The organism is Arcticibacter tournemirensis (assembly GCF_006716645.1).
GTDB classification, from domain to species: domain Bacteria; phylum Bacteroidota; class Bacteroidia; order Sphingobacteriales; family Sphingobacteriaceae; genus Arcticibacter; species Arcticibacter tournemirensis.
In genome coordinates, this window is record NZ_VFPL01000001.1 from 4,668,947 (window position 1) to 4,784,289 (window position 115,343).

At 42.7% G+C, this 115,343-nt stretch carries 96 protein-coding genes and 2 tRNA genes (2 of these 98 running past the window's edge); 40 read left to right on the forward strand and 58 right to left on the reverse strand.

What is annotated here, in order from left to right; all coding sequences use genetic code 11:
• The 21 genes from ftsZ to BDE36_RS19525 all read right to left on the reverse strand — a co-directional run.
• Positions 1 to 204 carry the 5' portion of a cell division protein FtsZ gene (gene ftsZ / locus BDE36_RS19425; protein ID WP_141816186.1) on the reverse strand. It extends 1,428 nt beyond the left edge of the window, so the window shows 204 of its 1,632 coding nt (coding positions 1-204); it begins with the start codon at positions 202 to 204; its stop codon lies beyond the left edge, outside the window.
• A 128-nt stretch (positions 205 to 332) separates the two neighbouring features.
• A complete protein-coding gene (gene ftsA / locus BDE36_RS19430; RefSeq protein ID WP_128768449.1) occupies positions 333 to 1,682 on the reverse strand; it encodes a cell division protein FtsA in 1,350 nt (449 codons plus the stop codon).
• 33 nt (positions 1,683 to 1,715) lie between these two features.
• Positions 1,716 to 2,555 (reverse strand): cell division protein FtsQ/DivIB, encoded by an 840-nt coding sequence (locus BDE36_RS19435; RefSeq protein WP_141816187.1) that lies wholly within the window; start codon positions 2,553 to 2,555, stop codon positions 1,716 to 1,718.
• Complete coding sequence (murC, locus tag BDE36_RS19440; RefSeq protein ID WP_141816188.1) at positions 2,548 to 3,900, reverse strand: UDP-N-acetylmuramate--L-alanine ligase; 1,353 nt, start codon at positions 3,898 to 3,900, stop codon at positions 2,548 to 2,550. The genes BDE36_RS19435 and murC overlap by 8 nt, the downstream gene beginning before the upstream one ends.
• A gap of 5 nt (positions 3,901 to 3,905) precedes the next feature.
• Positions 3,906 to 5,009: an undecaprenyldiphospho-muramoylpentapeptide beta-N-acetylglucosaminyltransferase gene (gene murG / locus BDE36_RS19445; protein ID WP_141816189.1), complete on the reverse strand. Its 1,104-nt coding sequence runs from the start codon at positions 5,007 to 5,009 to the stop codon at positions 3,906 to 3,908.
• A gap of 163 nt (positions 5,010 to 5,172) precedes the next feature.
• The gene (locus tag BDE36_RS19450) at positions 5,173 to 6,348 is read right to left on the reverse strand and encodes an FtsW/RodA/SpoVE family cell cycle protein (RefSeq protein WP_202616835.1); all 1,176 of its coding nucleotides are present in this window, start codon (positions 6,346 to 6,348) and stop codon (positions 5,173 to 5,175) included.
• 172 nt (positions 6,349 to 6,520) lie between these two features.
• Positions 6,521 to 7,912 (reverse strand): UDP-N-acetylmuramoyl-L-alanine--D-glutamate ligase, encoded by a 1,392-nt coding sequence (gene murD / locus BDE36_RS19455; protein ID WP_141816190.1) that lies wholly within the window; start codon positions 7,910 to 7,912, stop codon positions 6,521 to 6,523.
• Positions 7,913 to 7,930: 18 nt separating this feature from the next.
• A complete protein-coding gene (gene mraY / locus BDE36_RS19460; protein ID WP_128768454.1) occupies positions 7,931 to 9,172 on the reverse strand; it encodes a phospho-N-acetylmuramoyl-pentapeptide-transferase in 1,242 nt (413 codons plus the stop codon).
• On the reverse strand, positions 9,172 to 10,635 hold the full coding sequence (locus tag BDE36_RS19465; protein ID WP_202618168.1) for a UDP-N-acetylmuramoyl-L-alanyl-D-glutamate--2,6-diaminopimelate ligase: 1,464 nt from the start codon (positions 10,633 to 10,635) through the stop codon (positions 9,172 to 9,174). The genes mraY and BDE36_RS19465 overlap by 1 nt, the downstream gene beginning before the upstream one ends.
• On the reverse strand, positions 10,632 to 12,728 hold the full coding sequence (locus BDE36_RS19470; protein ID WP_141816191.1) for a penicillin-binding protein: 2,097 nt from the start codon (positions 12,726 to 12,728) through the stop codon (positions 10,632 to 10,634). Before BDE36_RS19470 ends, BDE36_RS19465 begins: the two co-directional genes overlap by 4 nt.
• 31 nt (positions 12,729 to 12,759) lie before the next feature.
• Complete coding sequence (locus BDE36_RS19475; RefSeq protein ID WP_141816192.1) at positions 12,760 to 13,164, reverse strand: FtsL-like putative cell division protein; 405 nt, start codon at positions 13,162 to 13,164, stop codon at positions 12,760 to 12,762.
• A 107-nt stretch (positions 13,165 to 13,271) separates the two neighbouring features.
• Positions 13,272 to 14,174, reverse strand: coding sequence for a 16S rRNA (cytosine(1402)-N(4))-methyltransferase RsmH (gene rsmH, locus BDE36_RS19480; protein WP_141816193.1), 903 nt, complete (start codon positions 14,172 to 14,174; stop codon positions 13,272 to 13,274).
• Positions 14,167 to 14,631, reverse strand: coding sequence for a division/cell wall cluster transcriptional repressor MraZ (mraZ, locus tag BDE36_RS19485; RefSeq protein ID WP_128768458.1), 465 nt, complete (start codon positions 14,629 to 14,631; stop codon positions 14,167 to 14,169). The genes rsmH and mraZ overlap by 8 nt, the downstream gene beginning before the upstream one ends.
• 454 nt (positions 14,632 to 15,085) lie before the next feature.
• Complete coding sequence (locus BDE36_RS24030; RefSeq protein ID WP_141816194.1) at positions 15,086 to 17,074, reverse strand: glycosyl hydrolase family 95 catalytic domain-containing protein; 1,989 nt, start codon at positions 17,072 to 17,074, stop codon at positions 15,086 to 15,088.
• Entirely contained in the window at positions 17,004 to 18,671 is a 1,668-nt protein-coding gene (locus BDE36_RS24035; protein WP_141816195.1) for a SusC/RagA family TonB-linked outer membrane protein, read from the reverse strand. The genes BDE36_RS24030 and BDE36_RS24035 overlap by 71 nt, the downstream gene beginning before the upstream one ends.
• A gap of 390 nt (positions 18,672 to 19,061) precedes the next feature.
• Positions 19,062 to 22,403 carry a DUF5107 domain-containing protein gene (locus tag BDE36_RS19500; RefSeq protein WP_141816196.1) on the reverse strand — a complete coding sequence of 1,114 codons (3,342 nt, stop codon included), beginning with the start codon at positions 22,401 to 22,403 and terminating at the stop codon, positions 19,062 to 19,064.
• Positions 22,404 to 22,411: 8 nt separating this feature from the next.
• Positions 22,412 to 23,758 (reverse strand): sugar porter family MFS transporter, encoded by a 1,347-nt coding sequence (locus BDE36_RS19505; RefSeq protein ID WP_141816197.1) that lies wholly within the window; start codon positions 23,756 to 23,758, stop codon positions 22,412 to 22,414.
• A gap of 97 nt (positions 23,759 to 23,855) precedes the next feature.
• A complete protein-coding gene (locus BDE36_RS19510) occupies positions 23,856 to 25,811 on the reverse strand; it encodes a glycoside hydrolase family 97 protein (RefSeq protein ID WP_161987724.1) in 1,956 nt (651 codons plus the stop codon).
• Positions 25,812 to 25,838: 27 nt separating this feature from the next.
• The gene (locus BDE36_RS19515; protein WP_141816199.1) at positions 25,839 to 26,888 is read right to left on the reverse strand and encodes an aldose epimerase family protein; all 1,050 of its coding nucleotides are present in this window, start codon (positions 26,886 to 26,888) and stop codon (positions 25,839 to 25,841) included.
• Between the two features lie 34 nt (positions 26,889 to 26,922).
• On the reverse strand, positions 26,923 to 28,467 hold the full coding sequence (locus BDE36_RS19520; RefSeq protein ID WP_128768468.1) for a RagB/SusD family nutrient uptake outer membrane protein: 1,545 nt from the start codon (positions 28,465 to 28,467) through the stop codon (positions 26,923 to 26,925).
• Positions 28,468 to 28,477: 10 nt separating this feature from the next.
• Positions 28,478 to 31,531 carry a SusC/RagA family TonB-linked outer membrane protein gene (locus BDE36_RS19525; RefSeq protein ID WP_202616837.1) on the reverse strand — a complete coding sequence of 1,018 codons (3,054 nt, stop codon included), beginning with the start codon at positions 31,529 to 31,531 and terminating at the stop codon, positions 28,478 to 28,480.
• A 175-nt stretch (positions 31,532 to 31,706) separates the two neighbouring features.
• On the opposite strand from BDE36_RS19525, the gene BDE36_RS19530 reads away from it, so the two are divergent.
• A complete protein-coding gene (locus tag BDE36_RS19530) occupies positions 31,707 to 32,603 on the forward strand; it encodes an AraC family transcriptional regulator (RefSeq protein ID WP_128768469.1) in 897 nt (298 codons plus the stop codon).
• Positions 32,604 to 32,672: 69 nt separating this feature from the next.
• Here the strand turns inward: BDE36_RS19530 and BDE36_RS19535 are convergent, their stop codons facing one another.
• The 3 genes from BDE36_RS19535 to gap are packed head-to-tail and all read right to left on the reverse strand — an operon-like array spanning position 32,673 to position 35,322.
• Positions 32,673 to 33,863 (reverse strand): phosphoglycerate kinase, encoded by a 1,191-nt coding sequence (locus tag BDE36_RS19535; protein ID WP_141816200.1) that lies wholly within the window; start codon positions 33,861 to 33,863, stop codon positions 32,673 to 32,675.
• 26 nt (positions 33,864 to 33,889) lie between these two features.
• A complete protein-coding gene (locus BDE36_RS19540; protein WP_128768471.1) occupies positions 33,890 to 34,324 on the reverse strand; it encodes a GNAT family N-acetyltransferase in 435 nt (144 codons plus the stop codon).
• Positions 34,321 to 35,322, reverse strand: coding sequence for a type I glyceraldehyde-3-phosphate dehydrogenase (gene gap, locus BDE36_RS19545; protein WP_128768472.1), 1,002 nt, complete (start codon positions 35,320 to 35,322; stop codon positions 34,321 to 34,323). Before gap ends, BDE36_RS19540 begins: the two co-directional genes overlap by 4 nt.
• Before the next feature lie 192 nt (positions 35,323 to 35,514).
• Here gap and BDE36_RS19550 point away from each other — a divergent pair, with 192 nt between their 5' ends.
• Both BDE36_RS19550 and BDE36_RS19555 read left to right on the forward strand, forming a co-directional pair.
• Positions 35,515 to 36,387, forward strand: coding sequence for a cyanophycinase (locus BDE36_RS19550; protein ID WP_141816201.1), 873 nt, complete (start codon positions 35,515 to 35,517; stop codon positions 36,385 to 36,387).
• Positions 36,388 to 36,505: 118 nt separating this feature from the next.
• On the forward strand, positions 36,506 to 36,727 hold the full coding sequence (locus tag BDE36_RS19555) for a hypothetical protein (RefSeq protein WP_141816202.1): 222 nt from the start codon (positions 36,506 to 36,508) through the stop codon (positions 36,725 to 36,727).
• Between the two features lie 11 nt (positions 36,728 to 36,738).
• Here the strand turns inward: BDE36_RS19555 and BDE36_RS19560 are convergent, their stop codons facing one another.
• Both BDE36_RS19560 and yiaK read right to left on the reverse strand, forming a co-directional pair.
• Complete coding sequence (locus BDE36_RS19560) at positions 36,739 to 37,239, reverse strand: DinB family protein (protein ID WP_141816203.1); 501 nt, start codon at positions 37,237 to 37,239, stop codon at positions 36,739 to 36,741.
• 106 nt (positions 37,240 to 37,345) lie between these two features.
• Positions 37,346 to 38,329: a 3-dehydro-L-gulonate 2-dehydrogenase gene (gene yiaK / locus BDE36_RS19565; RefSeq protein ID WP_141816204.1), complete on the reverse strand. Its 984-nt coding sequence runs from the start codon at positions 38,327 to 38,329 to the stop codon at positions 37,346 to 37,348.
• A gap of 152 nt (positions 38,330 to 38,481) precedes the next feature.
• Between yiaK and BDE36_RS19570 the strand changes: the two genes are divergently transcribed.
• Positions 38,482 to 39,474 carry a YhdH/YhfP family quinone oxidoreductase gene (locus BDE36_RS19570; protein ID WP_141816205.1) on the forward strand — a complete coding sequence of 331 codons (993 nt, stop codon included), beginning with the start codon at positions 38,482 to 38,484 and terminating at the stop codon, positions 39,472 to 39,474.
• Between the two features lie 152 nt (positions 39,475 to 39,626).
• On the opposite strand, the gene BDE36_RS19575 is transcribed toward BDE36_RS19570, so the two are convergent.
• Positions 39,627 to 40,223 carry a hypothetical protein gene (locus BDE36_RS19575; protein ID WP_141816206.1) on the reverse strand — a complete coding sequence of 199 codons (597 nt, stop codon included), beginning with the start codon at positions 40,221 to 40,223 and terminating at the stop codon, positions 39,627 to 39,629.
• A gap of 20 nt (positions 40,224 to 40,243) precedes the next feature.
• Complete coding sequence (locus tag BDE36_RS19580) at positions 40,244 to 40,771, reverse strand: DUF4251 domain-containing protein (RefSeq protein ID WP_141816207.1); 528 nt, start codon at positions 40,769 to 40,771, stop codon at positions 40,244 to 40,246.
• 321 nt (positions 40,772 to 41,092) lie between these two features.
• On the opposite strand from BDE36_RS19580, the gene BDE36_RS19585 reads away from it, so the two are divergent.
• Positions 41,093 to 42,643, forward strand: coding sequence for a SulP family inorganic anion transporter (locus BDE36_RS19585; RefSeq protein WP_202618171.1), 1,551 nt, complete (start codon positions 41,093 to 41,095; stop codon positions 42,641 to 42,643).
• Between the two features lie 29 nt (positions 42,644 to 42,672).
• Here BDE36_RS19585 and BDE36_RS19590 read toward each other — a convergent pair whose 3' ends face one another.
• The 3 genes from BDE36_RS19590 to BDE36_RS19600 all read right to left on the reverse strand — a co-directional run bounded on the left by BDE36_RS19590 (position 42,673) and on the right by BDE36_RS19600 (position 46,141).
• Positions 42,673 to 44,475, reverse strand: coding sequence for a cellulase family glycosylhydrolase (locus tag BDE36_RS19590; RefSeq protein ID WP_141816208.1), 1,803 nt, complete (start codon positions 44,473 to 44,475; stop codon positions 42,673 to 42,675).
• A 202-nt stretch (positions 44,476 to 44,677) separates the two neighbouring features.
• A complete protein-coding gene (locus BDE36_RS19595; RefSeq protein WP_141816209.1) occupies positions 44,678 to 45,415 on the reverse strand; it encodes an MBL fold metallo-hydrolase in 738 nt (245 codons plus the stop codon).
• Between the two features lie 30 nt (positions 45,416 to 45,445).
• Positions 45,446 to 46,141: a uracil-DNA glycosylase family protein gene (locus BDE36_RS19600; RefSeq protein ID WP_141816210.1), complete on the reverse strand. Its 696-nt coding sequence runs from the start codon at positions 46,139 to 46,141 to the stop codon at positions 45,446 to 45,448.
• 288 nt (positions 46,142 to 46,429) lie between these two features.
• On the opposite strand from BDE36_RS19600, the gene BDE36_RS19605 reads away from it, so the two are divergent.
• The 10 genes from BDE36_RS19605 (at position 46,430) to BDE36_RS19645 (ending at position 56,663) form a co-directional block, all read left to right on the forward strand.
• Positions 46,430 to 47,602, forward strand: coding sequence for a PepSY-associated TM helix domain-containing protein (locus BDE36_RS19605; RefSeq protein WP_128768491.1), 1,173 nt, complete (start codon positions 46,430 to 46,432; stop codon positions 47,600 to 47,602).
• Between the two features lie 122 nt (positions 47,603 to 47,724).
• Complete coding sequence (locus tag BDE36_RS23815) at positions 47,725 to 47,892, forward strand: hypothetical protein (protein ID WP_161987726.1); 168 nt, start codon at positions 47,725 to 47,727, stop codon at positions 47,890 to 47,892.
• Positions 47,893 to 48,195: 303 nt separating this feature from the next.
• Positions 48,196 to 49,365: a glycosyltransferase family 4 protein gene (locus tag BDE36_RS19610; protein WP_141816211.1), complete on the forward strand. Its 1,170-nt coding sequence runs from the start codon at positions 48,196 to 48,198 to the stop codon at positions 49,363 to 49,365.
• An 8-nt stretch (positions 49,366 to 49,373) separates the two neighbouring features.
• Positions 49,374 to 50,405 (forward strand): lysylphosphatidylglycerol synthase domain-containing protein, encoded by a 1,032-nt coding sequence (locus tag BDE36_RS19615; RefSeq protein WP_161987728.1) that lies wholly within the window; start codon positions 49,374 to 49,376, stop codon positions 50,403 to 50,405.
• Positions 50,380 to 51,558, forward strand: coding sequence for a glycosyltransferase family 4 protein (locus tag BDE36_RS19620; RefSeq protein WP_141816213.1), 1,179 nt, complete (start codon positions 50,380 to 50,382; stop codon positions 51,556 to 51,558). The genes BDE36_RS19615 and BDE36_RS19620 overlap by 26 nt, the downstream gene beginning before the upstream one ends.
• A gap of 163 nt (positions 51,559 to 51,721) precedes the next feature.
• Positions 51,722 to 52,804 (forward strand): phosphate ABC transporter substrate-binding protein PstS, encoded by a 1,083-nt coding sequence (pstS, locus tag BDE36_RS19625; protein WP_141816214.1) that lies wholly within the window; start codon positions 51,722 to 51,724, stop codon positions 52,802 to 52,804.
• A gap of 40 nt (positions 52,805 to 52,844) precedes the next feature.
• Positions 52,845 to 53,831 (forward strand): phosphate ABC transporter permease subunit PstC, encoded by a 987-nt coding sequence (pstC, locus tag BDE36_RS19630; RefSeq protein WP_141816215.1) that lies wholly within the window; start codon positions 52,845 to 52,847, stop codon positions 53,829 to 53,831.
• A complete protein-coding gene (gene pstA / locus BDE36_RS19635) occupies positions 53,828 to 54,676 on the forward strand; it encodes a phosphate ABC transporter permease PstA (protein ID WP_141816216.1) in 849 nt (282 codons plus the stop codon). Before pstC ends, pstA begins: the two co-directional genes overlap by 4 nt.
• Positions 54,658 to 55,416, forward strand: coding sequence for a phosphate ABC transporter ATP-binding protein PstB (pstB, locus tag BDE36_RS19640; protein ID WP_141816217.1), 759 nt, complete (start codon positions 54,658 to 54,660; stop codon positions 55,414 to 55,416). The genes pstA and pstB overlap by 19 nt, the downstream gene beginning before the upstream one ends.
• Before the next feature lie 389 nt (positions 55,417 to 55,805).
• On the forward strand, positions 55,806 to 56,663 hold the full coding sequence (locus BDE36_RS19645) for an N-acetylglucosamine kinase (protein WP_141816218.1): 858 nt from the start codon (positions 55,806 to 55,808) through the stop codon (positions 56,661 to 56,663).
• 82 nt (positions 56,664 to 56,745) lie between these two features.
• On the opposite strand, the gene BDE36_RS19650 is transcribed toward BDE36_RS19645, so the two are convergent.
• On the reverse strand, positions 56,746 to 58,158 hold the full coding sequence (locus BDE36_RS19650) for an alkaline phosphatase (protein ID WP_141816219.1): 1,413 nt from the start codon (positions 58,156 to 58,158) through the stop codon (positions 56,746 to 56,748).
• 234 nt (positions 58,159 to 58,392) lie between these two features.
• On the opposite strand from BDE36_RS19650, the gene BDE36_RS19655 reads away from it, so the two are divergent.
• On the forward strand, positions 58,393 to 59,241 hold the full coding sequence (locus tag BDE36_RS19655) for an endonuclease/exonuclease/phosphatase family protein (protein WP_141816220.1): 849 nt from the start codon (positions 58,393 to 58,395) through the stop codon (positions 59,239 to 59,241).
• Positions 59,242 to 59,306: 65 nt separating this feature from the next.
• Here BDE36_RS19655 and BDE36_RS19660 read toward each other — a convergent pair whose 3' ends face one another.
• From BDE36_RS19660 to BDE36_RS19690, 7 genes are all read right to left on the reverse strand, one after another.
• Entirely contained in the window at positions 59,307 to 61,799 is a 2,493-nt protein-coding gene (locus BDE36_RS19660; RefSeq protein WP_141816221.1) for an outer membrane beta-barrel protein, read from the reverse strand.
• A 321-nt stretch (positions 61,800 to 62,120) separates the two neighbouring features.
• Complete coding sequence (locus tag BDE36_RS19665) at positions 62,121 to 63,215, reverse strand: formylglycine-generating enzyme family protein (protein WP_141816222.1); 1,095 nt, start codon at positions 63,213 to 63,215, stop codon at positions 62,121 to 62,123.
• 95 nt (positions 63,216 to 63,310) lie between these two features.
• On the reverse strand, positions 63,311 to 64,720 hold the full coding sequence (locus tag BDE36_RS19670) for a sulfatase (protein ID WP_141816223.1): 1,410 nt from the start codon (positions 64,718 to 64,720) through the stop codon (positions 63,311 to 63,313).
• 5 nt (positions 64,721 to 64,725) lie between these two features.
• A complete protein-coding gene (locus tag BDE36_RS19675) occupies positions 64,726 to 66,141 on the reverse strand; it encodes a sulfatase family protein (protein ID WP_128768505.1) in 1,416 nt (471 codons plus the stop codon).
• Positions 66,142 to 66,538: 397 nt separating this feature from the next.
• Positions 66,539 to 66,814 carry a hypothetical protein gene (locus BDE36_RS19680; protein WP_128768506.1) on the reverse strand — a complete coding sequence of 92 codons (276 nt, stop codon included), beginning with the start codon at positions 66,812 to 66,814 and terminating at the stop codon, positions 66,539 to 66,541.
• Between the two features lie 124 nt (positions 66,815 to 66,938).
• Entirely contained in the window at positions 66,939 to 67,700 is a 762-nt protein-coding gene (locus tag BDE36_RS19685) for an SDR family NAD(P)-dependent oxidoreductase (RefSeq protein ID WP_141816224.1), read from the reverse strand.
• Positions 67,697 to 68,785, reverse strand: a complete 1,089-nt coding sequence (locus BDE36_RS19690; RefSeq protein ID WP_141816225.1) for a mandelate racemase/muconate lactonizing enzyme family protein — start codon at positions 68,783 to 68,785, stop codon at positions 67,697 to 67,699. The genes BDE36_RS19685 and BDE36_RS19690 overlap by 4 nt, the downstream gene beginning before the upstream one ends.
• Before the next feature lie 82 nt (positions 68,786 to 68,867).
• On the opposite strand from BDE36_RS19690, the gene BDE36_RS19695 reads away from it, so the two are divergent.
• Positions 68,868 to 70,019, forward strand: a complete 1,152-nt coding sequence (locus tag BDE36_RS19695) for a DNA-binding transcriptional regulator (RefSeq protein WP_141816226.1) — start codon at positions 68,868 to 68,870, stop codon at positions 70,017 to 70,019.
• Positions 70,020 to 70,041: 22 nt separating this feature from the next.
• Here the strand turns inward: BDE36_RS19695 and BDE36_RS19700 are convergent.
• From BDE36_RS19700 to BDE36_RS19710, 3 genes are all read right to left on the reverse strand, one after another.
• A tRNA-Val gene (locus BDE36_RS19700) sits at positions 70,042 to 70,116 on the reverse strand.
• Positions 70,117 to 70,150: 34 nt separating this feature from the next.
• A tRNA-Phe gene (locus BDE36_RS19705) sits at positions 70,151 to 70,223 on the reverse strand.
• A 166-nt stretch (positions 70,224 to 70,389) separates the two neighbouring features.
• Positions 70,390 to 70,824: a hypothetical protein gene (locus BDE36_RS19710; protein ID WP_141816227.1), complete on the reverse strand. Its 435-nt coding sequence runs from the start codon at positions 70,822 to 70,824 to the stop codon at positions 70,390 to 70,392.
• A 103-nt stretch (positions 70,825 to 70,927) separates the two neighbouring features.
• On the opposite strand from BDE36_RS19710, the gene BDE36_RS19715 reads away from it, so the two are divergent.
• A complete protein-coding gene (locus tag BDE36_RS19715) occupies positions 70,928 to 71,410 on the forward strand; it encodes an ABC transporter ATPase (protein WP_141816228.1) in 483 nt (160 codons plus the stop codon).
• 96 nt (positions 71,411 to 71,506) lie between these two features.
• Here the strand turns inward: BDE36_RS19715 and mtgA are convergent, their stop codons facing one another.
• The 4 genes from mtgA to rpsF all read right to left on the reverse strand — a co-directional run bounded on the left by mtgA (position 71,507) and on the right by rpsF (position 73,398).
• The gene (gene mtgA / locus BDE36_RS19720) at positions 71,507 to 72,235 is read right to left on the reverse strand and encodes a monofunctional biosynthetic peptidoglycan transglycosylase (RefSeq protein ID WP_141816229.1); all 729 of its coding nucleotides are present in this window, start codon (positions 72,233 to 72,235) and stop codon (positions 71,507 to 71,509) included.
• 65 nt (positions 72,236 to 72,300) lie between these two features.
• Entirely contained in the window at positions 72,301 to 72,744 is a 444-nt protein-coding gene (rplI, locus tag BDE36_RS19725) for a 50S ribosomal protein L9 (protein WP_141816230.1), read from the reverse strand.
• A 16-nt stretch (positions 72,745 to 72,760) separates the two neighbouring features.
• Entirely contained in the window at positions 72,761 to 73,024 is a 264-nt protein-coding gene (rpsR, locus tag BDE36_RS19730; protein WP_109417304.1) for a 30S ribosomal protein S18, read from the reverse strand.
• Entirely contained in the window at positions 73,024 to 73,398 is a 375-nt protein-coding gene (gene rpsF, locus BDE36_RS19735) for a 30S ribosomal protein S6 (protein ID WP_128768514.1), read from the reverse strand. Before rpsF ends, rpsR begins: the two co-directional genes overlap by 1 nt.
• A gap of 369 nt (positions 73,399 to 73,767) precedes the next feature.
• Between rpsF and BDE36_RS19740 the strand changes: the two genes are divergently transcribed.
• Complete coding sequence (locus tag BDE36_RS19740; RefSeq protein ID WP_141816231.1) at positions 73,768 to 75,609, forward strand: DNA polymerase III subunit gamma/tau; 1,842 nt, start codon at positions 73,768 to 73,770, stop codon at positions 75,607 to 75,609.
• Positions 75,610 to 75,703: 94 nt separating this feature from the next.
• Here the strand turns inward: BDE36_RS19740 and BDE36_RS19745 are convergent, their stop codons facing one another.
• The gene (locus BDE36_RS19745) at positions 75,704 to 76,156 is read right to left on the reverse strand and encodes a hypothetical protein (protein WP_141816232.1); all 453 of its coding nucleotides are present in this window, start codon (positions 76,154 to 76,156) and stop codon (positions 75,704 to 75,706) included.
• A gap of 246 nt (positions 76,157 to 76,402) precedes the next feature.
• On the opposite strand from BDE36_RS19745, the gene BDE36_RS19750 reads away from it, so the two are divergent.
• Entirely contained in the window at positions 76,403 to 77,635 is a 1,233-nt protein-coding gene (locus BDE36_RS19750) for an NADP-dependent isocitrate dehydrogenase (RefSeq protein ID WP_141816233.1), read from the forward strand.
• Between the two features lie 106 nt (positions 77,636 to 77,741).
• On the opposite strand, the gene BDE36_RS19755 is transcribed toward BDE36_RS19750, so the two are convergent.
• Together BDE36_RS19755 and BDE36_RS19760 are read right to left on the reverse strand one after the other, a co-directional pair.
• The gene (locus tag BDE36_RS19755) at positions 77,742 to 78,326 is read right to left on the reverse strand and encodes a Uma2 family endonuclease (protein ID WP_141816234.1); all 585 of its coding nucleotides are present in this window, start codon (positions 78,324 to 78,326) and stop codon (positions 77,742 to 77,744) included.
• Positions 78,327 to 78,345: 19 nt separating this feature from the next.
• Positions 78,346 to 79,029 carry a lipid-binding SYLF domain-containing protein gene (locus tag BDE36_RS19760; RefSeq protein WP_141816235.1) on the reverse strand — a complete coding sequence of 228 codons (684 nt, stop codon included), beginning with the start codon at positions 79,027 to 79,029 and terminating at the stop codon, positions 78,346 to 78,348.
• Between the two features lie 206 nt (positions 79,030 to 79,235).
• Between BDE36_RS19760 and BDE36_RS19765 the strand changes: the two genes are divergently transcribed.
• From BDE36_RS19765 to BDE36_RS19790, 6 genes are all read left to right on the forward strand, one after another.
• Positions 79,236 to 79,658, forward strand: a complete 423-nt coding sequence (locus BDE36_RS19765) for an META domain-containing protein (protein WP_141816236.1) — start codon at positions 79,236 to 79,238, stop codon at positions 79,656 to 79,658.
• 20 nt (positions 79,659 to 79,678) lie between these two features.
• The gene (locus BDE36_RS19770) at positions 79,679 to 80,260 is read left to right on the forward strand and encodes a Crp/Fnr family transcriptional regulator (RefSeq protein ID WP_141816237.1); all 582 of its coding nucleotides are present in this window, start codon (positions 79,679 to 79,681) and stop codon (positions 80,258 to 80,260) included.
• Positions 80,261 to 80,375: 115 nt separating this feature from the next.
• The gene (locus BDE36_RS19775; protein ID WP_141816238.1) at positions 80,376 to 80,963 is read left to right on the forward strand and encodes a YceI family protein; all 588 of its coding nucleotides are present in this window, start codon (positions 80,376 to 80,378) and stop codon (positions 80,961 to 80,963) included.
• A gap of 78 nt (positions 80,964 to 81,041) precedes the next feature.
• A complete protein-coding gene (gene ygiD, locus BDE36_RS19780; protein WP_141816239.1) occupies positions 81,042 to 81,872 on the forward strand; it encodes a 4,5-DOPA-extradiol-dioxygenase in 831 nt (276 codons plus the stop codon).
• 78 nt (positions 81,873 to 81,950) lie between these two features.
• Entirely contained in the window at positions 81,951 to 82,565 is a 615-nt protein-coding gene (locus BDE36_RS19785) for a DMP19 family protein (RefSeq protein WP_141816240.1), read from the forward strand.
• Between the two features lie 73 nt (positions 82,566 to 82,638).
• A complete protein-coding gene (locus tag BDE36_RS19790) occupies positions 82,639 to 83,601 on the forward strand; it encodes an EamA family transporter (RefSeq protein WP_141816241.1) in 963 nt (320 codons plus the stop codon).
• A gap of 35 nt (positions 83,602 to 83,636) precedes the next feature.
• Here the strand turns inward: BDE36_RS19790 and BDE36_RS19795 are convergent, their stop codons facing one another.
• The gene (locus tag BDE36_RS19795; RefSeq protein WP_128768526.1) at positions 83,637 to 83,813 is read right to left on the reverse strand and encodes a type II toxin-antitoxin system antitoxin; all 177 of its coding nucleotides are present in this window, start codon (positions 83,811 to 83,813) and stop codon (positions 83,637 to 83,639) included.
• 2 nt (positions 83,814 to 83,815) lie between these two features.
• Positions 83,816 to 84,670, reverse strand: coding sequence for an SPFH domain-containing protein (locus BDE36_RS19800; RefSeq protein ID WP_128768527.1), 855 nt, complete (start codon positions 84,668 to 84,670; stop codon positions 83,816 to 83,818).
• 183 nt (positions 84,671 to 84,853) lie between these two features.
• On the opposite strand from BDE36_RS19800, the gene BDE36_RS23820 reads away from it, so the two are divergent.
• Positions 84,854 to 85,030, forward strand: a complete 177-nt coding sequence (locus BDE36_RS23820; RefSeq protein ID WP_161973377.1) for a hypothetical protein — start codon at positions 84,854 to 84,856, stop codon at positions 85,028 to 85,030.
• A 140-nt stretch (positions 85,031 to 85,170) separates the two neighbouring features.
• Here BDE36_RS23820 and BDE36_RS19805 read toward each other — a convergent pair whose 3' ends face one another.
• Positions 85,171 to 86,949 carry an aminopeptidase P family protein gene (locus BDE36_RS19805; protein ID WP_141816242.1) on the reverse strand — a complete coding sequence of 593 codons (1,779 nt, stop codon included), beginning with the start codon at positions 86,947 to 86,949 and terminating at the stop codon, positions 85,171 to 85,173.
• 168 nt (positions 86,950 to 87,117) lie between these two features.
• Between BDE36_RS19805 and BDE36_RS19810 the strand changes: the two genes are divergently transcribed.
• Entirely contained in the window at positions 87,118 to 88,017 is a 900-nt protein-coding gene (locus BDE36_RS19810) for a magnesium transporter CorA family protein (RefSeq protein WP_141816243.1), read from the forward strand.
• A 78-nt stretch (positions 88,018 to 88,095) separates the two neighbouring features.
• Positions 88,096 to 89,436, forward strand: a complete 1,341-nt coding sequence (locus BDE36_RS19815) for an NAD(P)/FAD-dependent oxidoreductase (protein ID WP_141816244.1) — start codon at positions 88,096 to 88,098, stop codon at positions 89,434 to 89,436.
• Here the strand turns inward: BDE36_RS19815 and BDE36_RS19820 are convergent.
• From BDE36_RS19820 to BDE36_RS19830, 3 genes are read right to left on the reverse strand one after another with little or no spacing between them, the layout of a single operon-like run.
• On the reverse strand, positions 89,426 to 89,653 hold the full coding sequence (locus tag BDE36_RS19820) for a hypothetical protein (protein ID WP_128768531.1): 228 nt from the start codon (positions 89,651 to 89,653) through the stop codon (positions 89,426 to 89,428). The genes BDE36_RS19815 and BDE36_RS19820 overlap by 11 nt on opposite strands.
• A gap of 60 nt (positions 89,654 to 89,713) precedes the next feature.
• Positions 89,714 to 90,427 (reverse strand): LytR/AlgR family response regulator transcription factor, encoded by a 714-nt coding sequence (locus tag BDE36_RS19825; protein ID WP_128768532.1) that lies wholly within the window; start codon positions 90,425 to 90,427, stop codon positions 89,714 to 89,716.
• Positions 90,417 to 91,523: a sensor histidine kinase gene (locus BDE36_RS19830; RefSeq protein WP_141816245.1), complete on the reverse strand. Its 1,107-nt coding sequence runs from the start codon at positions 91,521 to 91,523 to the stop codon at positions 90,417 to 90,419. Before BDE36_RS19830 ends, BDE36_RS19825 begins: the two co-directional genes overlap by 11 nt.
• Positions 91,524 to 91,753: 230 nt before the next feature.
• On the opposite strand from BDE36_RS19830, the gene BDE36_RS19835 reads away from it, so the two are divergent.
• The 4 genes from BDE36_RS19835 (at position 91,754) to BDE36_RS19845 (ending at position 95,654) form a co-directional block, all read left to right on the forward strand.
• Positions 91,754 to 92,065, forward strand: a complete 312-nt coding sequence (locus BDE36_RS19835) for a hypothetical protein (protein WP_128768534.1) — start codon at positions 91,754 to 91,756, stop codon at positions 92,063 to 92,065.
• Between the two features lie 259 nt (positions 92,066 to 92,324).
• Positions 92,325 to 92,477, forward strand: coding sequence for a hypothetical protein (locus BDE36_RS23825; RefSeq protein WP_161973378.1), 153 nt, complete (start codon positions 92,325 to 92,327; stop codon positions 92,475 to 92,477).
• Between the two features lie 180 nt (positions 92,478 to 92,657).
• Positions 92,658 to 93,635: a type I phosphomannose isomerase catalytic subunit gene (locus tag BDE36_RS19840; RefSeq protein ID WP_141816246.1), complete on the forward strand. Its 978-nt coding sequence runs from the start codon at positions 92,658 to 92,660 to the stop codon at positions 93,633 to 93,635.
• 141 nt (positions 93,636 to 93,776) lie between these two features.
• On the forward strand, positions 93,777 to 95,654 hold the full coding sequence (locus BDE36_RS19845) for a 7TM diverse intracellular signaling domain-containing protein (protein WP_235904530.1): 1,878 nt from the start codon (positions 93,777 to 93,779) through the stop codon (positions 95,652 to 95,654).
• 303 nt (positions 95,655 to 95,957) lie between these two features.
• Here the strand turns inward: BDE36_RS19845 and BDE36_RS19850 are convergent, their stop codons facing one another.
• Entirely contained in the window at positions 95,958 to 96,857 is a 900-nt protein-coding gene (locus BDE36_RS19850; protein WP_141813453.1) for an IS3 family transposase, read from the reverse strand.
• The gene (locus BDE36_RS19855; RefSeq protein WP_141813452.1) at positions 96,854 to 97,405 is read right to left on the reverse strand and encodes a hypothetical protein; all 552 of its coding nucleotides are present in this window, start codon (positions 97,403 to 97,405) and stop codon (positions 96,854 to 96,856) included. The genes BDE36_RS19850 and BDE36_RS19855 overlap by 4 nt, the downstream gene beginning before the upstream one ends.
• 438 nt (positions 97,406 to 97,843) lie before the next feature.
• Here BDE36_RS19855 and BDE36_RS19860 point away from each other — a divergent pair, with 438 nt between their 5' ends.
• The 7 genes from BDE36_RS19860 to tamL all read left to right on the forward strand — a co-directional run bounded on the left by BDE36_RS19860 (position 97,844) and on the right by tamL (position 115,047).
• Positions 97,844 to 100,750: a SusC/RagA family TonB-linked outer membrane protein gene (locus BDE36_RS19860; protein ID WP_141816247.1), complete on the forward strand. Its 2,907-nt coding sequence runs from the start codon at positions 97,844 to 97,846 to the stop codon at positions 100,748 to 100,750.
• Between the two features lie 16 nt (positions 100,751 to 100,766).
• Positions 100,767 to 102,170 carry a RagB/SusD family nutrient uptake outer membrane protein gene (locus BDE36_RS19865; protein ID WP_141816248.1) on the forward strand — a complete coding sequence of 468 codons (1,404 nt, stop codon included), beginning with the start codon at positions 100,767 to 100,769 and terminating at the stop codon, positions 102,168 to 102,170.
• Positions 102,171 to 102,242: 72 nt separating this feature from the next.
• Positions 102,243 to 103,688, forward strand: coding sequence for a glycoside hydrolase family 30 protein (locus BDE36_RS19870; protein WP_141816249.1), 1,446 nt, complete (start codon positions 102,243 to 102,245; stop codon positions 103,686 to 103,688).
• A gap of 14 nt (positions 103,689 to 103,702) precedes the next feature.
• Positions 103,703 to 105,163, forward strand: a complete 1,461-nt coding sequence (locus tag BDE36_RS19875) for a glycoside hydrolase family 30 protein (RefSeq protein ID WP_128768540.1) — start codon at positions 103,703 to 103,705, stop codon at positions 105,161 to 105,163.
• A gap of 17 nt (positions 105,164 to 105,180) precedes the next feature.
• Entirely contained in the window at positions 105,181 to 107,421 is a 2,241-nt protein-coding gene (bglX, locus tag BDE36_RS19880) for a beta-glucosidase BglX (protein WP_141816250.1), read from the forward strand.
• A 296-nt stretch (positions 107,422 to 107,717) separates the two neighbouring features.
• Positions 107,718 to 112,760: a translocation/assembly module TamB domain-containing protein gene (locus tag BDE36_RS19885; RefSeq protein WP_141816251.1), complete on the forward strand. Its 5,043-nt coding sequence runs from the start codon at positions 107,718 to 107,720 to the stop codon at positions 112,758 to 112,760.
• Complete coding sequence (gene tamL / locus BDE36_RS19890; RefSeq protein WP_141816252.1) at positions 112,753 to 115,047, forward strand: translocation and assembly module lipoprotein TamL; 2,295 nt, start codon at positions 112,753 to 112,755, stop codon at positions 115,045 to 115,047. Before BDE36_RS19885 ends, tamL begins: the two co-directional genes overlap by 8 nt.
• Positions 115,048 to 115,150: 103 nt before the next feature.
• Here tamL and BDE36_RS19895 read toward each other — a convergent pair whose 3' ends face one another.
• A protein-coding gene (locus tag BDE36_RS19895; protein WP_141816253.1) for a hypothetical protein crosses the window boundary here: on the reverse strand, positions 115,151 to 115,343 show its 3' portion. 152 nt of this gene lie beyond the right edge of the window; only the last 193 of its 345 coding nucleotides appear in the window; its start codon lies off the right edge, out of view; its stop codon occupies positions 115,151 to 115,153.

The following is a 115,343-nucleotide window of genomic DNA, read 5'->3' on the forward strand; positions in this document are numbered from 1 at the left end:
CATTCCTTCCGTAAGACTAGCACCCAACTGAACTTTGTTCGGAATAGGGCTTAACTCCAGTGCCTGGGCGTCTGTATTGCAGATAATAAAGTCTACACCAGTAATTCCCTGCCTGTACATATGATTTACGGCATTCCCACCGCCGCCGCCAACACCAATTACTTTGATAATTGATGATTTCTCTTTTAACATTTCAAACTGCATATCGCTATTAATCAATCAAGTAGATTTGAAGTTATGATACCCTGTTACTTGTTGTAATATTAACTATTTTTACACATAAGTTTTCCACACATGTTGAGAATGTGGAAAACTCTTCAATTGTGGAAAAATCACTTAATATAGTCCTCGTCTTTAATATCGTCCTTTATAAACCGCGCTCCTGTTTGCAGTAATTTATCAAATAAACCGAATGACTTCTTTGCTTTTTCAGGCGCAGGTTTCTCTACGTATACACCCGGCTGCTTCAGCATTTCTTCCATTTCTTCTGCCTTACAAATTCCCTTGATCAGCAAACCAATACCTGTGGCGTATAAAGGACTTTTCAGGTCGTCGTAAATATTCTTCGGCAACACCTCGTTCTTTGCAAGATGCTCATTCGGATAACCTACCCGGCAATCGAGCCCGGTTACATATTCTACCAGCTGAGGAAGATGCTTAAGCTGAGCTCCCCCGCCCGTGATAACAATACCGGCAATCAAACGCTTTTCGTATCCCGAAGCTTTTATTTCATAGTAAACATGTTCAATGATCTCTTCCATCCGCGCCTGAATCACATAGGCAAGGTTCTTTACGGATATCTCCTTAGGCTCGCGGCCTCGTAAACCGGGAACACAGATGATTTCGTTCTCCTTGTTTTCATCAGCCAGTGCAGAACCAAACCGTGTTTTCAAAAGCTCCGCCTGATTCCTCATTACGGAACAACCTTCCCTGATATCTTCAGTAACGCTGTTTCCGCCGAATGGTATTACCGCGGTATGGCGGATAATCCCCTCATGGAAGATAGCAATGTCTGTAGTTCCACCACCTATATCCACAAGCACAACGCCAGCTTCTTTCTCTTCCTCACTTAAAACCGATTCTGAAGAAGCCAGAGGTTCAAGTATTAGCTCCTGCGTTTCCAGTCCGGCATTTCTCACACACTTCAGGATATTTTTCACCGCACTCACATGACCAGAGATGATGTGAAAATTCGCTTCCAGACGAACCCCTGCCATACCGATCGGATCTTTGATCCCCGGCTCGTTGTCGACGGTAAATTCCTGTGGCAACACATGAATGATCTCTTCTCCCGGCGGCATAACCAGCTTATACATATCTTCAATCAGCTTGTCAATATCTTTCCGCTGTATTTCATTCTGAAGATCTTTCCGCGTAAAGATCCCCCGATGCTGGAGGCTTTTTATATGCTGCCCGGCAATCCCGACATTCACGATCTTAATATCAACGTTCGACTGCGAACTGGCGTCCTCTACTGCCTGAAGGATTCCCTGAACCGTCTTTTGTATATTAGATACCACCCCGCGTGTTACTCCTGCAGATTCAGTTTTTCCAATACCCAATATTTCTATTTTCCTGTGCCCGCTTCTCCGGCCAACTATCACACAAATTTTTGTAGTTCCTATATCTAAACCTACGACGATAGGAGAACTCTTTGATAATGTAGAAGTACCTTTTTCCATAACTTAAGGTGTTGTTTTTTTGTTTAATTTATCCTAATATTTTGTTGTATCACGGGAAGAACTATCTGTAGTCACCGGCGCCAGATTCGTGCTGTCCCTTATATTTTTCTCGCAAACTATCTGATTGGTATATTTAATATTTATTGTTTTATACGCATCCCAGCCAACCGCCGGTATGGCCTTTTTATAAAAAATCAATAAATTATTGAGTCTTACCTCCAGAGAATCGGCATTTCCCAACACGATCCGGTGATCCCCCACGCGTGGTATTAATACAATTTCCTTTTGCTCATTAACATACATCTGCTCAATTTGCTCCTTCCATAAGGTGTCTCTCTCCATATATGAAGCGGTCTTATAAAGATCTTTTGCAACTGTCGTTTTCAACGAGTCAACAGAACCGTTAAAACTCTCCATTATAAATCCATTCGCCACCAGAACATGCGGCGTATAGCTTGAAGAGTACGGTATTTTAAATCCATCTTTATCGACATAAAAATCCTGATTTGTAAAATTAATGATCCGTAACACAGGCTCTCTCTGTTCAATTTCAAGGTGCACAACTCCATCCATATCAATATACACTTTTGCCTGCCTGATATAAGGATTTCTCTTCAATACGGTTTCGACTAACTGCACATTAATATTATTTAATGGTTTCCCAATAAGCTTGCCCGAACTCTCAAATACCATTCGGTTAATCTCTTCTCTGTCAATAAAGCTGGTTGTTCCGGGGATGATCACCTTTAAGTCGCTGCACTTCAGCTCACTTTTTCTTATACTGATGAAGCTCATGAGGGTTACAAGTCCCCCCAGGCTTATCAGCCAGATAAACGCAAACAACACCCGTTTCCACTTTATTCTTTTAAGCATTCGACAGAATTTTCTTAAGTGGTTCAACCATAGTGTCAATATCTCCCGCACCTGCGGTCAGAAGCAACTCTGGCCTTTTACTCTCAACAAGCACCAAAGCCTCTTCTTTAGAACATTGTTTTTTAAAACTTGAGCTTACCCTGTCGAAAATAATCGCAGAGCTCACTCCGGGAATAGGCAACTCTCTTGCCGGATAAATATCCAGCAGGATCAGTTCATCTGCTATACTTAATACTTCAGCAAAGCCCTCAGCGAAATCTCTTGTCCGCGAATACAGGTGAGGCTGAAAAATGACAGTCAGCTTTTTATCCGGATACAACTGTCTGGCAGCTGATAAACACGCCCGTAACTCTTCCGGATGATGAGCATAATCGTCTATGTATATCGACGTTCCCCTTACTATATATTCAAACCGTCTTTTTACACCTTTAAATGCAGCTATCGCTGCTTTAATTTTTTGAGGAGAAATAGATAACAATAATGCAGCCTGTATTGCTCCTACCGCGTTCTCAACGTTATGCAGCCCAGGCAGAGGCATCTGAATGTCCTTAATTTCGAGTTCATCATTTATAAAGTCAAACACAAAACAACCATTCTCAATTCTGACATTAACCGCCCGCGCTACCGCATCGCCTGAAGCGGAATAACTAATGCCGCCATCCAAAGCCAGCCCATTTTTGCAGATAAGCTTACCATTCTCCTTTATCTGTCCCGCAAACATTCTGAATGATTCATTCACTTTGTCTGCACTTCCGTAAATATCGAGGTGGTCGGCGTCCATAGAAGTAACTACCGCAACATCGGGATGCAACGTAAGAAAGGACCGGTCGTATTCGTCTGCCTCAACAACCACAACATTATTTGTACCAAACAAAACATTGGTATCATAATTGGAAGATATACCCCCTAAAAACGCGGTACATCCAAAATTGCTATGAGTTAAGACATGAGCAATAAGTGTAGATGTAGTTGTTTTACCATGCGTTCCGGCAACGGCAACTGTATACATTCCACGACTTATAATTCCAAGCACTTCAGAACGTTTCTTAAGAATAGCACCCTTACTCCTGAAATAGTTCAGAATAGCAGAGCTGCCTGGAATTGCCGGGGTATATATAATAAGAGCGGATGGGTCGTCAGTGCGGAAAGCGGGAGAGATCTCGTCAACACTATCCACATACGTTACTTCTATGCTTTCCTCCCGGAGACTATCGGTTAACGGAGTTTGCGTGCGATCATATCCCTCAACGGAGCAGCCCCTTTTATGGAAATAACGTGCGAGAGCACTCATTCCGATGCCCCCGATTCCAATAAGATAAACCCGTTTAATATTGTTCAACTCCATAACCTTTATAACTCCGTTGCTATTCTCAGCACTTCCCGTGCTATAACTTCATCGGCATCGGGCAATGCAAGCTCTCCGATACGCTCACTTAACTCCGCACACCGTTGTTCATTTTTCAAAACGTTCAGCGCCACATCTGCCAGTTCTTTTTCAGCGTTCTGGTCGGTCACCAGGACTGCAGCGCCATGTTTAACGAGCGATGCAGCGTTTTTTGTCTGATGATCCTCGGCCACGTTCGGCGAGGGCACCAGGATAACCGGCTTTTTAACTACACAAAGTTCTGCTATTGTACCTGCTCCTGCCCTGGCAACAATAATATCGGCAGCGGCATAAGCAAGATCCATCCGGTTGAGGAATTCAGTGACATGAAAATTCGGATGCGGACCTTCTCCGATCTCATCCATTACCATCTTGTAGTAAAATCGCCCGGTCTGCCAGATCACCTGGATATCCTCAGCCATAAATTTATACATGCCTGCGAGCATACTCCTGTTTAATGTGCCGGCTCCTAAACTACCACCAGTAACAAGTATCGTTTTCTTCGTTGATGACAAGCCAAAGAACGCAAGCGCCTCTTCACGTTTACCCGAAATATCTACAGCCTCTTTACGAATCGGGTTGCCTGTAAGTAATATCTTCTCCGAAGGAAAGAACTTATCCATTCCGTCGAAGGCAACACATATTCTGGCCGCTTTGTCACCTAATCTTTTATTGGTTATACCGGCGTAGGAATTCTGTTCCTGTATCAGATAGGGTACCTTCATCCGTCCTGCAGCGTATAACAACGGACCAGAGGCATATCCTCCAACACCTACTGCAGCATCAGGCTTAAACTTCCTGACCACAGAACGCGCTTTCAACAAACTGCCAAATAGTTTAAATGGCAGCAATAAGTTTTTGAGGACCGATTTACGCTGAAAACCCTGAATATCCAGCCCCACAATCGGGTATCCAGCAGAGGGAACCTTTTCCATTTCCATCCTGCCTTTGGCACCTACAAAAAGGATCTCTGTTGCGGGATCCAAACGTTTTAATGCATTAGCAATAGAAATAGCCGGGAAGATATGTCCTCCGGTACCTCCACCGCTTATGATTATCCTTTTTGCCATATTTTTCAAACTTTCGGCCTTATGCACCTGCTACCGGCCTTATTTTATTTTAAAAGTAAACTACTCACACACTTTACCTCTTGCATCTTCAACTTTAAACTCTCAACCTTCAACTTTAACCTCTCAACCCGCGACTTCGAACCTTCGCCCCGCAACCCACAATCTAGCCCATTGCGGGAATCTCTCCGATAATCACTTTATCTCCTTTTAAGTCTTTTTCTTTTTTCTTCTCCTCAATATCCCTGCTTACGCTGAGGATAATTCCAAAGGCCACGCTGGTAAACAATATCGAAGTTCCGCCCATGCTTACCAGTGGAAGCGGGACACCCGTAACCGGCCCTAAACCCACGGCTACTGCCATGTTCGCAAAAGCCTGGATCGTAAGACTAAAGCTTAGTCCCGCCGCGAGCAATGCCCCAAACGCCTTGGGACTCGCCGTTACGATCAAAATACATCGATATAAAAACACCAGATAAATAAGTACCAGCACAAATCCCCCAATCAACCCATATTCTTCAATAATCAAAGCATAAACAAAGTCTGAATATGGATGAGGCAAGTAGTTCCGCTGCGTGCTGTTTCCCGGGCCTTTTCCGAAAACTCCGCCCGTTGCAATTGCGATCTTGGCCTGATTGGACTGAAATGCTTTATCAGGATCGGCTTTTTCAGGATGTAAATATGTCTCTATACGCGAAGCATACGTTTTACGCCTCGGCCCTAGAAATATAACCCCTGTTAAAAGAACAGCACCAGCCAAACAAACAATCAGAATTTGTTTAATGCTTATTCTTCCGATAATGAGAAGCAAGATGCTTACACCGAACAGCATCAGCGCAGTCGAAAGATTTGCCAGTGCTATAAGGATAAAAACAACCGAAACAGAACCCATGATAGGGAGAAAAGATCTTTTTACATCTTTAATTTGCTCTTGCTTTTTCGTAAGGGTACGTGCAAGAAAAGTAATCAGCGCCAGCTTGGCAAGATCCGAAGTTTGAAACGTCTGGTTGATGACCGGGATCGTTACCCAGCGGTTAGCATCGTTTACCGTGGCTCCAAAGATCAGCGTATATAATAATAACGGAATGGTCAGGAGCATCAGCACCTTCGAAATTCCGGCGTAGTATCTGTAATCCAGTTTATGCGAGAAATACATTAATGCTAAACCACCAACGATCATTACCAAATGCTTGATAAGATACTGCTCAGCCGACTTATCATTTTTATACGCAATGGTACCTGTCGAGCTATATACTGCAAGTAATGACCATACCGAAAGTAAGATAACAATCAGCCAGATCCAGCGATCGCCTTTGGTTTTACTGAGTATTTGATTTATCATTTGCTGAGTTATGAGATTTGATTTATGAGATTTGAGATACCAGAAAACGAATTTCCGATCCCGGCTTACTCACGATACTTTTTTATTTATTTCCTATGTCCTTATTATTAGCAATCATATATTTTTTACTTCCGCTTTTTTGGCTTTCAACCCGCAACACACAACCTGCAACTCATAAGTCCCTTACTGCTGCTTTAAACTGGTCTCCCCGGTCTTCATAATTTTTGAAAAGATCAAAACTTGCGCACGCAGGTGAAAGAAGAACAGTATCGCCCTTCGCCGCCAGATGATATGAAATTTCCACAGCCTCTTTCATTGAGAATGTATTAACTATAACATCTACCTGGTCCTCGAAAGCATCATGTATCCGTTTGGTGTCTTTACCTAAACAAACAATGGCTTTTACTTTATTCTTTACCAGATCCTTCAACATCGAATAGTCATTCCCTTTATCAACTCCCCCAAGTATTAACACAACATCAGTGGTCATGCTTTCAAGGGCATACCATGTAGAGTTAATGTTCGTAGCTTTCGAATCATTAATGAAATCAATACCCGAAATCTTTCCTGCATGCTCGAGCCGGTGTTCAATATTCTTGAAGTTACCCATGCTCTCACGTATAGATTCATTCCGTAACTCGAGAACTTTGGCTACAATCCCTGAAGCCATTGAATTGTAAATGTTGTGTTTTCCCTGTAGCGCTAATTCTGTAATAGACATATTAAATAGTTGATCTGTTCCCAGGTTAATAATAATTTCATTGTTTGATAAATATGCGCCCCTATCCAGCTCTTTCTGAATCGAAAAAGGATAGGCTTTCGCATGAACATGCTGACGCTGTAGTCCGCTTATTGTTTCCGGATCATCTTCACAATAAATAAAGACGTCCTCCTCTGTTTGATTCTGGAGTATGCGGAATTTAGAATCTGCATAATTCTCCATTTTATAGTCATAGCGGTCAAGATGGTCGGGAGTGATGTTTAGCAACACTGCGATATCCGCTCTAAAGCGGTACATGTCATCCAGCATAAAACTGCTTATCTCCAATACGTACCAGTCAAAACTTTCCTCTGCAACCTGCCTGGCAAAGCTTTTACCTATGTTCCCTGCGAGACCCACATTCAGTCCTGCATTTCTAAGAATATGATAGGTCAGCATTGTGGTGGTAGACTTCCCATTCGACCCTGTAATACAAATGGTTTTCGCCTTGTTGTAACGACCCGCGAACTCTATTTCCGATATTACAGGAACTCCTTTTTCTTTCAGCTTCTTTACCAGTGGGGCCTTCTCCGGAATCCCCGGGCTTTTTATCACTTCGGTAGCCTGCAGGATCTTTTCCTCGGAATGGTGTCTTTCCTCATAAGCTATTCCACGACTCTCAAGCTCAGACTTATATAGATCAGCAATTGCTCCAGAATCCGACACGAATACATCATACCCATGCTTTTGAGCAAGTATTGCAGCGCCGGTACCGCTTTCTGCAGCCCCGAGGATTACAATAAGGGCTCCCGTGCCTTTTATAGGCTGGCCTGAAGTATCCGATATATTTTTAACAGAATCCATCTTTCTTCCTGAACTTAATTACCGTAGTTTAAGGGTGACGATCGTTAGTATTGCCAGAATAACTCCGATGATCCAGAAGCGGGTAGCTATCTTCGATTCGTGATACCCTTTCTTCTGATAATGATGATGAAGCGGCGACATTAAAAATATTCGTCGTCCCTCTCCGAACTTCTTCTTTGTATACTTAAAATAAGAAACCTGTATAATCACTGAGAGATTCTCTATCAGGAATATCCCGCAAAGAATAGGTATAAGCAGCTCTTTCCTGATCATTATAGCGAAGGCAGCAATAATTCCTCCTATAGCAAGGCTTCCCGTGTCGCCCATAAAAACCTGGGCAGGGTAAGAATTATACCATAAAAACCCTACACATGCACCCACAAAAGCCCCGGCGAAAACCACCAGCTCCCCCGAATTAGGGATGTACATAATATTGAGGTAGTCCGCTGTAATGGTATTACCGGAAACGTACGCCAAAATGGCCAGCGTTATCCCGATGATTGCGGAAGTTCCTGTAGCCAGGCCGTCAATTCCGTCGGTAATATTCGCACCATTTGAAACCGCTGTAATGATTACGATAACAAAGAACAAAAAGATCACCAGTGCATATTTTTCATAGCCCTCACCCAAAAAACTGAGGAACTTCGCATAATCAAGTTCGTTATTCTTTACGAAAGGAATATTCGTCCTGGTCGACTTCAGATTCTGCGTAAAGTAGTAGCTGTTGCCCTTTTGGTGTACTTCAAGCGGACTGGTATTGGTAGTTGGAAGTGTGATTTGCTGACGAACAACAATATTAGGATGAAAGTACATCGTCCAGCCAATAATCAGCGCCAGCCCTACCTGACCCATTATTTTAAACCTGCCAGCCAGCCCTTCCTTGTCCTTTTTAAATACCTTAATATAATCGTCAACAAAGCCAATAACTCCCATCCAGATGGTTGTTATAACCATCAGCACAACATACACATTACCCAGTTTAGCAAACAAAAGAGTAGGTATCAGGATTCCAAGTAAAATAATAATACCTCCCATAGTAGGGGTTCCCTGTTTCTGCATCTGGCCTTCTAAGCCCAGATTCCGTACCGTTTCTCCTACCTGCTTAGCCCGCAGGATCTTTATCAGTCTGCTTCCGTAAATTGTTGTAAACAGAAGAGAGAAAATAATAGACATTCCTGTCCGGAAAGATATATACTGAAACACCCCGGCTCCCGGGAAATCATATGCTTTATCTAACCACGTAAATAAATAATACAGCATCAGCTAACATGATATAATTGTTCAATTAATATTTTTTTATCATCAAAAGGATGTTTCACCCCTTGTATCTCCTGATATTTTTCGTGTCCTTTCCCCGCCAGAAGGATAATATCGCCTGGTTTAGCCAAATGACATGCCGTTTTAATAGCTTCCAGCCTGTTGGTAATAGTCAGGGCTTTTCTTTTGTTATCGGGCGTAATACCGGCTTCCATATCCCGGATGATATCTTCCGGATCTTCGGAACGCGGATTGTCGGAAGTAATAATCACTTTATCACTCCAGTCACAGGCCACCTGCGCCATTACCGGCCGCTTTGCCTTATCACGATCGCCGCCACAGCCAATTATGGTGATGACCTGCTCCGTTCCCTTTCGGATATCTCTTATTGTACTCAGCACATTCTGTACGGCATCAGGTGTATGAGCGTAATCAACAATACCGATAACACCGTTGGAAGAAGTAACATAGTCAAATCGTCCTTCAGCGCCATTTAACCGGCTTAGAATCGTCAAAACCCGGCCCCTGTCCTGCTCCAGTAGCATGGCCGTAGCAAAAACAGCCAGCAAGTTATAGGCATTAAAACTTCCAACCAGCTTAAACCACACTTCTTGTCCGCCTATATCGAGCAGCAAGCCACTCAGCTCATTTTCAACAACCTTGGCCTTAAAATCAGCCATGCTCTTCAGCGCGTAGCTTTTCTTGTAGGCAGTTGTATTTTGAATCATAACAGAGCCATTTTTATCATCAGAATTGACAAGTGCGAAGGCATTCCTGTCGAGCTTATCAAAAAACGCTTTCTTTGCCTCTAAATAAGCTCTGAATGTTTTATGAAAATCCAGATGGTCATGTGTTAAGTTCGTAAATACGCCTCCGCTAAATTTCAAACCCTCAATTCTGTGTTGTGCCACAGCATGAGAACTTACCTCCATAAAACAGTAATCACATCCGGCTTCTACCATTTCAGCAAGCAAAGCGTTCAGCGTCACCGGATCAGGAGTGGTATGAGTAGACGGAACCACCGACGTATGAATGTAATTTTCTACCGTCGAGATCAATCCGGCTTTATATCCCAGTTCCTCAAACAACTTATACAACAAAGTCCCTACTGTCGTCTTACCGTTTGTTCCGGTGATACCTACCAATTTCAGCTTCCCGGATGGATGGTTATAAAACGCGGACGCAAGGATGCCGAGAGCAACCGCCGAGTCCTTAACCAGTATATATGTGACATTTTCTTTTAATGTCTCAGGAAATTCTTCGCAAACAACAACCGAAGCTCCCTTACTCACAGCACCTGCTATAAAATGATGTCCGTCCGTAGCCGTTCCGCGGACCGCCACAAACAAGGTACCTTTTTCAGCTTTTCTCGAATCAAAACAAACCTGGTCTATAACAATATCAGCAGTACCCTTTATCTCAAGTACTTCCACTTCCTGTAATAACTCCTTCAATTCGTTTATCATTTCAATTCAATACTAATTGGATGCCCCTTAACCAGCCTGCTTCCTGGTTCAAGTGACTGTTTAACTACTTTGCCGCTTCCTTTAACCACTGGTTTTAACCCTGCATTTCCAAGCAGGAAAACGGCGTCCTTTAAGCCCATTCCGGTAACATCAGGAACGGCATTGGGATATAATTTCACCTCTTTAACGGCAACCCCGTTGTTTGTGTCAATCGTATTGATCAACTCGCTATTGGAGGCAAAAAACGTCTTTATCCCGAGCGATTTATAAACCTTTTGCGTGGCCTTATTATAGCCTGCTTTGGATGACGGCATTTTTGTATTCCCTACAAACCTTTGCTGTACAGGGATATACATCTCCAAATCGTTAGCATATATCTTATCTGCAATTTCCCGGAACGGCGGACCGGCAACCTGCGCGGCATAATATCCTTTTTTGGGACCGTTAACGACCACTATCAGGGAGTACTTAGGATTGTCGGCGGGAAAATACCCGCAGAATGACGCCTGATACTGCCTCTTTACGCGATAGCCTTTATTTGCGTCGGCAACCTGCGCCGTACCTGTCTTACCTGCAACTTTATATAAAGGATTATAAATAATACCCTTGCCTGTACCTTCAGTTATCACACCTTCCAGCATCGCCTGAATTTTGTTCAGGGTAGCGTCTGAGCAGATCTTATCGTTGATAACCCGTGCCTGAAACTTTTCAATGCTTGTCCCTAACCTCTTCACTTCTTTCACAAAAATTGGAGCTACATATTTCCCATCATTCGCGATAGCATTATAAAATGTCAGCATCTTCAGTGGAGTAAGCTGCATTTCGTATCCATATGCCATCTGTGGCAGCGTCATCTTCTTATTCCAGCTTTTATACTCGGGATTCTTAATTACCGGGCTGGCTTCACCCGGTATCTGAAGACCGAGTTTTTCGTTGAGATGCCAGTCGTACAAATGATCCGTAAACTTCGACTGGTTATCTTTATATGCCGTGTTTACTAACTTCGCTATAGCCGCATTCGAGGATTCTTCAAATGCTTTTTTAACAGTAACCACGCCAATACTTCCATGAGAATCTTTAATAAGATGACCTGGTATTTTATAAGTTCCTGTTTCAACCAGTGTGTTGGTGTCAACTAAATTATCTTCCAGCAACGCCATGTAGGATGCAACCTTAAACGTCGATCCCGGATCCTGGTTGCCGGCGATTGCATAATTAAACTTCTCCTTATATTCACCTTCTCCCGTACGTGTATAATTTGCAATAGCCCTGATCTCTCCGGTTGATACCTCCATCAACAATACACAGCCATGATCGGCATCGCTTTTTATCAATTGCTTCAGCAAGGCATTTTGAGCAACATCCTGCATATTGATGTCAATGGTCGAAATAATATCAGCACCGTCTTTCGGAGCGATCTCAATATCTTTATTTACCGGCGCCCATGTGCCACCTGCGATACGCCGCATCAATTGCCGGCCACTTTCACCGTTTATAAAGTCGCCGTAAGCTCCTTCGAGACCTACGGGCTGCACATTCTCGTTCCAATAACCGATAGTCCTGGCCGCTAACGACTTGAAAGGAAGGATTCGTTTATTCTTCTGTACAACGATCAACCCGCCACGATACCTGCCCAGATTAAAAATGGGGAACTTCTTAATTTCGATCAGCTCCTGGTGACTTATGTTTCTTTTTATAAGGAACCACCTTTCACCATCCTTCCTTGCCTGCCGCAACATCGACGAGTATTCTCTCCGTGATTTGTCTCCAAAAAAACGCGCCATCTTCTCCGCCAGCGAATCTACCTTCTCGTAAAATACTTCATTCTTTTCTATACCGCCTGCGAGCATATCCATTCTCAGTTCGTATTCGGGAATAGATGTAGCCAGCAAACTTCCGTCTACAGAATAAATATTCCCCCTCACGGCTTCAACGTTCACATACTTTGTCGATAAACTATCAGCCATAGCCCGCCATTTTTTCCCCTCACTTATCTGAACATGAAAAAGCTTGAACAATACGGCAAAAGCAAGCAGAACAATCAGCCCAAAAGCGATATACACACGTAATAAAATGTCGGTTCTGATATTCATAGTACCACTCTGCTCCTCACCTGGAGGAATTTCATTTTATTTTTAACTCACTCTTCGTAACCAAAATCTTTTTTGGCGGCTCCACAGGCTCCATCAAACCGAAAGTATCTACCCTCTTCGCCACCTCCGTTTGCGTACTTTTCAGCATAAGGTCTGCTTTTAACGACTTAAAGTCCCAACTCAACTCCTTCACCTCTTTATTGAGTTTGTCGATTTCTCTGATATTCTTTTCAGCAAAATGCCTGTTTCCGATATAAACCATTCCAAGGAAAGCGATAAAAATGATAAAGGGCATCATCTCCGACGCAGCCTCCTTGGAAATCACTCCTTCTGTTAACAGCACCGTAAAAAAGTTTCGGGGAAGTTCTGCCTTTTCCGGCTGAACCTCCCTTTCAACTTCCCCCTCAGTGGTTTCATTCCTGAAACGATTACTCATATCTTTTTTAGTTTAAAGTTTTACGTAATAAGTTTTAAGTTTCTTTGCAATCGCTTTATCCTAACTTATTACCTACTACTTACTACTAACAACTTATAACTTACTACTTACAACTTAACCGCTACCCTCAGCTTTGCACTCCTCGCTCTGCTGTTCTCTTTAATCTCCTCCTCTGATGCCGTCTTCGCCTTACGGGTCACGGATTCAAAAGGCTTAATTTCATTTCCATAAAAATCCTTCTCCACCTCGCCACGAAACTTACCCTTTGCGATAAAATTCTTCACTAGCCTGTCCTCCAGCGAATGGTACGACATTATTACCAGTCGGCCGCCAGGCCTGAGAACTTCTGCCGTCTGCAATAAGAACTCCTGCAAAGCCTCCAGCTCCTGATTCACTTCTATCCGCAACGCCTGGAACACCTGTGCCAGATATTTATTTTCCTTACCTCTCGGAATATGTTTTTTAATCACTTCCTTAAATTCGTCAACCGTCCCGATGGTCTTATTCAATCGCGAGGTAACAATCGTCTTTGCCAGCGACTTCGCATTCTGAATCTCTCCGTAAATGCCAAAGATCTTGTGTAACTGATCTTCCGAATAAGAATTGATTACTTCGCGAGCCGTTAAAGAAGCCGACTGATCCATCCTCATATCCAGATCAGCATCAAACCTGATAGAAAACCCCCGCTCTGGCTGATCAAACTGGTGCGATGAAACACCAAGATCAGCCAGAATACCATCCACAGGCATCACCCCATACAAGCGGCAATAATTCTTCAAAAAGCGGAAGTTCTGATCTATAAAGGTTAACCGATCATCATTTGGAATATTCTGTTTGGCATCTTCATCCTGGTCAAATGCCAGCAATCGCCCACCTGTTCCCAGCCGTTTCAGAATTTCATTCGAATGTCCCCCTCCTCCGAAAGTAACATCTACATAAACACCGTCTGACTTAATTGAAAGCGCATCAATACACTCATTAAGCATTACAGGAGTATGATATTTAAGCATCCGCCCTCCTTCCTGCACTGCCCATTACTTCCTCTGCCAGAAGCGCAAAGTTTTCAGGCTCATTATCCATCTGGGCATCATAAGCATCCTTAGCCCAAACTTCTATTTTATTCAACTGCGAGGATAGAACTGCATCGGCAGCAATTCCTGCATATTCCAGCAGCGACTTCGGTAATAACACACGACCCGCTGCATCAAGAGCAAGATCTGTCGCACCTCTTGTAAAATAACGAATGAAATCTCTCGTCTTCTTCTCGTACTGATTCAACTTACTCAGATCTTCCATTATCTTATCCCACTCTTTCCTGCTGTAAATCACCAGATGCTTCTCAAAACCTCGATTCACAACCAACCCATCTCTCTCAACCTCAGGCATTTGCTTCCTAAGTCCGGCTGGTATCATCAGCCGCCCTTTGGTATCAAGCTTGCATTCAAATTCGCCTAAGAAATGAGACATGTGACAGTTACTCTAATAATGAATGTAAAAGTACATACTTTTACCACTTTCTACCACAATACCCCACAAAAAGTTTTCAACAGGATAAAATTTTTCTTTTTATACCACCTTACCCCTCTAAAGCCATACGTCGCCGGGGTTCTATAAATGGCGCAAATAGAGATAAGGAACAAAACTATTCCCACTTTTTTCAGGTTTTATGATTGGAATGATCCTGGATTACGAGTGATATGAATTGGAACAGGTTCGTCCCTCGCTCGGGGTGAGTGCACAGTGAGTGCACGGTGAGAGCACGGTGAGTGCACCTTTTTCCGGCGAAAGGTGCACTCATGGTGCACTCATGGTGCACTCACTGTGCACCCACCGTGCTCACATCCCGAAACATGTGATAAGAGGGCCAGAACGATTAGGGAAAAAGAGGCAGATGATTCTGGTCCGCTATCAGGCTATATGGCTATAAGGAAGACGTAACTTGTCTGACAAGGCCGTTAACTTTTACTTTAACTTTTCTCTTAAGGGGCGATGTAATAGTATAGGAAGTTATATTTCCGTTTTTCCATTTAAAACCAACAGTAAAACCGCCCTCAGCCTTCATTCCCTTTACCTCTCCTTCGACTTTCCATTCATCTGGTATAGCAGGGAGAAGATCAATATAACCGGCATGGCTTTGCAGCAACATTTCTCCAATCCCGGCAGTTCCTCCAAAATTCCCGTCTATCTGAAAGGGCGGCCCGGCAGATAAAAGGTTTGGATAAACACCTCCCCCAGCACCATAATTAATATCCGTTCTAATAGTTGGTTTCATTAACTCCCTGTATAACTTAAAAGCCCGGTTACCATCGTGTAATCTTGCCCAAAAAAGCAATTTATAAGCAATTGACCAACTCGGACCGTCATCCCTTCTTACATTTAAGCTCTTTCTGCATGCTTCAGCCAGCTTAGGGGTTTCGTCGGGGGTTATCAGCGATGCGGGATATAATCCATACAAGTGAGAGATATGCCTGTGCTGCGGGTCGGTTTCCTTATAATCGTCCATCCACTCCATTAATCTTCCATCAGCAGCTACCTGTCCGACCGGCGGGAGGTGGGGCATTATTTCCTGTAGTTGTTTTCGGAAAGATTCATCGGTTGCAAGCAGGCGCGAGGCCTCTATAACGTTAGTGAACAGCTCACGGACAATCTGATTATCGATTGCCGGCCCCGCGCAAACGCTGGCAGTTTTTCCGTTGGGAAGATAAAAAGTGTTCTCTGGCGACGAAGAAGGCGAAGTAACCAGCCAGCCAGTTTTTTTATCCTTTACTAACATGCTGCTATAAAACTGCGCAGACCCTTTGATCACGGGATAGATGCTTTTTAAATAATTCTTGTCAAGCGTATAGGCATAGTGCATCCATAAATTATTGCAAAGCCAGCCAGAGCCAGCCTTTGTGATACCCCACGAAGCACTTTCGCCCGGTTCTGTAAATCCCCATACATTGGTGATCACATGTGCTACCCAGCCCCCGGCATTATAATAGGCTTTTGCGGTCTTTTGGCCTTGAAGTACGAGCCCTTTCACGAGGTCGGCAAGTGGAAGATTAAGTTCTGAAAGATTTGCTGCCTCAACTGGCCAATGATTCATTTGAACATTCACATCGAGATGATAGTCGCCATTCCACGGAGTGCGGATCTGATTTGCCCAAAGCCCCTGAAGATTGGGAGGAAGTAATCCCACCCTGGTACTGCTGATACTGAGGTATCGGCCAAACTGATAAAAAAGCACCGGTAATCCCGCATCCGATCGCGGATCATCATGAAACCGATTAATACGAACATTTGTAGGAAGCGAATCAGCATTCGTGCTGCCAATTGAGAGATACAGGCGGTTAAACAATTTCCGAAATTTCGCGACATGTTGTTTTAATTGGTTCTCGTAGCTTTTGTTCAAGGTTTTGTTTATCTCATCCTGCACCTTTTTTTCAAATGACAAATTTCTGAAATCGGTAGCGGCGCTTATGATTAATAGCACTTCGTCGGCATTTTCTATACGGAGAAAATCACTACCTGTAATCAAGCTCCCATTTTTCAATACAGGCCTGACCTTAGCAAGGTATCTCATACCTTTACCATCGGTCCCGTTATCGAGCTGGCCTGACATTTCAAGCATCCCGTCAGCAACAAGGGTTACCGACCGCTCCGGCCTGGTTAAAGAGACTGTAAAATTAAGCTGTCCGGGTTTATCCGCGGTGAGCCTGATAAGACTTACGTCATCTCCGAAACTTGTAAAATATTCTCTTTTATATTTTACGCCATTTAATGAATATGAGCAGGAGGCAAGTGCTTTATCTATCGAAAGCCCGCGGTAGTATTTTTGGCCTTCGACGGACGGCTGCTTACCCTCTCCGTTGTAAGTAAAATCGAGCCGGAGGTCTCCCAAAAACCTGAAAACATCCCCATTGAGCACCTCCGGAACCTTCTCCTCTGCAGATAAATGATTGGTCGATTAACTTGTACGACAACTGGGAGTCGAAATAAGAATATCTGTTGGTATTGAATATCCCTCTAAACTTCAGCCCCTTCGTAAAGAACTCTAAATTCTGGTTCAGCTCAAACTGGGCTGACATGCGCGACTCCGACGAGTTTTTATGCCCTCTCAGCAAAGCGGCATAAGGATTATTATACAATATGCTGTTGTCATTCGTACCTCCGGCGGTACCTGTATTTCCGAATAAAATATGTTTAGCATTTAAATTTGCTTCATCAGCCGGGTAATAAGCAGGAAAAAGTACCGGACTAGTATGGATAGCTACATTATAAAGATCGGATGCAAAAGAACCGTCGGCAGTGATTGGTCCATTATATTCACTGAACGTTCCCGAAAGCCTCACAACCATTTCGGTGGACTTCGTAATATTCACGTTTACATTCGAACGTAACTGGTAATTTTTAAACTTAACGTTATTGTCATTGTTGTTACGCTCGTCTGTTTTCAAAACACCATTGTCAACATTATAAGCACCGGTTATGTAATACCGGGCAACACCGCCACCTCCATTTATACTGAGATTATTTCGCTGGGTAGTTGCCGTTTTCTTAAATAAAAGATCAAGCCAATCAACCGCAGGGTATACGTATGGATTACTTCCGGGCGTTCCTTCCAGCGTGGCCTGCGTGTTTCTAATCTTAGTTGGAGAGAAAGGCAGGGGAAGTTTAGGATCGCGTGTGAGAGAAGCCTCGTTATAAAGGTTCATATATTCAATAGGCCCGATGAGATCCAGTGTTCTGGTCGATTGCGAGGAAGAGAATTCGGAGCGGAAACTGATTTTGGCAGGCCCCTCCTTCCCTTCTTTTGTGCTGACAAGGATAACGCCGTTCGCTCCTCTCGCGCCGTACAGCGATGTCGCGCTTGCATCCTTCAGTATAACAAAACTGGCTATATCGTCAACGTTTAACCTGGCCAGATCATTAGCAGACAACTCGACGTTGTCGATTAATATCAAGGGGTCTCTTTTATACCCGAATGTAGTTACCCCCCTGATAAAAAACGAAGCGTTATCCTGTCCCGGCTGTCCCGAACGTTGATAACCAATTACTCCGGCAATCTGGCCGGCAAGAGCAGTAGTAAGATTACTGGCCGGAACTTTCAGATCAGAAGGCCTTACTGAGGTAACAGATCCCACGATAGCCTCTCTCCTTTGTTTCTGGCTGAAGGCAGTGATCACCACTTCCTGCATTTGCGAAGTAGATTCCTTCAAAATAATATTAACTGTTTTTTGTCCTTCAGTCAGCGTAACTCTCTGTTGAGTAAAACCAACAAAAGAAAAGAGCAGAACCACACCTGGCTCAACGTCAAGTACAAATTTTCCATTAAGGTCTGTGGTTGTGCCTATTCCTTTCTTGTTCTCAGCGATAACACTTACCCCGGGAAGAGCTTGTTTTGAAGTATCTGTAACAGTTCCTGTTACTGTGATCTTTGGAACCTGACTGAAAACATTTGTGCTGATTATACTGCATAAAACCAGAAAGCATATGCAGAGAGCAAAATGATAAAATAGTCTCATAATTTACTTTTATAAATTGATTTGTGAATTCAGAACCTGCTTTGCCTGCTTTTACAGCAGGCTGCAGGCTTATCCTTTCGTTCTCACCTCCCGGGATTAGTCCGCGGGACGGCTCCTTAGATTATTAATGTAAAATAGATTCATATATTAAGTTTATGCGGTTAATAACTATCGTAAATGTAGAGTACGGAGTGTTTATATAAAATGGATGATATATTAAAAAAAATGGACAATATTCTCATTTCGAAAATTGCCAGGTAAATCTGCCGGATTCGCTGCTACATCTGTAGTGCTGCACTTTCAGACGCTCCCGATACTAAAAAGGCCGCTTTTATTATTAAAAAACAGCCTTTTTAGTGAGTACGATATTATCACGTGTACCGGATTATTCTATCCAGCCTTCTCAAGCAGATCGGTTGCCATTTTTAAATGGGTTCTGGAACCAAAGTGCACAGCATCCATCGAAAGAGCGATTTCAAATTCATTGCGGGCCAGCTCATAGTCTCCGTTCCCAAGATATCCGAGACCTTTTATAAAGCTGCAATGAATTACATTCCGGGTGTCAAGGTTATCTTCAAATATCAGAAGATCAGGCAGCGAAACTGCGAAATAGTCAATTTTCACATGATCAGCAAGATGCTGGCTGCCGTATGCTATAAGTTTATTAAATATTTCGCCAGCTTGCTTTTCGTTGCCAAGCTTTCTCCATGCCAGTCCCTGATAAAATATTTTATCAGGTTGCTGATCGTTGTAAAACATCGCCGCTGAAGGCTCTGACAAACCCTGGGTCGCTTTTAAATAAAACTCCGTGGCTCTTTGCTCCAGTCCGAGTCCTTCAAATGCACAACCCATCCAATAAAAAATATCGTTCTCCTGCGCACCGAACAGTTTACCTTCTCCCAGATTATGCGGATATTTCTGTGCCTGTTCAAGCAACTCCAATGCTTTTTCGAAATTGCCGGAATAAATAGCGCCAACCGCCATCTGTACCAGGCTATAAACATACTGGCCTGAAACCTTCCCTTCTCCTCCCTCCCACGGATGGAACTTTCTTTCAGTTAGCAGGCTTAATGCTATCTTGTTCTCGCCTATAAAATTATAAAGCGCTACCCTTTCCAGGTAAAGGTCATCCCTTTCTATGACCACATTCAAATTATCATCCAGAAATGCCAGACGCTGTTCCGGTGTTCGGTTCAGCCGCTTATAGAGCTGATCAAGTTCCATCAATACTCTTGCATCTGATGGGTCAAGTTCAAATGCTCTCTCATAGCATTGCTGTGCTGCCTCCTGATCGCCGGCCTTGTTGAATGTTGCAATGCCTAAATTTCTCCATACTGTAGCAAAAGACGGATCAAGCTCAGAAGAAAGCCGCCATAAGGACATAGCTTCGTTATACTGCCTCTTATCATAAAACAGATTACCAAGATAATAAGGAGCCTTTGCGTCAAGGGGATTCGTCTCTATCGCGGTCCTCAATATAATAATCTCCTCTAGGCGGTTAGGGAAACACAGATAAGGATTTGCTAGTAGAGCTTTACGGAATGCATCGCCGGCTTTATCAATCTCGCCTGACTTATAGAAAAACCATCCCAGGCTATAGTATACCATTGGACCTGTGCCTTCTTCCTTTATTGCATAGGACAATAGGCTTGCAGCTTCGTCATATAAACCGGCAGAGGCATAGTCCAGTGCATAAGTAATGATGTTTTGTTCATTATCTCTCGCGAGGACTAAAAGCTCTGCAAGACATGCATCCGCTTCTCTATTCTTTGCAAGTAATCGCGAAGCGTTGGCTTTTTCAAACAACGCTGCTAAGTTAAAGCCATCTCTCCTGAGGGCTTCAGAACAAGTTAAAACCGCTGCCTCATATTGTCCCAGCTTCCTTTGCATCGCAGCTTTGAGAACGTAGGCTTTACTATTGGCAGCGTTCCTGTCGAGAGACTGACTGACATGTTCCAGTCCTGTTTCAAAATCTCCTCTCATCAGGTCAATTTGGGCCAGAGAGAAATACCCGCTGTCCTTCCAGGCATTACTCCAGACTGATTTATAAAACGCTCCATATGCGTCGTCGTACCTTTCAAGGAACTTCAGACACAAACCGAGGTTATAATACGGTTCACTATCATAAGGATTGGGATTACGTCGTGTACTTGTTTCAATTGCTTTCCTGAAGTATCCTTCGCTCTTTACAAACTTCCCACGCCTCAGGTACCACAAACCCAGAGCATTATTGTTACGTATATCGGCTGGATCCCTGCGTAATGCTTCCTCATAATAAGGCACCGGGCTATAAGTGGCATGACGGTATTGTTCCAGATGCTGGCCGGTTAAAAACAGCTGCTCGACAGAAGCTACCTCTTCTGGCGGCAGTGCCGGTTTTGCGGCCTCGGGGATTTCGTTATTACGGTTTCGTCCCGGATCATAGGATATCAGTTCTTTACCGGAGGCAGAATACACAGAAACGATGATCATCTCTTCCGAAACGCCTTCAACGATTTCAAAATCCCGCACAAGAACATCTTCAGGCCGCAGAGTCAGGGTCTCCCGGCATAGCTCTTCTCCGGCACATTTAAGAACAACCGTCACGTTTTCCTGCACAGAAGTCACATATATTTTAAGGCTGACACTTCCCTTACTAACGTTAGTTGAAACGAGAATATCTTTTGTGGCATTTTTCACGATACCCAGCTCCCTGTAAGGCAGAAAATATTGTGTAAACGACTTTTCTTCATAAGGCATAAGCCACGAAAAATCCGGCTGATTATCGGTGAACATGCCGGTCATCAGCTCGATATAAGGGCCGTCTTCGTCTGTAAGATTCCTGTCCCATGCCTGTCCGAAATCGCTATGCCCCCATGTCCATTGCTTCTTGCCCGGCGAAACATAATGATTGGCAACATGCAACAGTCCAGCCTGCGTATCATGCTCATATCCACCAACAAAGTCGTAGTCAGAGTTGATCGCCATATATGAAGTCGGCACCGGAATATTCTTATACATCGAAATATCCGTTCCCGGAGAGTAATCAACTTTATAATAGGTGCCGGTAGCTATAGGAAAAGTGGAAACGTCCCGTTTTCCATGATCAAAAACGGCATTTACATCGGGAGGGAATACTGACTGATAATGGTCATTTACTTTCACTGCAGGGTTAGCCCACCATAAAAAGGTTTGGGGAAGCGGAGTCCTGTTGTAAAGTTTTGCTTTTATTTCAATGTATGCTTTATCTGGATGCAGGGTAAATCCAGCCATAGCTTTGGTGCCAAACATACGTTCGACTTCGTTTACCCAAACCGTTTTGCTGCCATCTGCATTTTCTTCAAGTTTATAATCCACCGGCTCAAAAGTACTTGGGCGATGGTGCTGAGGCCAGTTAAATTCAATTCCTCCTGAAATCCAGGGGCCCGTCAGTCCGACCAGGGCCGGCTTTATCACCTGGTTATAATAGATAAAGTGTCTTTGTTTGACCTTATCATAAGCCATCTGGATGCGGCCGCCCAGCTCGGGAAGGATCATTACTTTCAAATATCTGTTCTCGAGGAACAACCCGGTGTATTCCTTATCCTGTTTTTCATCAAATATCTTTTCGGTAACAGGATTGGGGTATACTACACCACTACTGCCCTGATATACGCGCTTTTCAAAGAACATCGGATTTTTGTCGGGTTTTCCGATACCATAAGTAGGCAGGGAAACCTTCTCTTCCCATATGGCTACATTCATATTATTCATAAATCTATTTAATGTCTGATGAGATTTTCTTCAAGTTCTTCCAGTGTTCTTCCCTTGGTTTCCTTCACCTTTTTCTTAACAAAAAGGAAGCCTTCAAAGCATATTATGGCATATAGGTAAAAAGGCCCGTAAGTTCCGAGTCGCTCGGCTAGCAGCGGGAACGTAAATACCAGGATAAAATAAGAAGCCCAGAGCGAAAGGATCGCTACAGAAGAAGCAAGCCCGCGGATATGGTTGGGAAATATCTCAGAAATGAGTACCCAGGTTACTGGAGCGAGCGACGTAGCATACATTGCAATAGCCAGCAATACAAACACCGAAAGCAAGCCAGGAGCAGCATGGCTCTGAAGTAAAAAGGCCAGCACTATATAAATAAGTGAAAGACCAAGCGATCCGGCAAGCATCAGAGGTCTTCTTCCCAGCTTATCAACCTGCCACATGGCCAGCACCGTAAACACCAGATTGACAATACCTATAGCCACGGTCTCTAACAGCTGACGGTTGAGATCAGCACCGACAGATTCAAAAATAGTGGAGGTATAGTTAAAGACAACATTAATGCCGCATAACTGCTGAAACGCGGCCAGCACTACGCCCACCAGGATTGCAGGGCGCACTGCTTTATCAAATACTGCTCTGAATGACTGTTTCTTATTCCCTGATAACGACCGCTCAATATCAGCAAAGGTTGAATCGGCAAATCCCTGCGAACCGATCTTCTCAAGCACCCGTTTTGCTTTCGCTTCCCTGCCGGCTTTGACCAGCCAGCGCGGACTTTCAGGAAGCCATATCACCCCTATAAAAAAGAGTGCGGAAGGAACGGCTCCAAGTCCGAACATCCACCGCCAGGCCTCGTTTCCGATATCCGCAAGGAAATAATTCACAAGATTGGTAACCAATATACCGGTAACTACAGTAAGCTGATTAATGGCGACATTGCGCCCTCTGATACTCGCTGGCGATATTTCGGCGATATACATGGGACTTAATAGCGATGCCATTCCTACTCCAATTCCCGCGGCAAAACGCATGGAAACAAAAAGGGTGAGGCTGTGAGAAAAAGCCATTCCAAGAGAAGAAAAAGCAAAGATGAGTGCAGCCACCATCAACCCCGGCCTCCTTCCATATAAGTCGGCGATCTTCCCGGCCGACAGACATCCCACAATACAGCCCAGCCCAAGCGAGCCGGTAAGAAAGCCCTCCCATAGAGATGTCAGCGCGAATTCATCTCTCAAAAAAGGCAGGGCACCCGAGATCACTGCAAAGTCAAACCCGAAAAGATATCCCCCTAATGCGGAAATGAATGAAATACCTGTAATGTAACCGTTGTTAAAGTTTATCTTTTGATTAGTCATTTGTTAAAGATATAATGTCAAAATTGCTTTTCCGTTTCTATAAAATCAATAGATTAAAGCCGTTAAAAGATGGATAATTTTATCATGTTCTTTCAGCTTAAGGATGGAGATAAATCACAGCACCACCACCCGGCGCCAGATGGAGATCCATTACAGAACGATTGTTTACATTCAGCGTGGTATGTTCGTATTGTTCTGCATTTTTATCAGCGTCTTTCCCGTCCCTGTATACTTCAGCAGTAAGCGTCACACCATCTGGCAGAAAGGAAAAATCGACCTTCAGATCTCTTTGCGCCCAGTCGGCCATAGCTCCTATAAACCATTCCTTTTGCTTTCTTTTAGCAACCAGGGCGTATTCTCCAAGCCTGGCGCTTAATACCCTGGTCTCGTCAAATGACACTGGTACAGCTGAAAGGTATTTCATAATATCCTGATACTTTTCGTATTCTGTGGGAGAATCACATAACATGGCAAAGGGCTGGTCGTAGAGAACATACATCGCCAGTTCGTGACAACGGGTGCCCTGAGTGAAGGGCAAACCAGGATCAACCGGCTTAAATGTCTCCTTCTGCCGGTTTCTCATCGACCCGGGAGTATAATCCATCGGCCCCGCAGCCATACGGATAAAGGGAATCAGCAAATGATGCCGTGGGTTGGCTGTGTAATCCCATTTTGAGCATTCGGCTCCTCTTACCGCTTCATAATTGACAACATTAGGATACCTTCGCTGCAAACCTGCAGGCTTTGCACAGCCATGAAAGTTCACCATCAGCCTTTTCTCTGCAGCTACCTTTGCTATTCTTTCCATCCACTCTATAGCCTCCTGATCGTCCCTGTCAAAGAAATCGACTTTAATCCCGGCAGCTCCCAGCCCCTTTAAATAGTCCAGGTTCTGGTCAAGGTCGGTCAGCAGCGATGTTGCAACACACCATAGAAAAACCGCTACCTTCTTCCGGGCGCCATACCCTATCACCTCTTGAATATCGACATCCGGGTTTGGTTTTTTGAGATCATAGACATTAGACCATCCGGCATCTATCATGATATATTCGAGCTTATGCCTGGCTGCAAAATCAATATAATACTTGTAAAGGACTGTGTTCCTGTTTTTCATTCCCGACGGAATATCCGCTCCCGGCAGCATGGCATCGTGCCACCATTCCCATGTTGCTTTTCCCGGTTTTATCCATGATTGATCCTTAACAGCCGATGGCCCCGAGAGCTTGTAGATGAGTTCATTGGTGAGCAGGTCTGCATCGTTATCTGTAGCAATAATGACGCGCCATGGATAGTCCCTCTTACCCCCAGTCTTAGCGATGAAGTCTTTCCTTTCCTTCACTACTGATACGAAGTTTCCCCAACTACCCATTTCAGTTTTAGCAGGATAAGCCGCCCAATCACCGGAAAATGCTTCTGCTTCTTTCCTGAGATACATACCGGGGTAGGCAAAAAGATCCGCCTCGGCAATCATTAGCTTAATGCCGGTACTCCCATACGCAAACAGAGCGGGGGTAATAGCCCTCTGACCAGCTTTTATATCGCTTACCGACTTATACTCTACATAGGGAACTTCCCAGGAGGTATAGATGCCGGTTTCCGGATAAAATGCTCCCGGCGATCCATTGATCTTAAAGCTTGCTATTTCGTTCTTCACCTTCACAGAGTCTTTGAAATCAGTAACAAAGCGATAAGCGACACCTTCATTATAAGCCCTGAATACCAATGAATACGACTTCGTAAAACTGATTTGCAGTTCATTGTAATGAGCAATTAACTCAGCAGACTTGCCATAGGGCGGGTGTATCACCGATTTATAATTTCGATTCTTAGCCTTCTTCACTGTGGCTTGGTCACCAAGCGTGAGGTTATCGAAAACCATGGAGACAACTGAAGGACGGATCAACTCCTGCTGCTTAAAGAATACACTATAACGAATGCTGTCGCCGACATGTACTTCCACCCGAAGCTTCTGATCCGGCGACTTTAACACATATTTCTGGGCGCAGACATTAAAAGAAGCTGCAAGAAGCAACAACAGGGATAATAATTTCATATTGTTTCGATAAAGGGACTGCATATTTCAGACGAGACTAAAGGTGAACAGAATCTGGTGATTATATAATTGGCCAGGATTGAGAGCCGTTGACGGGAAAGCGGGATGATTTGGACTATCCGGATAGTACTGGCATTCCAGACAAAGACCATCGAACGACTCGTAGGCTCTATGTAAATGCCCGGCTAAACGGCTTTTCAGAAAGTCGCCTGTATACACCATCAACCCGGGGTAAGTAGTATAAACCCTAAGCATCCTGCCGCTTTCCTCTTCCGATAATTTGGCGGCAAGCTGCAAATGACCGTCCGTTGAAGGATCAAGAATGTAGTAGTGATTTACTCCTAAAAGGGTGTTACCTTTTTTCCGCAGCTTCTCTTTTATTTTTCTTCCGTCTAACGTTAGCGCCCCCGTCGGAACAACCCTGCCCGTTGGAATATAGTCAGTTCTCAACTCCAAAATTCTTTGTGAGTAGACAGTCAGTTCATGATTACCTATCTTCGTGTTCCTACCAGAGAGATTAAAGTAAGAATGATTAGTAAAATTGGCTACCGTCAACTTATCGGTAAAAGCTGAATAACTGATCAGCAGTTCGCAATTGTCGGTCCATTGGTACCTCACGGTAAAATCCAGGTTCCCGGGATATCCGCCGTCACCGTCGTTACTTTTTAAGTTAAAATACACGGAATCCTCCGAAACTCTAAACTTAAAAACCTTTGAATTGAACCCATCTTTCCCGCCATGATTAGAATGGCCGTACTCATTCTTATCCAGTTGCCAGCTTATGCCATCCAACATAAAACTGGCTCCCGCTATACGATTAGCGAATCTACCGACAGTAGCACCGATATAACAAGAATCTTCAACATATCCTTCAGGCCCAGGAAACCCAAGTACCACGTTCCCCGGCTTATTGTGTTTATCGGGAACAACTATAGAAACCACGGAGGCGCCATAATTTGTCAGTTCCACATATGCTCCCGCCTTATTCTCAATTTTTAATAGAACTAATTCTTCTCCTTTATGCTGCCCCCACGACTTGCTGGAAATCGCTAAATTGCTGGAAATCTGTAAATTCATTATAGTAATTTGATCCGCTCTTACGGAACTATGTTTATTGATTCAGATATCCCGGATTCTGATCCGAATCCGCGATGTCGTCATTTTGTTTGATCTCCTGCAAGGGTATCGGGTATCTGTTATGAAAAGCCTGAATAGTACCTGACTCCTTTGTCCATCTGTTGCGCTCCTTTACAAGCTCTACCAGCTTTCCAGATCTGATCAAATCCATTCTTCTCCAACCCTCAAAACACAACTCCCTCATACGCTCGTCAAGTATTTTTGTCCTGAAATCGACCTGAGACATTCCATTATTCCATCTCTTGTCTGATGGTAGGTTGCCGCCCCACGCTCTTTGCCTCACTGTGTTTACCACATCGACCGCCTGAGATGTATTCCCGGTCTCATTTAATGTTTCGGCATAGCAGAGCAGAATATCAGAATAACGCAGGTAAAAGATATTTTTTCCTGAGTACCAAAAGCTAAGGGTTCCATCGGTCCGCGTGTCTTCATACTTTTTTACGTGAGGATCTAATTCATCCCCCCCAAAAGTGGGGTTCAACACAGGAGTTCTTCCTTTGTAAGTAAAGTCATAGCGAATACTTTCGTTCTTTCTAACATCGCCTTCTTCCCACAATCCGCCCTCGCTGACCGTTTGATAACAGTACCGGGTTGGTACCATCAGATCGTAACCTCCGAAATAACAATACTGATCCATCTCGGCGAGTGATCTCGACCCCATTTGCCACTGCGTCTGATTATTATCAGGGTAGGTATTATTAAACTGAAACTCAAAAATAGATTCGGTGGTATTGGGACGAGATGGGTTCCACAAATCGGCATAATTTGGCACCAGTGCATATCTTCCACTCTCTATAACTTTCTGGAAACACTCTTTTGCCTTAGCATAGTCTCTCAGTCCAGACTCCTGCGGCGCATATAAATACAATTTTCCAAGGAGCGATAAAGCGGCCCCTTTTGTTGCTCTTCTTTTATCCTGTTGAACGTCGGGAAGAAAGCTCACTGCATTTTCCAGATCGACCCTGATCGCATTATAAACGAGGTTTAGAGGCTGGCGCCTCGTTCCATATTCTTTAAACTTCTCAAAATCTATAATCGGGATTTCACCCCAATACTGTGCTATTTCAAACGTTAAAGCTGCTCTTATAAAACTCGCCTCTCCAAGTATCATATCCTTGCGATTTTGATCTTCCGAATTAAACTGAAGAGAATAAATAACCTTCGCTGCAGTTGAAATCACAGGCCATCGGCTATCCCACTGTTGCGCCAGTGCAGTGTTGCTTGCAGTAAGAAAACCGTTGTATCTATCCAATCCCGCTTGTCGATCATCCGTCATCACCTGAAATGCTCCTTGCTGAGCTTCGTCGGATCCGAGGGTAAACATAAATCCACCGCGGTCTTTTTTTACATTTCTCCAACTCGTATACAAACCCAAAACCAAGGGTTCTATATTATCGAGACTTTTAAAAACCTGTTCTTCCGTCAAAGCAGTTTGTGGCTCTTCTTCAATAAAATCCTTGCAGGCTCCCGACAATATTATAATGAATACAGTCAGAATAACAATATATTTCCTTTTCATAACCTTTCTATTAGAAACCAACATTTATTCCCGTTACAAACATCCTTGCTGTAGGATATCCATCGCCACCCTCAGGATCGTATCCTTTATACTTCGTGAGTGTAAACAAATTACTTGTTGTAAAATAGAGCTTAAGATTTCTTAGATTCGCCTTTTTTACAAAATTTTGCTTGAAATCATATGAAACAGTAAGAGCGGTTAACCTGAGAAATGATATACTTTGAACAGAATAGTCAGTTTCGCCAATACTATATCTGCCAGCTCCGCGATATGCCCTTGGTATATCGGTATCAGTATTCTGAGGGGTCCATCTATCAAGTTGATCTTCAACCCCGGCGTATTCTCCTGTACCCCCCATCAAGCCTTCGTAGAAGTAATTGACTCTCCTGCCTCCGTAGTTATAGTTAAAAACAGCATTGAGAGAGAGATTTCGATAGAACAGATTCGACGAAAAACCACCGTAAAATTTAGGATCAGTTTTGCCCACTACTACACGGTCCGCATCATCAATCTTTCTGTCCCCATTTTGATCAATTGGTATTATGTCACCCGGCCTTATGGTACGTCCTCCGAAATCAATATCGGCGATACGCTCCATATCTGATTCCTGAGCAACCCGGTCGAACTGGTAAGTGTAAATAGAATTAAGTGATCTTCCCAGAAACAGGTTACCCTCTCTTTGGATCTCTACGCCGGTAAATCCCCCGAAATTATATATCGCGTCGACATTACCGTAGAGTTTCGTTATCTTATTCTTATAGGATGATATATTTAAACTAAAGTCCCATTGAACTTCCTTTTTCTTAACCGCTTGGATATTTACAAGGAATTCAACACCTTTATTCAGCAGAGATCCTACATTATCAATCGTATTGGAAAACCCTGTGGTAGATGAAAGAGTCCTCCGCATCAAAAGATCGTCGTTATGAATAACAAAATAGTCGGCACTAAAAGACAGTCGGTTATTTAGAATCGCACCATCCAGGCCAAAGTTCAATTGTTTTTGTTTCTCCCACCGAAGACTCTCATTCCCAAGCCTGCCGTCAGATACATAGGTAACCGAATTATTACTGATTTGCGGCCAGTACAATGAACGGTATGCGAAATTAGGAATATTCTGATTGCCGGCAATACCGTAGCCGGCGCGCACCTTAAGAATATCAAAACGCAGGTTACGCATGAATTCTTCTTTTCCAATATCCCAGCTTAAGGCTAAAGAGGGAAATAGCCCCCACCGGTTCCCGTTTCCAAATCTGGAAGAACCATCATAGCGACTAGTTAGCGTTGCAAAGTATTTGTTATCATAACTATAGTTCAATCTTGCTACATAACTAATCAGGGAATTTGTCACGAAGTCGGATGCCAGCTGAAACTTATCTTTAAGATAGGCTCCTCCGAGATACTTATAAGAAAAATCGTCGGTAGCAAACCCCCAGGCCGTGATCTGGTTATAGTCATAGTTATTTCTGGTCAGGCCAAAACTCACCAAACCTGAGAAATTATGCCTTCCGTAATTTCGATCGTATGATATAGAATTATCCCATTGCCAATTCAGCCAGTTGTCCTTTTTATGAGTTGCACTACCGTTAGTTGAGTTACGTAAAGACTGACCGATATCCCTTGGAAAGTAATTATAATAGTTTTGATTTCTGATATCTGCTGAAAAGCCTGAACGGATATTTAATCCCTCAACAGGATTCAAAACTATATAATTTGTTGTAAGAAGTCTGTTCTGATTTCCCTTACCATCTATTCTTAAGCTTCGTAGCGGATTGTACAGATCCGTACTTTGTATACCTTTCCAGCTTAGGTAATTCGTAGTGTCGTTTATAGCAAGTAGGGGATTTGCATTTGCAGCGATGTTAAACACACCTCCGTCTATATATCCCTCCTCGGTGCGTGAAAAGGAGGTATTAGTTCCAATCTTTAACCATCTCTTTATTTTCTGATCTAAATTTACCTGACCACCGTAACGTTTATAGTTGGAATTCTTTAACAGCCCTTTCTGATTTGTATAGTTCAGGCTTACATATACAGAACCCTCTTCTGTTCCTTTCGAAAAGCCAACTGCATGATTTTGTTGAATCCCTTGCCGGCGAATTTCATCCAGCCAGTTATAGCTTTTTCCCTGCTTGTAAGTTTCCAGTTCATCGTTACCAAAAGCACTGGATCCTGTAGCAAGCAAGGAATTAATATAAGCTTGTCGGTCGCTTCCTGGATTGTCGTCCATATATTTGTTTGCATAGGCGTCAACCCTCAAGTCAACAATTTGTGACGCATTGAGATACTGAACATTTCTCGTGAATGATTGTAATCCGGCCCAGGCGTTGTAATCAAACCGCCCCTCTCCCTTTACTCCCTTCTTAGATGTGATCACAACAACCCCATTTGCTCCCCTTGAGCCATATAAAGCAGTGGCAGATGCATCCTTTAGAACGTCTACACTAGCAATATCGTCAGGATTTATCGAATTAAACCCGTCCTCTATAACCAGTCCGTCAACAACATAAATGGGATTGGAGCCAAATTGAATCGAGTTATTACCTCTTATCTTTATGGTTGCATTTCCTCCGGGTCGGGGATCATTATTCTGAATCAAAACACCAGGAATACGGCCTTGAATAGCCTGATTTACACTGGTTACTGGAAGTTCCTTTATCTTTTCTCCCGAAAGATGGCCAACGGAACCGGTCAGATCCTTCTTTTTCATGCTTACTCCAACGACAGTCACTTCTGAAAGCATGCTCGATACTGGAATTAACGTTACGTTCAACTGAGAAGTGGAAACCTGCGTCTCCCCGGCTTCAAAACCTATGGCAGTAAAGATCATTACAGATCCCTTTGGTGCCTGGATGGAAAATCGTCCGTCTCCATCTGTACTCGTAGCAGTTTTACTCCCTTTGATCGAGACTGTAACTCCTGGAATCGGGTAGCCGTCATCTTTTCCTTTTACCTGTCCTGAGACCTTCAATAGTTCCTGAGAATACAGTGTACTTAGCGGCAGACAGAACAGGAGCACCAACACAAAGACTATTGGTACTCTTTTAAGTTTTGCACGTTTCATAGTATAAGTTATTATTGGTTTTTATCGGATAATTCGGTTTTGTAAAATTATGTACACTCAAGGTTGTCTAAATGGATAAATCCTACAAAAAGATGGATTATATTATCACAGATCATCATGCGTTTTCTATTAAAAAATTGTTAGATTAGTATTCGCATTTCAGACAAAAAAATCAATGAATCCAGCTACAGAGCCGAAAAAAAGAATTAAGGAAGGATTTATCGGGCAAAAGCTGATTGTTTTACCACCTAATATTAAGCGTAATATTGCCAGGAACCCGCTTATTAAAAGTTTCTATTTAACTGCGATAGGTCACTACCCTAAAGCGAGTCTTCATGGGATAGAAAGAAAAACGGGCTGTAATGAATATATTCTGATCTATTGCATTGAGGGGAAAGGTGACATATCAATCAGCAACGTTCAATATAATATTGATCCCAATACTTATCTGATCATTCCCAGAAATGTCCCACATAAATATAGAAGTTCCACAAGTAATCCCTGGAGTATCTATTGGGTGCATTTTAGTGGAGACCTGGCCCAATTTATTTATAACCGCTCTTTACTAAATGATCAGCCTCATGTGTATACCGTTCCATATGATGAGAACAGGATTAAACAATTTCAGCAGATATGCTATATTCTGGAACATAGCTATAATGAAAAAGAGATGGAAATATTGAACATCCATCTTTTACATTTTATTTCCTCGCTCATTTACTATAAGGAGATCAATCCCGCCCTTTACGATAATGACATTGTAAGCCAGTCGATAGCTTATATGAAAAAGAACATTGCCATGAAATTCACAATAGAGGACTTGGCGCTGCAACAACGTATTTCGATATCTCATTATTCGAGAATTTTTAAGCATAAAACAGGAGCCTCGCCCATCAATTACTTCAACCAGCTTAAAATCCAGAAATCGTGTCAATATCTCTATTTTACTGATTCGAACATCAAAGAAATATGTGCTCTGCTGGGATTTGACGACCCGTACTATTTTTCAAGATTGTTTACCAAGCTAATGGGCGTATCCCCTTCAGCATATAAAAAGAAGCATAAAAAATAAGGCTGGCACAATATGCACCAGCCTTACGTTTAAATCTATTTATAAAATACGGGCTACCAAGCCTGTGTCTTATTCATTGATTGCCTTCACCCCGGGAAGCTCTTTACCTTCCATGTATTCAAGTAAAGCACCACCACCAGTAGAAACATAGCTAACCTGATCTTCGAAACCAAATTTAGCGACAGCAGCGGCTGAATCACCTCCTCCAATCAGCGAGAACGCTCCTTTAGAAGTAGCCTCAACAACAGCTTCGGCAACAGCTTTAGTTCCGTTTTCAAATTTTTCCATTTCAAAAACGCCCATTGGGCCGTTCCATAAAATTGTTTTTGAACTGGCAACCACGTCTTTGTATAACTTAACAGCTTCAGGACCGATATCTAAGCCCATCCAGCCATCTTTAATATTATCATTGTTAGCCACATCGGTATTTGCATCAGCAGCAAAAGCGTCAGCAATAACCGAATCAACCGGCAATATCAGCTTCACGCCACGGCTTTTTGCCTTTTCAATCAGGCTTAGAGCAAGATCAAGTTTATCTTCTTCTACAAGAGATTTACCGATAGTTCCGCCTTGTGCTTTAGCGAACGTATATGCCATACCGCCGCCAATCAGCAGGTTATCTACTTTCTCTAACAAACGTTCGATTAGCAGGATCTTATCTGATACTTTAGCTCCACCCATGATAGCAGTAAATGGTCTTTCAGCTTTATTCAATACTTTTTCAGCATTTTCAAGCTCACCGGCCATCAGGTAACCGAAATATTTTGCGTCAGGAAAGAACTTGGCAATGATTGCCGTAGAGGCGTGGGCCCTGTGAGCTGTCCCGAACGCATCGTTTACATAAACATCACCCAGTTTGCTCAACTTTTCAGCAAATTCTTCGTTCCCTTTTTCTTCTTCTTTATAAAAACGAAGATTTTCAAGAAGAAGCACATCTCCGTTCTTTAATGCAGCGGCCTTTTCTTTCGCCTGATCGCCGATACAGTCATCTGCAAACTGAACATCTTTACCAAGCACGCCCGAAAGATGTTTTACAATATGCTTAAGCGAATATTTTTCAGTAGGTCCTTCTTTTGGCCTTCCGAGATGCGACATCAAAATTACAGATCCGCCATCGGCAAGGATCTTCTTTATAGTAGGCAGCGCACCTTGAATACGGTTGTCATCCGTGATATTAAAATCTTTGTCGAGCGGTACATTAAAGTCTACGCGGATCAGCGCCTTTTTCCCTGAGAAATTCAGATTATCGATGGTTTTCATTTTAAAATAATAATATATATGTATAATTATGAAAGTTTAAGATACATTACCCTGTGCGGCCCTATGTTCTGAATTTCGAATTCTTCTGATATAAATTCAAATCCCTGACCCAGATAAAAGCTATAAGCTACCTTTCGGGCATCGCACCAAACATAGCTAACTTTTTTGCCTTTTAGATATAAAACACCAAAATTAGCAATGAGGTTTCCAATTCCCTTCTTTCTATATTCAGGTAGAACAGCCATTCCCCTTAGCCTGTAACCCATTCCACTAAATCCCTCTCTACCTTGCGGCAGAAAAGAAACAACAGCTATTAACTGGCCTTCTTTAAAGTATCCAACATGAAATGCTTCAGCTGCTTCGTCGCCTTCAAACCGGCAATCTTCCAAAAGCAGTTTGCCGTTCCTTAAAATCTCGTTTCTTAATGGCAGGGTCTGTTCAGCGCTGATAAATTCGATCATCTCCTTTTCAATAAAGCAATTTTATCAATCATGTCAGCCAGACGGCTTGAATAACCATACTCATTATCATACCATCCAACAACCTTCGTGATCCCTCCTACTACAGAAGTTAACAAAGAATCGAAGATACAGGAATGAGGATTATCAAGAATGTCCACAGAAACTATAGGATCGACGGTATACTGCATAATACCCTTTAAGGATGTATCTGCCGCCCGCCTGAATTCAGTATTAATCTCTTCTACAGCAGGTTGCACCTTTAAGGTACAGGTAAAATCAGTCAGTGACCCGTTTAATACCGGCACCCTTATTCCGGCCCCACCAAGCTTTCCTTCAAGTGAAGGAAATATGGACGTAATTGCTTTCGCGGCTCCGGTAGTGGTAGGAATAATCGACGAAGAAGCCGCCCTGGCTCTGCGAAGGTCACGGTGAAGTCCATCATGCAGGTTTTGATCACCCGTCATAGAGTGAACGGTGGTGATATAACCGTTAACAATCCCCCAGTTACTTTCAAGTACCTTAATCATAGGAGCTATATTATTGGTAGTACAGGAAGCATTTGAAAGAACAGGCGATGAAAAATCGATCATTTCATCATTTACACCTAATACGGCAACAGGAACGTCCTTAGTTCCGGGAGGTGCTGAAATAATCACCTGCTTTGCTCCCGCGGCAAGATGAAGCGCGGCTTTCTCCCTGGTTATGAATTTCCCTGTTGATTCAATAACGATGTCTATATCCAGATCTTTCCAGGGAAGTTTTAAAGGGTCTGCTTCGGAAAAAACCGAAACAGTCGTTCCATTAAGGAGCAATGAATTATCTCCTGGCTCTATGCTTCCTTTAAATCCCCTGTGTACGCTGTCGTATTTTACCAGGTGGGCCATGGTTACCGGATCAGCTAAATCATTAATTGCCACTATTTCAGCAGTTCCTCTCTCTGAAAGTATGCGGAGAACAGTCCTCCCGATACGTCCGAAACCATTAATAGCAATTCTCATCCTTCAAAAATTAAAGCGGCAAAGATAAGTTTGCATTCCATTTCTGTCTGTGAACAACTCATCCCAATGCATAGCGACCAGACCGCCAATGCGCCAAAGTTAATTTCTGCAAACCAAAATCACTAATTCTTTTACAGAAAGCTAAACAAATAAACAAAAGAAGCAGTTAGAACAGAACATCTGCGAATATTTATGAAAGAAAAACCAATAAATGAATGCCCGGTCCCCAAGGGGATCATCATGGTCATTGGAGGACATGAAGACAAGGGAGAGATTCCAGACAGAGAGATTACGAGGCAAAACAACCATCCTCTTGACGTACTCAAGTCATTCAGATTCCTTATCAAGTCAAATAATCCGGTACTTGAGATCGTTACTACAGCGAGCAGCGAAGGTGACGAGCTTTTTAAGGAGTACGTGAAAGGCTTCAACGACGTCGGTATTAAAAACATAAACAGGATACATCATGAAGATCGCCAAACAGCAATAAATGAAGGCCCAACCTTTATCGAAAGGATCAACAAAGCTGATGCTGTTTTTTTCAGCGGAGGCGATCAGTTAAAACTAACGTATCTTTATGGCGGTACAGAATTCCTGCTGCATCTTAAACAACGGTATATTCATCATGGGTTATTGATTGGAGGCACGAGTGCCGGCGCAATGGCGATGCCCACCCCGATGATCTACGCTGGAAATAAAGATGTGCAGCAGTTTAGCGGTGAGATAAGAATCACAACGGGACTGGAATTTTTAAAAGATGTTTGTATTGACACACACTTCGTAGATCGCGGCCGCTTCATCAGGATGGCCCAGGTGATCGTCACCAATCCTACTTGCATCGGGATAGGCATTGAAGAGGATACTGCGATGGTTATTCGCAACGGCATAGAGGGCGAAGTTATTGGTAGCGGTGTAGTAATTATTATCCAGGGACACAACATCCAGAACTCTAATATTACAGAGTTCGGCAACAAGAAAAAAATCTCCATAAGAGGCCTTGATGTTGACATCTTATCTCATGGAGATTCCTTCATAATTCCTCAAACTAATCCGCCCCACATTTAGTGGTTAAACAGAATTTACGTAACATCTTCCTATGTTTTCATTGACGTGGTGCATTGCAGCATAAACACTTCAATAAAACTATACTTCATGTTGTCCGTTCTATAAAGAAAAGAAAAACATGAGCGATATAAATAATCAAAGCGATAAGCCGGAAAAACTGTATCCTAAGGATTCAGAACGGAAACACATCAAACATCCTGAGGACGACGAAGAGGCTGTGTTAAAACCGGAAGACAGGGAATATAACGAAGAAGAAGCGAATTTCAGAAGTCCCGCTAAAACCAAGGAAGAAAGCGAGCAACCAGTCAACCCGGTTAAGACACCTCCTAAGGACGTTTAGTCTTTTATGCGCTATTCCATCGCAGGCAGTCCCATGCCTGCCCATTCTTCCTTTGAAGGGCCATAGATGCCGGGAACCGGCAAGCCGAGCAATCGCATAATAACTGTCATTTGACTGCGATGATGTGCCTCATGACGTATAAGAACAGACAAAAGTGTCCCCTTCTTCCAATATTCACCGTACATATTTAATTCTTCATCAAGACTCGCATCCGACCATCTGCTTTCAATAACCGTTATAAGCTCTCTGCTCCATCTTTGATAAGCGTCGGTAATACCCTGCATTGTTTCGGGAACGGATTCCTCCTCAAGGAAGTCCTTATCGAACAAGCCTGCCCTGCTGCCCATTTCGGTAATAGTTTGAACAATGTGCCAGGCAAGCCTTTCGAGGCTCCGTACGTTTTCATGAACCTTTCTTTTTTGCGATCCTTCCTTAATGAAAGAAAATATCTTTACTGTATTTTGGCTTTCTCTTTCCCAGTCGGCAATAAAATCAGCTATTCTATAATACATGTCACCTTCGTTTATTTACCAAACTTAGAGAAATTCCATTTACGTGCAAAGTATATAACGGTGGTCAGAATAACCTTACGTACTTCTCCTCCATGTTTCAGATACTTTACATTGCGAGAACCCGGTTCCAGATCTCTTCATTTACAGGAATGCCATTCTTTTCATTGTCGCGACGGGTTTTTAACGTTTGTTCCCCCGGATAATAAATCGCGCCTTCAGGTTCAACAGGAGCGCTGGTTTTCGTATAGTCAAGTATTTCTCTGATGAGATCAGCATGCAGATCTTCGCGATGCAGACAAAGAAAAAGCTGTGTTACGCCTGTCTCCTTTTTATCCGTGCTGATATCCCTAACACTTCTTCCTCCGCTCAATGCCGTTAGAAGCACATCAAGGACAAGCGACAGCCCCGATCCTTTCCAGAAACCAACCGGCAGGGCACGCATAGAGCGTGATATAGCAGCCGGATCCGTACTCAGACTACCCTTTTCGTCATACCCGCCCGGCACAGGGAGCTGCTCGCCATTAAACTCGTATTCCTGTAACTTACCAAAAGAAAATTGTGAAATGGCCATGTCCAGAACGACATGGCCGTCATTATGGGGGATTGCTATTACAAGAGGATTGTTGCCAAGCCGCGGCTCGACACCTCCCCAGGGTGGCATATTAGCTGTAGTATTCGTAGTACAAATACCTATACAGCCAGCGTCAGCAGCTTGCCATCCGTAAGTTCCTCCCCGCATCCAGTGGTTCGTGTTTCGCAGCGAAACACATCCCAATCCGTTCTCCTTAGCCAGAGTTATCGCTCTGTCCATACATATTCGGGCATTGTACATTCCCGGAGCCAGGTTTCCCTCCCACGTTTCAATCAAGCCTTTTCCAGCTGCTAACTCGGGTTCTGCATCAGGTCTGACCAATCCCTCTCTGACATATTGTGCAAAAACCGGAAATCGGTTCAATCCATGAGAATAAACGCCATCAAGACTGTTCGCTGCGAAAACTTCTGCACACAGTTCAGCCTTCGCTTCTGTGAACGACAGAGAAATAAGTACTCTTTTAAATTCATTTTTCAGTTCACGGAAAGTAACTCTCATAATTTCTGCAATTTCAATCTATTTCTTATACAGACCTTGTTTCGGCGCTATATTATATAAACCTTTCTGATTACTTTTGAGTTTTAATAAACTGAGCAGTAGTAAAACCGATGCCGTTGACTGGTAGTATATCTGCTCCTAGCTTCAATTATATGTTATTTAAAGCATTCGAGGTCGCAGAAAGCTCCGAAAAAGAATATAAATCCGCGTTGGTTACTAAATCCGAAGACGATCTTCCTCCGGGTGAAGTACTGATAAAAGTACAATACTCATCTTTAAACTACAAAGACGCCCTTTCTGCAATCGGAAATAAAGGAGTAACCCGCAACTATCCCCATACTCCCGGCATAGACGCCGCAGGAACAGTAGAAAAAAGTGCAGATCCGCACTTTAACAGGGGAGATAAGGTAATTGTTACGGGTTACGACCTCGGCATGAATACATCAGGTGGCTTTGCTGAGTATATACGGGTGCCGGCCTCCTGGCCGGTGCACCTGCCCGAAGGCCTGAGCCGGAAACGTAGTATGATGTTTGGCACCGCTGGATTAACAGCTGCGCTATCTGTATATAATCTAAAAAAACAGGGCATCACTCCTCCTAATGGAAAAATTATTGTTACAGGAGCTTCCGGCGGCGTGGGTAGCCTCGCAGTTGCAATTTTGAGTCACCTGGGATTTCACGTAACCGCCGTCACCGGAAAAGAAGACGCAGTGGACCTGTTACTGGATTTGGGGGCCAAAGAGGTTATTCCCCGTGCAGCTATTGACGATCATAGCGGAAAACCTTTTTTAAAAGCACAGTATGCAGCCGCTATTGACACTGTAGGGGGTAACATCCTTGCCACTGTTCTAAAAAGCCTCAATTACGGCGGAGTAGCAACCTGTTGTGGCCTGGTAAGCTCACCCGAACTGCATACTACTATTTATCCCTTTATTCTAAAAGGGATTCGTTTAATAGGAATTGACTCGGTTCTTTGCGATCACCACCTCAGGAAAGAAATATGGGAACATCTGGCAACAGACTGGAGGCCAGCAAAAATGGATAAGATTGTAAGTGTATGTACCCTTGATACCATTCAGGAACATCTTGATTCGATGTTAAAAGGACAGCTTACGGGCCGATATATAGTAAAGATCTCCAGCTAGATTTAAAGATCGATGTTCAAAGAGATCAATTCTCGAAGCATGTTTTTTTATTTTTTCTTTTGAAAAGTAAAAAAACGCTTATATTTGCTTTCGATAAGGTTTAGGTGCCTCGACTACACTCATTGTAGCGGGGCTTTTTTTTTGCTACAGATTTACAATTTCTCACAAAGGTCGTTCGCACAATCACTCAGTTTAAATGCCAACTCAGTAAGCAGTTTAACATTTTGATCTCCAATGTCCAGGAGAGCAAGCGATTCATCCGTCGGAAAATACAATGAACTTACATGCTCTTCGGGCACTTCATTGACCCCGTTTGACAACGAATAACACAAAGTCAACAGATTGAATACGCTAAGGTGGGTATATCCCATCACCTCATTTAACCAGAAACGATAGTCATTTTCTACAGCTTCGCCATAATCAGGTGCATATTCGCTACCCAGCCCGTTTTCCAGACCTTCATTCAGTTCTTTATCACTAATATTATTGATATTCAAAAGACTGTCGCCGTATTCCTCAATATCATACATGGCAGAAAGTATGATCTTTATATTTTCATCGTCAAGAGCTTCAAGCAAAGCTACATCGCCAGGGTATTCTTCTCCATCTTCAAAAATATCCTTAATATCTTTCAACTCATTATGCAAGGCAGCATTTAATCCATATATAAAGAGCTCACGGTAAACGGTACTTAACATACAAGCTATATTAAGTACCTGATCTTTGTAATTAAATTTGTTGTCGTCCATCTGGTAATCCGACAGCAAATTTATTCTTTTTTATTTTCCTCCTTATTCTTTTCAAAATAGCCATTAAATGAAATCGGCTGCCTGTTATTGTCGGTTACTTGTACCGATCCATAACCACTTTCTGAAATGTAAAATGTTAATTGCTGAATGTTATTTACGTCACGTGGTTTAATTACAATATCCCACCCACTCTTTTTTTTATTACTGACAGTATATTGAAAATCTTTTGAAGTGAAACGAATTCCTCCCTCAGAAGGATTCATCGGTGCGGTATAAGCCCGCCCGAAGTATGGAAGAAAACAAATTACAGTATCCTTTTTTACCTGAACGTCGTATTCGGATGTTAGCTGAAAAGAACTCCCCCCCATTGGCAGGGCGAACTGCGCTTTGAAAACAAAATCTTTTGAACTTACCATCTGTTTTATCTCAGCCGCTTTCCGTACTCTTTCCTCTTTTTTCGAAGTTTGAGCATATACTTCGTTCAGCCCCGTAAAAATAACAAACAATGACAACATCACGTTGTAATTCAAAAATCTACTCCTTTTCATGATTATTTGGTTTTGGTTTTACTGTTAAATATACTCTAATTTACAATATGTTATAGAACGAATCAATAGGTGATAAATAGCGATATGAGATTTGAGATATTAGAGATAATCTTAATGTTACTTGATTCTTGTTTCTTATTTCTTGTGTCCTGATACCTGTGTCTTAACTCTTGATTCTAAAATATGATCCTCGTCACTTAAATTGACGAAAGATTTGCTTTTAGTTAAATTTGCACACATTCTTTAATCCGGCCAAAGGATTAATTACAACTTCAATTGCTAAAGTGGCCATTCTTAACTGGCCAGTTCTATTTATCAGTAGTGAAAAGAAAAATAAAATATTACCGTCTGCTGTGGTTAAAACACGACCTGCCAGCGGGACTCTCTGTCTTCTTTGTTGCGCTTCCACTTTGCTTGGGTATTGCATTGGCCTCTGGAGCCCCTCTCTATTCGGGAATCCTGTCGGGAATAATCGGCGGATTGGTTGTTTCCCTCATAAGCGGCTCATCATTGAGCGTTTCCGGTCCTGCCGCGGGGCTTACCACACTCGTTTCGGCATCCATTATTTCGCTGGGCGATTACAAGATATTTTTGTTGGCTGTAATGGTTGCCGGATTGTTCCAGCTTCTCCTGGGTCTTTTAAAGCTGGGCAGTATCGCTAATTATTTCCCGTCATCAGTTATAAAAGGAATGTTAGCAGCTATCGGAATCATTCTAATGTCCAAACAGATTCCCCTGGCTATCGGTTACGACCAGCCCGACTTCTGGACGAGCGGATTCCTGCGTTTATTTTCAGACGAAAACTTTCTCGGCAACTTTAAAAATTTCAACCTGCACATACGCAGAGGAGCCATCCTGATAACAATAATTTCATTAGCCACTCTTATTCTTCTGCAACGGCCCTGGGCAAAAAAGCTAAGAGTAGTACCGGCTCCATTGCTGGTTGTGATCCTTGGGATCGTCGTTAATTACCTACTGACACACTTGAATTCCGACTTTTCACTTAAACCCAACCAACTCGTCAATATTCCCTCGAATATTTTTGCAGATATCTCTTTCCCTGATTTCTCAAAGCTTTTTTCTAATACAGAGATCTGGAAAGACGGATTAATCATCGGCCTTCTGGCAACGTTAGAAACCCTGCTTTGTGTAGAAGCGGTTGACAAACTTGATAAACATAACCGCATTACCCCGGTTAATCGTGAGCTTATAGCACAGGGAATCGGAAATATGACCTGCGGACTTCTGGGTGCCATCCCTATGACCGCGGTTGTAGTTCGGGGAGCAGCCAACGCAGACGCGGGCGGTAGAACAAAATTCTCTGCATTTACTCATGGCGTCTTTCTTTTGCTTGCAGTGGCGCTCATTCCCTTTTTATTGCGGATGATTCCCTATGCTTCGCTTGCCGGCATACTTCTGATCACCGGTTATAACCTTACCAAACCCAAGCTCTTCCGCAATATGTGGGGACTGGGATGGAAACAGTTTTTTCCGTTTATTCTTACCATCATTGTAATCCTCGCTACTGATCTGCTGATCGGTGTGACTATTGGCCTTTTGATATCAATTTACTTTATTGTTCTTAATAACTTCCGTGTTGAATATAAGGTCACAAAAACGAAGCAACACCAGACTGAAGTTCACCTGATAAGGCTCAATTCCAATGTTACGTTTCTTAACAAAGTGAACCTGAGAAAAACGCTTGACAGCATCGCTCCATATAGCGTTCTTACGATCGACGGCAGTGACTGTAACTTCATTGATTACGACATCTTAGAGATCATCAGCGAATTTGAAACTAAAGCCCACGACCGGCATATTGAGGTGCATCTGCAGGGAATTGAAAAGGTAAACGTTTCAGCTCTGCATTAAAGATTTCATTTCGCAGGCCATGATGCTACCTAACGGCGGCCAGCACGCCCCGAGAAACGAAGCTCCGTAAGATCCATCCCTCCCTTCTCTACGTATACTCGTACTTTATTTGCCCCTTTAGTTAGACGGATATTTCGAAATTCTAAAAATCCAGATGCCTTTAGATCTTCAGTAACCGGGATAGGGGAATTTGAAACGAAACTCTTTCCATTAACAACAAGAAGAAATTTACCGGTGTCAATCGGCGATTTAATATTGAGGTGAACAGTGTAACACGCTGCTCTTTCAACATCAATAGTATACTGAAGCCATTCCCCGTCTTCAATATCGCTCACGTAGTATTTTTCATAACCGCTTGAGTCGCGCCTGATATCCACACCGTCGTTTCGATATGCGCCACCGCGGTTTCCTCTTCCATCCTGCCCCGATACCCGGTAATTGGCTGTATCCTTATCAAAATAGGCGCATCCGTTCCTTCCCAGGTCGTAATCAACAGCTTGAATAATCGTACCAGGTCCGGTCAAATGTTTTTTAAACGGTTTGGTTTCTGTAGAGAAAGGCTGTCTGATCATTGCATCAATTACGTCGCGATGAACCACATTGTTCCGAATCTTAAGTGCGGAAGCCAGCTCCATTAAACCACTGTAAGCGTCGCTCTCGCCCGGTTTTTTCCCCACCCCGTTCCAATAATTTACTACCCGGTCGTAATTGGGATTAGATTTCACTTCAAGCGGGTTGTTGATGCCAACTTTCTTCAAAGGCCACCACGACCATCCAATATTATTCGTCTCCAGTAATCGGATAGCATCGGTAAACCACACATTCGAGTTTTCGCCCGTTTCGCCCAGCCATATCGGAATATTGTATTTCTCCCGGGCTTCAAGGAATCCCTTTATTGACTCTAAATCATTAAAATTCCAATACTTATGATAGCTTAATGCCATGTTGTTATCCCATTGAGGTAAAATTCCCCTGTAGTTATTACCCCAGCCGTTTCCTTCAATAATGATAAGGTGATTTTTATCCACTTCACGAATTGCCCTCGTGATATCCACCATCAGCTTTTTCAATGGCCCGTTTGTTGGTTCTCCCGTTCCATTTTTATCTTTTTCCGGATCAGTAAAACCCCAGTTTGGTTCATTAATAATGTCATATCCACCTATCCACTGTTCACTTACGTACCGCTCTGCCAGCTTCCTCCATAAAGCAACAGTCTTTTGCTGGTTTGCTTCACTATCCCACAGCGAGGGTTTTGAAGGATCACGGTCCGAGATATTCAGATCGTTCCCCTGGCCTCCCGGCGCAGCATGCAAATCAAGGATAAGGTACATCTGATTTGCCTTGCACCATGACAACAGGCTGTCAGTCATGGCAAACCCTTTAGCAAGCCAGGTATTCACTCCTTTCACAGGCTCCTTTTCTAGTGGTAGAGTATAAAGGTTATAGTGCATGGGTAAGCGAATCGAGTTAAAACCCCAGGCCTTCATCGAATCCACATCGGCCTTCGTGGTATGATTCAATAGCCACGATTCGTAAAATTCATCTGCCTGCTTTTTACCAATGAGTTCCTCAATTCTTTCCCTGATCCTATACTGCTGGCCATCCCTGTTAACCTTCAACATGTACCCTTCCTGTAACATCCATCCGCCAAGTCCTATACCACGAAGTAATACATTGTCTCCTTTCCTGTTAATTATCTTTTGGCCGTCAGCTCTTAAGAAGCCCTGACCAAGGGCCGTACCGTAAAAAAGGAAGTGTGTTAAAAAAAATATACAAGATACGAGTATAACCCTGCGGTCAAGTAGTTGTGTTTTATTTGAAGTGGAGTACATTATTATTGAACTTAAAACTTTCACTGTAAAGGCTAATAGCCTGAACGCATTGCTGCGATAAATCTAACACAATTGCAGCAGTTTTGGCGACAGTTTTCTAACACTGATACACTTATTCGAACACGACCAAAAGCGTCGCAAAAGCGTTTGAAAAGCGCAGCCATACCGCAGCCCGCCACCAACTACCAGCTGAAATAGCTAGCTATATATCCACTTTCATACCGTCAAACGCACATTCAGCATCAATCTGATCAATATTATTCAGCATTTCGTTATCAAAATGAGTGAGGATGATTTTTTTACATGTTAGACCGGGCAGCCACAACTTCAAACTCTGATAATTCATGTGCCCTCTAACCTGAAGATTGAAAAAGTTACATTCACAAATGAAAAGATCGGCATCTGCACTAAGAGGAATCAGATTGTCAGTCCACTCGGTATCACCTGAATAACTGATGATCTTATCAGCAATATGTATACGTAAACCATGTGGAAATGCGGCTTCTGAATGAATAACTGGATAAGCTTGTACCTTAAGCCCTCCGGTGACAATAGTTTCGAAGGGCTGATACTCCAAAAAACTGATATTAAGCTTCTCCAGAACCTCAGTTCCAGGATAAAGCAGCGAGAGAAGTTGAGTTACCTTTTCCTTACACCCGGGGGGACTGACAACGGTGATCGGCTTCTCACACCTGCATACAGCAGCTTCCAGGAGAAAAAAGGGCAGTCCACCGAAGTGGTCACCATGAAAATGAGTAATGAGGATGGTACCGATATCTTTAATATCTATACCGTTCATTTTCAAGCCAGGGATGGAACTCGCACCGCAGTCAATTAGAAATCCAGAATCTGGCGCCTTAACGTAAAAACAAGTACTTAACCTCCCTCCGCTGCCAAAAGCGTCACCGGTTCCTATAAATGTCAATTTAATTTCTGTCATTGTCGTTGTAAGGACTATATGGTTAATGTTCTATTTACACTGACTGAACGCTTCCAAATACTTATCTATATACTCCCTCTTTGTTTTTGATTTATACTGCATAATATAGCGGGGATGCTCCAGCGCAATGATCCTTTTGAAAATTTTTTGTTCATCATTTAGCTTCCTGAGAAAGGCTTCGTTCCTGCCCGTACCAAAACAAAAACAAATATCTGTTTCAAATCCAATATCGATCTGTTTTCGGATATTCTCGATTATAAACGGGTAAGCAGCATTCTGCAATTCCTTATTATCGTAGTAATTATAATTGGTTTCCCGGCCATTCGCCCCTCTGATAGTAAATCCAAGGGGAAATACGGAATGAATATAAAACCTGTGATAAAAGGCTGCTACTCCGCCAAATGCTTCAATCATATCATAAATAAACTCCGACGAAGGCTCGTGAGTTATCGGTCCGGGAAATGCGATTCCACATCTGGATATCAACCTTTTGGGATCAGTAAATGAAACCCCGGTAGTTCCAGAGCCGAACCTTCCAGGGTTGATGCCAAGTATTAAATGCCGCGGATGATTATCATTATAGTACTTGTGATAGAATTCGGTAGAAGCCGCGAGGGCAACTTCGTTTTGCTTATAAGGATTCATAATGGAAATCCCATCAGGTAAAGGTCCAGTATACTCAAGTTGGTTGTTATATTCAATAATCTTATCGGCAAAAGTTGTCATCGTCTCTTCCTGGTTTCAATTCTAAATTAGAATGCATTAAATTATATCAGAGGTTATAAATATACTTAACGGAGCTTTTATGGAGCGTCCAAGGATGAAGCAGGGATCAAATTTAAATTATATAGAATTATTCTAAATAATTTGGTGTTTTAATTACAATCTCATTACTTTGCGACTGTTTGTAATTATTCTAAATAAATAGAGAAATTAATACGTGGTTGTGCCTGAACGATTCTACCGGCAAGCAAGCACCGTGAATTAAAAGTTAGCATATCACTCTGATCCCGCATGACAGTAAAAAAGATAATAGGCAAATTGCATCTTTGGCTCGGACTCGCATCGGGACTAATTGTTTTATTTCTGGGAGTTACAGGATGTATTCTTGCCTATCAACGGGAAATTGAAGATGCTGTTCAATCTTATCGTTTTACCGAAAAGCAGAACCAGGCTTTGCTGACACCAACCCAACTGCAGAAGATTGCGGATATTCAACTGCCCGGAAAAAAACTTCACAGCATCAGCTATCAGACGGGCCGCTCCTCAGTAGCAGTATATTTTAGCTTAGAACCAGAGCAATATTATTACACCGTATTCATCAATCCTTACAGCGGTGAAGTACTCAAGGTAAAGAATATGGCCAATGACTTCTTCCGCATAGTTATCAATGGACATTACTATCTCTGGCTTCCCCCTCATATCGGCCAGCCAATCCTTGCGACAGGTACCCTTATTTTTGTAATCATGATGATAACGGGTATTATTTTATGGTGGCCCCGACATAAAAAAGCATTAAAACAGCGGTTTTCAATAAAATGGGATGCGCGATGGCGAAGGGTAAACTACGACATGCATAATGTATTGGGTTTTTACATGACCTGGGTAGCCCTGTTCCTTGCCTTATCTGGCTTGGTTATGGGATTTCAGTGGTTTTCAAAATCGGTGTACTGGATTGCATCCGGAGGAAAACAACAGGTTCAGTATACTGAAACATTTTCAGACACTACTAAAATCCTCGCAGCAGGTACCGGTATGCCGACAGTAGACAGGCTATGGATGAAAACGATGAAAGAGAATCCTCAATTTAAGGGGATCATCGATGTACATCCTCCTGAAAATGAAAAATCAGCCATTGAGATTGCTGTTAACCCCGACAGTGAAACGTACTGGAAGGCCGACTATCGTTACTATGATCAGCATACTTTAAAAGAGATTGAAGTAAACCATATTTATGGCAGATTTGCCAATGCTTCAGTAGCCGACAAGATCATTCGCATGAATTATGATATCCATGTGGGAGCCATCGGAGGGCTGGCAGGAAAGACTATTGCTTTCTTTTCAAGCCTGATCGCGTCAAGCCTTCCCATTACCGGTTTTCTGATTTGGAGGGGCCGAAAAAAGAAAAAAAGGAAGGCTATTCATTCTATTGAGAAGGTCGAGTTAGCATCAGTGCTGCCCTCATAAATCCAGCACACAGCTGTTTCAAAAGCTTAACATAACGATAATAATCGTAAAGTAACACAATTCCCCGACCAACTGTTATATAAACGAGCTGTCTGATAAACAGCCTGAAAAAACAGATGATTATGGACTTAAATTACTGGTTAATCGTACTTGTTCTGCTGATTGTTATCGCAGCCCTTTTTTTCTTTTTAAAACGGAATGCAAAAGACAAGAAAGCACTGGGGAAAAAGCTTAACGCCTCTGAAACAATCCCGGCCAGACATGACGAAAACGATGAAAATGTAACCTGATCATATTCAGGCAAGGGCAGTCTCCTCGATATATATACTTGTCGATATATACTTGCCCGAGGCGGTGCTGAGTGTACACAATTGCGGCATACTGTTACTCAACAGTTCATAGATACCATTCCTATCTGGCTGGATTCAAACCATCAAAGTCCATAAGCATTGTTGCAAAGCAGCGATTAATTTATGCTGAGCTAACAATGAAATAACATCTGCCATCTAACTTGCACTGCAGTGAGAGCTATAATATCAGAGGTATGGAATATAACTGCCAGTAACAAGGAGTGAACTATAAAAGCCACCACAATGACTAAAATCAAAGTAGCCTTCTTTGCTGAAATACTGATCGAGGATTTCGATGGTGCCTCACGCACGATGTTTCAAATCATCAAAAGAATACCATCTGAAGAATTTGAATTCCTTTTCATTTGTGGAACAGGCCCCGATCAGCTTTACGGATTTGATTGTATCCGTATGCCTACCATTACTTTACCTGTCAACCATACTTATAAAATGGCATTGCCAGCTCTCGCACAAAACAGGCTTAAGACAAAACTCCAGGCTTTTGCTCCAGACATCATTCATATTGCAACCCCTTCTATCCTGGGCAATTTTGGTCTTAAATATGCCCGTCGACGGCAGATACCTGTTATATCAATTTATCATACCCACTTTATTTCATATATTGATTATTATTTCAAACATGCCCCCTTTCTGATCAGCACAGCGAAGTCCCTTGTAGCCGACAGCCAGAAAAGCTTTTATAACCAGTGCGACCTTGTGTATGTTCCATCGGAGAGCATTTCATCAGAGCTCGTTGAAATGGGCATCAATGAGCGCCTCATGAAGCTTTGGAAAAGAGGATTGGATGCGAATTTGTTCTCGCCTGAAAAAAAGAATTTTAAGGCGCTGCACAAGATAACGGGAAATAGTGATCCCTGCATTCTCTTTGCCAGCCGCCTTGTTTGGGAGAAGAACCTGGAGACCTTGTTTGAAATATATGACGAAATCACAAAAGAAGGCCTGGCTGTAAACCTGCTGATAGCCGGAGACGGAATAGCGCGAAAAGCGTGCGAACAACGTATGCCACAAGCTTTTTTCCTGGGGCATAAAGGCCATCAGGAACTAGCCGCGATTTATGCGTCAGTCGATATTTTTCTGTTTCCGTCTGTTTCCGAAACATATGGTAACGTAGTGCTTGAAGCAATGGCTTCTGGTATTCCCTGCGTCATCGCCGACGGCGGGGGCTCAGCAGACTTTATTAACCACGGTGTAAACGGGTTTAAATGTGAGCCATATAACGCTGTGGATTATGCAGAAAAAATTGAAATTCTGCTCAGCGATAAAACACTAAGAGACCGTTTTATTACTGAAGGATTGGCCTTAAGCAGGTCATGCAGCTGGGATCAACTGGTAAATATCTATTTCGACGACCTCAAAAAATTATCAGAGTACCATGTATTGGCAGCTGTTTAATGACACCGATGAAACTGATTAAAGTCATTGTCACTGTCTCCGTTATTGTTTCGCTGGTGATTTTCATTCGGGCGACCGATTATAAAGAAGTAATAATCAGCATTAAGAAGGTTGGTTATAACTTTATCATTCTGATCCTCACTACCGGGGTTGCCTATATATTTGGCACTTTAAGCTGGAAATACTCTATGGGCAAACATCTGGCAGATATTTCACTCCGCAGACTCTTTCAGGTCCGCCACGCCGGTGAAACAATAAGCCTTCTTAACCCGATGGGGATTGTCGGCGGAGAGGCGGCAAAAGTACAGCTACTGGGATCATATATTCGAAACAAAAAAGCTATTGTGGCCTCTATCCTGGTTTCACGGGCAATTATGATCATTAGCCAGCTCTTCCTGTTCTTTCTTACGGCAACTATTCTTTTTATACAGGGTGTAAAAATGGACACCATTAATTTAAATGCAGAGAAGTGGGTTCTCCCTATTGGGATTGTCGTTGTATTGGTTATAATCATGTTAGTAGTTGGAGTTACTTATAAAACGAGGTTAACGGGGATGATTCGAACGACAAAGCAAGGTCGTCAGCTTGCCTTTAAAACAGGGGCATTAAGGCTCAAACTAAAGGAGATATATGCCGAAACTATTAAATTATGCCGGTACAGCAGAAAAGCAGTCATACTTGCGGTTGTGTTTGCTCTTCTTCACTGGATTGCCGGCGCCTTTGAATTTTACTTCATACTTCATTTTTTGGGAGTAAAAATCAGCATTCAGCAGGCCCTGCTGATTGATATGGGCGTCATCTTTTTTAAGGCGGCAGGCGCTTTTATACCGGGGCAGATTGGCATTGAAGAACTTGGCAATAAGATGATGCTTTCTGTTATAGGAGTGCACGAAGCCGGGATATGGATCTCTGCCTCGATTTTAAGACGTTCACGGCAATTAGTCTGGATTGCGTTTGGAGCGTGTATCTATTTCTTCCTCGATAAAAACCGGCTGTCAACGTCACAAGAACCCAATGGAAGTACTTTTTGTAAGTCATAAATATCCCCCGGCTACCGGCGGAATGGAAAAACAAAGTTATGAACTGATCAAAGGCGTAGGACGGTATACTAAAGTGCATACTATTGTGTTTGAAGGAGATGGAAGCCGGATTGAGTTTTTCACCCGTCTTAACAGGAGGATTATAAGAATATGCAAGGAGAATCCAGGCATTTCCCTTATACACTTTAACGATGCCCTGATAGGGGCCTGGAGCCTTACACACACAGGATACAGCCATCTCAAACGTACTATGACTGTTCACGGGCTGGATATAGTGTTTCCCTCATTCCTTTACCAGCGCTTTGTTCTTCCAAAGTTCAATAAATTCGATCTGATAATTGCTGTCAGCCAGGCTACAGCGGATGCCTGTACAAGCAGGGGCATTGCTGAAGATAAAATCAAAGTTGTAAATAATGGAGTCGGCAATGGAATAAGTTTACCGGTAGCGAGAACAGATGCAGACTTCCTTCTTCAAAAGAAATTCCAAATCAACAGCACTGGAAAAAGGCTCCTCATATCGCTGGGGAGGCAGGTGAAACGTAAAGGTTTCTCATGGTTTCTTCGAAATGTGATTCCGGAATTACACGACGACTTTATCTATTTAATGGTAGGGCCGACAATAAGTCCGTCTGATCCCACCGCCCGCTTGCTAAAGTTATTGCCCACTACTGTCAAAAACCTTATTGAATTATTTCTCGGCTTCCCCGGTGATGCTGAAGCTATCAGGGGCCTCTTCAACGATCCGCAAATCTCTGCTAAAGCTAAGCTTTTAGGAAAACTCACCGCTGACGATATCAGGATACTCCTGGGTGCTGCCGATGCGTTTATAATGCCTAACATAAAAGTAGAAGGCGATATGGAAGGCTTCGGGCTTGTCTGTCTGGAGGCGTCATTGCTGGGCACAAGGGTAGTCGCCTCTGACATAGAAGGAATAAGAGATGCGGTTCACAACGAAAAAAACGGATATCTTTTGCCATCCGGCGACGTTGCCGTATGGACTCGTACTTTAAATCAGTTGATTACGCATCCGGAATCTTTAACATTGCAACGAGAAGATGTTGCAAGATACACCAGGCAGCACTTCAGCCTGGAAAGAATGGCACAGTCGTACTTCTCGCTGTTTAAGCAAACAGGCAATCCACCGGATATATAAAATCAACATAAACTTAACGTAAACATAACATGACGAACAAAACATGCTTCAGCGGTTTCCGTTTTAGGTGTAAGATTTATAGTGCGAAAAGCTTGCCCCGGACACGTGATAGCGTCGCCCGACTTTGTTATGGAATATACAACAAAAACGAGAGAGTAAGACCATGAAATCAAGAAAGGGTGAGTTTTTAAATATTGCAGGCTTTGTTTTCGTGTTGCTCCCAGCATTCCTGATTTCCTGCAACAGTGGTAATGACAAGGCTACCGGCCTGATTGGCGCGGGGAGCAGTTTTGTATATCCCCCTTTTTCTACCATGTTCTCTGAGTATCATAACCAGTACAGGATGCAGGTAAATTACCAGTCTATTGGTTCCGGCGGCGGCATCCTGCAGTTAACGAACAAAACCATCGATTTTGGCGCCACTGATGCACCCGTTAACGAGGAGCAGGAAAAGAATCTTGAAGTACCGGTATTGCACGTACCGGTATGTATTGGCGCAACAGTCATCAGTTATCATATACCAGGAGTAAAAGACACTTTAAACCTCTCACCGGAGGTACTGGCAGACATTTTTTTAGGTAAGATCAAAAACTGGAATCACCCTTCTCTCAAAAAGGATAATCCCGGAATATCTCTTCCAAACCGGATGATCACCGTGGTACACCGCTCCGATGGAAGCGGCACGTCTTTCATTTTCACTGATTACCTTACCAAGGTTAGTAACGAGTGGAAAGAAAGGGTTGGAAGGGGAACCGCTGTAAACTGGCCTGCAGGATTAGGTGGTAAAGGAAATGAAGGTGTTGCCGGACTGATTAAACATTCGCCTGGAAGTATCGGATATGTAGAGCTTTCTTATGCTCTTGAAAATAAGATGGGTGTTGCCCGGATTAAGAATCTTTCAGGCCGGTACATTGCGCCAACCATCAGCTCTATCGCAGCAGCAGCCGATATTGAACTGCCGGCAGATGCTAAAGCATCTATCACGCAGACCCCAGCCCCTGAGGGATATCCTTTATCCAGCTTTTCATGGGCGCTGATCTATAAGGAGCAGAAATACAAAGGCCGGAGCAGGGAAAAAGCGGAGGAGTTACTACGCTTGTTATGGTGGTGTACGCACGAAGGGCAGCAATACAATGAGCCGCTGCACTATGCTCCCTTACATGGGCAGGCATTAAAGGTAACAGAAAAGATTTTGCGGTCGGCTACCTACGATGGACAGCCTATATCCGCACTTATAAATAAATAACAGGCAGTCAGACGTCAGTAATAAAGACAAAAGGGCACAGATGGAAAAAGAAAAAATCAAGAAAGGAAAGAATGCTGGCAGCTTCAGGGAGCTTTCGGGTACTTTATGGGATAATGAAAGCAAGGTTCTTTTGCCCTTGGAGAGCCTTGATAAACTCCGGCTGCAGGAGCGAAACTTCAGGGCTGGACTTTCCACAGCCTCTGCCCTGATCCTGGCGATAGTAACGGGCATCTTTATCACGCTGGTGATTGCATCGCTGCCTTCTATTAGGGCAACGGGCTTCGTTTTCTTTACCGGAAGCACCTGGGACCCAGTAAAGAACATATATGGCACTCTTCCTTTTCTCGTAGGCACAGTTATTACCTCGTTTCTGGCTTTGCTCATCTCGGTCCCCTTTTCATTAGGTGTAAGTTTATTTTTAGGAGAATACTATCCCAAGGGATGGTTTTCGTCGGCCTTGCGCACGGCTGTCGACCTGATGGCGGGCATACCTTCTGTTATATATGGCTTCTGGGCCTTACTTATCCTGGTGCCCCTTGTGCGAAGTTTAGAAATGGGCATTGGGGTACCGGCATATGGAGTAAGTATATTAACCGCGTCGTTGGTTTTAGCTATTATGATCATTCCCTATTCTGCTTCTCTGGGACGTGAGGTGATCGCTATGGTACCAAAGAACTTAAAGGAGGCGGCTTATGCCATGGGCGCTACGCGGTTCGAAATGATCAAAATGGTGGTGATCAGTTATTCGAAGTCAGGATTGTTTGCAGCCACGCTGCTATCCCTGGGAAGGGCATTAGGAGAAACGATGGCAGTGACAATGGTAATAGGAAACTCTTCTATATTGCCCAAAAGTCTGTTTGATCCAGGCAATACCATGGCCAGTGTAATTGCCAATGAATTTACCGAAGCAGCAAGTACTACTTATTTTTCGGCCCTGATTGAGCTGGGCCTTCTGCTCTTCCTCCTTACAGCGGTTATTAACATCGTCGGCAAATCGGTAATGAAGAAATTAAATGTAGTGAAATGAAAGAAACTGCAATAAGAAACAGGATATACAAAAACAACCTGATAAAGGGTTTAGTTATCACTTTTGCCCTTTTATGCGTTGTTCCGCTGATATCAGTCCTCTTCTATATTGTAAAACAGGGGGTAGGCAGTATAAACTGGGATTTCCTGGTAAATGTGCCTAAGCCTGTAGGAGAAGAAGGAGGAGGCATAGCCAATGCGCTTGTGGGAAGCCTGATCATTGTAGGAATAGCCACCCTGATGGCCGTGCCCATAGGCGTTGCCGGCGGAATCTATCTGCATGAAAATAAAAACACCAGGCTGGCTAACTGGAGCCGGCTTTCAACCGATGTGCTGATGGGCGTGCCCTCTATTGTTATAGGGATCATTGCTTACTTCTGGATTGTGATGACCTTTGGCAGCTTCTCTGCATTTTCAGGAAGTGTAGCCTTAGCAATCATGATGTTGCCCGTAATTGTCCGGTCGACAGAAGAGACGCTATCACTCCTGCCCCGCCAGTTGAAAGAGGCTTCTTTTGCACTGGGAGTGCCCTATCATAAAACCATTATGCGGCTGGTTTTACCCTGCGCATTGAGTGGTATTATCTCGGGCATTCTATTATCTGTGGCACGGGTTGCCGGAGAAACAGCTCCGCTGCTCTTTACTTCTTTTGGCAATGCTTACCTGAATACCCATCCGGGACAGCCAATGCAAAGTCTTCCATTGCTTATTTTCAACTACGCTACCAGTCCTTACGAAGACTGGCACAACTTAGCCTGGGGCGCATCCTTCATTCTTTTAGTCTGGATCCTGCTCATGAACTTTTTTACGAAACTTGCCATCAGAAAATGGAGAATTACATACTAAAAACTGAGAACCTTAACGCATACTTCGGAACAAACCATATAGTAAAAAATGTAAACGTTCAGTTTAAGCCGAATCACGTTGTCTCGGTAATGGGACCATCGGGATGTGGAAAAACAACCTTTCTCAGATGCCTGAACAGAATGCATGAACTAACTCCCGGAACGCATACAGAAGGTAAGATCCTGATGCATGGTAAAGATATCCAGGATTTACCACCTATACTGGTAAGATCGAAGATCGGCATGGTATTTCAGCAACCTAATCCCTTTCCTAATATGAGCATTTACGATAACGTGATTGCAGGATATAAGCTAAACGGGGTTCAACTAAATAAAGATGACCGGGATCAGATTGTGCAGGATGCCCTTACCCGCGCTGCTCTGTGGGATGAAGTAAAAGATAAGCTGGGACATAGGGGGGCCTTTATTTCCGGAGGGCAGCAGCAACGGCTTTGTATAGCAAGGGCCATTGCGCTGAAGCCCGACGTTTTACTAATGGACGAACCTACTTCGGCTCTCGATCCTAAGTCGACATCCCAAATAGAAGAACTTATACAGAAGTTAAAGCAAAACTATACGGTCATCGTAGTGACTCACAATATGCATCAGGCAAAGCGGATCAGCGACTATTCGGCTTTTTTCTTCTTAGGCGAGCTGGTAGAATATGGTGTAACCAAAGAAGTTTTCGACGGACCGGCCGATAAGCGTACAAGGGGATATATTTCCGGCGACTTCAGCTAGCGGCCTCCCGGAAATATCGCCGGCGAAATGCGATTAAATAGCAAAATTACTTTGGAGGAGAATAATATGATTTAAACTTAACAAATTCTTATTACTAAACTCTTATTTTTGCATAAAACCACCGGGACAAATACAGCTAAAGAAAGAGGCATCTATTGATGCAGCCTCTTTCTTCAAAGAGCGGTGACATTCCATCCTTCCTCATTCATTTCTTAAACAAACTTGTTACAATCCTCTTAATTGGTGCGATTTCGTGTTTGTAGAGGCCGAAAAGGTAATAAGTAGATATAGCAGATCAGCAGCATCTGAATTAGTGATTACAATCACACAGCTAAGTGTATTAATTACACTAAGTTTTATTTACCTTTAAAGTCTTAACTATAAACATTATGATACTTATAGCAGACGGAGGATCAACCAAGACGCACTGGTGTCTTATTCATCAAAACAACGAATCAACGGACTTCCATTCAGAGGGTTACAATCCCTATTATGTTAATGAAAGCTATATCATTCCTTCCTTAAGGGCTTCGCTTCCCGCCGGCCTGAACGTGAATGAAGTGTCTGAGCTTTACTTTTATGGCGCGGGTGTTCACAATGAGGAAAAAGCAGATATACTTAAGAATGCCTTTCAAACGGTGTTTCCGAACGCTGTAATTGCTATTGAACACGATCTGCTTGCCGCTTGCAGAGCACTTTTAGGAAACCAGGAAGGATTTGCTGCCATTTTAGGAACGGGTACGAACACCTGCATGTATAACGGAACCGAAGTTGCACATAATATCGATTCTGCTGCTTACATCCTGGGAGACGAAGGAAGCGGCTGTTATATGGGGAAGAAGCTCCTGAAAGATATCATACGGAATACCGTACCTGCCGATATTAAAAAGAAATTTGATGCGGCGTATAACTTAAGCGAGCATGAGATTATGGATAATATCTATACAAAGCCGCTTGCAAACCGTTTTTGTGCAGGGTTTACCAAATTTTTTGATGACAATATGGACAGCGAGTATTGCAGAAACTTAATCACATCTTCTTTCAGGGATTTTTTCAGGGAGCTTGTAAGTCTTTATCCGGGTTACAAGGAAGTTAAGTTTAACTGCATCGGTTCTGTAGGCTTCTATTTCCAGGATATTCTTAAAGCCGTTGCTTCAGAGTTCGGAATGGAAACGGGGGTTATCCTTCAATCTCCAATTGCAGGATTGAAACATTACCATTCATTAAACAATGAAGTAAACGCCTAAATACTATTTTGCAGGTATTAACAGTACCTGGATTTTTCCGGTGATCTGTTAATACCTGCAATTATACGTTACTTATTATCTGTTAAGCCCTTAATCCCGTGGCTTCAAGCATCAAATTGTGCAACTCTGTATTTTTCACGAAGGGATTCAAAAGCTCGCTACCCGGTCCGCACATTGCTACCTCGACATAATCTCCGGAGTGGTCCATACTTCCCCAGCCTACCGAAGTATACTTTGTTTGGATCTCTGCCAGCTCTCTGAATGGAAGTTTATATGGATTATAAATCCCATCAGCATCAGCAGCCGAAAAATGCTTTAAGAGAGAAGATGCCTCGTCTTTCGTAATAACAATTCCCTGCGCTGCTTCAATGCGCTCTATCAAACGGGGTACAGTAAACGCCCTGTCGACGCCCTTTAATATCCACTCGTTGGTGTGCTTAAAATGCTGAATCTTATCAAAATTCTCATTTGCCTTACCCCCCGAGAACAATCCGGGATTAGCATTTCCGTGATCCGTTGTGATGACCACCAAAGTTTCCTGGTCCTGTTCAGCAAAATCGATCGCCACCTTTATTGCTTCATCAAAGGCTATCTGATCGTAGAGCAGAGCTCCGACATCATTCGCATGTGCGCTCCAGTCTACTTTGCCGCCTTCTACCTGCATCACAAAACCTTTCTTATTCTTGCGTAAATACGATATTGCCTGAGATGTCATCTCAGCAAGAGAAGGAGTGGCAGCTTTTAACCCATCGGTATGATCCCGGTCAAGAGCATAAGGAAGTCCGTCTTCATAAAAAACTCCCATAACTGGTTTATCAGAGGAGAGTGAAAGCTTCATCAGATCATTCCTGCTTTGCAACACGGTATACCCTGTCGATTTATATTTACCAAAAAGATCCGTTTTATCTTTTCTCTTTTCCGCAAGGAAATACTCCAGTCCTCCGCCTAACATAATATCGAACTTCAATGGCAGGTACTGAAGCGCTATCTCTCCCTGGTCCCCCCGTTTATTATTATTAATACAAAAGCCCGCTGGTGTAGCATGGGTGACCGGAACCGAGGTAACGCATCCCACTGATTTTCCGGCTGCTTTAAACTTTTGAAGTATGGGTTTATGCTCTGTACCATCCGGACCGACGTTCAATGAACCATTGTTCACGCGAACTCCTCCTCCCCAGGATGAGCTGGCCGCTGCAGAATCGGTTACGAGCGAATTGGCCGACGCGGTATCCATCATAGCTCGTCGCACTTTATTCTCGTGATATAACCGCACCCAATTGCTCTCCCTTCCCTCCTTACGCTGTAACAATAAATTTGCCATGGTCAGCGTACCAATGCTCATTCCGTCGCTTACCATGAAAATTATATTTTTAGCAGTCTTTCCATCGCTCCGACGCTTATTGGCGGGGATTGAAGCAAGTAAATCTACAGGTGATAAAAAGGCCGATCCGATAGCGGCAAGCGAAGTATTTTTGAAAAAGTCTCTTCTTTTCATGTATTTTTAAAGAGTAAATTAAAGCCAAATATTGGCGAATAAGTTAACGACAACAACAAGATAACATTAAGTTATCTTTAAATAAAACATGGATCCCGCTTTTATTCGACATCATTAAATCTTAACCTTGTATTAATGTAAGGCATTTACCTTTACAGCGACAGCGCGATAAACGAACCTGTTATTCATAGCAAAAACTCAATATTTATAATTAAATCCATATAAAACGACACAATGAAAATTCAAAAACTACTAGTACTGGTACTTGTGCTCTTACTTCCTTTCCTTGGTAAAGCGCAGGTGTTCATCGCAGGTTCTTATAATATTCGTTTTGACAATCCGCGTGATACGGGCGATCTTTGGATAAACAGAGCTCCGGTGGTAGCCGCTCTTATCCGCTTCCACGAATTTGATATTTTAGGAACGCAGGAGGGATTAAAAAATCAACTCGACGATATACAGAAAGCCCTTCCAGAATATGCCTATTATGGAGCTGGAAGGGATGATGGCAAAGAACGCGGAGAGCATTCTGCAATATTTTACAGAAAGGACAAGTTTAAGGTTCTTGATAAGGGCAACTTCTGGCTTTCTGAAACGCCCGATAAACCAGGCTTAGGCTGGGATGCAACCTGCTGTAACCGTATCTGCTCCTGGCTATATCTCCAGGATTTGAAATCTAACAGGAAGTTCTATTTCTTCAATGCTCATTTTGATCACCAGGGAGTAAAAGCCCGCGTAGAAAGTGGAAAGCTGATCGTCAGTAAAATAAAGGAAATTGCCGGTACCAACCCTGCGATATTTACAGGCGATCTCAACGGAGGCCATGACAGTGACTGGTATCTCACTCTCAAAAACTCAGGCTTACTGAAAGACACCTACGATCAGGTAGATACCCATTATGCCAATAACGCTTCTTTTAATGCTTTTGGGTCAAAAAGGGCTTTAAATTCTGACGAGATAATTGATCACATTTTTACAACCCGGCAGTGGACCACAAGAAAATGGGGAATTTTAACCGATACTTATCGTGGCAGATTCCCGTCTGATCATTTTCCAATCCTCTGCACATTAGCACTTAAATAAGTTAAGAAATAGCCGGCCATGATCAGATTAATAATCGTGGCCGGTTTTAGCTTTTTTTGCGAATTTTACTCCTCTTCGTCCAGCACATTATTACCCTTTTCCCTAATATCTTTTTTTTGTCTGTTTACGGTGTTACGGCCAGTTTTAGTAAAGCGATAACTCAGCGCAACGCTGAAGTTTCGTGTTGCTTGCGATGAATACCTTTCCTGCGTATAATTAAGTCCTTCAATAAACTCCCGGTTGCTTTTCTGACTAAAGAGATCTGCTGAGATAATTCGGAATACGAGCTTGTTCTGGAGAAATAGCTTGCGGGCTCCGAAGCTGGATGAAAGTGAACCTTTACTCCGGCCCTGTGCAGAGGCATTATTATGATAATTCAGATTTCCCTCAAAAGCAATCTTCTCTGGTAATTTAAGGGCCAGACCGAAATTGCCGCGGTAACTCAATCCGCCTTTTCTGGCTCCGATATTTCCGTCGGAATGATACGTAATATGACTTATGGTAAAACCGGCGTTTGTAGAGACTTTCTTACCAGGCCGGTAGTTTCCAAATAGGCTAAAAGTAAGGGCATTACTTGTAGCCAGGTTTCTATAGGTAGTTTCTATATTCCCATTGTCGTCAACCGGAATGCGGATGCGCTCAATAATATCGTCAGTTTTCGAAAAACTTACACGGGGTGCAACTGACCATGTACGGCCAAACGTACTGAAACTTAGTTCAGCTTGTTGTGTAACTGAAGGTTTTAAAGCCGGATTGCCATAGGAGATATTGGTTGAGTCACGGTTATCAATGAGAGGATTAAGAGCATTCTCGCGTGGTCTGTTAATACGAACCGAATAATTAATACCTGTTACATATTTTTTATTGAATGTTTTACTGACAGAAGCATTAGGGAATATATTGAAATAAGGCTGCATAGCAACCCCATTTGTTCGCGACTGATTAAAACTTGCATCAGTGAGCTCAGCACGTGTCCCCACTTTGAAGGACCACCGTTTTTTTGAGCGAAGATTGTAACCGGCATAAGCCGAATAAATATTTTCAAAAAAAGAGAATTTGTTCGTCAGGTATTGGTTTACTGTATCCTGCGCGAGTGCGAAATCATAATCGCTAACGTTCTGCTGATTATCATTTTTTTTCACACTAGCTTGTAAACCTGCGATAAAAGTACCCATTTTGCCTAAAGAACGGGCATAGTCTGCGTTGGTCTGAAACCCACTTCCGTCCAGTTCATTATCGGCATGCTGCAGAAATGCACTTTCAGACTCATTTATCCTTGTTACTGTTCTATCAACCGACCTTGCCTGGTCTGTATTGTTTATGCTTGTAATAAAGCCTATTTCAAGCTTTTCATTCTTTTTCTTATTTAGCTTAATTGTATAGTCTGCGTCCACTATAACATTAACCGAATTGTTATTGTTACTGTTACTCTGATTTCGTAACTCCTGCTGTACTTCACTTGAATTCAGGCGGTAATCATCAGACCAGGAATCCCCTCCCGCAGAATTACGTCCGGTATTAATACTGATGCTGAAGTTCTGATTGGGAGTCATGTCCCAATCAGCATTGGCCCTGAAGTTGTGAGCGTTACTATTATTATCACCAACGTTATAGCGGTTTCTGTAGGAAGAAACTACATTCTGCTTATAGTTCTGAGTAAGCGAATAGCTGTTTATAACCCTGTCGTTATTCTTATATCCATAACTTGAACCCAGAACCAGGTTCTCTGTCCTGTAGGCAATGTAAGCCGTTCCGGTATAAGTTCCCCGGGTTCCCGCATTTACTGAAAGTGTTCCATTAAGGCCTATTTTATATCCCTTTTTCAGAACAATATTCACGATACCCTCACCGTCGGCAGAATAACGTACCTCGGGATTTGTTATAACTTCTATTTTATCAATAGCGTCTGATGGTAAGACACTTAAGAGGTCGGCCATATTGCCAACCATATAGTCAGATGGTTTCCCGTTTATAAAGATCCGGGTATTGCGTTTCCCGGCAATACTGACTTTACCGTCGATATCTACATCGACCATGGGAACATTCTTCAGGATATCAGTTGCCATACTACCTTCAGCAAGAATACTCTGCCCTACATTATAAGTAATAGTATCGGCTCCGAACTGAATTTCGGGCTTTGATTCAGTAATAACAACTTCACCGAGCATCTTTGTATCCCTTTTAAGTTTAATTGTTGGCAGCTTTTTTGTTCCCCTTTCCGGCATAACGACATTCTCAAGAGTGTCGGCGAGATATCCAACATACGAAATCTTTACTCTATATGTCCCTGTCGGAATATTTTCAAATCTGAACTGGCCATCCTCGTCCGTTTTAGTGCTTTTTGTGATGCTGTTATCCGGCTTCCTGTAGAGGGTAACAACAGCATATTCCAGGCTTTCGCCTGTGTCGGCATCTGTTACTTTACCTGAAAGCTGGCCGGCCTCAACAGCAAACAACTGAGATGAAAAAAGGAACAGGTAAACCAGATATAGAAACTGTTTATTTTTAGAGATACGGGGTTTAAAATAATAGCAGGCGACAAAAAAACTGATTAACATCCTTTAAATAGAGGGTACACCTTTGGTTTGAGTCAAAATCTATCAAGAGGTTTAAAGTACACTTTATTTAATTTTCGTCGGAAAGCGCGGAGGGATGTTTGAAGAGCAGCATTTACCTTTCTGCATTTTAAGTTTATGCGATTGACTACTGACAAGCGTTGACTGATTCCTTCCGCTCTTTTTTTCAGAGTCTGCTGCTACTGTTCTTTTTACGCCCGTTGGTGTGCACGATGTAATTATCACCGACACCAAAACTATCGCTGCTATTGCTGTTTTACTTTTCATAAGTACATTAACTAATAACTATTTTCCATTGTTGCATCATCTGACACATCTGAATCCCATATTGCTCATTCCCGAATCGTGAGAGGTCTTCATTCTTCTTGCGACTCTGTATCCTGAACAATAACTGTCATTACACATAAAAGAACCTCCTCTTGCTACCCTTTTTGGCACATAAGGTTCGTCAGGATCATAGCTATCTGACGGTCCCTGTGGGTTCTTTACACCGTGTGGATTACTTACTGTTTTGTAATAGTCATTGCGGTACCAATCAGAACACCATTCCCAAACATTCCCGGCCATATCATAAAGTCTATACCCGTTGGGAGAAAAGGATTTTACAGGCGCCAAACCGGAAAAGCCGTCAATTGCGGTATTCTTATCCGGAAAACTCCCCTCCCATGAGTTAGCCTTCGGTTTGCGATCATTAATATGCTCATTTCCCCATGGGTAAATATTATTTATTAAACCACCGCGCGCGGCAAACTCCCATTCTGCTTCAGAAGGAAGGCGTTTTCCTGCCCATTTGCAGTAAGCGACCGCATCGTCCCAGCTTACATGCACTACCGGATAGTTTTCCTTTCCTTCAATATCACTTCCCGGGCCCGTGGGATGTTTCCAGTTAGCGCCCGGCACCCAACTCCACCACTGCGAATAATCGTTTAAATCAACACTATGAGAGGGGGGAGTAAAAACCAGAGAAGCAGCTACCAATTCACTTTCGTCCGGTTTTGGCGTATCAGGAGGCAGCTGTTTTTTCATCTCCTCCCAATCAGGCTTTTGCTCGGCAGTTGTTATGTAACCCGTGGCTTTTACAAAAGCGTCAAACTGAGCGTTTGTTACCTCGTGCTCGTCCATCCAGAAAGGATCGACCATTACCTTATGTTTAGGATATTCGTCTTCACTGGCCTGATCATTATCTCCACCCATCATAAACGTTCCGCCAGGAATGCGCACCATTCCTCTTTTAGAAGTATCTCCGTTAAAGGAGATATCTTCAAGATTGATTTTTGCTACCCCGGTTGAGCCTTTACTATCCTGATTATTCACTGTTTCCTTATTTTGATTGCAAAAGCTGAAGAAAACAGATATGCAACTAAATAGTAATATATAGGTTAGAGTATTTCTTTTCATGCCTTATTTCAACCTCTATTTTTTGTAAATTATCCTCTGCCCTACGCTTTCCACTTTCCAAAAGCTTCGCATCAGCATCGTCAATTAAAACTTTGTTATTCTTCCTTCTGAATACCTGTAGCTGTAATAACTGGTTTTTCAGCATTCACTTTAGCTTTCCAGTTCTCAAGCAAAAACTTTAATTCCGCAGCCTTCTCAGGAAGCTTTTTACTCAAGTCATTACTTTCACCCGGGTCTGTTTTTAAATTATATAATTCTATGCGGTTATCCCGATAGAATTCAAGAAGTTTAAAATCACCTTTGCGTATAGCGCTTGCCATTTTCTCAGCTGATTTGACCGTTTCTGATGGATAGTGCCAGAACAGCTCGTCTCTTACAAGTTTCCTCCCGGCAAACAGGGGTATTAAACTGATTCCGTCCATAACCTGGTCACCCGGGGGTTCTGATGTAGAAACACTTAAAAACGTAGGATAAAAATCAATGCTGCTCACTGGCGTTGCTTCTATCGCCCCTCCTTTTATTTTGCCTGGCCAGCGCATTATCAATGGTTCCCTTATACCACCCTCGTAAATCCACATTTTGCTCTCCCTTAAGTTTCCGTTGTTAGCACTCTTACCGGCTCCTCCATTATCAGAGAAAAAAACGAGCAAGGTATTTTCTGCCAACCCGTTGTTATCCAATGTCTGCATGATCTGGCCTACGCCGGCATCTATACGCTCGATCATCGCAGCAAGGTACGGGTTATCTTTGTGCGGTCCTTCAGTCTTTTTTCCGAAGATTTTTTCTGCCTGTCCCGCTCCATATTTAACATCAAACTTCCTTTTGTACTTATTAACGAGCATTGCAGGAGCATCTAACTTAGAATGCACGCCATAAAAGCTAAGATAAAGGAAAAACGGAGTATTTTTATTACGATCTATAAAAGCTGCAGCCTCGTCGCATTGTCTGTCAGTCAGGTATTCGTTCTCCGATCCTTTAATGAAAGTACTGATCTTATCGTAAGGAAAGAAATAATCACCTCCGGCAATATACTTTGTCTCCGAACCTATTACTTCGTCGAACCCATGAGCTTTTGGTCCGCCTCGATAATTTTGATAATGAGTATCCAAATGCCATTTACCAACGATTCCGGTATGATACCCGGCTCTGGCAAGAGCTTCATTCAGCGTAACAAATTTAGCCGGATCTAACCATCGCTTCGTGTCCGCACCTTCTGGCAAAAAATCGGTGATTCCAACTCTTGCCGGGTATTGACCCGTCATAATACTCGCCCTCGTTGGCGAACAATTAGGAGCTGCGGCGTAAGCCTGAGTAAACCTCGTTCCCTGAGAAGCCAGCTTATTTAAATTGGGAGTTTCATTAAAGGTGCTGCCATAGGTATTAAGCTCTCCCCATCCCAGATCATCAGCCATAATAAAAACGATATTCGGCTTTTTCTTAGCTTGAGCGGACACCTGAAAGGTATAAATTAACAGCAATAGTACAGCCACTTTCAAGTCTTTCATAAAGCTTAGTACTTTTTTTCAAATTCTGTATCCATCGCAGCTCCCCGGTCCCCCTGCTGCCTCATCCATTTTTTCAATCTGGTGTCATACTTTTTAATCATCCCTTTATATTCGTCGATGTCCGCAAGATTGTTCAATTCATAAGGATCTTTTCTGATATCGTAGAATTCAACTGCAGGACGATTAGTAATACGGCGGGTGAGAAAATCTGCCTGTGAGTTGGATTCGGCTTTCTTCATCCATGAAGTCCACGCAAGAGTCCCTTTACTTGTATTCATCATGTATTTGATGTAGTAAGAGCTATCGAAACTCAGGTTATTTATCAACTTATAGTTACCGTCTCTGATTGCACGGCTAGGATAAGCAGGGCCTTCTGGCATATTATTGTGAATTAAAAAGGCGTAATCCCTATGTCTGTCCGACTTCCCTGTGATTACCTTAAGAAAACTCCGCCCATCCAGGCCCGATACCGCCCGTCCGCCTGCTATGTCTATTAACGTTGGAGTGATGTCTTCGTACTGAACAATAGCGTCGGTTTCCGTCTTAGGCTTTACATTTCCTGGCCACTTAACAATCATCGAACTTTTTGCCCCGTTATCCCACACAGTCCATTTTCCACCGGGAAACTGCGGACCTTGTTCACCCAAGAATATTACAATAGTATTTTCATCCTGACCGGTTTCCTTCAATAAATTCATTACATCCCCAACCTGATTGTCAAGTCTTCTTACTTCGGCCAGATATCTGCAGAAGTCCTTTCTTGTAAGCTTCGTATCTACCCAGTGCTGAGGAAGCTTAAGTTTACCCGCATCGAACTCTGAAGGATCACCGACAGTCCAAGGCGCATGAGGATTAATACTCATTACGAACAGACAATAAGGCTTGTCCTTTTGGCTGATAAAGGTTTTTATGCTATCGAGAAAATAATTATCTGTGGCAGCAACACAATTAGGTTCAAAACCCTGTATTATTTGAAATGGAAATACTGATTTCGGTCTGGTTACATGATCTTTCCCGGTTAAACCCACTTTATAGCCGAGGTCCCCTAAGTAATGTGCTACACTTTTCAAACTGTTATATACCGGTTTATGATTTTGATAAGCGCCATGTTTGAGCGGATATAAACCAGTAAACAAAGAGGCTCTCGTAGGAATACACATTGCTTCCGAGGTAATTATCTGATTAAATTTCAAGCCCTGCGCTGCTAACGCATCAATATTTTTAGTATTGATATTTTGCCCTCCGTAACAACTTAACTGTCTTGAATCAAGGTCGTCGGCCATGATAATTATAATATTTGGCCTGCCCTCCTCCTTTTTCTGTTGCGCCGCAGATTTCACCGGATTAAAAACAGCTGTGAATATGTAAAATATGGCGGTATTGGTTATCGTTATAACGGCCCTGTTAATTCTATTCTTCATTTTGTTTTACTATTCAGAATCGGAAACTAATTTAGTTGAATTATCTTGTTCAGTCCGGGATCAAATTCGCGCGACGATTGATCCCCAATCATAAAGCTACGACACCGGAGGTCAAAAGACAACAGAAAACATCCGCACGATTCATATAGTGCTATTTTTCGATAGTCCACTCTTTGGGTGCTACGAAACCCTTACGCCCCTGCCCAACATTACCAGAGCTACGATCAGGAAAACTTTCTTAAAAGAAGGGGCTTTCATTTATTTTTATCCGTTCTGGGTATATTGATCTCTTTTCCCCGGATTAGTTTAAAGACAAAGACAATATTCTTTAAAGGAAGGCATCAGAACAGAGAATCAAATTGACGGATAAGTTAGGGGTGAGAACGGCGTTCCCTTATTATTTGTATTGATATTCAATCATTTCCTTGATTAATTCAGGATGGTTTATATCACAATATTCCAGGCCACAACTTTCACAAATATATTTAGTTCTGTATTCAGCGTTGCTGATGTTCCGTAAAGGGGATTGCCTGCATGCGCTGTTTATACAAGCGGGTACGATATGATGAGGTTCATATTTCCTGGTCTTCTCGTCGAGGCGCCATTGCCATCTCCAGAGAATCTCGTCCACTTTCATGGAAGTAAATGTGTAACGATCGCCTTTTTCTGCCATTGCTATACAAAGCTAAGATAACAATTTGATTTGATACTCCTTATACTCCTAGTCGCTTTCCAAGGTTACACTCGATCTTCATGCTTGTATAATCAAACTATATACATCAACGTTCAGATTTTCATTAAAAATTCACCACTGCACCTCCATCAACTGGCAGCAAAACCCCGGTAATATACCTGGCTGCCTGTGATGCTAAAAATACTGCTGCGTTACCAATGTCCTCAGGAGAACCGAAGCCAGGCATGGCAATCCGGTTAGTTATTTTCTCTTTTCTTTCAGGATCTGAGCTTATTGCATTCAGAAACATCGGAGATTCTATCCAGCCGGGAGCAATGGTATTAATCCTGACGTTATACTTGGAATATTCCGTCACCAGATTCTTCATTAAACCGGTGAGAGCGGCTTTAGAAGTGCCATACGCAACAACCCTGTCTATTCCGAATATACCCGCCATAGAGCCAATTAATATAATGGAACCGCTTTTTTGTGCTATCATTTGTTTTGCACATTCCCGTGTAAGAGCGAAGACCGACAAAAGATTAGTTTGAAGAATATATTCAAATTCATCGTCCGTAGTTTCCTGTGCAAACTTTTTCAGATGCACTCCTGCATTATTTACAAGAATGTCAATACTGCCAAACTCTTTCGATATTTGAGTCAGCATATCCGGAATCCTGGCTTTGCAGGTAACGTCAAAAACCACATATGATGCCTGTTCGCCGAGTGTCGCAACAGCAGTTTTCAAAACCTCCTCCCGCCTCCCGGTAATCACTACTCTGGCGCCTGCCAGAATCAGCGACCTGCTTATTCCCAGTCCGATACCGGTGCCCCCTCCCGTTACCAAAGCAACTTTTCCTTTCAGCGAAAATGCATCTAAACTCATAGTTTTATTTCGGTTAAGCAATCGTCTATAAAATTAAATCCCCAACCGGCGCCCTGCCTGGGGAAGGCGAAGCCATCTTTTACAAGCATCGGTTCATCAATCAAGGGGTCGATCCAGTCGAATGATTCAACTCCAAGTCCGTTTGGAATGGAACACACCAACGATACATCGTAATCTTTATAGTAATGAGGAAGAACCGGAACATGGTAACTATTTGCAAGTGCAGCACTTTCGCGCCAAGCCTCCACGCTGCCTATTCTGAGCAAATCAGGCTGCCAGATATCAATCGCCTTTCGCTGGAGCAGCTGAAGCAGCGGCAATGTATCATATTCCCTTTCTCCCATGGCCAGCGAAATGCCTGTATGCTGTTTGAGCGACTGATACCCGTCGAAATCCTGATGATTCAAGGGCTCTTCAAACCAAAAAATATCGAGATCGTTAACGGCATTTGCAAGTTGAATGGCAGCAGGAAGGGTCATACCCTGATTAGCATCCATCATAATATTTATGCCGTTGCCTACAGCCTCGCGTACAAGCTTTAGCCGCTCAGCATCGGTTCGCCAGTCTGCCGATCCAACTTTAATTTTCACGGCGCTGAAACCTCTGCTTTTATATCCCGATACCTCTTCAATCAATTCATCGATAGAGTATGAGATCCAGCCGCCGCTTCCATAGATTGAACATTTATCGCGGTACGTTCCCAAAAGTTTACCTACGGGTTGGTTCAAATATTTCCCCCAGGCATCCCACATAGCAATGTTAATAGCTGCCTGTGCCCAACGATTAATACCTTGGTTGCCAAAGTACTCAGATAAATTATTGAGCTTGTTAAATACTTGCCCCATCTCGTTCACCGCGAAGCCCTTTACATGAGGCAGTAAGTCTCTAAAGGCTCCCCGTATTGCTTCCGGCGAATATTGAAAGGACAATAAATACGATTCGCCAACAACGCCGTTATCGAGCCGAAGGCGTAAAACAAGAAAGGAAATTTCATGCAGTGTATGCGTTGCATCGGCAATCGGCTTCTTTAGTGTCGCTGTCGCCTTATACAATTTGTAGTCGCGGATCGTTATAGCTGAACTCATTTTATTTTTTTTTCAAATTTAGGTACGCCTCTATATTCAATAAAGCCTATTTTGGCTATTTTACCGCCATTTATTACCCCCCATGCCAAGAAAAAAAGTACTAGTTCATTTAGATTCCAGTCGCGGCTATAGTCGCGATCTGCTCCGTGGCATTTATGCTTACAACAATAGTGTATCTCACTGGGACATCATTTTTGAGCCTGCCTACTTTCTTAAAAACAATAAAAAAAGAAACGATCTGGGCATAATAAAGCAGGTAAAACCGGATGGATGTATTCTGGAATTTGCAGAAAACGTTCCCGATCTCATCGCAATGAATATTCCAATCATTCAAACAACATCAGTGAATCTGGTAAAAAAGATTCCTTATGTTAAAGGGAATTATGTATCCGACGCACATGTTGCGGCAGAATACTTCATAGGAAAGGGATTTAAGATTTTTGCCTTTTTCGGTATTGAGGGTCTGGAATGGTCAGAAGAAAGAAAGAGCAACTTCCAAAAAATGACATTGGATTACGGTGGCGAGTTTTACGAATATTCGTTGAAAGGAGATGAAGCGGATGTTCTGTCGCACAACTTCGACGAGCTCGAAAACTGGCTGAAGCATTTACCTAAACCCGTAGGAATTCTATGTTGTAATGACGACTTCGGCCAGATACTTATCAATTCGTGCTCAGCTGCCGGGATAAAGGTTCCTCATGAAATCGCCGTGCTCGGAATCGACAATGATGAACTTCTCTGTAATATTACCCACCCTAATCTTTCGAGTATTCGTCGCAATCATATAAAAACAGCAAACGCCATTTGCAGCAAATTGAACTGCATGATGGAGGGACAGAAACCTCCAGAAGAGATAATCTTTACGGAGGCTATGGAAGTCATTGAAAGGACCTCAACAGATACCATTGTTAACAGCGATCCTGATGTATCTAAGGCAATCTCTTTTATTGCTAATAACATACACCGTACCCTAAAAACCAGCACCGTTGCAGAGCACGTTAACCTGTCGGTAAAGGTGCTGAACAGAAAATTCAAGGTCGGAAGTGGCAATACTATATCAGAAGAAATACAGATGCGAAAGCTTTCGCGGTTCAAGCAGTTACTCCTTGCTAACCTAAGCGTTAAAGAGATAGCATTTGAACTTGGTTTTACCGAGATTAGTCATGTAAGCAGATGGTTCAGCAACCTGGAAGGGGTCGCACCAATGGAATGGAAAAAGAAATACGCGGGATAGAGATGTATCTTCAGAAATTATGTGGGAATTACTGGGTTCGAACCAGTGACCCCTACCTTGTCGAGGTAGTGCTCTAAACCAGCTGAGCTAAACTCCCTGAATAAAAAAACCTCAGATTTCTCTGAGGTTTGTGGTATCAGCTGGAATCGAACCAGCGACACAAGGATTTTCAGTCCTTTGCTCTACCAACTGAGCTATGATACCATCCCGTTGTTTGGGACTGCAAAAATAGATTCTTTTTCGGTTTATTAAAACATTTTTTAAAAAAAAATGAACCCTTTTTACCGGATCTTACATTCTAAGCTGATAATTAGAATCTTATCAACAAAATAAAATCGTTCATAAAAAGCACTTTTCCTCAAAATCCCTTCTATTCAATCCGATCCTGCTTAAAACTTTCTAAATAACGATTCAGAGTATCAAGTTGCTCTGGCTCCATATTTACTACAGGAAGTTTCAGCGATGTCGCCATTGAATCAACATTTCCTTTCCGGTCATTATAAGTCTGCACGATAATATCATCCGCTTTCGTTTTCAATATGATATATCCTGAGCCGACAGTACCGAGATAAGTCATGGCATTCAGTCTTGACAAATTAAACGAAAAGTACTCCTGTTTACCGTTCGGGTAATATTTCCTTAAACGGAGAAAACCCACTTCGCTAATATTTAGCTCCCACTTTTTTAGCTTCGTTCCTTCAGATGCATTAAAACGTCCTGCAATACAATGATGGATCCATTCGATCGTCTGTTGATCAGAGACACTTCTTTTCCAGCCGGACAAGAGGACAATGCAGAAAATCAATCCCGTTTTTATAAGGAAAACTGCCGCGCGCTTTTTACAAAGAGAAAACATACAGGACTTAAATAACAAGAGCACCAAATTAAGAAATTCGTAGATTTGCAATATGGAAATTTCTGAAAATTCGAGAGTATGGATCTATCAGGCAAACAGGCCTTTTAACGGGCCCGAACAAAGCCGGATAGAACAGGTATTAGGCGATTTTGTTAAGGGATGGGACGCACACGGACATAAGCTGGCTTCAGGATATGAAATTCGTTATGGTCGCTTCGTGATCCTGATGGTAGACGAATCGGTAACGGCTGCAAGCGGATGCTCGATCGACAAATCGTCCAATATCATCCGACAGATTGAGCAGGAATTCGGGGTAAATCTCTTTGACCGTTTTAATATGGCATACCGTAAAGATAATGAGGTGGTCTCCTGCAGCAGAAGTGAGTTCGAAGCACTGTTGCAGCAGGGGGTGATCAACGAGAATACCGTTGTATTTAATAATACAGTGCAAACAAAAAAAGAATTAGATTCCTCCTGGGAAGTTCCTTTCAAAGAAAGTTGGCATTCGCGCTTCTTTCAGCAGAGTGTTTCATAAAATGTTCATTATCGATTTAATCTATATAGCTCCGCTTGAGTTAATCGACGAAGCTATGCCCGAACATGTTGAGTACCTTTATAGCTTACTTTTGAATTAATCGAACGCTTGCTTTCTTACAATTCGCATATTTCTACGAATAAGAGAGCTTTTATACAATATATACCTGGTGGGATGCTTAGGCGTCCACTTTCTCGGATTAGGAAATACAGCAACGAGGAGCGACGCCTGTCTTTTCGTTAACCGCTCAGATGATTTATTGTAATATTCCCGACAAGCTGCTTCAGCTCCATAAATTCCATCGCCCATTTCTATGACATTCAGGTAAACCTCAAGAATACGTTCTTTACTCCAGAACACTTCGATAAGAACGGTGAAATACGCTTCAAAACCTTTTCTAAGCCACGACCGCCCGGGCCATAGAAAAACGTTCTTGGCTGTCTGCTGACTAATGGTACTACCTCCCCTCATAGGTTTACCGGCTTTATTTTTAAGGTAGGCTTTTTGTATGGCATTAGGATCGAAACCCCAGTGATTCATAAAACCAGCATCTTCGCCCGCTATGGCCGAATATTTTAAATTATCCGACATCTCGTTGAAATCACGCCATTCCTTTTCCAGCTTCCACGTTTTGCCATCGGCCTTACGTTCGAACCCTCGCTGGAGCATTAGCCATGTTACCGGTGGGTTGATAAAGCGATAGGCGATCACCCACAGGATTGATAAGGAAAAGAAATACAATATTACCTTTTTTACTATCCTTAATAAATTGGGGAACCATTTAACTGAGGTACTTCGGGAAGGCTTTCGATTTTTCCTGGACATTTCTGGCACAAAAATAAAAAAGGCGCCCTGAAAAGAGCGCCTTTTTTAAATAATATCTGCTGACGTTATTCCGCTACAACTTCAAAAGGAACCTGTACTTTCACTTCTTTATGAAGATTAAGGTTGGCTACATATTCACCAACAAATTTAGGTTCTGTTTCAAAAGTGATCCGGCGACGGTCAACTTCAAATCCTTCTCTCTTAAGAGCGTCAGCTACCTGAATGGTATTAACAGCACCGAAGATCTTGCCACTTTCACCAGCTTTAGCGCCAATGGTAAGCTTAACACCTTCTAAACGGGCAGCAACCGCAAGAGCATCATTCTTGATCTTTTCCTGCTTGAACTGTGCCTGTTTTAAGTTTTCCGCTAACACCTTCTTTGCCGACTCTGTTGCTAAAGCAGCGAAGCCTTTTGGAATAAGGTAGTTACGTCCATAACCAGGCTTAACGTTTACTACATCGTCTTTCTCGCCGAGGTTTTTAATATCCTGTTTTAAAATAATTTCCATGTTGCTTTACCTCCGCTTATTTTAATGAGTCAGTAACATAAGGTAATATACCAATATGGCGGGCACGTTTAACTGCCTGAGCAACTTTACGCTGAAACTTCAGAGAAGTTCCGGTTAAACGGCGTGGTAATACTTTACCCTGATCGTTGATAAACTTCAAAAGGAAGTTAGCATCTTTATAATCAATGTACTTGATTCCGTTTTTCTTAAAACGGCAATATTTCTTACGTGTATCCTCTACTTTAGGGGCAGTAACGTATTGAATTTGTTCTCTTGCCATTATCCTGCTACCTCCTCAGTTGATGTTTCTGGTTTAGCTTTTTTCTGGAAAGCACCGCTGTGTTTTCTTTCGTTGTAGATCACCGCATGTTTGTCGAGTGCTACGGTTAAGAAACGCATGATACGCTCATCACGTTTGTATTCAACCTCCAGTTTGCTGATTAATTCACCCGGAGCCCTGAATTCAGTTAGGTGATAGTATCCTGTAGTTTTCTTCTGAATAGGATACGCAAGTTTCTTCAAACCCCAATTGTCCTCATGAACAATCTCGGCTCCGTTATCTGTAAGTACACCGCGAAATTTGGTAATTACCTCTTTTGCAGCATCATCAGATAACAACGGGGTCAGAATGATTACTGTTTCGTACTGTTGCATTTTATTAATTAATTTTCAATTATTTATCCCTGTTAAGGGAGCGCAAATGTAGGAATAATATCTATAAGTATCAAGTATCAAGACACAAGTATCAAGAGAGAATGCAAGAAATTAGAACCAAGCTCAAAACCCAATGTAACTCTTTTTTACTTCTCAACCCTCAGTCTGTGTATAATTTGCCACCTATAGCGCTCATCTCTTAAATATCTACACCCATAACTTTCTTGCTATGCATCTGGTAATCCTTACCCCCTGATACTTGTGACTTGATTCTTGATACTAGTGTCTTGATTCCTGATACTTGAAACCCGCTACCTGATCTATTCTTCCCTCTTGCACATCCACAGGCTTCTTCCTATCTTAGTGCCGATGGATAATTTTATAGTGTCGGCGAGAAAATATCGTCCGGTGACGTTCGAAAGCGTTGTAGGCCAGCAACATATTACCAATACTCTTAAAAACGCTATAAAGAACAATCAGCTTGCACAGGCGTTTTTATTCTGCGGTCCGCGTGGAGTAGGTAAAACCACATGTGCACGCATACTCGCAAAAACCATCAACTGCCAGGATCTTGGTCCCGAAACAGAAGCATGCGGCGTATGCGATTCCTGCCGCTCCTTTCAAAACGGCAACTCCTTCAACATTCACGAACTGGATGCTGCATCGAATAATTCTGTTGACGATATACGGAGTCTTATTGAGCAAGTTCGGATCCCGCCACAGGCAGGTAAATATAAGATCTATATAATAGATGAGGTTCACATGTTATCTCAGGCTGCATTTAATGCTTTCCTTAAAACATTGGAGGAGCCGCCATCTTACGCTATTTTCATTCTGGCCACTACAGAAAAGCACAAAATATTACCCACCATTCTTTCGCGTTGTCAGATATTCGATTTCAACAGGATCAGAGTAGAAGATATGGCCCGTCACCTTACTTCTATTTCGAAGAAGGAGAATGTAACCTATGATGCCGACGGTTTGCACCTTATTGCGCAAAAGGCCGACGGAGGATTGAGAGATGCATTGTCTATGTTCGATCAGATAGTGAGCTTTTCAAACAGGAACGTAACCTATAAGGCGGTCATCGACAATCTGAATATACTGGATTACGATTACTATTTCAAAATTACCGACAGCCTGCTTGCAGAAGATGTTGCCTCTACTCTCCTTATTTTTGATGAGATACTGGTAAACGGATTCGATGGAAATAATTTCATCACCGGTCTTGCTTCGCATTTCCGGAATCTCCTCGTAGGTAAAGATAACTCTACTTTAAAATTACTTGAAGTGAGTGAAGGTATCCGCCAAAAATACCTTGAACAATCACAAAAAGCCTCCAGCTCATTCCTGCTGTCGGCATTGAATATTGTAAACCAGTGCGATCTGAACTATAAGAACAGCAAGAATCAGCGGCTGCAGGTTGAACTCTCCCTGATAAAGGTTTGCCATATATCTTCAGCTTTAAATTTATCAGCTGCTGCACAAACAGAAGCATTAAAAAAAAAACCTGATACAACAGTAAACACTTCTCAGCAAAAGGAAAACACGACCCACCAGAACACACAACAAGCTATAAAAGAACCCATTACAGAAAAAGAGAAACACTTCTCCGAAAACACCGCAATAAAGATCTCAGATCCGGTGCAAACAGGCACAGCGATTCCGGCACCTATAAATACGTCCGAAACCGTTGTAAATCCGCCTGTGGAAGCAGAAAGAACGAAGATCGTTATTAAGCCTCTTAAAGCGGCCCCCTCAATTATCCCTAATTTGAACGACCTGGGTGCGAAGTCGGAAGTCGCCGAGGATGACGCTCCAAAGTACATTTCGGGAGACAGCAGAGAAAGCTTTAACGGAGACCAGATGCTTGAGCGCTGGAACGAGTATGCTGAAGAAGTAAAGCGTTTAGGAAAAATTAACCTTTTTACTTTGATGACATCCAATGCACCGGTTTTGCTTGATAACTATCAAATAGAAGTTATCATAGAGAACCGCATCCAGGATAATCTTTTAGCTATTGAAAAAATAGACTTGCTTAACTTCCTAAGAGTCAAACTCAGGAATTTCGGTATTGATATCGTAACGCGCCACGCAGAAAAAAGCGATAAAAAGCGTTTATATACCGCTCATGAAAAATACCAGCACATGGCTGGAAAAAACCCTCAATTGGAAGAATTCCGGAGAAGGTTTAATCTTGAAATAGGATAAGAAAAGTATCCAGACACAAGTATCAAGTATCTGGATCGAGGGGCGATTTGGACCATCTTGATACTTGTATCTTGATACCTGATACTCTTTAAAACTATTTCAGATATTCATTATCATCCTGATCGGCTGCATCATTCTTAGGATATCCCTCTTCATCAAGATCGTCCCGGTCGTCTTCAGGAGTTCGGGCGAGAGCCTCATCTGCGTCACTCAGTTTAGCTATTTTACCGCTGTCAATGTGCATTCCGTACTCTTCTATTTCCGGCTCTATATCATCATTAACACGGCGATACTCGTCTACGGCAGTTAAATTTGCTTCATCATAATCCGAATCGAAATCAGTTCCGTTCTTTGCCGCCGTATTATAGGGATCAGGATGATCATAATCCTCATCTTCGCTATTTACATCAATCTCAAAACTATCGCTTTCTGCATTATATGAAAGGTCATCCTTAGATACTTCACCTTTCAGATCCTCTCTCATTCGTTTATCTCTATCGAGGTTCTCATCATTAAACCCGGGATAGAACTTATCCTTATTACTCATATCATTCAGATTTATTTATATATAAAAGGAAAAAATACTGTTAAATGTTTGTAATAAAATTGCGATTACATTTATTCAAACATCACCGTCACTTCATATTTTCTTCTTTAAAACTGTCCCCCAGAGGCAAGGAAGGGAGAAGTTGCGACTTTTCATGAACCTTCTGAGGTAAAATTGAATGTAAAACAATTTCATCTTAGTTTATATCTTTGGGAAACAGAACAAGTACTCAATCAAATTCAAACTATGTCTATACAAAAAATTAAAGTAACTAACCCGGTAGTAGAGCTGGATGGCGATGAAATGACCCGTATCATCTGGAAATTCATCAAGGACAAACTTATTCTTCCTTACCTCGATGTTGATATTAAATATTATGATCTTGGTATCGAACACCGCGACGAAACAAACGACCAGGTTACCATAGATGCAGCTAACGCAATTAAACAATATGGTGTTGGCATCAAATGCGCCACTATCACTCCCGATGAAGCACGTGTAAAAGAATTCAATCTGAAACAAATGTGGAAGTCGCCTAACGGAACTGTCCGTAATATTCTTGATGGAACTGTCTTCCGTGAGCCGATCGTAATGAAAAACGTTCCCCGCCTGGTTCCAAACTGGACTGCTCCTATCTGTATTGGCCGTCATGCTTTTGGCGATCAATACCGTGCAACAGATTTTGTCACTAAAGGGAAAGGAAAATTAACGATTACTTTTACTCCTGAAGATGGAGGCGAAGAACAATCATTCGAGGTATTTAACTTTAAAGGCGATGGAGTTGCTCTGGCTATGTACAACACCGATGAGTCGATCAAAGGTTTCGCCCGGGCGTGCTTCAATCAGGCCTTAATGAAAAAATGGCCCTTATATTTATCTACAAAAAATACGATCCTGAAAAAATACGATGGCCGGTTTAAGGACATTTTCGAGGAGATTTACGAACAGGAGTTCAAAGCCGAATTCGATCAACAAGGCCTCACTTATGAGCATCGCCTGATAGACGACATGGTTGCATCTGCATTAAAATGGAACGGCAACTTTGTTTGGGCATGTAAAAACTATGATGGCGACGTTCAGTCGGACACTGTTGCTCAGGGCTTCGGATCACTGGGATTAATGACTTCAACCTTAGTTACACCCGATGGTAAAACAATGGAAGCAGAAGCAGCGCACGGCACGGTTACCCGTCACTACAGGGAGCATCAGAAAGGAAACCCGACCTCTACGAATCCCATTGCTTCTATCTTTGCATGGACCAGAGGTCTTGAATTCCGCGGAAAGCTCGATAATAATCAGAAACTGATTGATTTTTGCCACGCATTAGAGCAGGTATGTATTGAAACTGTAGAAAGCGGAAAAATGACTAAGGACCTTGCCATCACTATTAAACCAAAAGTAGAGCATGGCACAGATTATCTTTACACAGAAGAATTCCTTGAAGCTATCGATCAGAACTTAAAGGCAAAACTAAGCTAAAAGGTGAAAGCCAAAAGGTGAAAGGTTAACGTTAAAAACGGAAAGCTGATTACTAAAAGAGGAAAGAAACTGCGGGACGACCGTAAGCTCTTTCCTCTTTTCAATTCTAAAGCTCTATGCCTTCGTATATTTCTTTTAATGACAACTTAATTCCAACCGTCTGGATAGTTAACTGTGCATCAGAAGTGTTATGTTCATGTAATTCCCAGTTGCCGTTAGAATTAATACAAAATCTCTCCACGTTAACAGATTCAGAATCTATAAGGATATACTCCCTCAACTCTGGAATATCCCTGTACAACTTAAACTTCACTCCCCTATCATAGCTTTTGGTTGAAGGCGATAATACCTCTATCAGAACTGTCGGCCCTGAAACAGGCTCATTATCGCCCTGCTCTGTAAGGCTTTTACAAAGAATGGATATGTCGGGATAGGTATACGAGGAATTCTGAGGAATATGAATGCGAAGAGTGCTTCCATAAGGCTGACACCTGTGTCCTTTCAAACGGTATGCCAGTTCGCCGTATATGTTCTTAAATATAACATTATGCCTCCTTCCCTTACCAGCCATTGCAAATACCTCTCCATTGTAGTATTCATGCTTTTCGGATGAAACATTCTCTAAATCGAGATACTCATTAACAGTCATCCTTCCTTTATTGTATGCAATTGCCGGCTCGTGAAGTTCCATGAGTAAATTACTATTATTTTTAATCGTACAAGTGACTTAAGGTCGATTTGAGAGCAGACACCTCGCCCGACTTAGTTTTCGAAGCTCCTTTGAACAAGGTGGTAGAACTAACTTCTTCTCCATAAAAATCAGCGGCTGCCTTATCGTCAATTTCCAGAGCGGCGCCATTCAGACTGATGCCCGCAAAGAGGCCTTTACTTCTGGAATAGGAATATACCTCTGCTTCCAGCTTGTAGTCAGTACTTGCCGTGGAATTCCGGCCTAATGGTCCTGCGGCTACAGAAATATCACCACCGAGGGTGAAGCTCGATTTAGTTATATTCATCAGGCTTTCCTTATGCTTGAATATCAGAACCAGATCAACCGCCTGCACTCCAGCCTGAAACCCAAAACTGCCGCCTGTGAGCGTTATAAATACCGGATCGCTCCATACTCCCCCGGCCCCTTTAACCATCGCAATGCCCTTTCCCCGCTTACCGCCAACTACCAGACCGGCATTGATCATTTTTGGAATAATTATAATTCCTTCCGTTATCTCAAGCAACTGTGAAGGGATAGATTCCTTCATGGCGCCAAAATCCTTCAAAACTGTGGTTGAGGCTTCGATTTTCTTCAACTCCTTTTGTTGCGCACCAGCCGGCACACTTAAAAGTATTCCTGCTGACAAAAGTGCGGCAAATGTTATTCTTTTTAGCGTTTTCATAGCTCAAATTTACTAAACATAAAAGTACGAGTGAAGCATTCATTCTGTCCTTCATCCAGATTGAAAGTTATCTGCCAGATAATCAGGGCATCCAAAGGCCAGCATCACTTTCAATTAACAATATTTAACATTATTCACCCTTGTCTGTTATTATCTCTTCTCTGTAGTCGTAGTACTTTAAATCATTTAAGTTAAAAAAATCAAACATGAGACAATCTATGAAACACAGCCTCTTCCTTCTTCTAATCTGCATCACTGTATTAACGGCCTGTGCTACAAAAAAAATAAAACAAGAAAACGCAGGCTTAGAAGGTAAGCGTTGGAATTTAGTATCCGTTGATGGAAAATCGGCTGCCCATTCAGAAAGCTACATCGAGTTTGACAGCACGTCGGGTAAGATTCATGGAAAAGGAGGCTGCAACGGCTTCGGTGGTACCTATACTTCAAAAACGAATACATTGAAGATCGAGGGTATTATAAGCACGAAGATGGCCTGTGATCATCTCGACATTGAAAACAGTTTCTTCAGAATACTGGAAAAAGCAGATCGCTACACCATAGACAAGGGAGCGCTGCAATTGTATCAAGGGAATAGTCTCCTTGCTACATTAAAAGCAGCGTCGCTCTGATTTTGTCGTATCTTTGAGTAATGTATGAGTTGTTACATCAGAAGATCCGGGAAAAAGTATCTCTGACAGACGAGGAATTCAAAATCTGCAAAGAAGCATTTGTTTCTAAAAGGCTCCGCAAGCACCAATACTTATTGCAGCAGGATGACGTGGCACGAAATCTGGCGTTCGTTAATGAAGGCGCCTTAAGAATGTTTGCTTCGGGTGAAAAGAATGGGGAGCTTACTATTCAGTTTGCCTTTTCGGGATGGTGGATAACAGACAATTTCAGTTTCCTCACAGGCGAGCCAACTGTCTACAACATTCAGGCACTTGAAAACAGTTCGATTCTTCTGATCAGCAAACAAGCATGGGAAGGGCTTTTTGATCGTGTTCCCTCACTCGAACGTTATTTCCGTATCCTTCTTCAAAACAATTATATCGCGACGCAACGCAGATTGGTAAGCTCGCTATGCCAAAGTGCCGAAGAAAAATACCTCTCTCTGATTAAGGCTCAACCCGACATTATTCAAAGGATACCTCAGCATATGATCGCTTCGTACCTGGGAATTACTCCCGAAACACTTAGCAGGATACGCAAGCAGGTAACATTAACAAAATGAAACATAGGCCTTTTGCGGCATTTCATTGATCTGGATCAATGCCATTTCTTATTTCATGTCAATGCACAGCTAATATTTGCTGTATACCTTTGGTTATAGATTTTAACTCAAAGACATGAAAAAAATTATTTTATCCGCAGCCGTTCTTTTATTGAACACAGCACTATTTGCACAAACAAAATGGACCGCTGACAAGGTCCATTCAACCGTAAAGTTTTCGGTTTCTCACTTGGTTATATCCGAAGTGGAGGGACAATTCAAAAACTTCGAAGGTATGATCGCCAGCAAATCTGCCGACTTCAATAATTCGGCTATTACGTTTAATATTGACGTTAAAAGTATTGACACAGAAAATAGTGATCGCGACAAACACCTTCTTGGGCCCGACTTTTTTGATGCTGATAAATACCCGCAAATGGCATTTAAAAGCACTTCTTTTAAAAAGCTCAGCGGCAACAAGTATCTTCTTACCGGCAATCTTACCTTGCACGGTGTAACAAAACCCGTTAAATTCAATGTAACATACGGAGGTACAGCAAAAGACGGATATGGGAATACCAAAGCTGGATTTAAAGCCTCCACAGTGATTAACCGGTTTGACTATAATCTTAAATGGAACGCCCTTACCGAAGCGGGAGGTGCTACCGTAGGGAAAGATGTAACGATTGAACTCAAACTGGAGTTCGCTCAACAGAAAAGCTAAGTCAGGGTTATAATTTGTTATAGGAGCGATCAGGATCATTGGGAAACCGTGATCCTGAAAGCATTTTAAGAAAAAAAAATGGAATCACCTATCTTTAAGCAGGCAACAAAGGGATTGGAATTACAGTCTGAACTTATGCCCGTACTCTTTATCGGGCATGGTTCTCCCATGAATGGCATTGAGGATAATGAATTTAGCCGCACATGGGCTCTTATGGGAACGGAAATCCCCAGGCCCTCAGCGGTGATCGTGATCTCCGCCCATTGGCTTACAAAAGGCACCCACGTTACCGCAATGGATTTTCCCGAAACGATTCACGACTTCAGGGGCTTTCCACCTGCTTTGAATGAAGTTCAATATCCCGCCCCGGGCAATCCTCTACTGGCAGCAGAACTAGGATCACTTGTTAAATCGACCGCTGTATTTCAGGATCACGACTGGGGACTGGATCATGGAGCATGGACCATAGTGAGGCACATGTATCCGGATGCGAACATCCCGGTCCTGCAGATAAGTATTGATTATACAAAGGGGCCCGAGTATCACTACCGCCTTGCATCTGAACTATACGAGCTAAGGAAAAAAGGGGTGCTGATTCTGGGAAGTGGCAATATGGTGCACAACTTACGACTAATGTCGTGGGAGATGATCAACGGCGGTGGTTATGATTGGACGCTGCATATTAACAATAAGTTTAAGGAACTTATACATGATAACAACTTCGGTGCCCTTGTCAATTATAAGAGCCTCGGGCCGGAAGCTCAAATGGCAATCCCAACGCCCGAACATTACCTGCCTCTCCTTTACACACTCGGGCTAAAAGGACCAAAAGATAACGTTTCCTTTTTCAATGACAAGGCGGTAGGCGGCTCTCTTACTATGACCTCTGTTAAGATATCGGTGCCTTAATGCCGCGAAAGCTCGATTCATTTAAATTCTTCTTTATGTTTAAAAGCTTTGTATATTGCATACCCTTAATTATAAACCATGCGATTACAAGGCATTCTCATAAAATTTCGGTTTATAGTCCTCCTGACAGGAATATGTTGCGTCTGCAGTACAATTGTTCGGGCCCAATATTTTGCAGACTCATCAGGTCTTGAAGGTGGTTTAGCAGGACAGGTTCTGGAGTCGGCCAAAGAATATAAGAACAGAACCATTTATACCAATCTCACCCCTGACGTTATAGATTCAGCACCCGACAATAAACTTAGCCAGATCATTACCGATTATATCAGATCTAAAATGAATAAACGGTTGAGTAATGAATACGAAGTATTGATGCAAGAACCGGAGCAGCTGCGTACCATTTATATCATATCACAGGTTGAAGCAGAAGTGAATAATGGAGGATTCGCACAATTTTATTCAAGTACCGCAGGGAGGCTTGGAGAGGAGGCAGAAAAAGCATTTGAAGCTATACAGGCTTCTCACCTGGCAAGTCTGATAAAAAAAGCAAACTCTACATACAAAGCTGAAGGTATTACTGATAAGTTAAAGAGCCTCGACGAGCAATTCTTCTCCTTATATGAAAAAGAAGATTTGTGTGAGCTAAAAGTAAAATACATTAGAAAGAACAAAAAGGCCCTCACCAACAACTAAGGATTTTCAGAATAATTTTTACCTTCGCCGAACTCCTGACCGTCAGAACCTGGCCGGGTAAGAACGATAAACTATGTCTGCGACAAAACAACCACATGCGCCCGCCCTGCTGGTGATACTTGCATTTACTACAGTCTATATCGTTTGGGGATCTACTTACTTTTTTATTCAGCAAGCAGTACATCATATACCTCCTTTCCTGATGGGTTCAATCAGGTTTTTAACAGCTGGAATACTGATGCTCGGCTGGAGCATATTGCGAAAAGAGAGGGTATTTGTATGGAGACATATATTAACGGCTGCAATAACCGGACTGCTTCTTCTATTTATCGGAAATGGCCTGGTTATATGGGTAGAACAATTTCTTCCCAGCGCAATGGTTGCTATAATGGTTTCTTCAGCACCTGTTTGGTTTGTATTGTTAGACAGACCAAAATGGCAGGAAAACATCAAAAGCAAGAGCACCATTACGGGCTTGATTTCAGGTTTTGCCGGAGTGATACTCCTCTTCTGGGATCAGGTGCGCGACTCTTTTCAGAGTTCGGCTGATGACAATAAGCTATTGAATCTGTTTCTATTGTTAATTGCCTCTGTTGCGTGGTCGGGAGGCTCGCTTTATTCTAAATACAATTCAAAAGCCGGGTCGGCAATGACTAATACCTCCTGGCAGATGATCGCTGCTGGAATTGCATTTATACCCGGATGCATTACTACAGGCGAATTAAAGAATATGAAATGGGAGACGGTTCCTGCAGAAGGCTGGCTAGCATTGATCTACCTTATTTTGATGGGATCCATCGCGGCGTTCAGCGCTTATGTATGGTTGTTGCAGGTACGGCCAGCAACCCAGGTCAGTACCTATGCATATGTTAACCCTGTTATTGCCGTACTTTTAGGCGTGTTCTTCGCTAATGAGACAGTTTCGGGGCTTCAGGTAATCGGACTTGTTGTTATTTTAGGAAGCGTATTGCTTATTAACCTTAACAATTACCGGAAAAAGAGAGCTGACCGGCAAGTGGCAGCTTCAATAGAGTGATAGCTTGAAAACAGTTGAGTAAAAGGACGACCAATTCAGAGGCCGTCCTTTTTTTTTCCTTCCTTTTTTAATCTGCCTGCATCCTTTAAACTTTTGTGCAACATCCATTCGATCTGGCCATTTACACTACGAAACTCATCCGCTGCCCACTTTTCGATTGCCTTCATCGTTTCTGCATCTATCCTTAATGCAAATGACTTCTTTTCCCCCATAATTATTGATGTAATGTTCCCGCGTTTACAACAGGCTGTGTCTCCCGGTCACCGCAAAGCACCACCATTAAATTGCTTACCATTGCTGCCTTTTTTTCTTCATCAAGTTCAATAATCTGCTTTTCAGAAAGAAGGGTCAGCGCACTTTCTACCATTCCAACTGCCCCTTCTACTATTTTATGACGCGCTGCAACAATAGCCGAAGCTTGCTGACGGCGCAGCATGGAATGTGCAATTTCAGGAGCATAGGCCAGATATGCAATACGTGCTTCTATTACGTCGATTCCTGCCATTTCCATACGATCAACTATTTCCTGCTCCAGCGCCATATTTACATCGTCAAAATTCGTGCTCAAAGTGATGGTGGCCCGCTCGTCCTCAAAATGATCATAAGGAAAACTGCCTGCAAGTTTCCTTACCGCAGAATCGGTTTGTACCTTTATAAAGTTCTCGTAATTATCCACCTCAAATGAAGCTTTAAAGGTATCCTTCACTTTCCATACAAGGATAACACTGATCAAAATAGGGTTGCCTAATTTGTCGTTCACCTTAATCTTCTCGCTTTCGAAGTTTCGGGCCCTGAGAGATATACCAATGCGCCGATAAAATGGATTTACCCAAAATAATCCGCTCTGGCTAATGCTTCCTTTATAGTTCCCAAAAAGGAGCAGCACCTTTGCATTGTTCGGCGTTACAATTACCAAACCCGTGACAACAATCAAAAAGAGCAGCACCAGTACAGGGACCAGAATCTCGGGCCGGTTGTAATAAAAAACAGACAGTGCTAATGCAACAAATAGAAAGATCGAAATGATCAGATAGCCGTTTAATCCGGGTACTATTTTTTCAGTTTTCATGTTAGTATTTGATATTAAAATGATATCAAATATATATAATTAAATCACTCATTTCCAAATAAAAAAGATCGACCGAAACTCGCGATATTTGACCCAAAATGGATTATATGCCGAGTCGTGTCAAACGAAATCTCATATGGCCTGTTATTTCGTAAACATACCCTTTAATAAAAAAGTAAAGCTATGGCAAAGTATAAATTCGGAGATAAAGTGGTCACGCCTCAGGGAAAGGCCACAGTAGAAGAAGATCAGGAAGACGGCTCAAAAGATGTTAAAGTTCAACTACAAGGCGAAGACGTAGCCCATATTTATAACGAAGATGATCTTAGCCTCGACAACGACAAGGACTTTGATCAGTAAATATATTTCAGGAACGCTATATCGTTCGGTATAGCATTCCTGAAAGTAGCTGGTGTTATGCTAAAGGTAAAATGGAAATGAGCTACTATCTTTAGCTGCTTTGCACTTAAAACGTATAACTTATTACGTATAACTTAACACTAGATTGCTTTCGCCTTTTCTTTGAGCCAGCGAAGCTCCTCCTCGTCCAGAAGAGGCCCTAACTTTGCCACAACCTCCTCGTTGTAGTTATTGAGCCATTCAATATGATGAGGCTGAAGAAGGTCTTTTTTAACCGGCGCTGTATCGATAACAAATAACGTCAGCGTTTCAAACGTATAGAATTCTCCAAACTCACTGATCTCGTCAACTACCGTTAGTACAAGGTTCTCAATCCGGATACCATATTTAAAAGGACGATAAATACCCGGTTCAACAGAAGTGATCATTCCGGGCTCTATTTCCACAGGCCAGTTTGAGGGATTAAATATCTGAGGCCCCTCGTGTACGTTAAGGAAATAACCTACCCCGTGACCTGTACCATGTCCGTAATTACGGGCATGATCCCATAAGGGTTTTCTTGTTATGGCGTCGATCTGGTATCCTTTGCTTCCTTTAGGAAAACGAGCCGTAGAGCCTTCTATCATACCCTTTAATACAAGCGTATAGTCTATCTTCTCTTCATCCGTAATATTTCCCAGGGAAACCACCCTTGTAATATCTGTCGTTCCACTTTTGTACTGTCCGCCCGAATCGAGAAGAAAAAGTCCATCGGCTTTCAGTTCAACATCACTCTGAGGGGTAGCTTTATAATGAGGAAGCGCACCATGTTCTTTATATCCGGCAATAGTATCGAAACTTTCACCTACAAAATCTTCCTGTTCGGCCCTGAACTGATATAGACGTTCTGCTACAGATATTTCTGTAAGCCTGCTTCTACCAATATTTTCGTCCAGCCATTTAAAGAAACGCGTTAAGGCTACGCCATCCCGAATCATGGTTCTGCGGGTGTTAGCTATCTCAGTTGCGTTTTTTAATGCCTTAAAATTGGTACTCGGATTGGTGTCGAATACCACCTTTACTGATTGTGGGATCTGTTGATAAAGAGCAAAACAGTTTCGCTTAGGGTCTACCAGAATGGAAGAGCCGGCAGGAATTGATGCAAGTGCATTTGAAACACCACCATACGGCTCAAGTTCCACTCCGCATTCTGTCAACTGGCTTTTCTCCTGTGCGCTAAGCTTCGTTTCATCGATATAAAGACTCGTGCCTTCTGGCTTCAATAAGGCAAAAGCAAGGACTACGGGATTACATTTCACGTCACTCCCCCTGATGTTAAACAACCACGCAATGTCGTCCAGAGAAGAGATGAGATGATAATGCGTGCGATATTTAGATAAGGCAGCCTTTACTTCTTCCAACTTGGACGAAACAGTCTTTCCGGTAATAGTATCAGGAAGCAAGTAAGCAGTCTCCGTCGGCAAGCCAGGTCGGTTTTCCCATACAGGACTGAGGTAATCTTTATCGCTGCTTATCTTGATACCGGCAAAGGCAAGTTCCGTTTCGAGCAGTTCAGCCAGCTGAATGGATATCAGATTAGCATCGAATGCTACGGTTGCTCCTTCATTTAAGCGCCCGGTCAGCCAGGCAATATACTCTGGTGTAGCCTGAGCCTGTAACTTCACCAATTGAAAGCCACTATCCTGTAACTGCTCTTCAGCCTGAACAAAATAACGCGCATCGGTCCACAAACCCGCAAAGTCGTGTGTAATAACCAGTGTCCCTGCCGAGCCGGTAAACCCGGAGGTGAAAGCGATACATTTATACCGGTCGGGCACATATTCACTGATGTGCGGATCTGCAGAAGGAATGATATAGGCTTCTACCTGATCTTTTTCCATTTGACTGCGTATTCCGGCAAGTTTATCCTGATATGTCATTTTATGAATTCTAAGAGGGAGGCAATTTACAAATTGGATATCGGATATCTGAAATCGATATCCAAAAAGCCGGCAATTCTCATAAGAAGAAGACAGCAACTTGAATACCAAGTCCAAGTCTAAAAAAACACTTTCCTTGTTTAATGTCATTATTACTATTTTAGAGAAATGTTTAAGCAAATTGCAACCAAAGAAGAAGACGGATTTGAATGGTTTGACCTATCACAACCTCAAAACGAAGAATTACAACAGGTTGCTGCAAGATTTAAACTTCACGAAGCCTCTGTGCACGATTGCCTCCAGGCTGACCATCTTCCGAAATATGAAAAGGTAAATGGGTACTCCTTTATCATATTCAGAATTTATGCAGAACAGCAGGAACTCGAGGCAGATACAGTGCAGGAGCTGACAGATAAAATAGCGATCTTTTACTCTGCGGATTATATTATCACTATCCATAGATTAGACCAAAGCTTAATTACAGAGCTTGCTGATGCACTACGTCTGTATAAGTGTAAAACCACGGGACAGCTGCTTAATATGCTTATCAAAAGCTGCTTAAGCACATACGACAAGCCTTCAGCCAAAATCGCAAAGGCGATCGATTATTATGAGGAGAATGTGTTTCTGAGAAGCAGGAAAGTTTCTCTTCTCAAAGCCCTATACTATTTACGCCGTAAGATTGATCTTGTAAGGCGGATGCTGATCTTATCTTATGATATTATCGATAATGTAGATACAGAAGACGGCGGCAATGTAAACACCAGGGATACGCGCGATCTATATATAAAACTTCAGAACGTCTACGACAGTCTGTATGATAATATCAATCAATTACTCAATGCATACTTCTCGACTTCTTCACAGCGAACCAATGAAACGATGCGTGTGCTTACCATTTTCTCGGTCTTCTTTATGCCGCTTACCTTTATCGTAGGAATATATGGTATGAATTTCCGCTTTATGCCCGAACTTGATTGGAAATATGGTTACCCCACCGTCATGCTTGTAATGATAGCAATAACGATAGCTATCTATTTCTGGTTTAAAAAGAAAGGATGGCTATAGGACGTATTGTTCTTATTAAAACTAATATTGGCTCTGGTTGTACTGTAGTTAACATCTATACAGAAAAACACGAGCGCTATGAAGGTTATTATTATAGGAGCAGGATTCGCAGGTCTTGATCTTGCCAGAAAATTAAATAATAAAGAAGGGATTGAGGTTTTACTGATCGATAAATTAACCTATCATCAGTTTCAGCCGCTGTTTTACCAGGTTGCCACATCAGCCCTTGAGCCAAGCAGCATTTCTTTTCCTATCAGAAAGGTATTTCAGAAAAGCAAGAATACTCGAATTCGCATATCGGAAGTTAAAGCTATCCATAGTGAAAAGAATGAAGTTGAGACTGATACAGGTGTCTATCGCTATGATGCATTGGTAATAGCGACGGGTGCAACCACCAATTACTTTGGCAACGATAAGATTGCGTCCAAAGCGCTGCCGATGAAATCTACTCTCGAGGCTGTAAAGTTGAAGAACAGACTCATCAACAATTTCGAAGATGCTCTTGATATTAAAGATCCTGTTTCAAGACGTAAGTATCTTACAGTTGTTATCGCCGGAGCCGGCCCAACAGGAGTTGAACTTGCCGGTGCGCTCTCCGAAATGCGAAAGAATATGCTTCCAAAGGATTATCCCGAACTAGACTTTAGGATGATGGACATCTATCTTCTTGATGGTCTTGACCGGCCCCTGTTCAATATGAGCGCTGAATCTTCTGCAGACGCGGTAAAGTACCTGGATCAATTGGGAATTATTCAAATGATGAAAACGACAGTTAAGGATTACGACGGAGAAAATGTGTTGCTTGCAGACGGTAATGTTATTCAATCAAAAACACTCATCTGGGCGGCTGGTGTAAAAGGAGCTATACCTTCGGGAATAGAACCTGATGTGGTAATAAAAGGCCGTATAAAGGTCGACCGGTTTAACAAAGTATTCAACACCCGCAATATTTATGCTATTGGAGACATTGCCACTATGGAAACCCCATTATACCCTAAAGGACATCCTCAACTGGCGAGTGTAGCTAAGGCACAGGGAAAGCATCTCGCTGAAAATCTGATTAGATTCAGTAAAGCTGAAAACATGACGGAATTTGAGTTTCAAAACAAGGGCACAATGGCAACTATAGCCAGAGGCATGGGAGTAGTCGACATGGAAAAACCGGTTAAAACACATCTTAATGGAGTATTTGCCTGGATAACATGGATGCTGCTTCATGCATCCTTACTATACGGCGGCAAAAACAGGATCATCGTATTTATAAACTGGCTTTACAAACTTTTCAGCTTCGATCAAACCTTACGACTGGCAGAAAGACACCACACTATTATCAGCGACGATACCATTGAGAAAATCAAAAACGAAGATTGCCTGGAAGCAGAGGCTAAAGCAGCTGAAGGGCGAGACCTTAGGTCCTGAACCCCTTCAGCTGCTCTTTCATTCTGCTTTCAAGATCGCTGTCGATATTTCCGGGGTTATCCGATATATCCCATTCGCCGTTCTCTCCCGCTATGAAGGCGACTAAAAGGTTATCGTCCTTAAATACCTTATATTCATCAGAATTTCTTTCTGCTTTCACTGTATAGTCGGCAAAAGAGCCGTCGGGCAGCATTAACTGCATATCAAACTGATCCATATCCTGAATTTTTAAGAATAACCTTAACCGGAGGTTTATGTTTCATCCTTCATGAAGATATTAGAAATTCACTCTTAATCTGCGTTGAACTTCATTCTTATAATTTCGACCTACCGGCAATTCTTTTCCACCTATTTCAACAGCATACGAATAATAGCTTGTAACTTTAGGAACGGATACAATAAAAGAACGATGGATCCTTACAAACTGCGGTGGGAGCAGTTCTTCCAGCACGCTGATCTTTTGTTTTGTTATATAGCTCTTGTCTTCTAAAACTACTTTCACATAGTCTTTCAAGCTTTCGATCCAGAGTATATCTCCTACATTTATCTTAATTGTTTTCCGGTCAACTTTAAGATACATAAAGATCTCTTTATCCACAGAAGGCTCTGCCGTAAAACTAAGCCCCGATTTCATTTCATATAGCTTCAATACTTTATCGATTGCCCTCAGAAAACGGTCGAATGATACAGGTTTTACAAGATAATCAACAGCGGCAAGATCAAATCCTTCGAGCGCATATTCTGGATAGGCCGTTGTAAAGATCACATGAGGAGGCCTGTTCAAGCTCCGCAAAAAATCGGTCCCTTTTAAAGCAGGCATTTGTATATCAAGAAACATCAGATCAATTTGCTTCTGCCTCAAAACCTGGTATGCTTCTATAGCTGTCGTGCAGGAGGATACGATTTCAATATTCTGAAAGTTCTCAAGGTAGTTTTTTATTACCTCTATTGCCTGCGGTTCGTCATCAACTATTAAGACTTTAAGATTCATACCTTAAGGGATTGCTTCGTTTAAGATTTAGTTCAAGGACCGCCAAAAAGAGCTCCCCCTCATCAAATAACTTCAGCTTATACGCATCAGGATATAAGAGTTCAAGTCGTTTTTTTACATTTTTCAGCCCTATGCTACCCTCTGAAGGATCAGCAGGATGTTCCGCAGGTTCAGGCTTACTATTGGATACTTTCAGCTTAAGACGTCGATTTTGCAGCTGAAGATCTATATTTATCCAGCAATTACCCACCTGTTCGCTCGTGCCATGCTTAAATGCATTCTCGACAAAGGGAAGGATCAGCAGAGGCGAAATTTCAATATTATCATAATCGCCATTTACACTAAACTGAACGTCGAGGCGTTCACCATACCTTATTTTCTCCAGCTCAATATAGGCCGAGATCATCTGAACTTCCTTTTGCAATTCTATACGGTCGGTATTGCATTCGTACAGCATGTAACGGAGTATCCCAGATAGTTTTAGCACCATCTGGGGAGACTGGTCAGAACCGCTCAGAGTTAAACCATACAGATTATTAAGAGTGTTGAATAAGAAATGTGGATGAATCTGGCCTTTTAGAAAATTGAGTTCCGCTTCAAGGGCAGCGTTACGCCGCTCAAGCAGCAATTTAAATAATTTAATAGCAAGGCCAAACCAAAGTATGAAATTCACTCCTTTTAGTGCGCCAAAAAAAGCGTTTGGATAGAGTACTTTATCCCAAAAACCTTTTACACCTTCATCATACCATACTGCATAACTTCCGTATAATCTGACAAGATAAGGTTCTACAAATAACACATCGACAAATCGGGTTAGATAAATCGCAGCGAAGAACACTATCGAGAAAAGTACAAAAAAATACACGTATCTCCGTTTCAGCAAAAATTGCGGAATCAGCCAGCCTGAAAGCGTATAAAAATACACAACATGTACAGGAATATAGAAGAAGTTATTTCTTGCAGCCGCACTATATGTAGTTTTGCTGTAGCCATACACGAGGACCATTATAACGTAGGCCGCTATCCAAAACAATATATGCTGCGTTAAACGGCTTATCCTGAGTCCGCCCAGATAAATATCGCCAGAAGGTTGCATGTGCTAAAATACGATGATCTCCGAATTCTTCCTAAAATACGGGCCATTCGGTCGACATATGACTTAAAACATCGACAAACTACGAAATACAATACCCCTGTACAGAAAAAGTGACACCAAATTCCGTTCGTATTCCGGGTAATGTATTATATCTTTCATTGCCGCTCTTACAGCGTCAGTCTCATTTCCCTGATTTAAGCCTCTTTATCTTCGAACTAAATATTATAACAATGAAAGCGACAATAACAGCATTCCTGATGATTATTATATGGTCATCGGGAAAAGCCCAAACGAATCCTGCTGCAAGCAAAGGATTTTGGGTAATAGAAGGTAATATTAAAGAAAAGAAAACACAGCTTGTTAAGTTCTATGATTCAGATCATCGGTTAATTTATGAGGAAAAAATAGAAGGGAAGCGCATCCGATATGAGAAACCCCGGACTCAAAAGAAACTCAATGAGGTATTACAGGCAGTTTTAGAGACTAAAGACACTTTACATTCGAAAAGCCTCCTGGCGAAACACTTCAAAAGTCCTGTTTGATTAGATGAGGATGCGGCTACGGCCGCACCTCTATTGTAAGGATACCATTTAATTGTAGCTTATGCTGGGCATAATAGCGCCTGTATGAACAAAAACCTGAACAGGTATTTTTACATTTTTCATTGGGTTAAATACGAAAAAGCATTGCCAAAGCACCACAACACCCTTCCTGTCAAACTTTTACAACCACCACCAAAACAACGATTTCTTCATGGCATGACTTTAGCGTATTACCATGTGTAAACAAATCAGTGCTATTATGAAAAAGAATATTGACATCATAGAAATCAACAAGCTGACACAGAATACCGACAAACTACTTATGCAGATGCTGAGAGCCGACTTAAAGACCTTTCGGGGAAGAAAATCCGGCAACGCAGAATTACCTGGGAGAAACCAGCAGGCTGCCTAGGAATACTATAAAACTACATCTATCTATGAACGGGGGAGCTTTAACAGCCTCCCCTTTTTATTGCTATTTGTGCCATCCTTACCTCTACTAAATCGATTAACCTACCTCCTGCTTAAGCAGAAAAATCAACCAACTATTCAACAAATTACTTATACTTGCAGGGTATAATCTAAGAATACCATGGCGAAACTCTATCCCTTCAAATTCAAAACTATCTTTAAAGATAAAATCTGGGGTGGCGAAAAGATCAGAACCTATCTTGGCAAAGACTTTTCTCCCCTTCCTAACTGCGGTGAAACCTGGGAAATATCAGGTGTAAAAAGCGATGTTTCTGTTGTTAAAAATGGTGAGCTGGAAGGACAAAGCCTTGCCACTCTCCTTGAAACATATAAAGAAGAGCTAGTTGGGAAAGCAGTATATGAACGTTTCGGCAATGAATTTCCATTATTGATAAAATTTATTGACGCTAACGACGATCTCTCCATCCAGGTCCACCCCGATGACGAGCTTGCCCGCAAACGCCACAATTCTTTTGGCAAAACAGAAATGTGGTACGTTATAGAAGCAGATCCCGGAGCTACGCTTATATCCGGCTTCAATCAGCCGGTAGACGAGGCGAAGTACCTTGAAAAGTTCAACAGCGGCAGGCTTACCGATATCCTGAATAAAGAAACAGCAGAAGCCGGAGATGTGTTCTTCCTTCCTGCAGGACGGGTTCATACGATTGGAAAAGGTCTTCTTATTGCCGAGATACAACAAACCTCCGATATCACTTACCGCATTTACGATTTCGACAGGGTTGATGATAAGGGTAACAAGCGTGAGCTGCACACAGAGGAAGCTCTGGCTGCCATAGATTATAATTTTTATGATCAGTATAAATCACCTTACGACAAGAAAAAGAACGAGCCTGTTGAAGTGGTAACATGTCCTTATTTCACAACCAACATTCTTGATTTCAGTCAGTCTGTTTCCCGTGATTATAGCTCACATGATTCATTTGTTATCCATGTGTGTGTACAGGGTTCGTATACACTTAATTACGGCGATGAAAAGCTAAATGTACATATGGGCGATTGCATTCTTCTTCCTGCGACAATAGAAAAGGTATCATTAGAAACCTCTTCAGGGTTTAAGATCCTGGAAAGCTATATTTAAGTTTTTCCCTAAAAAGACAACTGGCATTACTTATGGCACACTGCTAAAGTAATGTCAGTTACCAGTAATTATTATTACACCTTTTTCTCGCAACTCAACAAAAATTGCGAAATTGGCTACCCTTAAATTTAACCTGAATTGTTGGGACGGTCAATATATCTCTTTTTATTTCTGATTTTTTTTACCGCCGGAGTTTTCCCGGCTTCAGCACAAAAAGCTGTATCCTTAGATGCTGGCATAGATCAGCATATTTTCGAATTCGGTGAGATAGAAGCCTTCGAAGACACTTCGGCAAAACTAACCTTTAACGAAGTTCAAAGGAAGCCTTTTACTCCAAGCACCACAAGTACCCCCCAGACTACCAAACTCAAATCAGCTTACTGGTTCAGGATTAAAATCAGTAACACCTCGAACGTTAAAAAGCGGTTCCTTCTGGAGTTCTTTGATCAGACGATTGACGAAATAACGGCATATATACCAGACGACTCCGGAAAGTACACATCCAAAATTCTAGGCGACAACTACAGATTCCATCAACGGGAAATCATTCATAAGAATTTTGAGTTGCCCATTGAAAATTTACAAGGAGAAAGCGCCTATTATTTTAGGGTCAAATCATGGCAAAGGGCGGACGTGATCATCGTTCTCCGCTCTGTAAACTGGTTCATTCATTACGCCCTCGACGAGTATTTTTCATTTGGGATATTCTACGGAATGATCCTGGTGTTTAGCTTTTATAATCTCCTGATGTTTTTTGCCATGAGGCAAAAGCAGTATTTATACTACGTTCTTTACATATTGAGTATCGGATTCTATGAAATGTCTACAGATGGGATCGCTTATCAGTATCTGTGGTCAAAATACCCCCAGTGGAACCAATATGCGTTTGGCGTGGCTTTATTCTTTGTAAGCATTTTCTCTCTTCTTTTCACAAAAGAACTGCTATACGTTAAAGCAAAAGCTCCGGCACTAAACAAACTGCTGAATATCCTGATAGCTGCAGCCTGTATCTATTTCATTGCCGGAATGTTCGTCTACAGGCCACTGTTTAATTATAAGTTCTTCGAATTTATACCCCTATCGGCAGCATTCTTCACTGGGATTTATATTCTTAGGAGAGGCTACCGTCCGGCACGCTTCTTCGTACTGGGTTATGGATTTCTTTTCCTCGGTTTCTCTCTTAAATTACTTATTCTGATTAGCGATGGCACTCTGAATTTTGGCGTTCTGAGTTATTACAGTCTCAGTCTGTGTTTTATCCTTGAGATGATTTTACTGTCGTTCGCAATAGGTGATAAAGTGCGTCTCCTTAAACATAAAAAGGAAAAAGCTCAGCGCAGGATAATGGTCCAGATGAAGGAGAATGCGAGGCTGAAGGATCATATTAATAAAGAACTTGAATCGCAGGTACAGCAACGAACGAAAGAGGTGATCGAAAAATCGTCTATCATTGAAGACCAAAACGAAGAGCTAAAGGCGGTAAATGCCATATTGAAAGAACAGGCTGAAGAGATTTCCCGGATGAACGTTCTCCTGGAGCAGGACAATATGGAGCTGCAAACCAACATTGAAAAAGTGAGCCGTGCGCGGGTGATGTCGGCAGAGGTCAACTTTGAAGAATTCAGCAAAATATATCCGGATAATGAATCATGTTACCAGTTTCTGGCCGAACTGAAGTGGGAAAAAGGATATATATGCAGTAAATGCGGAAGTACACACTATTTCCAGGGACATTTGCCCTACAGCCGCAGATGCAGCAAATGCAGTTATGAAGAATCGGTGACCACCAATACGATTTTGCACAACACGCGGATACCCATAAATAAAGCCTTTTACATGATCTTCCTTGTTTACTCCACTAAGGGTAAGATTTCATCGCACAAGCTTTCTGAGATAGTTGCCATCAGGCAAAGCACATGCTGGGCTTATAGCACCAGGATTAAGAAAGTTATGGAAGACCGGAAAAAAGATTTGAAAAACGCAGGAGAAAAAGGCTGGAGCAAACTCGTGCTCGACTGAGTAGCGTGTATCTGAAACGCTTCTTATTACCACCCCGGTTTTCTTTTAATCTGCCACTCAACGTCGCTTCTTCGACGTTTTTTCGTCACGCTGACGAACACGAGACGAACAGCTGACGAACAACTGTAAAGCAACTGACGAACAACTGTAAAGGAATTGACGAGCAATCGACAAGGAGTTGACGAACAGTGTCTTGTCCTGAAATAGCTATACAGGTTAATGAATAAATCCTGAATTAATTATACACTTCGATTTGTTATTCCTGTTTCGATTATACACTGCAATTTGTTAATCCTGTTTGAACTATACAAGGACAAGTCCCTCCTTTTTTGATTTTTTATTTTTCCAGCGTTTCATCAAGACCCCTGCCCGTAAATGCGCCTGCTCAGGGGTTAGGTAATCACAACTGGCATGAGGTCTTACCTCATTATATGCCCGGATGCTTTCGGCGATCTTTGTTTTGGTGTCCTCAAAGCCGAGTCCTGAGTGATGCAGATTGAATTCTTCTTTGAGAATCCCGTTCACCCGTTCAGCCAGTGCATTTTCATAGGGATCGCCATTTTCGGTCATACTGATGGCAATCCTGCTGCCCAGTAAAACCTCTACATACTCTTTGCTGCAATACTGGGATCCCCGGTCGGAATGATGGATCAGTTCATCCTGATAGATCCGCTGGTCCAGGGCCATTCGCAGTGCTTCTACACATCCTTCCGCGCTGAGATCTTTATGAAAGCAGTAACCCATGATCTTGCGGGAGTAAGCATCCGTCACCAGGCTGAGATAACCCCATCCGCTGTTCATGCGGATATAAGTAATGTCACTCACCCATACCTGCTCGGGACGGTTAACCCTCAATTCTCTCACCAGATTGGCATATTTATGCATCCAATGGCGCGAATCGGTCGTCACTACCCGCCTCTTTCTGCGACGGATATCCAGTCCGTGCTCCCGCATCAGATCAAATAAATAGTCCCGCCCGATCCGGATGCCATGCTCTGCCAGCATGGGAGCGAGCATGTAATGTAATTTCAGGGTACCTGTCCGCGGAAGGCCCTGACGGATCTGATGGACATGCTGAAGGGTGATCTCCTCTTTTAATCCAATATCCTCATAGCGCCACTGGTGGTCATACCAGGCATGGCGGCTCTTGCCAAACAATCTGCACAGCGTCTTTATTCCCATTCGGGGCTCCTCCTGTTTCATTTTGGTGACTGTTTGGCTCCAGACTTTTTTCGGATATCGATTTTAAGCTGTTCTTCGGCTATATCGATCATCGTCTCCAGGGCCCGGATCTTTAACTGTGCCTCTGCCAGTTGTTCCGCCAACCTCTTGACCTGGCCTGACGAATCTCCTTTTGGTTCCTTCTCTTCTGATTTCACGGGTGCTATTTGACGCCTAAGTTCGGCATTTTCTGCTTTCTGTTGTCTTAGCCAGCCGGCTACTACTGTTTTGCTCCTTATTCCAAAAGCTATACATGCTTCCCGAACCGACATCCCTGACTCCACGGCCCGCAGCACTGACCGTTTCTCCGAGGGACTATACCTCCGGTTTTGCCCTGCATGATACGCCTCTGATCCATACCGGCTCATCCAATTGGTCAAGGTCGATTCATGCATCCCGTACTGACTCCGTATCTCCCGACGGGGTACGCCTGATTCGATCATTTCGACTATTGTCTCAATTTCTCGCTTGTCAAAGGGAACATTCTTATTCTCCCTTGTTGACTTTTTTCCTCCTCTTTTTGTTTCCATACACTTCTTGTTGGGTGTATAGCTTTTTTAGGAATGGACACAGCTAACGAGCGAAAAGCGAGTTAGGAACGAATGAAAAACGAGCGGAAAACAAACATCTAACGAAGCGTGTCTTGTCCTGCCTTCAGCAGAAGCGTATTTCTCATTGACACCCGGCTCTATGGTCTTTTTTCAAAAAAAGACAGTCGGTAAAGAACCGTATCAGCACCCCGCCCTTCGTCTGAAAAAAACCTGTATATATAGCTTGATTATCAGCAGATAAGCCATTAAACTGTACAGGTACCGAAGCGTATCACTTTACACGCAAATACCTGCAAATCAAATATTTACAAAAAATATTTTACCGAAAACTCTTGGAAGTATGCAATAAAAGCCGATAACTTTGCTTAACCAATTATTGAGGTAAGAAGACCAGTTCATTTAACTAATTATTTTTTTATGAAAAGAAGATTACTATTACTAATGTCCTTTATTCTGTTGGGATGCATGGCATCATTTGCACAGAATATGACCGTAAAAGGAACGGTTAAGGACCAGAAAGGAGAGCCTCTGCCTGGAGTATCAATAAAGATCAAGGGTACCACTCTTGGGACATCCACAGGCATTAACGGCGACTTTACAATAAGTGCACCCGGCAACGCAGTACTTTCACTGAGCTATGTTGGCTTTAGCCCACAGGAGGTTCCAGTCAACAATCGCGCTCAAATTAACATTACTTTAAAAGATGCAAACACAGAACTAAATGAAGTAGTTGTTGTGGGTTATGGTACTCAAAGGAAAAAAGACATTACAGGCTCTGTAGCCGTGGTGAAGTCTTCTGATTACGAGAACCGGCCAATAGTGAGTGCTGCAGCTGCCTTGCAGGGGCAGGCTGCCGGGGTTACAGTGTCTTCGGCTTCCGGAAAACCTGGCAGCGGATTAGCTATTAGTGTTAGAGGGAATACTTCAATTAATGCAAAAAATAATCCATTGTATGTGGTTGACGGAATTGTTGTAGAAAACATCGATTTTCTAAATCCTCAGGACATCGAAAGCTTTTCCGTATTGAAAGATGCCTCATCTGCCGCCATCTATGGATCGAGCGGAGCTAATGGAGTCGTCCTGCTAACCACCAAAAAGGGAGCAGCGGGTACATCAAAAATAGGGGTCACCGCATATACTGGGTTCTCAAACTTTGCCAAGAAGATTCCGGTACTGAATAATGCCGAATATCTGGCGTTACTTAAGGACTTAGGACAAACTGACCCTAATATAGCCACAACTGACTGGCAGGATGAAGTTTTTGGAACGGGAAAAGACCATAATATCCAGCTCGCTGTGTCGGGCGGTGCCGAAAACAACCGCTACTACGTTTCCGGAGGTTATCAAAAGCAACAGGGAGTGGTAGCTCCGGCTGATTACGACAGGTATTCCTTAAGGATGAACTTTAATAATAAGCCCAAGAAATGGGTAGATCTTGCTACTAATTTATCTTTTAACCGTTCTGAGTTTGTCGACATTACGGATAATGCAGGCGTTGCCAGAGGTGGTACCATCCTCTCTGCACTGACCTCTCCTCCAACTATAGGGATATTCACTGCCGACGGGCGTACTTACAGTTCAAATCCCAATCAACCAGGATGGGAAAATCCGATGGCTGCAGCTTTTGGTCCGGATCAAAAAAGTATTGACAACAGGGCACTTGGAAACTTTGCAGCTGATTTCAAAATCTTGCCCGAACTAACCTTCAAGTCGAATTTCGGTGGAGAGTACCAGGGTTCACGGTGGGACTACTTCCTCGATCCATATAAAACGGATTATGGAAGGTCCAATAACGGTTTAGGAAAATCGTCATCAACCAGCAGGTTCGTGTGGCAGTGGGATAATACATTGAATTATTCAAAGATCACAGGCAAGCACAACATCCAGGCCCTAATAGGGCATAGCATGCAGGAGTCGGATTATAAGTACACCTATGATGAGGCAAAAGATTATCCGAACGACGCAGTTCACACTCTGAATGCTGCAAAAACGAAAATTTCTCAAAGCACTACCATGTCTCAGTGGTCCAGGCGCTCATATATAGGGCGGTTAAATTATGCCTACAATGACAAGTATCTCTTAACAACCAACATCCGATACGATGGATCATCAAGATTTCCAAAAGACAATCGCTGGGGCTGGTTTCCTTCTGTAAGTGCAGGCTGGAGAATCAACAACGAAGAATTCCTGAAATCAACAGATATTTTCTATGATTTGAAATTGAGAGCAGGATGGGGAAAAACGGGCAATGATCAAATAGGTGATTACGATTATTTCGCAAAGTTTGATCCTAACGGTACCGGCGGATACAATTTCAATACGCTGCCAAAGGATAATCTAACCTGGGAAAAAACAGATCAAACGAATTTCGGACTTGATGCTAGTATACTTAGGGGGCGTTTAGGAGTCACTCTCGAGTATTATATCAAGAAAACCAACGACTTATTGGTTGATGTAACTCCTCCGCCATCATCAGGCTTTGGGTCTCAGAAATACAATGTGGGATCAATGGAGAACAAAGGTTTTGAAATTACAGTAAATGCTATTCCTGTTGACAGCAAATCCTTCAAATGGGATATTAACGGAAATATTGCATTCAACAAGAATAAGGTCAAAAGCCTTGGAGAATATACGTCAAACTTATTTAAGGGCGACGTTTACGAAAGAGGAAATGTTATAAAAATTGAGCCGGGACATGCTTTAGGTTCATTCTTTGGTTATATCTCAGAAGGTGTAGATCCGCAGACCGGAAACATCATTTACACTGATTTAGATAATAGCGGAAGCATTGATGCAAACGACCGAACCTATATCGGATCAGCACAGCCCGACTTCACTTATGGGTTAACAAACAACCTGAGTTATAAAAACTTCAGCCTGAACGTATTCCTTCAGGGAGTACAGGGGAACGACCTGTTTAATGCGTCAAGGATTGAGCTTGAAGGAATGTACGATGCAAAAAACCAAAGTACCGCTGTTTTGAGAAGATGGACAGAGCAGAACCGCAATACAGATATTCCAAAAGCGGACTATGGTGTAACAAATAACACCCGCGCTTCTTCAAGATTTATTGAGGATGGTTCTTATCTGCGACTGAAATCTGTGACGCTTAATTACAGTTTCAATAAGAGTGTGCTTCAGAAAGCGGGCCTCGGACGTCTGAATGTTTATGTTACTGCACAAAACCTTTTCACAATAACCAACTACAGTGGTTTTGATCCGGAAGTAAGTGTAAATAGTCCAAACGGTCCGGAAATGGGTATTGACTATGGCACTTATCCGCAGGCGCGTTCGTTTATCTTCGGTGTTAATTTAGACTTCTAAGAAAACTATATCCAACATGAAAAAGACAACTATATATATAACAGCAGGTATATTAGCAATTTTTGGCTTTCAGTCCTGCGAGAAAGATTTTTTACAAAAGGATCCGATCAGCAGCGCTTTGCCGGAGCAAATGAACACAGCAGAAGGTTTACTGCAGGGCGCTTATGACAATCTTTATGATGAGTATTATACCATGGACTTCCTGGTTAATTCCGACGTCATGGCCGACAATTGTTATGCGGGCGGTGATAACCCCGGGATGATCAGTATTGATAAATATGATGTCATTTCTACTAATTCTATTCTCACGAGAGACTGGGACTATCTTTATACCGACATCAAAAACTGTAACATCGTGCTAAGTTTCGTTCCGGAGATGAAAGATCCTAATCTGACAGATGAACGCAGAAACGAAATTCTCGGCGAAGCTTCCGCTTTGCGTGCATGGCATTATTTCAATCTGATAAGAACCTGGAAAGAAGTGCCCATTGTTACAACGGTGCCTTCATCGGTTGAAGGAATGTTTGTGTCTAAGAAACCCGCAGAAGATGTGTACGCTCAAATCATCAGTGATTTAGAATTTGCGCTACCTAAAGTTAAAACTACGGGTGCAAATAAAGGCGTTATAACTAAAGGTGTAGTAAATGCGTTACTGGCTAAAGTGTATGCGCAAAAGCCTAACCCCGACTGGGCAAAAGTGGTACAGTATTGCGATGCTGTAAAAGCCCTGGGTTACGACCTTGTACCGGATTATGCAAGTTTGTATCAAACAAGTGGCGAAAATAATGTCGAATCTATCTGGGAAACCCAAAACGATGGTGTAGTTCATCAAAACTGGATTACAGGGATGGTGACACCATGGATGTGGGGAGACTGGAAGAAGTTCGCTATCCCTACCCATAATCTCGTAAAAGCGTTTAACGACGAAGGCGATAATGTGAGAAAAAATGCCAGTATCAGATACGTTAATACCAGCTGGAATGACGACTATTGGACGCAACCGGTTCCTGTTATTAATAAATATCCTGACCCCGACGGCAAAAGCAATACTTACCGGTTAAGATACGCTGACATCGTTTTACTTAAAGCTGAAGCACTTACAGAACTTAATCAACTAAGCGATACAGAAAACGGAGCTCAGTTCTATGTCAATAAGGTAAGGAATCGCGTAGGACTTGCCAAAACAACGGCAACTACACAGGCTGCCCTCCGGCTGGCAATAGAAAAGGAACGGCAACTGGAGCTTGCTTTTGAAGGCCACAGAATGTACGATCTGATAAGGACCAACCGCGCGGTGGCAGTGATGAATGCTCAGAAAGATGGAAATAATAATCCGATTACATATAACGTAACGGATGCAAAACTATATTTCCCTATCTCCCAGAAAGAGGTAGATGCAAATCCGAACATAAATAAATAGAAAATAAACATTACACAACAGCGCCTGGCAACCGGGGTTGTTGTGTAATCATTTTTGATAAATCTAAAATCCATGAGAATCTTCGATCGTTCATCCGCTCTTCTTAACCTGATATTCTTTATTATCCCCTTTGTGAGTTGTTCAGCTAACTCTGATGAACCATCAAAGCCTGATCCTCAACCCTCAGACCATTCTGATATCACGTTCTGGCTTACCAATCCCGATAAGTCGGCTCTGTTTCAGAAGCAAAATATTACTTTGAACTTTGGTAGCAGCACCAATCAGAACCCAATAATAAGTGTGGATGATAGCCAAACCTTCCAAACTATGGATGGATTTGGATATTCGTTAACAGGAGGAAGCGCCATGCACATATACCGCATGGAGAAGAGTGCGCGTGCTGCCCTGCTGGACGAACTCTTTAAAACAGAAGGAAATAATATTGGCGTTTCGTATTTAAGAATTAGCATTGGGGCCTCCGACCTCGACGACCGTACGTTCTCTTATAACGATCTCCCTGCCGGAGAAACCGATCCGGAATTGAAGAAGTTTAGTCTTGCTCCGGACAAGACATATCTTATCCCTCTTTTAAAAGAGATTCTCGCCATTAATCCGGACATAAAAATACTTGGCTCTCCATGGTCGCCTCCTGCCTGGATGAAAACAAACAACAGTCCGAAAGGCGGATCATTAAAACCCGAATGGTACGGTACATACGCTAATTACTTTGTTAAGTACATAGAAGGAATGAAAGCTGAAGGAATCCGTGTTGACGCGATTACTGTTCAGAATGAACCCCTTCATCCGGGTAATAACCCGAGCTTATTGATGGTAGCAGATGCCCAGGCGGAATTTGTAAAAAACCACCTTGGCCCTGCCTTTAAAGGAGCTGGAATAGATACAAAAATCATTATTTACGACCATAACGCCGACAGACCAGACTACCCTATCTCTATTCTGAACGACCCTGAAGCGAAGAAGTATATCGACGGCTCTGCGTTCCACCTTTATGGAGGGAAAATAGAAGCTTTATCAGATGTTCATAGCGCTCATCCGGATAAGAGCCTCTATTTTACAGAGCAATGGATTGGCGCTCCGGGAAACTTTCCCGACAACCTGCAATGGCATACGAGAGAATTGATTATTGGCGCTACACGCAACTGGTGTAAAACCGTGCTCGAATGGAATCTGGCCGCCGATTCAAAATGGGAACCCCATACTGACGGAGGTTGTACAGAATGCCTTGGAGCTCTTACTATCACAGGTAACACGGTAGTACGTAATCCCGCTTATTATATTATAGCACATGCCTCGAAATTTGTAAGACCGGGCTCTGTCAGGATTGGTTCTACCCTTAATGTAAATCTGCCGAACGTAGCGTTTAAAACACCTGCAGGCAATAAAGTGTTGATCGTTTTAAATAACAGCAACGACGATCAACGATTCAATATCCGGTTTGCAGGCAAATCGGTCGGCACATTATTAAAAGCCGGCGCTGTCGGTACTTACATCTGGTAATATTATTAATACGCATGAAAACATACCACTTATTAATTCCGGCAATATTCATGGCGGCTTGTTCGCCGAAGATACCGCAATCCGGCCGGGCTGAGAAGCGCTTTTCGTTGGAGGACAAAACGGTCAGTATTATTACCACGGCCGAAAACACTTCGCTCCGCCTCTCTCCTGCTGGGTCGCTCACCTTTAAAGATTCGCCGCAGCCGCTCGAAACACAGGTTGCTGTGTTCGTAGACCCTAATCATACCTTTCAAAGCATTACAGGTATTGGGGCTGCGTTAACAGATGCATCTGCAGAGGTTTTCGCTAAGCTGTCTAAAGAAAAACAGCAGGAATTCCTTACGGCTTACTATGATAAAGAAAAAGGGATTGGTTATACCCTCGCCCGCACCAATATTAACAGTTGCGATTTCTCGTCGGGAAGTTATACCTATGTTGCTGAAGGAGATAAAGATCTCAAAACATTCAGCATTGATCACGACAAACAGTTTAAGATTCCATTTATCAAAGCAGCAACGCAGGCGGCAGGTGGTAAATTGACATTATTTGTAAGCCCCTGGAGTCCCCCGGCATGGATGAAAACCAATAACAGCATGTTAAAGGGCGGAAAACTGAAGCCTGAATTCAACCAGACGTGGGCTAACTATTACGTTAAGTTCATTAAGGCTTATGAAGCCGAAGGGGTTCCTGTATGGGGGCTATCAGTGCAAAATGAACCAATGGCTACACAAACCTGGGAATCGTGCATATTCACAGCAGAAGAAGAGCGCGATTTTATAAAATCATACCTTGGCCCTACCTTACATAAACAGGGATTAGGGAGTAAAAAGCTGATCGCCTGGGATCACAACCGCGACCTGATCTATCAGCGCGCCAGTACTATCCTGAACGACCCGGAAGCCGCGAAGTATGTCTGGGGAATTGGTTTCCACTGGTACGAAACATGGACGGGCGCTGGAATGAACTTTGAAAACCTGAAAAGGGTTCATGAAGCCTTTCCAGACAAGAACCTGATTTTTACAGAAGGCTGTGTAGAGAAGTTCAGGCTCGACCAGGTAGATGAATGGCGTTTAGGCGAACGTTATGGGACATCCCTCCTCAACGATTTCAACAGCGGAACAACTGCATGGACAGACTGGAACATCCTGCTGGATGAAAAAGGAGGCCCCAATCATGTAGGAAACTTTTGCTTCGCTCCGGTACACGCCGACCTCCCCAACGATAAACTGATTTATACAAATAGCTATTACTATCTTGGACATTTCTCAAAGTTTATACAACCGGGAGCAAAACGAATAATCAGCTCCGCCAGCCGCGATATGCTTCAAACTACGGCCTTCCTGAACCCGGACGGAAAAGTTGTTGTAATTGTATTAAATTTGTCGGACGATAAAATACCTTACCAGCTATGGATAAGCGGGAAAGCTGCTGAAACAAGCAGTCTTCCGCATTCTATAACTACTTTAATATTTTAGTCTTAACCGATATAACCATGTTAAAAAAAATCATTTCCTTCACCCTGATCACATTCTGTTTCTCAATTGCCTATTCACAGAAGAAAAAGAGCCCGACGGCTCCCGGCATTGATGAGAAGGTGGAAGCTCTTCTTCAGAAAATGACCCTCGACGAGAAGATCGGGCAATTAAACCAATACACCGGCGACTGGGAAGCTACGGGGCCTGTAACAAACTCCGGAAATAAACTTGAGGATGTTAAACAGGGAAAAATTGGCTCGATGCTGAATGTTAAGGGAGCAAAACATACAAGAGCGCTGCAGGAAGCTGCTATGCAGTCGCGATTAAAGATTCCTCTTCTTTTCGGGCTGGATGTTATTCACGGATATCGTGTCACATTTCCCATTCCTTTAGCAGAAGCCGCAAGCTGGGATTTAGAAGCTATTGAGAAATCAGCACGTATTGCAGGTACAGAAGCAGCAGCTTCGGGTATCCACTGGACGTTTGCTCCCATGGTAGATATCGCACGCGATCCCCGCTGGGGCCGTGTAATGGAAGGAGCCGGAGAAGACACATACCTTGGTTCACTGATAGCAAAAGCAAGAGTAAAAGGATTCCAGGGAAAAGGGCTTGGAAACCTCGATGCTGTGATGGCCTGTGCGAAACACTTCGCTGCTTACGGAGCTGCTATCGGAGGAAGAGATTACAATAGCGTGGATATGGGTCTTCGTACCCTCTGGGAAGTATACCTACCTCCCTTTAAAGCCGCTGTTGACGCCGGCGCCGCTACGTTTATGAATTCATTCAACGACATTAACGGCATCCCGGCGACAGGGAACAGTTATATCCAAAGAGATATATTGAAAGGAAAATGGGGATTTAAAGGATTTGTAGTGAGCGACTGGGGTTCTATAGGTGAGATGATCCAGCACGGCTATGTAAAAGATAACTATGAAGCTGCCGAAGTGGCAATAAATGCGGGAAGCGACATGGATATGGAAAGCCGCAGCTATATTAATAATCTGGCTAAACTGGTAAAGGAAGGAAAGGTGAAGGAAGAAGTCATTAATGATGCGGTCAGAAGAATCCTCGTTAAAAAGTTCGAACTTGGCTTATTTGATGACCCTTACCGGTTCAGCAACGAACAACGTGAAAAGAAAACATTGAACACGCCTGAATTCCTTGAGGCGGCACGTGATGTGGCAAGAAAAAGCATCGTCCTTCTTAAGAATGAAAAACAGGTGTTACCGCTGTCTAAAGATCTTAAGTCAGTCGCTCTTATTGGTCCGCTTGTAAAAGCAGAAAAGGATATGCAGGGTTTCTGGTCGATTGACTGGGGAAAAGAAGACCATCTGGTTTCTTTATATGAGGGAATGCAGAATCAGGCGGGAAAAGCCAGGCTGCTTTATGCAAAGGGATGTGAAATAAGTGATACTTCGAAAGCAGGCTTCGCAGAAGCTGTAAGCACAGCGCAACAGGCAGATGTAGTGGTGATGGCTATGGGCGAAAAATACGACATGAGCGGCGAAGCCAAAAGCCGTGCAAATATTCACTTACCTGGAAACCAGGAGGAGCTTATTAAGGCCATTCAGGCAACCGGAAAACCGGTAGTGGTGCTGCTGATGGCAGGCCGTCCGTTAGTATTTAACTGGACTGCAGATAACGTTCCCGCTATTGTGTACACGTGGTGGCTCGGGAGCCAGGCAGGAAATGCTATCGCTGATGTACTATACGGCAATTACAATCCGTCGGGAAAACTTCCTATGACCTTCCCGAGATCGGAGGGTCAGATTCCTATTTACTATAACTACTTTAACACTGGAAGACCTGCAAAAGACGATAACGACCTCAACTACCGGTCGGGTTATATCGACATGCAGAAGAGCCCGCGTTATGCTTTTGGCTATGGGCTAAGCTATACCACTTTCGAATATGGCAATTTGAAATTGAGTGATACCAATATCAGTGGAAACAAACCTGTTACTGTATCATTTACACTTAAGAACACAGGCAACGTAGCAGGAGAAGAAGTTGCTCAGCTCTATTTACAGGATATGGTAGCCCGCCCTGTTCGCCCGGTTAAAGAGTTGAAAGACTTCAAAAAAGTAATGCTGAAACCAGGTGAGAGCACAACAATTACCTTTACAATAGACAAGGAAAAACTTTCTTTCTATAATGAAAATTTAGAATGGATCACCCAGCCCGGTGAATTTAAAATAATGATTGGAAGCTCGTCGGACGCTGTTAAGCTTGACGGCAGCTTTACTTTGGTTGATTAGGTTCGGGGGAGGCATCAAGCCTCCCTCTTTTTTTTAATTTCAAGGCGCCTTATCTCAAACTGCCGAAAAGTATCCCGTCATCGGGCTTGACAGACAGCACTTCTCCCTTCTACACGAATATTGTGGCGTCGAATTGTAACGAAACAAGCGTTTTTTGTTTTCGCATTACAGGAGCCAAACAGCCTGAGGAGATTGTTCTTTTCGTATACCAAAGGATATATCCACACAAAAAAGACAAGAAAGGCAAACATTTCTCTGCTTTTTGAAATTTACACTATGGATAAAAACAACAACTCTTGAGAAGATACGGCACCCTCACCTTAAAAATTATTCTTTGGATTATTGGGATCATTATTTTCCTGGTACTTCTGCTTTTTGTGTTGATACGAATTCCGTCTGTACAAAATTGGGCGCGATCAAAAGCCGTAAATTATCTCGAAGAAAAAATCGGAACGAAGGTTGAAATAAACAGGATCAGTCTGAACCTTCCAAAGCTAATCGTACTGGAAGACATTTATTTCGAGGACCAGCAGCGCGACACGTTACTGGCCGGGGATACCCTCAAAGTCGACGTGAGCTTATTAAAGCTCTTAGATAACACACTTGAAATCAACGAAATTGATTTACGTGGCATTACTGCAAACATACATAGAAATGCAGATAGCGTATTCAATTTCGACTATATTCTTAAATCCTTTGCCGGCGAACAGAAGAAAGAACCAAAACCTGAAGATACCACTTCAACAATGAAGTTCTCCATCGACAAAATTAATCTTGACCGCATCAGGATCGGCTATAAAGATGCTCCGTCAGCCAACGATGTCAGCTTTTTTCTTGGCCACTTTGATACGAGGATAAAAGAGTTTGACCTGGATAAGATGAAGTTTAATGTTCCGAAGATAACAATGGCAAACGTGAACGCGCGTGTTATTCAGGGCAAACCAGCTGTTGAACCGAAGTCCATGGAGCAACATGAGGCCGAAAGTAATGAGCCCATTAATATAGACCTGAAGTTCGGCACGCTCGACCTGTCAGGAATAAAGGTATTTTATCAAAACGACATTTCGGCGATGAAGGCTGATGTAAATTTGGGAAAGCTGGAAGTCGAATCGGATAAGCTGGATCTGAAGAATCAGAGCATAAGTCTGAATAACCTCGATTTGAGTAACTCGGAAATTCTTTTCCAGCTGGGCAAAAAAGCAGAGGCAAAGGTTGTGGCTAAAGAAGCCGGAAAGGCTGCTGAAGCGACTGCAAACAACTGGAAGTTCACAGCTAAGGAAATAAACCTTGACAACAACAACATTCGCTTTGATAACTTCAATATGCCGGTCTTAAAGAGGGGAATGGACTTCGCTCACATGGATATAAAGCAGCTGAACCTGAATGGGGAGGACCTTGTTTACGGCATAGATACTATCTCAGGTAAAATCAAATCGGGAAGCTTTAAGGAAAAGAGCGGTTTTGACCTGCGCAGGTTCGAGACCTCCTTTTTTTATGGTAGTAAGGAAGCTTATCTGAATGATCTGGATATTGAAACCTCTGTTACAAGGATAAGAGATAATATCAGGATCTCTTATCCTTCTATCGAGAGCATCTCTACAAATTTAGGTGAGCTTGGTATTGATGCCAATCTTAAAGAAACGAGAATCGGATTTAAAGATATCCTCATACTGGCTCCGGCACTTGCAAATACGGTTCCGCTAAAAGGTCATGCCGACGCGGTACTAAACATAAACGGACGGATAAAAGGCAAAATAAAGAATCTCGAAATACCCAATCTTGAAATATCAGGACTGGGAGGAACCAAAATTAAAGCTTCTGCTAAAACCAGAGGGCTGCCCGATATGAATAAGGCCTGGCTGGACATCAACATTGACAATTTCAGCACTCGCCGGGCAGACATACTTGCGCTGGTGCCCCGCGGTACAGTACCTTCAAACATCAGCATTCCCGAAGCGATCCGCCTGCAGGGGAAATTTACCGGCAGTATGAAAAATTTCAATACCGACCTCAATCTGAGTTCCAGCTACGGAAGCATGAAAACGATTGCTTCATACGATGCGCGCGTTAAGGGAGGAGAACGGTACAAGGCCAATCTGAGGATTTTTAACTTCAATGTCGGACGACTTATCAAAAACGACAGTATCGGAAGGATCACGCTTGCGGCAAACGTTGTAGGTGTCGGCACTAATCCGAAAACAATGAGAGCCCGGGCGGTTGGAAAGTTGATTAAAGCAGAGTTTAACGGATATACATACCGGAATTTAAACATCGACGGAACCGCAAATCGCGGAACAATGAGTGCTAAAGCAAACATGGCCGATCCCAACCTTCATTTTAACATGAATGCCAGTGCTAATATGTCTAAAAAATATCCGGCGGTTAAGCTTAACCTTAACCTGGATAGTGTTAACCTGCAAAAGTTAAATCTTATGAAGGACGATCTGCGCTTTCACGGAAAGCTCGTTGCGGACCTTCCTACCGCAGATCCCGATTACCTCAATGGGTCCGTCACACTTAGTAATGCATTGATCGCAAAAGACGGCGAAAGGTTTTCTCTTGATAGTGTCAGTATCGTATCGACTGCAAACGCCGACAGTAACAGCTTAAAGTTACGCTCGGAGATCATGTCGGCAAATATACAGGGAAAGTACAAACTCACACAAATCGGTATAGCGATGCAGGATCTGATCAGCAAGTACTTCTCAACCACCACTAAAAAGCAAGCTGTGAAGTACGATCCTCAATATTTTACCTTTAATGCGAGGATTGTAAATGCACCCATTTTCCGGCAGTTTGCACCGGACCTGAAAGAGCTGGCCACTATTGTTCTGAATGGCAACTTTGACAGCAGGAATCAACAACTGGCTGTAAACGGATCGATCCCACGCATACTATATGGTACCAACGATCTGAACAACCTTCAGCTAAAAGTGAATACTGCAGACACTGCAATAAACTATTCAGTTACTCTAGACCGCATTAACACGGGCTCAATTCAACTACTCTCAACAAGCATTGCCGGCAATGTTCAGAATAATACTATTTACACCGCGATTCAAACGAAGGACAAAGAAAACAAGATCGACTATCGTATCGCGGGAGCGCTTAAGGCTTTAGAAGATGCTTATCAGTTTAGCCTCAACCCTACCGGGCTTCTGCTGAACCATACCCGCTGGACTGTGAGTAATGATAATGCAATTCAGTTTGGAGCGAAAGGAATTCAGGCAACCAACTTTGTACTGTCGAACGCAAATCAGCAACTGAGCATCAATACAAGCCCTCCTGGTCTAAATAATCCGCTTTTAGTCGATTTCCGGAATTTCCAGATAGAAACACTCACGAACATTGTAAAGCAGGACTCCCTGCTTGTTGGAGGGACTATAAACGGTAATGCTGCGGTTCGGAACTTTGAAGACTCCCCTGTCTTTACATCCGACCTGAATATCAGCAACTTTAGCTTCAGGGGAGATACTGTTGGTAATATAGCTGTCAAGGTAAACAACGAACAGGCAAATACTTTTGCAGCAAACGTAAACATAACAGGCCAGGGCAACCAGGTTGATCTTACAGGATTTTATTATACCAATAACAGCAGCTTCGACCTCGATCTGAACATCGGTAACCTGAGCATGAAAAGTATCGAGGGCTTTGCAATGGGAAGCATCAGGCAGGCTAAAGGTAATCTTCAGGGAAAGCTTGATATTACAGGCACAACGAATGCACCGGCCATTCGGGGCGGAATAGGATTTAAGGACGTTGCCTTTAATGTAACGATGCTAAACTCCTATTTCAGAATTCAGGATGCAGCTCAGATTAGTTTCAACGATGAGGGCATCAGGCTGAGTGATTTTTCGCTGATAGACTCTGCTAATAACAAGGCCTCGCTTAATGGAATGGTCTATACCAAAACATATACCGATTTCCGCTTCGACCTGAGGCTTAATGCAAGCAACTTCAGGGTAATTAATTCTACCGGACTCGATAACGACCTTTTTTATGGAAAACTATATATCGATACCCGCCTCGGCATTAAGGGAACGATGACTTCTCCTGTGGTAGACGGATCGCTAAAAATTGATCCGAACACAGATTTCACGATCGTACTTCCAAGCAACGACCCTTCTATTGAAGAAAGGGAAGGCATCGTTGAGTTTGTCGACAAGGATAATCCACAGCTTTCTAAGGTCTTTAAAGACCCGGCCGATACATTAAATAAATCGGCGATCACAGGAATGGACGTTTCCGTGAACATCGAACTTGATAAGGAAGCCCAAATTAATGTGCTGGTCGATCCGGCAAACGGCGATATGCTACGGATGAAGGGAGCAGCCCAGCTCACTGCAGGAATAGATCCAAGCGGAAAGGTTAACCTCACAGGCAACCTTACGGTAGAAGAAGGATCTTACGACCTTAGCCTGAGTTTCCTTAAAAGAAGGTTTGAAATTAAAAAGGGCAGCTCGCTTACCTGGAGCGGCGAACCATTAATGGCAACAGCGGATGTAACAGCCGTTTACGTAGCCAATACTGCACCTATCGACCTCGTGGAGGCCCAATTAGGCAGCGAACCACAAACGACTCTTAACACCTATAAGCAAAAACTGCCGTTCAATATCAACCTGATGTTGCGTGGAGAACTGATGAAGCCCAATATTTCTTTTGACATTGTTCTTCCGGAAGATAATTACACCGTCTCTTCTGATATTATCAGCAATGTGAACGGACGTTTGACTCAACTACGCAACGACCCTTCGGAGCTTAATAAACAGGTATTTGCAGTGCTTCTGCTTGGAAGATTCGTTTCAGAGAATCCTTTTCAAAGCAGTGCCGGAGGAGGAGGCCTTGAATCGACAGCACGGCAAAGTGTCAGCAGGGTACTATCCGATCAGCTAAATAACCTTGCGGGAGATATGATCGGCGGGGTACAGCTGGAGTTTGATCTGCAATCGACCGACGACTATACCACCGGGGAGAGAGCTAACCGGACAGATTTGAATGTGGGATTGTCTAAAAGACTCCTTAATGACCGTCTGAAAGTAACTGTTGGTAGTAATTTTGAACTGGAAGGCCCACGCCAGCAAAACGCTAAAACCAGCAATATTGCAGGGGATATTCAGGTAGAATACCAGTTATCTAAAAACGGAAGATATCTGCTCCGGGCCTATCAGAAAAACCAGTATCAGGTTGCCCTGCAGGGACAGGTTATTGAAACGGGAGTTGGTTTTGTTATTACCATGGACTATAACAAGTTCAGAGAAATATTTGGTAAATCAAGAGAAGAAAAAAGGCGTCAAAGAGCCCGGAAATCAGCGAAAGAAACGACAAAAGGGAATGAATAGAATTTATATAAAGTATATTTTATTATTGTTTACATCGCTGTTGATGGCATGTAATGTCACTAAGAATGTACCTCAGGGAGACTATCTTTATACGGGGGCGAAAGTTAAAATAGAGGACAAGGACATCAAAAGGAAGGAGAAAAAGATTCTTGAACCGGATCTGAACAGCATTCTCCGACCCAAGCCTAACACATCTATATTAGGATTGAGGCCAAAGCTATGGATCTATAATATTACTAAAACTGCGAAAAAAGGGCCTCGCAAATGGATTAAGAAATGGGGTGAGCCACCGGTTCTTTTTAGCTCTGTTAAGGTAGATTACAACCGCGACCTGATTGTTAACAGGCTTGAAAACAAAGGTTTTTTCAGGGCGATGGCTACCTCTGATACCAGCATCCGCGGAAGAAAAGCATCGCTCACTTACCCTACTACTGCGGGTCCGCGATATTTAATTCGAAGCGTTAATTTCACCACCGATAGCTCCGATCTTGGAAGAGCAGTATCCGCAACTGCCGAAAATACGATACTGAAAAAAGGTGACAGTTATGATCTGGACCTAATCAAAGCAGAACGCGAACGTATTGACGCAAACCTTAAAGAGAAAGGGTTTTATTACTTTAGTCCCGAGAATCTGATTATCCAGGTAGACAGTACCAGCGAACGCCATAGGGTGGATCTTTACATGAACATTAAACAGTCTACGGCGGAAAAAGCCCGGGATATATACAAGATTAACCACATTTACATATATCCGAATTTCAAGCTCAGAGATACAATAAAAGGCAGAACCCCTGCGCCAATAAAATACAAGGACTTCTACATTATAGACCGCACAAAGATGTTTAAGCCGCAGGTGTTTGAACGTACGATGTTCTTTCACGAAGGAGATATTTATAACCGCACGGATCACAATCTTTCTTTAAGCCGGATAATGAGCCTCGGCACTTTTAAGTTCGTAAAGAATCAGTTTGAAGAACCGGACAGTTCCAGAGCGCTGCTCGATGCGTACTACTATCTTACTCCCTACACTAAAAAGTCGATCAGGGCTGAAGTAACGGGCACAACCAATTCGGCAAACTTTACGGGTTCTGAATTTACGTTAAGCTGGAGAAACAGGAACGCTTTCAAAGGTGCGGAACTCCTCACCGTTTCTGCCTATATTGGCACGGATGTGCAGGTGTCGGGAAATAACAGCGGAACCGCTTATGGCAACAAAATATTGCGCTATGGAGCAGAGGTAAATTTAGGTATCCCGCGATTTATTACCCCCTTTAAAGTAAGTTCAAACAGCGCCTTTATCCCCCGTACCAATATAACTTTAGGATACGACTTTCTAAACAGGGAAGGTAGCTATACGCTTAATTCCTTCCGTACATCCCTGGGTTATTCATGGAAAGAGAGTTTAGAGAAAGAACACAGATTAACAGTATTGGGGGTCACATATGTGCAACCATCCAGAGTCTCTACGGAATATGACAGTCTTTCTAAAGCGAACCCGATGTACAAACATGCTATTGACAAACAGTTTACCTTTGGCCCTACTTATAATTTCAACTATACAAACACACATAAGACTTATAAGACCAATACGTTCTACTTTAATGGCAATCTGGATCTTTCGGGAAACATAGTGGGCCTGATCTCAGGTGCAAACCGCGAGAAGGAAAAGGAGCTCTTTGGAACAGCTTATTCTCAATATATCAGAACCGAACTTGATTTCAGGTATTACCGGAAGCTGGGACTAAACTCGCAGTGGGCAAACAGGGTTATTTTTGGATATGGTTATGCCTACGGAAACTCCAGATCGCTGCCGTTTACGAAACAGTTCTTTATCGGAGGAACGAACAGCGTCAGAGCATTCCGCGCAAGGTCTTTAGGGCCGGGCCGGTACAGGGATGAAAACCTGGGCAACGACAATGTGCTCGCCGCCGATCAGTCGGGCGATATTAAAGTTGAAATGAACTCCGAATTCAGACCAAAACTGTTCAGCATTGTACGAGGAGCACTTTTCGTGGATGCAGGAAATGTTTGGCTGTTGAATAACGACCCGGACCGCCCGGGGGCTAAGTTCACTAAAAACTTCATGAAAGAGCTGGCTGTTGGTACGGGCGCCGGAATCCGTATCGATGCATCCATTCTGGTACTGCGGCTTGACGTGGCTTTCCCGATCCGAAAACCATGGCTTGCTGATGGTGAGCAATGGGTTATTGATGATATCAACTTTGGAAGCAAGGCATGGAGAAAAGACAACCTGGTTTATAACTTAGCCATAGGATATCCGTTTTAATGTTCTATGCCAGAACATATCCTGTAAGACGTTCGTCTTTTCGAAATTGATTCGTGTTGAAGTGTGTTTAAGCCGATTCTACCAGGAATCGTCCTGTCGGTAATTATTTGAAGTAGAAATAAAGGCTAACAGCAAAAAAAAGCAGGAAAAATAATAATCCAATTATAGCATACCGTGCATTGAGAGAAGTCAAGGGAATAGGACTCCTCTGTTGTTTTTTTTCTTGCGCCTTGATATTGTTCGTTAGCTTATGCCAGGCTGCCCGGGTATCAACCTTAAAGTTTTCAGGATAGTCC

Bases quoted from the DNA above. Each gene is read 5' to 3' on its own strand.
- ftsA (WP_128768449.1), bottom strand. From the start codon at position 1,682: ATGGAAAAAGGTACTTCTACATTATCAAAGAGTTCTCCTATCGTCGTA.
- BDE36_RS19435 (WP_141816187.1), bottom strand. From the start codon at position 2,555: ATGCTTAAAAGAATAAAGTGGAAACGGGTGTTGTTTGCGTTTATCTGG.
- murC (WP_141816188.1), bottom strand. From the start codon at position 3,900: ATGGAGTTGAACAATATTAAACGGGTTTATCTTATTGGAATCGGGGGC.
- murG (WP_141816189.1), bottom strand. From the start codon at position 5,009: ATGGCAAAAAGGATAATCATAAGCGGTGGAGGTACCGGAGGACATATC.
- BDE36_RS19450 (WP_202616835.1), bottom strand. From the start codon at position 6,348: ATGATAAATCAAATACTCAGTAAAACCAAAGGCGATCGCTGGATCTGG.
- murD (WP_141816190.1), bottom strand. From the start codon at position 7,912: ATGGATTCTGTTAAAAATATATCGGATACTTCAGGCCAGCCTATAAAA.
- mraY (WP_128768454.1), bottom strand. From the start codon at position 9,172: ATGCTGTATTATTTATTTACGTGGTTAGATAAAGCATATGATTTCCCG.
- BDE36_RS19465 (WP_202618168.1), bottom strand. From the start codon at position 10,635: ATGATAAACGAATTGAAGGAGTTATTACAGGAAGTGGAAGTACTTGAG.
- BDE36_RS19470 (WP_141816191.1), bottom strand. From the start codon at position 12,728: ATGAATATCAGAACCGACATTTTATTACGTGTGTATATCGCTTTTGGG.
- BDE36_RS19475 (WP_141816192.1), bottom strand. From the start codon at position 13,164: ATGAGTAATCGTTTCAGGAATGAAACCACTGAGGGGGAAGTTGAAAGG.
- rsmH (WP_141816193.1), bottom strand. From the start codon at position 14,174: ATGCTTAAATATCATACTCCTGTAATGCTTAATGAGTGTATTGATGCG.
- mraZ (WP_128768458.1), bottom strand. From the start codon at position 14,631: ATGTCTCATTTCTTAGGCGAATTTGAATGCAAGCTTGATACCAAAGGG.
- BDE36_RS24035 (WP_141816195.1), bottom strand. From the start codon at position 18,671: ATGAGACTATTTTATCATTTTGCTCTCTGCATATGCTTTCTGGTTTTA.
- BDE36_RS19500 (WP_141816196.1), bottom strand. From the start codon at position 22,403: ATGAATAATATGAATGTAGCCATATGGGAAGAGAAGGTTTCCCTGCCT.
- BDE36_RS19505 (WP_141816197.1), bottom strand. From the start codon at position 23,758: ATGACTAATCAAAAGATAAACTTTAACAACGGTTACATTACAGGTATT.
- BDE36_RS19510 (WP_161987724.1), bottom strand. From the start codon at position 25,811: ATGAAATTATTATCCCTGTTGTTGCTTCTTGCAGCTTCTTTTAATGTC.
- BDE36_RS19515 (WP_141816199.1), bottom strand. From the start codon at position 26,888: ATGAATTTACAGATTTCCAGCAATTTAGCGATTTCCAGCAAGTCGTGG.
- BDE36_RS19520 (WP_128768468.1), bottom strand. From the start codon at position 28,467: ATGAAAAGGAAATATATTGTTATTCTGACTGTATTCATTATAATATTG.
- BDE36_RS19525 (WP_202616837.1), bottom strand. From the start codon at position 31,531: ATGAAACGTGCAAAACTTAAAAGAGTACCAATAGTCTTTGTGTTGGTG.
- BDE36_RS19530 (WP_128768469.1), top strand. From the start codon at position 31,707: ATGAATCCAGCTACAGAGCCGAAAAAAAGAATTAAGGAAGGATTTATC.
- BDE36_RS19535 (WP_141816200.1), bottom strand. From the start codon at position 33,863: ATGAAAACCATCGATAATCTGAATTTCTCAGGGAAAAAGGCGCTGATC.
- BDE36_RS19540 (WP_128768471.1), bottom strand. From the start codon at position 34,324: ATGATCGAATTTATCAGCGCTGAACAGACCCTGCCATTAAGAAACGAG.
- gap (WP_128768472.1), bottom strand. From the start codon at position 35,322: ATGAGAATTGCTATTAATGGTTTCGGACGTATCGGGAGGACTGTTCTC.
- BDE36_RS19550 (WP_141816201.1), top strand. From the start codon at position 35,515: ATGAAAGAAAAACCAATAAATGAATGCCCGGTCCCCAAGGGGATCATC.
- BDE36_RS19555 (WP_141816202.1), top strand. From the start codon at position 36,506: ATGAGCGATATAAATAATCAAAGCGATAAGCCGGAAAAACTGTATCCT.
- BDE36_RS19560 (WP_141816203.1), bottom strand. From the start codon at position 37,239: ATGTATTATAGAATAGCTGATTTTATTGCCGACTGGGAAAGAGAAAGC.
- yiaK (WP_141816204.1), bottom strand. From the start codon at position 38,329: ATGAGAGTTACTTTCCGTGAACTGAAAAATGAATTTAAAAGAGTACTT.
- BDE36_RS19570 (WP_141816205.1), top strand. From the start codon at position 38,482: ATGTTATTTAAAGCATTCGAGGTCGCAGAAAGCTCCGAAAAAGAATAT.
- BDE36_RS19575 (WP_141816206.1), bottom strand. From the start codon at position 40,223: ATGGACGACAACAAATTTAATTACAAAGATCAGGTACTTAATATAGCT.
- BDE36_RS19580 (WP_141816207.1), bottom strand. From the start codon at position 40,771: ATGAAAAGGAGTAGATTTTTGAATTACAACGTGATGTTGTCATTGTTT.
- BDE36_RS19590 (WP_141816208.1), bottom strand. From the start codon at position 44,475: ATGTACTCCACTTCAAATAAAACACAACTACTTGACCGCAGGGTTATA.
- BDE36_RS19595 (WP_141816209.1), bottom strand. From the start codon at position 45,415: ATGACAGAAATTAAATTGACATTTATAGGAACCGGTGACGCTTTTGGC.
- BDE36_RS19600 (WP_141816210.1), bottom strand. From the start codon at position 46,141: ATGACAACTTTTGCCGATAAGATTATTGAATATAACAACCAACTTGAG.
- BDE36_RS19605 (WP_128768491.1), top strand. From the start codon at position 46,430: ATGACAGTAAAAAAGATAATAGGCAAATTGCATCTTTGGCTCGGACTC.
- BDE36_RS23815 (WP_161987726.1), top strand. From the start codon at position 47,725: ATGGACTTAAATTACTGGTTAATCGTACTTGTTCTGCTGATTGTTATC.
- BDE36_RS19610 (WP_141816211.1), top strand. From the start codon at position 48,196: ATGACTAAAATCAAAGTAGCCTTCTTTGCTGAAATACTGATCGAGGAT.
- BDE36_RS19615 (WP_161987728.1), top strand. From the start codon at position 49,374: ATGAAACTGATTAAAGTCATTGTCACTGTCTCCGTTATTGTTTCGCTG.
- BDE36_RS19620 (WP_141816213.1), top strand. From the start codon at position 50,380: ATGGAAGTACTTTTTGTAAGTCATAAATATCCCCCGGCTACCGGCGGA.
- pstS (WP_141816214.1), top strand. From the start codon at position 51,722: ATGAAATCAAGAAAGGGTGAGTTTTTAAATATTGCAGGCTTTGTTTTC.
- pstC (WP_141816215.1), top strand. From the start codon at position 52,845: ATGGAAAAAGAAAAAATCAAGAAAGGAAAGAATGCTGGCAGCTTCAGG.
- pstA (WP_141816216.1), top strand. From the start codon at position 53,828: ATGAAAGAAACTGCAATAAGAAACAGGATATACAAAAACAACCTGATA.
- pstB (WP_141816217.1), top strand. From the start codon at position 54,658: ATGGAGAATTACATACTAAAAACTGAGAACCTTAACGCATACTTCGGA.
- BDE36_RS19645 (WP_141816218.1), top strand. From the start codon at position 55,806: ATGATACTTATAGCAGACGGAGGATCAACCAAGACGCACTGGTGTCTT.
- BDE36_RS19650 (WP_141816219.1), bottom strand. From the start codon at position 58,158: ATGAAAAGAAGAGACTTTTTCAAAAATACTTCGCTTGCCGCTATCGGA.
- BDE36_RS19655 (WP_141816220.1), top strand. From the start codon at position 58,393: ATGAAAATTCAAAAACTACTAGTACTGGTACTTGTGCTCTTACTTCCT.
- BDE36_RS19660 (WP_141816221.1), bottom strand. From the start codon at position 61,799: ATGTTAATCAGTTTTTTTGTCGCCTGCTATTATTTTAAACCCCGTATC.
- BDE36_RS19665 (WP_141816222.1), bottom strand. From the start codon at position 63,215: ATGAAAAGAAATACTCTAACCTATATATTACTATTTAGTTGCATATCT.
- BDE36_RS19670 (WP_141816223.1), bottom strand. From the start codon at position 64,720: ATGAAAGACTTGAAAGTGGCTGTACTATTGCTGTTAATTTATACCTTT.
- BDE36_RS19675 (WP_128768505.1), bottom strand. From the start codon at position 66,141: ATGAAGAATAGAATTAACAGGGCCGTTATAACGATAACCAATACCGCC.
- BDE36_RS19680 (WP_128768506.1), bottom strand. From the start codon at position 66,814: ATGGCAGAAAAAGGCGATCGTTACACATTTACTTCCATGAAAGTGGAC.
- BDE36_RS19685 (WP_141816224.1), bottom strand. From the start codon at position 67,700: ATGAGTTTAGATGCATTTTCGCTGAAAGGAAAAGTTGCTTTGGTAACG.
- BDE36_RS19690 (WP_141816225.1), bottom strand. From the start codon at position 68,785: ATGAGTTCAGCTATAACGATCCGCGACTACAAATTGTATAAGGCGACA.
- BDE36_RS19695 (WP_141816226.1), top strand. From the start codon at position 68,868: ATGCCAAGAAAAAAAGTACTAGTTCATTTAGATTCCAGTCGCGGCTAT.
- BDE36_RS19715 (WP_141816228.1), top strand. From the start codon at position 70,928: ATGGAAATTTCTGAAAATTCGAGAGTATGGATCTATCAGGCAAACAGG.
- mtgA (WP_141816229.1), bottom strand. From the start codon at position 72,235: ATGTCCAGGAAAAATCGAAAGCCTTCCCGAAGTACCTCAGTTAAATGG.
- rplI (WP_141816230.1), bottom strand. From the start codon at position 72,744: ATGGAAATTATTTTAAAACAGGATATTAAAAACCTCGGCGAGAAAGAC.
- rpsR (WP_109417304.1), bottom strand. From the start codon at position 73,024: ATGGCAAGAGAACAAATTCAATACGTTACTGCCCCTAAAGTAGAGGAT.
- rpsF (WP_128768514.1), bottom strand. From the start codon at position 73,398: ATGCAACAGTACGAAACAGTAATCATTCTGACCCCGTTGTTATCTGAT.
- BDE36_RS19740 (WP_141816231.1), top strand. From the start codon at position 73,768: ATGGATAATTTTATAGTGTCGGCGAGAAAATATCGTCCGGTGACGTTC.
- BDE36_RS19745 (WP_141816232.1), bottom strand. From the start codon at position 76,156: ATGAGTAATAAGGATAAGTTCTATCCCGGGTTTAATGATGAGAACCTC.
- BDE36_RS19750 (WP_141816233.1), top strand. From the start codon at position 76,403: ATGTCTATACAAAAAATTAAAGTAACTAACCCGGTAGTAGAGCTGGAT.
- BDE36_RS19755 (WP_141816234.1), bottom strand. From the start codon at position 78,326: ATGGAACTTCACGAGCCGGCAATTGCATACAATAAAGGAAGGATGACT.
- BDE36_RS19760 (WP_141816235.1), bottom strand. From the start codon at position 79,029: ATGAAAACGCTAAAAAGAATAACATTTGCCGCACTTTTGTCAGCAGGA.
- BDE36_RS19765 (WP_141816236.1), top strand. From the start codon at position 79,236: ATGAGACAATCTATGAAACACAGCCTCTTCCTTCTTCTAATCTGCATC.
- BDE36_RS19770 (WP_141816237.1), top strand. From the start codon at position 79,679: ATGTATGAGTTGTTACATCAGAAGATCCGGGAAAAAGTATCTCTGACA.
- BDE36_RS19775 (WP_141816238.1), top strand. From the start codon at position 80,376: ATGAAAAAAATTATTTTATCCGCAGCCGTTCTTTTATTGAACACAGCA.
- ygiD (WP_141816239.1), top strand. From the start codon at position 81,042: ATGGAATCACCTATCTTTAAGCAGGCAACAAAGGGATTGGAATTACAG.
- BDE36_RS19785 (WP_141816240.1), top strand. From the start codon at position 81,951: ATGCGATTACAAGGCATTCTCATAAAATTTCGGTTTATAGTCCTCCTG.
- BDE36_RS19790 (WP_141816241.1), top strand. From the start codon at position 82,639: ATGTCTGCGACAAAACAACCACATGCGCCCGCCCTGCTGGTGATACTT.
- BDE36_RS19795 (WP_128768526.1), bottom strand. From the start codon at position 83,813: ATGGGGGAAAAGAAGTCATTTGCATTAAGGATAGATGCAGAAACGATG.
- BDE36_RS19800 (WP_128768527.1), bottom strand. From the start codon at position 84,670: ATGAAAACTGAAAAAATAGTACCCGGATTAAACGGCTATCTGATCATT.
- BDE36_RS23820 (WP_161973377.1), top strand. From the start codon at position 84,854: ATGGCAAAGTATAAATTCGGAGATAAAGTGGTCACGCCTCAGGGAAAG.
- BDE36_RS19805 (WP_141816242.1), bottom strand. From the start codon at position 86,949: ATGACATATCAGGATAAACTTGCCGGAATACGCAGTCAAATGGAAAAA.
- BDE36_RS19810 (WP_141816243.1), top strand. From the start codon at position 87,118: ATGTTTAAGCAAATTGCAACCAAAGAAGAAGACGGATTTGAATGGTTT.
- BDE36_RS19815 (WP_141816244.1), top strand. From the start codon at position 88,096: ATGAAGGTTATTATTATAGGAGCAGGATTCGCAGGTCTTGATCTTGCC.
- BDE36_RS19820 (WP_128768531.1), bottom strand. From the start codon at position 89,653: ATGGATCAGTTTGATATGCAGTTAATGCTGCCCGACGGCTCTTTTGCC.
- BDE36_RS19825 (WP_128768532.1), bottom strand. From the start codon at position 90,427: ATGAATCTTAAAGTCTTAATAGTTGATGACGAACCGCAGGCAATAGAG.
- BDE36_RS19830 (WP_141816245.1), bottom strand. From the start codon at position 91,523: ATGCAACCTTCTGGCGATATTTATCTGGGCGGACTCAGGATAAGCCGT.
- BDE36_RS19835 (WP_128768534.1), top strand. From the start codon at position 91,754: ATGAAAGCGACAATAACAGCATTCCTGATGATTATTATATGGTCATCG.
- BDE36_RS23825 (WP_161973378.1), top strand. From the start codon at position 92,325: ATGAAAAAGAATATTGACATCATAGAAATCAACAAGCTGACACAGAAT.
- BDE36_RS19840 (WP_141816246.1), top strand. From the start codon at position 92,658: ATGGCGAAACTCTATCCCTTCAAATTCAAAACTATCTTTAAAGATAAA.
- BDE36_RS19850 (WP_141813453.1), bottom strand. From the start codon at position 96,857: ATGAAACAGGAGGAGCCCCGAATGGGAATAAAGACGCTGTGCAGATTG.
- BDE36_RS19855 (WP_141813452.1), bottom strand. From the start codon at position 97,405: ATGGAAACAAAAAGAGGAGGAAAAAAGTCAACAAGGGAGAATAAGAAT.
- BDE36_RS19860 (WP_141816247.1), top strand. From the start codon at position 97,844: ATGAAAAGAAGATTACTATTACTAATGTCCTTTATTCTGTTGGGATGC.
- BDE36_RS19865 (WP_141816248.1), top strand. From the start codon at position 100,767: ATGAAAAAGACAACTATATATATAACAGCAGGTATATTAGCAATTTTT.
- BDE36_RS19870 (WP_141816249.1), top strand. From the start codon at position 102,243: ATGAGAATCTTCGATCGTTCATCCGCTCTTCTTAACCTGATATTCTTT.
- BDE36_RS19875 (WP_128768540.1), top strand. From the start codon at position 103,703: ATGAAAACATACCACTTATTAATTCCGGCAATATTCATGGCGGCTTGT.
- bglX (WP_141816250.1), top strand. From the start codon at position 105,181: ATGTTAAAAAAAATCATTTCCTTCACCCTGATCACATTCTGTTTCTCA.
- tamL (WP_141816252.1), top strand. From the start codon at position 112,753: ATGAATAGAATTTATATAAAGTATATTTTATTATTGTTTACATCGCTG.